General features: G+C 65.5%; 104 protein-coding genes (2 of these 104 only partly in view). 48 read left to right on the forward strand and 56 right to left on the reverse strand.

Going from position 1 to position 113495, the window contains the following annotated elements; translation table 11 throughout:
- The 3 genes in view from WA237_RS11380 to WA237_RS11390 are tightly spaced (at most 11 nt apart) and all read right to left on the reverse strand, a layout consistent with a single transcriptional unit that may run on beyond the window.
- Window positions 1–347: the beginning of a serine protease gene (locus WA237_RS11380; protein ID WP_336097782.1), read on the reverse strand. It extends 496 nt beyond the left edge of the window; the window shows 347 of its 843 coding nt (coding positions 1–347); it begins with the start codon at window positions 345–347; its stop codon lies off the left edge, out of view.
- Window positions 348–358: 11 nt separating this feature from the next.
- Window positions 359–901 carry a hypothetical protein gene (locus WA237_RS11385; protein WP_336097783.1) on the reverse strand — a complete coding sequence of 181 codons (543 nt, stop codon included), beginning with the start codon at window positions 899–901 and terminating at the stop codon, window positions 359–361.
- A gap of 9 nt (window positions 902–910) precedes the next feature.
- Window positions 911–1495 (reverse strand): hypothetical protein, encoded by a 585-nt coding sequence (locus WA237_RS11390; RefSeq protein WP_336097785.1) that lies wholly within the window; start codon window positions 1493–1495, stop codon window positions 911–913.
- Window positions 1496–1731: 236 nt separating this feature from the next.
- Between WA237_RS11390 and WA237_RS11395 the strand changes: the two genes are divergently transcribed.
- Together WA237_RS11395 and WA237_RS11400 are read left to right on the forward strand one after the other, a co-directional pair.
- On the forward strand, window positions 1732–2316 hold the full coding sequence (locus WA237_RS11395) for a hypothetical protein (RefSeq protein WP_336097787.1): 585 nt from the start codon (window positions 1732–1734) through the stop codon (window positions 2314–2316).
- Between the two features lie 28 nt (window positions 2317–2344).
- Window positions 2345–2701: a hypothetical protein gene (locus WA237_RS11400; protein ID WP_009814024.1), complete on the forward strand. Its 357-nt coding sequence runs from the start codon at window positions 2345–2347 to the stop codon at window positions 2699–2701.
- Here WA237_RS11400 and WA237_RS11405 read toward each other — a convergent pair whose 3' ends face one another.
- The 9 genes from WA237_RS11405 to WA237_RS11445 form a co-directional block, all read right to left on the reverse strand.
- Window positions 2702–2998, reverse strand: a complete 297-nt coding sequence (locus WA237_RS11405) for an SCP2 sterol-binding domain-containing protein (protein WP_336097789.1) — start codon at window positions 2996–2998, stop codon at window positions 2702–2704. It abuts the gene before it with no gap.
- Between the two features lie 79 nt (window positions 2999–3077).
- Window positions 3078–3536, reverse strand: a complete 459-nt coding sequence (locus WA237_RS11410; RefSeq protein WP_336097790.1) for a molybdenum cofactor biosynthesis protein MoaE — start codon at window positions 3534–3536, stop codon at window positions 3078–3080.
- 4 nt (window positions 3537–3540) lie between these two features.
- A complete protein-coding gene (moaD, locus tag WA237_RS11415; protein ID WP_336098097.1) occupies window positions 3541–3786 on the reverse strand; it encodes a molybdopterin converting factor subunit 1 in 246 nt (81 codons plus the stop codon).
- Window positions 3786–4451 (reverse strand): CDP-diacylglycerol--glycerol-3-phosphate 3-phosphatidyltransferase, encoded by a 666-nt coding sequence (gene pgsA, locus WA237_RS11420; RefSeq protein WP_336097792.1) that lies wholly within the window; start codon window positions 4449–4451, stop codon window positions 3786–3788. The genes moaD and pgsA overlap by 1 nt, the downstream gene beginning before the upstream one ends.
- Before the next feature lie 73 nt (window positions 4452–4524).
- A complete protein-coding gene (gene uvrC / locus WA237_RS11425; protein WP_336097793.1) occupies window positions 4525–6387 on the reverse strand; it encodes an excinuclease ABC subunit UvrC in 1863 nt (620 codons plus the stop codon).
- 303 nt (window positions 6388–6690) lie between these two features.
- A complete protein-coding gene (locus WA237_RS11430; protein WP_040618004.1) occupies window positions 6691–7470 on the reverse strand; it encodes an SDR family oxidoreductase in 780 nt (259 codons plus the stop codon).
- Window positions 7471–7482: 12 nt separating this feature from the next.
- Window positions 7483–8439 carry a calcium/sodium antiporter gene (locus WA237_RS11435; protein WP_336097794.1) on the reverse strand — a complete coding sequence of 319 codons (957 nt, stop codon included), beginning with the start codon at window positions 8437–8439 and terminating at the stop codon, window positions 7483–7485.
- Window positions 8436–8606, reverse strand: a complete 171-nt coding sequence (locus WA237_RS11440) for a hypothetical protein (RefSeq protein WP_009814016.1) — start codon at window positions 8604–8606, stop codon at window positions 8436–8438. The genes WA237_RS11435 and WA237_RS11440 overlap by 4 nt, the downstream gene beginning before the upstream one ends.
- Window positions 8603–9424, reverse strand: coding sequence for a S49 family peptidase (locus WA237_RS11445; RefSeq protein WP_040618443.1), 822 nt, complete (start codon window positions 9422–9424; stop codon window positions 8603–8605). The genes WA237_RS11440 and WA237_RS11445 overlap by 4 nt, the downstream gene beginning before the upstream one ends.
- 165 nt (window positions 9425–9589) lie before the next feature.
- Between WA237_RS11445 and WA237_RS11450 the strand changes: the two genes are divergently transcribed.
- Window positions 9590–11104, forward strand: coding sequence for a YifB family Mg chelatase-like AAA ATPase (locus tag WA237_RS11450; RefSeq protein ID WP_009814014.1), 1515 nt, complete (start codon window positions 9590–9592; stop codon window positions 11102–11104).
- Here the strand turns inward: WA237_RS11450 and WA237_RS11455 are convergent.
- The 4 genes from WA237_RS11455 to rsmI form a co-directional block, all read right to left on the reverse strand.
- Window positions 11082–11981 (reverse strand): alpha/beta hydrolase, encoded by a 900-nt coding sequence (locus tag WA237_RS11455; RefSeq protein WP_336097795.1) that lies wholly within the window; start codon window positions 11979–11981, stop codon window positions 11082–11084. The genes WA237_RS11450 and WA237_RS11455 overlap by 23 nt on opposite strands.
- On the reverse strand, window positions 11978–12913 hold the full coding sequence (gene gshB, locus WA237_RS11460; protein WP_336097797.1) for a glutathione synthase: 936 nt from the start codon (window positions 12911–12913) through the stop codon (window positions 11978–11980). The genes WA237_RS11455 and gshB overlap by 4 nt, the downstream gene beginning before the upstream one ends.
- A gap of 57 nt (window positions 12914–12970) precedes the next feature.
- Window positions 12971–13417 carry a YraN family protein gene (locus WA237_RS11465; protein WP_336097798.1) on the reverse strand — a complete coding sequence of 149 codons (447 nt, stop codon included), beginning with the start codon at window positions 13415–13417 and terminating at the stop codon, window positions 12971–12973.
- Window positions 13418–13488: 71 nt separating this feature from the next.
- Window positions 13489–14349, reverse strand: a complete 861-nt coding sequence (gene rsmI, locus WA237_RS11470) for a 16S rRNA (cytidine(1402)-2'-O)-methyltransferase (RefSeq protein ID WP_336097799.1) — start codon at window positions 14347–14349, stop codon at window positions 13489–13491.
- An 87-nt stretch (window positions 14350–14436) separates the two neighbouring features.
- Here rsmI and WA237_RS11475 point away from each other — a divergent pair, with 87 nt between their 5' ends.
- From WA237_RS11475 to murJ, 4 genes are all read left to right on the forward strand, one after another.
- The gene (locus WA237_RS11475) at window positions 14437–15624 is read left to right on the forward strand and encodes a penicillin-binding protein activator (protein WP_336097801.1); all 1188 of its coding nucleotides are present in this window, start codon (window positions 14437–14439) and stop codon (window positions 15622–15624) included.
- A gap of 16 nt (window positions 15625–15640) precedes the next feature.
- Window positions 15641–18412: a [protein-PII] uridylyltransferase gene (locus WA237_RS11480; protein WP_336097802.1), complete on the forward strand. Its 2772-nt coding sequence runs from the start codon at window positions 15641–15643 to the stop codon at window positions 18410–18412.
- A gap of 94 nt (window positions 18413–18506) precedes the next feature.
- Window positions 18507–19880 (forward strand): peptidoglycan-binding domain-containing protein, encoded by a 1374-nt coding sequence (locus WA237_RS11485; RefSeq protein ID WP_336097803.1) that lies wholly within the window; start codon window positions 18507–18509, stop codon window positions 19878–19880.
- A gap of 1645 nt (window positions 19881–21525) precedes the next feature.
- Window positions 21526–23073 (forward strand): murein biosynthesis integral membrane protein MurJ, encoded by a 1548-nt coding sequence (gene murJ / locus WA237_RS11490; RefSeq protein WP_336097804.1) that lies wholly within the window; start codon window positions 21526–21528, stop codon window positions 23071–23073.
- An 18-nt stretch (window positions 23074–23091) separates the two neighbouring features.
- On the opposite strand, the gene WA237_RS11495 is transcribed toward murJ, so the two are convergent.
- Complete coding sequence (locus WA237_RS11495) at window positions 23092–23796, reverse strand: rhomboid family intramembrane serine protease (protein WP_254655676.1); 705 nt, start codon at window positions 23794–23796, stop codon at window positions 23092–23094.
- 84 nt (window positions 23797–23880) lie between these two features.
- Between WA237_RS11495 and trpS the strand changes: the two genes are divergently transcribed.
- The 3 genes from trpS (at window position 23881) to WA237_RS11510 (ending at window position 26825) form a co-directional block, all read left to right on the forward strand.
- On the forward strand, window positions 23881–24900 hold the full coding sequence (gene trpS, locus WA237_RS11500) for a tryptophan--tRNA ligase (RefSeq protein ID WP_336097805.1): 1020 nt from the start codon (window positions 23881–23883) through the stop codon (window positions 24898–24900).
- A 152-nt stretch (window positions 24901–25052) separates the two neighbouring features.
- On the forward strand, window positions 25053–25931 hold the full coding sequence (locus tag WA237_RS11505) for a sulfotransferase domain-containing protein (protein ID WP_216014766.1): 879 nt from the start codon (window positions 25053–25055) through the stop codon (window positions 25929–25931).
- Window positions 25932–25958: 27 nt separating this feature from the next.
- Window positions 25959–26825, forward strand: a complete 867-nt coding sequence (locus WA237_RS11510) for a branched-chain amino acid aminotransferase (protein WP_009814001.1) — start codon at window positions 25959–25961, stop codon at window positions 26823–26825.
- A 16-nt stretch (window positions 26826–26841) separates the two neighbouring features.
- Here the strand turns inward: WA237_RS11510 and WA237_RS11515 are convergent, their stop codons facing one another.
- From WA237_RS11515 to WA237_RS11530, 4 genes are all read right to left on the reverse strand, one after another.
- Window positions 26842–27384 carry a DUF2244 domain-containing protein gene (locus tag WA237_RS11515; protein ID WP_336097807.1) on the reverse strand — a complete coding sequence of 181 codons (543 nt, stop codon included), beginning with the start codon at window positions 27382–27384 and terminating at the stop codon, window positions 26842–26844.
- A 45-nt stretch (window positions 27385–27429) separates the two neighbouring features.
- Complete coding sequence (locus WA237_RS11520) at window positions 27430–27876, reverse strand: GNAT family N-acetyltransferase (RefSeq protein ID WP_336097808.1); 447 nt, start codon at window positions 27874–27876, stop codon at window positions 27430–27432.
- A gap of 10 nt (window positions 27877–27886) precedes the next feature.
- On the reverse strand, window positions 27887–29863 hold the full coding sequence (locus WA237_RS11525) for a protein meaA (protein WP_336097809.1): 1977 nt from the start codon (window positions 29861–29863) through the stop codon (window positions 27887–27889).
- A gap of 113 nt (window positions 29864–29976) precedes the next feature.
- Window positions 29977–30567, reverse strand: coding sequence for a GNAT family N-acetyltransferase (locus tag WA237_RS11530; RefSeq protein ID WP_336098099.1), 591 nt, complete (start codon window positions 30565–30567; stop codon window positions 29977–29979).
- A 197-nt stretch (window positions 30568–30764) separates the two neighbouring features.
- Here WA237_RS11530 and WA237_RS11535 point away from each other — a divergent pair, with 197 nt between their 5' ends.
- The 3 genes from WA237_RS11535 to WA237_RS11545 all read left to right on the forward strand — a co-directional run bounded on the left by WA237_RS11535 (window position 30765) and on the right by WA237_RS11545 (window position 34772).
- Window positions 30765–32216, forward strand: coding sequence for a 1-acyl-sn-glycerol-3-phosphate acyltransferase (locus WA237_RS11535; protein ID WP_336097810.1), 1452 nt, complete (start codon window positions 30765–30767; stop codon window positions 32214–32216).
- A gap of 134 nt (window positions 32217–32350) precedes the next feature.
- Window positions 32351–33637 (forward strand): crotonyl-CoA carboxylase/reductase, encoded by a 1287-nt coding sequence (gene ccrA / locus WA237_RS11540; protein WP_009813995.1) that lies wholly within the window; start codon window positions 32351–32353, stop codon window positions 33635–33637.
- Between the two features lie 379 nt (window positions 33638–34016).
- Complete coding sequence (locus WA237_RS11545; protein WP_336097812.1) at window positions 34017–34772, forward strand: helix-turn-helix transcriptional regulator; 756 nt, start codon at window positions 34017–34019, stop codon at window positions 34770–34772.
- A 66-nt stretch (window positions 34773–34838) separates the two neighbouring features.
- Here WA237_RS11545 and WA237_RS11550 read toward each other — a convergent pair whose 3' ends face one another.
- Window positions 34839–35297: a GatB/YqeY domain-containing protein gene (locus WA237_RS11550; RefSeq protein ID WP_040618000.1), complete on the reverse strand. Its 459-nt coding sequence runs from the start codon at window positions 35295–35297 to the stop codon at window positions 34839–34841.
- Window positions 35298–35494: 197 nt separating this feature from the next.
- On the opposite strand from WA237_RS11550, the gene carA reads away from it, so the two are divergent.
- Both carA and WA237_RS11560 read left to right on the forward strand, forming a co-directional pair.
- Window positions 35495–36643: a glutamine-hydrolyzing carbamoyl-phosphate synthase small subunit gene (gene carA / locus WA237_RS11555; protein ID WP_336097813.1), complete on the forward strand. Its 1149-nt coding sequence runs from the start codon at window positions 35495–35497 to the stop codon at window positions 36641–36643.
- A gap of 150 nt (window positions 36644–36793) precedes the next feature.
- Window positions 36794–38737, forward strand: coding sequence for a glycosyltransferase (locus WA237_RS11560; RefSeq protein ID WP_336097815.1), 1944 nt, complete (start codon window positions 36794–36796; stop codon window positions 38735–38737).
- Here the strand turns inward: WA237_RS11560 and WA237_RS11565 are convergent.
- Window positions 38678–39322 carry a GntR family transcriptional regulator gene (locus tag WA237_RS11565; RefSeq protein ID WP_009813990.1) on the reverse strand — a complete coding sequence of 215 codons (645 nt, stop codon included), beginning with the start codon at window positions 39320–39322 and terminating at the stop codon, window positions 38678–38680. The genes WA237_RS11560 and WA237_RS11565 overlap by 60 nt on opposite strands.
- Window positions 39323–39445: 123 nt before the next feature.
- On the opposite strand from WA237_RS11565, the gene WA237_RS11570 reads away from it, so the two are divergent.
- Together WA237_RS11570 and WA237_RS11575 are read left to right on the forward strand one after the other, a co-directional pair.
- Complete coding sequence (locus WA237_RS11570) at window positions 39446–40090, forward strand: pyrimidine 5'-nucleotidase (protein WP_040617997.1); 645 nt, start codon at window positions 39446–39448, stop codon at window positions 40088–40090.
- Window positions 40091–40149: 59 nt separating this feature from the next.
- On the forward strand, window positions 40150–41361 hold the full coding sequence (locus tag WA237_RS11575; RefSeq protein WP_336097816.1) for a UbiH/UbiF family hydroxylase: 1212 nt from the start codon (window positions 40150–40152) through the stop codon (window positions 41359–41361).
- Window positions 41362–41415: 54 nt separating this feature from the next.
- On the opposite strand, the gene WA237_RS11580 is transcribed toward WA237_RS11575, so the two are convergent.
- The 3 genes from WA237_RS11580 to WA237_RS11590 form a co-directional block, all read right to left on the reverse strand.
- Window positions 41416–42543 (reverse strand): aminotransferase class V-fold PLP-dependent enzyme, encoded by a 1128-nt coding sequence (locus WA237_RS11580; protein ID WP_336097817.1) that lies wholly within the window; start codon window positions 42541–42543, stop codon window positions 41416–41418.
- Window positions 42544–42651: 108 nt separating this feature from the next.
- Window positions 42652–43110, reverse strand: coding sequence for an Lrp/AsnC family transcriptional regulator (locus WA237_RS11585; protein WP_009813986.1), 459 nt, complete (start codon window positions 43108–43110; stop codon window positions 42652–42654).
- The gene (locus WA237_RS11590; protein WP_336097819.1) at window positions 43107–43562 is read right to left on the reverse strand and encodes an Lrp/AsnC family transcriptional regulator; all 456 of its coding nucleotides are present in this window, start codon (window positions 43560–43562) and stop codon (window positions 43107–43109) included. The genes WA237_RS11585 and WA237_RS11590 overlap by 4 nt, the downstream gene beginning before the upstream one ends.
- Before the next feature lie 134 nt (window positions 43563–43696).
- Here WA237_RS11590 and ilvC point away from each other — a divergent pair, with 134 nt between their 5' ends.
- Both ilvC and WA237_RS11600 read left to right on the forward strand, forming a co-directional pair.
- A complete protein-coding gene (gene ilvC / locus WA237_RS11595) occupies window positions 43697–44719 on the forward strand; it encodes a ketol-acid reductoisomerase (protein WP_009813984.1) in 1023 nt (340 codons plus the stop codon).
- Between the two features lie 76 nt (window positions 44720–44795).
- Window positions 44796–45710 (forward strand): DMT family transporter, encoded by a 915-nt coding sequence (locus tag WA237_RS11600; protein ID WP_336097821.1) that lies wholly within the window; start codon window positions 44796–44798, stop codon window positions 45708–45710.
- 6 nt (window positions 45711–45716) lie between these two features.
- On the opposite strand, the gene folP is transcribed toward WA237_RS11600, so the two are convergent.
- From folP to WA237_RS11635, 7 genes are all read right to left on the reverse strand, one after another.
- Complete coding sequence (gene folP / locus WA237_RS11605) at window positions 45717–46724, reverse strand: dihydropteroate synthase (RefSeq protein ID WP_336097822.1); 1008 nt, start codon at window positions 46722–46724, stop codon at window positions 45717–45719.
- Window positions 46721–47650, reverse strand: a complete 930-nt coding sequence (locus WA237_RS11610; protein ID WP_336097823.1) for a dihydroneopterin aldolase — start codon at window positions 47648–47650, stop codon at window positions 46721–46723. Before WA237_RS11610 ends, folP begins: the two co-directional genes overlap by 4 nt.
- Before the next feature lie 90 nt (window positions 47651–47740).
- Window positions 47741–48349 carry a cell wall hydrolase gene (locus tag WA237_RS11615; protein WP_050754132.1) on the reverse strand — a complete coding sequence of 203 codons (609 nt, stop codon included), beginning with the start codon at window positions 48347–48349 and terminating at the stop codon, window positions 47741–47743.
- 157 nt (window positions 48350–48506) lie between these two features.
- Window positions 48507–51047, reverse strand: coding sequence for a putative PEP-binding protein (locus tag WA237_RS11620; RefSeq protein WP_009813979.1), 2541 nt, complete (start codon window positions 51045–51047; stop codon window positions 48507–48509).
- Between the two features lie 94 nt (window positions 51048–51141).
- Window positions 51142–53220, reverse strand: coding sequence for a glycine--tRNA ligase subunit beta (gene glyS / locus WA237_RS11625; RefSeq protein WP_336097825.1), 2079 nt, complete (start codon window positions 53218–53220; stop codon window positions 51142–51144).
- A gap of 3 nt (window positions 53221–53223) precedes the next feature.
- Entirely contained in the window at window positions 53224–53748 is a 525-nt protein-coding gene (locus WA237_RS11630) for a DUF6446 family protein (protein ID WP_336097827.1), read from the reverse strand.
- Complete coding sequence (locus tag WA237_RS11635) at window positions 53748–54692, reverse strand: glycine--tRNA ligase subunit alpha (protein WP_216014749.1); 945 nt, start codon at window positions 54690–54692, stop codon at window positions 53748–53750. Before WA237_RS11635 ends, WA237_RS11630 begins: the two co-directional genes overlap by 1 nt.
- Window positions 54693–54861: 169 nt before the next feature.
- Here WA237_RS11635 and WA237_RS11640 point away from each other — a divergent pair, with 169 nt between their 5' ends.
- The 4 genes from WA237_RS11640 to WA237_RS11655 all read left to right on the forward strand — a co-directional run bounded on the left by WA237_RS11640 (window position 54862) and on the right by WA237_RS11655 (window position 61789).
- On the forward strand, window positions 54862–56661 hold the full coding sequence (locus WA237_RS11640; RefSeq protein WP_336097828.1) for a trypsin-like peptidase domain-containing protein: 1800 nt from the start codon (window positions 54862–54864) through the stop codon (window positions 56659–56661).
- Between the two features lie 147 nt (window positions 56662–56808).
- Window positions 56809–58593, forward strand: a complete 1785-nt coding sequence (locus WA237_RS11645) for an ABC transporter ATP-binding protein (protein WP_336097830.1) — start codon at window positions 56809–56811, stop codon at window positions 58591–58593.
- Window positions 58594–58807: 214 nt separating this feature from the next.
- Window positions 58808–60193 carry an aminotransferase family protein gene (locus tag WA237_RS11650; protein ID WP_040618437.1) on the forward strand — a complete coding sequence of 462 codons (1386 nt, stop codon included), beginning with the start codon at window positions 58808–58810 and terminating at the stop codon, window positions 60191–60193.
- Between the two features lie 180 nt (window positions 60194–60373).
- Window positions 60374–61789: a hypothetical protein gene (locus WA237_RS11655; RefSeq protein WP_336097832.1), complete on the forward strand. Its 1416-nt coding sequence runs from the start codon at window positions 60374–60376 to the stop codon at window positions 61787–61789.
- A 59-nt stretch (window positions 61790–61848) separates the two neighbouring features.
- Here the strand turns inward: WA237_RS11655 and WA237_RS11660 are convergent, their stop codons facing one another.
- The 4 genes from WA237_RS11660 to WA237_RS11675 all read right to left on the reverse strand — a co-directional run bounded on the left by WA237_RS11660 (window position 61849) and on the right by WA237_RS11675 (window position 64281).
- Entirely contained in the window at window positions 61849–62454 is a 606-nt protein-coding gene (locus tag WA237_RS11660; RefSeq protein ID WP_336097833.1) for a hypothetical protein, read from the reverse strand.
- Window positions 62455–62517: 63 nt separating this feature from the next.
- Window positions 62518–62652, reverse strand: a complete 135-nt coding sequence (locus WA237_RS11665; protein ID WP_009813970.1) for an aa3-type cytochrome c oxidase subunit IV — start codon at window positions 62650–62652, stop codon at window positions 62518–62520.
- A gap of 105 nt (window positions 62653–62757) precedes the next feature.
- Window positions 62758–63213 carry a DUF6173 family protein gene (locus WA237_RS11670; protein ID WP_009813969.1) on the reverse strand — a complete coding sequence of 152 codons (456 nt, stop codon included), beginning with the start codon at window positions 63211–63213 and terminating at the stop codon, window positions 62758–62760.
- 3 nt (window positions 63214–63216) lie between these two features.
- On the reverse strand, window positions 63217–64281 hold the full coding sequence (locus WA237_RS11675; protein ID WP_336097834.1) for an MBL fold metallo-hydrolase: 1065 nt from the start codon (window positions 64279–64281) through the stop codon (window positions 63217–63219).
- 176 nt (window positions 64282–64457) lie between these two features.
- Here WA237_RS11675 and WA237_RS11680 point away from each other — a divergent pair, with 176 nt between their 5' ends.
- Together WA237_RS11680 and WA237_RS11685 are read left to right on the forward strand one after the other, a co-directional pair.
- Window positions 64458–64799: an ArsR/SmtB family transcription factor gene (locus WA237_RS11680; RefSeq protein WP_336097835.1), complete on the forward strand. Its 342-nt coding sequence runs from the start codon at window positions 64458–64460 to the stop codon at window positions 64797–64799.
- Window positions 64796–65275: an SRPBCC family protein gene (locus WA237_RS11685; protein WP_336097836.1), complete on the forward strand. Its 480-nt coding sequence runs from the start codon at window positions 64796–64798 to the stop codon at window positions 65273–65275. Before WA237_RS11680 ends, WA237_RS11685 begins: the two co-directional genes overlap by 4 nt.
- Here WA237_RS11685 and WA237_RS11690 read toward each other — a convergent pair.
- Complete coding sequence (locus WA237_RS11690) at window positions 65272–66981, reverse strand: acyl-CoA dehydrogenase (RefSeq protein ID WP_336097838.1); 1710 nt, start codon at window positions 66979–66981, stop codon at window positions 65272–65274. The two genes, WA237_RS11685 and WA237_RS11690, sit on opposite strands and share 4 nt — an antisense overlap.
- Before the next feature lie 99 nt (window positions 66982–67080).
- Here WA237_RS11690 and WA237_RS11695 point away from each other — a divergent pair, with 99 nt between their 5' ends.
- Window positions 67081–68034 (forward strand): L-threonylcarbamoyladenylate synthase, encoded by a 954-nt coding sequence (locus WA237_RS11695; RefSeq protein WP_336097839.1) that lies wholly within the window; start codon window positions 67081–67083, stop codon window positions 68032–68034.
- 198 nt (window positions 68035–68232) lie between these two features.
- Here WA237_RS11695 and WA237_RS11700 read toward each other — a convergent pair whose 3' ends face one another.
- Window positions 68233–68799 (reverse strand): YqgE/AlgH family protein, encoded by a 567-nt coding sequence (locus WA237_RS11700; protein ID WP_336097841.1) that lies wholly within the window; start codon window positions 68797–68799, stop codon window positions 68233–68235.
- A gap of 130 nt (window positions 68800–68929) precedes the next feature.
- On the opposite strand from WA237_RS11700, the gene WA237_RS11705 reads away from it, so the two are divergent.
- A complete protein-coding gene (locus WA237_RS11705) occupies window positions 68930–69727 on the forward strand; it encodes a protein-disulfide reductase DsbD domain-containing protein (RefSeq protein ID WP_336097842.1) in 798 nt (265 codons plus the stop codon).
- On the opposite strand, the gene WA237_RS11710 is transcribed toward WA237_RS11705, so the two are convergent.
- From WA237_RS11710 to WA237_RS11730, 5 genes are all read right to left on the reverse strand, one after another.
- Window positions 69706–73077: an efflux RND transporter permease subunit gene (locus WA237_RS11710; RefSeq protein ID WP_336097844.1), complete on the reverse strand. Its 3372-nt coding sequence runs from the start codon at window positions 73075–73077 to the stop codon at window positions 69706–69708. The two genes, WA237_RS11705 and WA237_RS11710, sit on opposite strands and share 22 nt — an antisense overlap.
- Window positions 73078–73080: 3 nt before the next feature.
- Window positions 73081–74526: an efflux RND transporter periplasmic adaptor subunit gene (locus WA237_RS11715; protein ID WP_336097846.1), complete on the reverse strand. Its 1446-nt coding sequence runs from the start codon at window positions 74524–74526 to the stop codon at window positions 73081–73083.
- 71 nt (window positions 74527–74597) lie between these two features.
- The gene (gene moaB, locus WA237_RS11720; RefSeq protein WP_336097847.1) at window positions 74598–75140 is read right to left on the reverse strand and encodes a molybdenum cofactor biosynthesis protein B; all 543 of its coding nucleotides are present in this window, start codon (window positions 75138–75140) and stop codon (window positions 74598–74600) included.
- 7 nt (window positions 75141–75147) lie between these two features.
- Window positions 75148–75744 carry a metallophosphoesterase family protein gene (locus WA237_RS11725; protein WP_336097849.1) on the reverse strand — a complete coding sequence of 199 codons (597 nt, stop codon included), beginning with the start codon at window positions 75742–75744 and terminating at the stop codon, window positions 75148–75150.
- The gene (locus WA237_RS11730; RefSeq protein WP_336097852.1) at window positions 75741–76544 is read right to left on the reverse strand and encodes a uracil-DNA glycosylase; all 804 of its coding nucleotides are present in this window, start codon (window positions 76542–76544) and stop codon (window positions 75741–75743) included. The genes WA237_RS11725 and WA237_RS11730 overlap by 4 nt, the downstream gene beginning before the upstream one ends.
- Window positions 76545–76740: 196 nt before the next feature.
- Here WA237_RS11730 and WA237_RS11735 point away from each other — a divergent pair, with 196 nt between their 5' ends.
- From WA237_RS11735 to WA237_RS11755, 5 genes are all read left to right on the forward strand, one after another.
- On the forward strand, window positions 76741–77691 hold the full coding sequence (locus WA237_RS11735) for an aspartate carbamoyltransferase catalytic subunit (protein WP_336097853.1): 951 nt from the start codon (window positions 76741–76743) through the stop codon (window positions 77689–77691).
- Window positions 77688–78230, forward strand: coding sequence for a hypothetical protein (locus tag WA237_RS11740; RefSeq protein WP_336097855.1), 543 nt, complete (start codon window positions 77688–77690; stop codon window positions 78228–78230). The genes WA237_RS11735 and WA237_RS11740 overlap by 4 nt, the downstream gene beginning before the upstream one ends.
- 135 nt (window positions 78231–78365) lie before the next feature.
- Window positions 78366–79643 (forward strand): dihydroorotase, encoded by a 1278-nt coding sequence (pyrC, locus tag WA237_RS11745; RefSeq protein ID WP_336097857.1) that lies wholly within the window; start codon window positions 78366–78368, stop codon window positions 79641–79643.
- The gene (plsY, locus tag WA237_RS11750; protein ID WP_336097859.1) at window positions 79643–80248 is read left to right on the forward strand and encodes a glycerol-3-phosphate 1-O-acyltransferase PlsY; all 606 of its coding nucleotides are present in this window, start codon (window positions 79643–79645) and stop codon (window positions 80246–80248) included. Before pyrC ends, plsY begins: the two co-directional genes overlap by 1 nt.
- On the forward strand, window positions 80245–80517 hold the full coding sequence (locus WA237_RS11755) for a hypothetical protein (protein WP_336097860.1): 273 nt from the start codon (window positions 80245–80247) through the stop codon (window positions 80515–80517). Before plsY ends, WA237_RS11755 begins: the two co-directional genes overlap by 4 nt.
- A gap of 1 nt (window position 80518) precedes the next feature.
- On the opposite strand, the gene WA237_RS11760 is transcribed toward WA237_RS11755, so the two are convergent.
- The 3 genes from WA237_RS11760 to WA237_RS11770 form a co-directional block, all read right to left on the reverse strand.
- A complete protein-coding gene (locus tag WA237_RS11760) occupies window positions 80519–81298 on the reverse strand; it encodes an inositol monophosphatase family protein (protein WP_336097863.1) in 780 nt (259 codons plus the stop codon).
- Entirely contained in the window at window positions 81285–82631 is a 1347-nt protein-coding gene (locus WA237_RS11765) for a TldD/PmbA family protein (protein ID WP_336098101.1), read from the reverse strand. The genes WA237_RS11760 and WA237_RS11765 overlap by 14 nt, the downstream gene beginning before the upstream one ends.
- A 134-nt stretch (window positions 82632–82765) precedes the next feature.
- A complete protein-coding gene (locus WA237_RS11770; RefSeq protein ID WP_336097864.1) occupies window positions 82766–84274 on the reverse strand; it encodes a DUF2125 domain-containing protein in 1509 nt (502 codons plus the stop codon).
- A 144-nt stretch (window positions 84275–84418) separates the two neighbouring features.
- Between WA237_RS11770 and WA237_RS11775 the strand changes: the two genes are divergently transcribed.
- The 3 genes from WA237_RS11775 to WA237_RS11785 all read left to right on the forward strand — a co-directional run bounded on the left by WA237_RS11775 (window position 84419) and on the right by WA237_RS11785 (window position 86608).
- Complete coding sequence (locus WA237_RS11775; RefSeq protein WP_336097866.1) at window positions 84419–85168, forward strand: SDR family oxidoreductase; 750 nt, start codon at window positions 84419–84421, stop codon at window positions 85166–85168.
- A complete protein-coding gene (locus WA237_RS11780; protein ID WP_336097867.1) occupies window positions 85165–85782 on the forward strand; it encodes an enoyl-CoA hydratase/isomerase family protein in 618 nt (205 codons plus the stop codon). The genes WA237_RS11775 and WA237_RS11780 overlap by 4 nt, the downstream gene beginning before the upstream one ends.
- Before the next feature lie 145 nt (window positions 85783–85927).
- Complete coding sequence (locus WA237_RS11785) at window positions 85928–86608, forward strand: SGNH/GDSL hydrolase family protein (protein ID WP_336097869.1); 681 nt, start codon at window positions 85928–85930, stop codon at window positions 86606–86608.
- Here WA237_RS11785 and WA237_RS11790 read toward each other — a convergent pair.
- The gene (locus WA237_RS11790) at window positions 86599–87597 is read right to left on the reverse strand and encodes a GlxA family transcriptional regulator (RefSeq protein WP_336097871.1); all 999 of its coding nucleotides are present in this window, start codon (window positions 87595–87597) and stop codon (window positions 86599–86601) included. The genes WA237_RS11785 and WA237_RS11790 overlap by 10 nt on opposite strands.
- Before the next feature lie 51 nt (window positions 87598–87648).
- Here WA237_RS11790 and WA237_RS11795 point away from each other — a divergent pair, with 51 nt between their 5' ends.
- From WA237_RS11795 to WA237_RS11830, 8 genes are all read left to right on the forward strand, one after another.
- On the forward strand, window positions 87649–88899 hold the full coding sequence (locus tag WA237_RS11795) for a sarcosine oxidase subunit beta family protein (protein WP_009813944.1): 1251 nt from the start codon (window positions 87649–87651) through the stop codon (window positions 88897–88899).
- Between the two features lie 13 nt (window positions 88900–88912).
- A complete protein-coding gene (locus WA237_RS11800; protein WP_009813943.1) occupies window positions 88913–89200 on the forward strand; it encodes a sarcosine oxidase subunit delta in 288 nt (95 codons plus the stop codon).
- The gene (locus WA237_RS11805; RefSeq protein WP_336097873.1) at window positions 89197–92142 is read left to right on the forward strand and encodes a sarcosine oxidase subunit alpha family protein; all 2946 of its coding nucleotides are present in this window, start codon (window positions 89197–89199) and stop codon (window positions 92140–92142) included. The genes WA237_RS11800 and WA237_RS11805 overlap by 4 nt, the downstream gene beginning before the upstream one ends.
- On the forward strand, window positions 92135–92704 hold the full coding sequence (locus WA237_RS11810; RefSeq protein WP_336097874.1) for a sarcosine oxidase subunit gamma: 570 nt from the start codon (window positions 92135–92137) through the stop codon (window positions 92702–92704). The genes WA237_RS11805 and WA237_RS11810 overlap by 8 nt, the downstream gene beginning before the upstream one ends.
- Before the next feature lie 32 nt (window positions 92705–92736).
- Complete coding sequence (locus WA237_RS11815; RefSeq protein WP_336097876.1) at window positions 92737–94062, forward strand: NAD(P)/FAD-dependent oxidoreductase; 1326 nt, start codon at window positions 92737–92739, stop codon at window positions 94060–94062.
- 122 nt (window positions 94063–94184) lie between these two features.
- Complete coding sequence (locus tag WA237_RS11820) at window positions 94185–95000, forward strand: trypsin-like serine peptidase (protein WP_009813939.1); 816 nt, start codon at window positions 94185–94187, stop codon at window positions 94998–95000.
- Window positions 94997–95818 carry a trypsin-like serine peptidase gene (locus WA237_RS11825; RefSeq protein ID WP_336097879.1) on the forward strand — a complete coding sequence of 274 codons (822 nt, stop codon included), beginning with the start codon at window positions 94997–94999 and terminating at the stop codon, window positions 95816–95818. Before WA237_RS11820 ends, WA237_RS11825 begins: the two co-directional genes overlap by 4 nt.
- A 128-nt stretch (window positions 95819–95946) precedes the next feature.
- Complete coding sequence (locus tag WA237_RS11830) at window positions 95947–96417, forward strand: Hsp20 family protein (RefSeq protein ID WP_336097880.1); 471 nt, start codon at window positions 95947–95949, stop codon at window positions 96415–96417.
- 112 nt (window positions 96418–96529) lie between these two features.
- On the opposite strand, the gene WA237_RS11835 is transcribed toward WA237_RS11830, so the two are convergent.
- Window positions 96530–97441 (reverse strand): LysR family transcriptional regulator, encoded by a 912-nt coding sequence (locus WA237_RS11835; RefSeq protein ID WP_336097881.1) that lies wholly within the window; start codon window positions 97439–97441, stop codon window positions 96530–96532.
- A gap of 122 nt (window positions 97442–97563) precedes the next feature.
- On the opposite strand from WA237_RS11835, the gene WA237_RS11840 reads away from it, so the two are divergent.
- Window positions 97564–98580: a D-cysteine desulfhydrase gene (locus WA237_RS11840; protein WP_009813935.1), complete on the forward strand. Its 1017-nt coding sequence runs from the start codon at window positions 97564–97566 to the stop codon at window positions 98578–98580.
- A 33-nt stretch (window positions 98581–98613) separates the two neighbouring features.
- Window positions 98614–99600, forward strand: a complete 987-nt coding sequence (locus WA237_RS11845; RefSeq protein WP_009813934.1) for a YeiH family protein — start codon at window positions 98614–98616, stop codon at window positions 99598–99600.
- 21 nt (window positions 99601–99621) lie between these two features.
- Here the strand turns inward: WA237_RS11845 and WA237_RS11850 are convergent, their stop codons facing one another.
- Genes WA237_RS11850 through WA237_RS11860 form a run of 3 tightly spaced genes read right to left on the reverse strand, consistent with a single transcriptional unit; the run spans window position 99622 to window position 103183 of the window.
- On the reverse strand, window positions 99622–101361 hold the full coding sequence (locus WA237_RS11850; RefSeq protein WP_009813933.1) for an SLC13 family permease: 1740 nt from the start codon (window positions 101359–101361) through the stop codon (window positions 99622–99624).
- A gap of 38 nt (window positions 101362–101399) precedes the next feature.
- A complete protein-coding gene (locus WA237_RS11855) occupies window positions 101400–102347 on the reverse strand; it encodes a DMT family transporter (protein WP_336097882.1) in 948 nt (315 codons plus the stop codon).
- A gap of 11 nt (window positions 102348–102358) precedes the next feature.
- The gene (locus WA237_RS11860) at window positions 102359–103183 is read right to left on the reverse strand and encodes a TIGR00282 family metallophosphoesterase (RefSeq protein WP_336097884.1); all 825 of its coding nucleotides are present in this window, start codon (window positions 103181–103183) and stop codon (window positions 102359–102361) included.
- A 123-nt stretch (window positions 103184–103306) separates the two neighbouring features.
- Between WA237_RS11860 and WA237_RS11865 the strand changes: the two genes are divergently transcribed.
- Entirely contained in the window at window positions 103307–104332 is a 1026-nt protein-coding gene (locus WA237_RS11865) for a hypothetical protein (protein WP_009813930.1), read from the forward strand.
- 68 nt (window positions 104333–104400) lie between these two features.
- On the opposite strand, the gene WA237_RS11870 is transcribed toward WA237_RS11865, so the two are convergent.
- The gene (locus WA237_RS11870) at window positions 104401–105996 is read right to left on the reverse strand and encodes an SPOR domain-containing protein (RefSeq protein ID WP_336097887.1); all 1596 of its coding nucleotides are present in this window, start codon (window positions 105994–105996) and stop codon (window positions 104401–104403) included.
- A gap of 88 nt (window positions 105997–106084) precedes the next feature.
- Window positions 106085–106717, reverse strand: a complete 633-nt coding sequence (gene upp / locus WA237_RS11875; RefSeq protein ID WP_009813928.1) for a uracil phosphoribosyltransferase — start codon at window positions 106715–106717, stop codon at window positions 106085–106087.
- A 245-nt stretch (window positions 106718–106962) separates the two neighbouring features.
- On the opposite strand from upp, the gene WA237_RS11880 reads away from it, so the two are divergent.
- Window positions 106963–109254, forward strand: a complete 2292-nt coding sequence (locus tag WA237_RS11880; protein ID WP_336097890.1) for an NADP-dependent malic enzyme — start codon at window positions 106963–106965, stop codon at window positions 109252–109254.
- Between the two features lie 237 nt (window positions 109255–109491).
- Here WA237_RS11880 and WA237_RS11885 read toward each other — a convergent pair whose 3' ends face one another.
- Window positions 109492–110439 (reverse strand): YeeE/YedE thiosulfate transporter family protein, encoded by a 948-nt coding sequence (locus tag WA237_RS11885; protein ID WP_336097891.1) that lies wholly within the window; start codon window positions 110437–110439, stop codon window positions 109492–109494.
- A gap of 214 nt (window positions 110440–110653) precedes the next feature.
- Between WA237_RS11885 and prpE the strand changes: the two genes are divergently transcribed.
- Window positions 110654–112546 (forward strand): propionate-CoA ligase PrpE, encoded by a 1893-nt coding sequence (gene prpE, locus WA237_RS11890; RefSeq protein ID WP_336097893.1) that lies wholly within the window; start codon window positions 110654–110656, stop codon window positions 112544–112546.
- Between the two features lie 24 nt (window positions 112547–112570).
- Here the strand turns inward: prpE and WA237_RS11895 are convergent, their stop codons facing one another.
- Window positions 112571–113495, reverse strand: partial view of a Hint domain-containing protein gene (locus WA237_RS11895; protein ID WP_336097895.1) — the 3' portion only. It continues 173 nt past the right edge of the window; only the last 925 of its 1098 coding nucleotides appear in the window; its start codon lies beyond the right edge, outside the window; it ends in the stop codon at window positions 112571–112573.

The raw sequence follows: 113495 nt of genomic DNA on the forward strand, positions 1-113495 counted from the left end.
ATGAGCTTGGCAATCCTGCGCCCCTTGGGGTCAAGCCGCCCATCGCTCCCGGCGCGGTGGATGCTCACATCCTGCAGCCGTGCCTCGCCCCAGCAATGCGCCGCGGTCAGCACCCAGTTCTGCGAGATGAGAGAGCCGCCGCAAAACTGCGTCTTGGCCCCCTGATGATAGAGCCCGACGATAAAGGGCCAGTCGCTCGGCTTGGCCCGGTCGCCATTGACGATGCGCAAAACCGGCTGATCCGACTTGGGCTCGATACATTCCATCTGTGCCTGCGCCACCGCCCCGCCGGCGATCCCCATGGCCAGCACCGCACCCATCAGCGCCTTTGCAACTCCGGCTCTCATCCCGCGCCCCCTCATTGCGTGATCCGATAATCGAGATAGGTGACATCGCGCGCCGCGCATTTCGCCTGCGACCGCTGATAGGCCCCAAGATGCAGCTGCATCTTCTGTCGCGACACTTTCTGCCCCGGAATGGCGTAATCCTCTTCGGCAAGCTGATCTTCCTCGCGGCTGGTCAGCGCGATGGAAATCTTGCCAAGGCCGACGCCCTCTTCCGGCGGATGGTAGAGCGGAAAGGTCTCGCGCGTGCCAAAGCAATAGCGCTCTCCGGCGCTCACCTCGGCCGAGGTCTGCCCCTCGGGATGGCTGAGCGCATTGGGGTAAAGCTGCTGAAAATCGCCCTTGATCGGCGCGTCAAAGATCGCGACAAAGCCCGATTGCTGCGGCACGAAACACAGCACCAAGAGCTCATTGACGCGAAAGCTCGGCTTCGAGGTCTGCTGCCCCGCCTCGAACTCTGCAAGCCCGGTCATAAAGGCGTCGATACATCTGGCCTCTGCCGCCAGCGGCGCGGTGGCCAGCATCCCGGCCGTGATCCATCCGGTCACTCTCAACATCAGCACCTCCTACTCTGCGCCCGAAGGCATCATCACGATCTCGACCGTCTCTTGCGGCATGGCGGCAATCTCTGTCTTGCCGCGCAGCACATGGCCCGCCGCCGAATGCAGCGTCGCGGTGATTTCCAAGGGGAACTGCGCCTCGGCCCCGACCGGCAGGCTCACCGCATAGGGCGGGCCATAGCGCCCGGTATAGATGCTGCGCGTCACCGTGCCGCCCGGCCCCTTGGCCACCAGGTCGAGCTTGGAGCCCGCCGGCACCAGCAGCCGCACGAGATAGGTCACGCTGAGATCAATCTGGGTCCGTGTCTCGGTCACATCGCTATCCCGCACAGTCGCCGCACTGCCCGCCGTCGCGGCGGGCTTGGCCGGCTTCGCCACTGGTTTCGCGGCCGGTTTAGACCCTGCCTGTGTCAACGGCTTGACGGGCCTCGCAGGCGCGTCGCCCTCGTCTGCGGTCGCGGCGATGGCACTGCCATCGCCCTGCGTATCGGGATAAATCCCGCCGATCATACAGGCCTGCAGCAGGATCAGCGCCAGACCGGCCACGGCGATCCGTCCGATCCCACCCATTCCAAACACCCGTTGCCCCATGCCCGCTCCTTGAAAATCTCTCGGCGTTCCATCACTGGTCGTCGCAATCGTCTCATCAATCATCGTCATGTCCGGTGCCTTTCGTGGCCCTGCATGTCACGTTACAGGGATCAGACTAGGCCAAGTGCCAAATGCACTCAATCCGGGGCGGGCCAGCAAGATATCAGCAGCCCAACTATAAATTAGGTGCCCAGCCAGACTTGAATCGGCGGCCTAATTCCTGTTCCTACAGGGGCATGACACCGACAACCGACATACGCACCCTTGAGAGCTTGCGCCGAGCCAAGACAGAATTCCACAATAAACTCTGTCAAAATTCGGCCGATCCCGATCCTTTGCTGCTCAAATCCCTGCGCAGCGAGAACACTTTCGTGCTCTCGGAATTCCTCTTCCTGCTCGAAGCCTTCGATCTTTTGTCCGATCCGGCGCGGCTCGAAACCTATATCGAGGCCCATAACCGGCAGCTGCAGGCGCTGATCGACAACCGCGAGGAACGCCGCCTTCTGGGGCTCGAAGTGCCGCGTCTCAACCGGGGGCTTTTCTCCGCCATTCAGCTCCACAAGGCCAAGGCCAACCTCCTCTCCGCCACCCCCGGGCTCGATCAGGCGGACATCCAGCGGCTGACGATCTTGCTGTTTTCCGCCGAAACCGGGCGGCGGGTGATCGAGGCGCTGGAACAGGCCGGTTATATCAGCCGCTTGGAAACTCCGTATTTTTCCAAGATTATCCGCTCCAAAGGGGTCGTCGAGCGGTATTTTTCCGAGTATCTGGACCAGATTCGCAAAAATGTTGGCGCCACCAAATCCGGCCCCACCGGCTGACAAGACACGAACAAAGGATGCCCAGGCCATGAAACATCTCTTGACCGCAAGCCTCGTGGCTCTGTCTCTCACCGCAGGCGCCGCCCAGGCGAACCCCTGCGTCGCGCTCGATTTCGATCTCAAGATCGCCGTGCAGGATGCGTTGATGGGGGCCGAGGACCCGCGCGTGTCGCGGCTCGCGGGCTATCTCAACGATTCCTTTTACAATGATCTCTCCTGCCGGATGACCCTGACCTATACCGGTGAGGCGCTGCAGGCGCTGCTCGGCAACCCGCCCGAGCTGATGAAGGCCGCGCTCACCATGCCCGCGCCGCGCAATCAGTCCGATGCACTCATCCTCATCTTGCAGGCGATGCAGGCCACCGTCGACGAGCTGCCCGGCTGATCAGCCCTCGCCGACGAGGATCGCAGAGACCTTGAGCGCGCGCTGCGCATTGCCCTCGACCTTGAGCTTGCGGGTCATGAAGGCCGTCACCGGGTTCTGATCGCCGCTCAGGATCGCGCGAAACACCTCGTCGCGCGCCATGAGCACCACATCGGCCTCTTCCGCCCCGGCCCGCGCGCCCGTCTCGTCGAGCATCACGCTGCCCTCACCCTCGATATCGAGCCGCGCCACACCCTTGATCGCGCCCTGCGCGCGGGGGGTCAAAAGCGTCACATATTCATCAATGATCTGGGACATGGGTGGGCTCCTCGGGCGCGTCTCTGGCACGGGCATAGCCTGCCCCGCCGCGTCGCCCCCGGCAATCCGTGACCCTGCGTTACGCGCCGTCTTTCGGCGCCCAGCGGTCAAGCGCCGCCTCATCTTCCTCCTTGGCCGCGACCCATTGCGCGCCCTCGGAGAGATGCTCTTTCTTCCAGAACGGCGCGCGGGATTTGAGGAAATCCATCAAGAACTCCGCCGCCTCGAACGCCGCCACCCGGTGCCGCGCGGCGGTGGCCACCATCATGATCATCTCATCGGGGCCAAGCCGCCCGTGCCGATGAATGATGAGCGCATCGCCCAGATCCCACCGCGCCTGCGCCTCTTCGGCAATCTTGCGCAGCGCCGCCTCGGTCATGCCGGGATAATGCTCGATCTCCATATGGGCCATGCCGCCCGGCAGATCGCGCACGATGCCGGTAAAGGTGACCACCGCGCCCATCCCCCGCTGCCGCGCGGCAAAGGCTTCGGCCTCGGCACCAAAGGCAAAAGGGCTCTCCTGGACGCGAATATCCATGGGCCTAGCCGCCGGTCATCGGTGGAAAGAACGCCACCTCGCGCGCGCCCGCGAGGCTCGCGTCGAAATCGGTGAGCTCCTGATCCACCGCCACGCGCAGCGCGCCCTCATCGGCAAAGGCCGCCTCATAGCGCGGCTCGCGCGCCTTGAGCTCGGCCACCAGCTCGCGCACCGTGGCGGCCCCGGTCTCGACCCGCTCTTTCGGCAGGCCGACCCGCTCGCGCACCCAGGCAAAATACAGAACGTCCATCATGCGTCCTCCTTCAGATAGGGCACCGATTTGCGGAAATAATCATAGCCCGTCACCAGCGTCAGCGCCGCCGCCAGCCACAACAGCCACAGCCCCAGCCGCCCGGCCCAGATCATTCCGTCATACTTCCACCACAGGCCAAGAAGATCCTCTTCACGACCCGCGAGGATTTCCGCGACCATCGCCTCATCCATGCCAAAGACCGACATGCCAAGATAATGCTCGAACACGCCCTGCGCAAAGAGGCAGGCAATCGCCATCATCTGCGCCGTGGTCTTCCATTTCGCGAGTTTCGTGACCTTGAGCGTCCCGGCCACATCGCCGAGATACTCGCGCAGGCCCGAAACGAACACTTCGCGGAACACGATAAATGTCGCCGGCAGCACCAGCCAGGGCGACATCGAGGAATAGCCCACAATCACCATCAGCGCGATCAACACCATCGCCTTGTCGGCAATCGGGTCGAGCATCGCGCCAAGCTTGCTCTCCTGCGCCCAGCTCCGCGCCAGGTAGCCATCGAACCAATCGGTGATCGCCGCGCCCACAAAGAGTATGAGGGCAAACCAATCCGCCCAGGGCCGATGGAAATAGAGAAACATCACCGCAATCGCGGGGGCCGCCAAAAGACGCAGGATCGTCAGGATGTTGGGGATCGTCATGCTCATACCGCCTGTCTACCCCGGCAACCGGAACGGGGAAAGCCCGTTTCTCGCACGCCCTCCGATCCGCATGATCAGCCTACCCCTTGTCGTGGAAATGGTCATAGACCCGCTGCGCCAGCGCCTCTGACACGCCCTCCACCGCCTTGAGATCGGCCAGCGCCGCCCGGCTCACCGCCTTGGCCGAGCCGAAATGCGCCAAGAGCGCCCGCTTGCGCGCCGCGCCAACCCCCGGCACCTCGTCGAGCGGCGAGGCGCTCACCGCTTTCGACCGTTTCGCGCGATGGGTGCCAATGGCGAACCGATGCGCCTCGTCGCGCAGCCGCTGCACGAAGTAAAGCACCGGATCATTGTGCCGCAGCGCCATCGGCCGGGTGCCGACACGGTGGAACTCTTCCTTGCCATGATCACGGTCCACCCCCTTGGCGACCCCCACCATGGCGATATCCTCAACCCCCATCTCGCGCATGATCGAGGCCACGGCGCTCACCTGCCCCGCGCCCCCGTCGATAAGCAGCAGATCGGGCCAGAGCCCCTTGTCGCGCTCCGGGTCCTCCTTGAGGAGCCGCTTGAACCGCCGCTTGAGCACCTCTTTCATCATGCCGAAATCATCGCCCGGGGTGAGCTCTTCTCCCCGGATGTTGAACTTGCGGTACTGGTTTTTCAGGAACCCGTCCGGCCCCGCCACGATCATCGCGCCGACGGCATGGGCGCCCTGAATATGGCTGTTGTCATAGACTTCGATCCGGCCCGGCGGCGCATCGAGCCCAAAGGCCTCGGCCAGCCCGGCCAACAGCTTGGCCTGCGTCGCGCTCTCGGCCATCTTGCGGGCGAGGCTCTCGCGCGCGTTGCGCAGCGCGCCATCGACCAGCTCGGCCTTTTCGCCCCGGATCGGCACGAGGATCTCGACCTTGCGCCCCAGACGCTCGCCGAGCGCCGCCGCCATCAGATCATTATCCTCAAGCGCATGGCTCAGGATGAGCTGCCGCGGCGGTTCCTTGCTGTCATAGAACTGGCCGATAAAGGCCTCGAGAACCTCTGGCTCTTCGACATCGACACCGACGCGCGGATAGAAATCGCGGTTGCCCCAGTTCTGCCCGCCCCGGATAAAGAACACCTGCACACAGGCCTGCCCCTTCTCCAGATGGAGCGCGATCACATCGGCGTCCTTGACGGTGCGCGGGTTGATCCCCTGCGCCGTCTGCACCTGGGTCAGCGCCTTGATCCGGTCGCGCAGCGCGGCGGCCTTCTCGAACTCCATCTCGTCCGAGGCCGCCTGCATATCCTGCGCGAGCTTTTCCTGAATTTCCGTCGACCGTCCCGACAGGAACCGCTCGGCATCGCTCACCTGCGCCGCGTAATCCTCGCGCGAGATATAGCCGACACAGGGCGCGGTGCAGCGTTTGATCTGATATTGCAGACAGGGCCGCGTGCGCCCTTCGAACATCGTGTCGCTGCAATTGCGCAGCATGAAGACCCGCTGCAGCTGCGCCAAGGTCCGGTTCACCGCACCGGCGCTGGCGAAGGGGCCGTAATAGGCCCCCTTCTCGCGCTTCGCGCCGCGGTGTTTCTTGATCATCGGATAGTCATGCGCCTTGGTGACCAGAATATTGGGAAAGCTCTTGTCGTCGCGCAGCAGCACGTTGTAGCGCGGCTTGAGCTGCTTGATCAGGTTCTGCTCCAGAAGCAGCGCCTCGGTCTCGGTCGCGGTGGTCAGGAACATCATCGAGGCGGTATCGCGGATCATCCGCTGAATGCGCCCGGTATGGCCGGTGGGCCGGGCATAATTGCTCACCCGAGCCCGCAGGTTTCGCGCCTTGCCGACATAGAGAACCCGCGCCTGCGCATCCAGCATCCGATAGACGCCGGGCGAGCCATCGAGTGACCTAAGGTAACCCCGGATCACGTCATGCCCGGTTTCTGGCGCGTTGGTTTCAGTCATTTGCCTACAAAGATGATTCTGGAGGGTTCATCAGCATCTTATCTCGCCCGGATCAAGGGCAAACAAATCCCCGCTTTCTGTGGATAACCCCGTAGATAACATTCTGCGAAGGGGATTTTTACCTTGTATACAGCACGCTTCGTTGAACTGCTTAATTTTTAGGCAGTATTGTAACGTATTGATTTTCATTGGTAAAAATCTTCAGATTATCCAAACTCCTGAAAACATTACACTTTTTTAACGGTTCTGTAACGTGCCCTCACGCGGGTGCACAACTCAGCCGCGCGAGCCGCGCGGTAGGGTTTACTCCGGCCCTAAAATGTCAGGGGTCTGCCAGCCCAGATGCTGCCCGCCATCGGTACAAATGAGCTGACCGGTGACCCCCCGCGCATAGAGCAGGTAATGCAGCGCCCCCAGAATATCGTCGACATTTGACCCACGGTTGAGCACCGTCGCCGCCCGTTGCCGGGCAAAATGCTCGTCGCTCTGCCGCGCCGCCTGGAGCGTCGGGCCGGGGCCGATGGCATTGACCCGCACCTTGGGCGCGAGCGCCTGCGCCGCCGTCCGGGTAAAGGCCCAGAGCCCCATCTTCGCCAGCGTGTAGGTCATGAACTCAGGGGTGAGCTTGCGCACCCGCTGATCGATCATATTGACCACCAGCCCCCGCGCCACCGGCTCGCCATTGAGGTCAATCGACGGCTCGGGCATTGCCGCCGCCACCGCCTGAGTGAGGACGAAAGGCGCGCGCAGATTGCTCTGCATATGCCGGTCCCAGCTCTCGCGGGTGGCGCTGTGCAGCGTGTCATATTCAAACACCGAGGCATTGTTGATCAGCACCTCGATCGGCCCGCCCAGCGCCTCCATGGCGCGCGGCACGAGGCTCTGGATCTCGTCCTCGCGGGTCAGGTCCGCCTGGATCGGAGAGGCCTGCTGGCCGATCTGGTTGATCTCGCGCATCACCTCCCAGGCGGCGCCTTCCGAACTGGCGTAATGCACCGCCACGTCATAGCCCTTGTTCGCCAGATCCAGCGCCATCGCCCGGCCCAGCCGATGCCCCGCTCCCGTGACCAATGCCCGTGACATGCCCGCCCTCCGTTAGATCAGCAATACCGCGATATAGATCAGATAGGCCGCGCTAAAGCCCACGCCCCAGATCCGCCCGATATCCCATTTCCAGAACACGAAGGGAATGAGAACCAGCGACGCCGCCAGCATCACCCAAAGGTCAAAGCGCAGGAATTCCGCATCCACCGGGATCGGCCCGATGAGCGCCGCAACCCCGATGATCGCCAGCAGGTTGAACATGTTCGACCCGATCACGTTGCCGAGCGCCACATCCGCCTGTTTGCGCAGCGCCGCCATCACCGTCGTCGCAAGCTCGGGCAGCGAGGTGCCCAACGCCACCAGCGTCAGACCGATGATCGCATCGCTCACACCATATTGCCGCGCGATGATCGACGCGTTGTCAACCAAGAGATCCGCCCCGAGCGGCAGGCCGATCAAGCCCAGCACGAGGAACATGATGATCTGCCACCACGGCATGTCCGGATCCGCGCCTTCGACCTCATCTGCCTCGGTCGCCGCCGCGCTACAGCTCGCCTTGCGGTGGCGATGCGCGTCCCGCGCCGCATCAAAGAGCATGAAGGACAGCGCCGCCAAGAGGACGATCGCCGCCCAGATGTCAAAGATGCCGCGAAAGGCCAGCGCGATGAACAGAACCGTCGCAAAGATCATATGGCTATAGGTCTTGCGGCTGTCGCAATGGCTCGTATGCACCACCGACAGGATCGCCGGCAGACCGAGAACCAAGAGGACATTGGCGGTGTTCGACCCCACCACATTGCCGAGCGCCAGCCCCGCCTTCTGCTCGATCACCGCGTTGATGGCGATCAACAGCTCGGGCGCCGAGGTGCCAAAGGCCACGATGGTCAGGCTCACGATCAGCGCCGGAATCCCGACCCGCAGGCTCAGGTTCACCGCGCCCTTGACGAGGCTGTCGCCCGCCAGCAGCAGGATCAGAAGCCCCAGTCCCGCATAGAGCCAAACCATCATTTCAACTTATCCTTTCCACAGGCACAGGGCCCGCGACCGATCCGGTAGCGGCCACAGCCTTTGCATTTCGCAGATGAGAGCGTTTTCTGGCCCGGGAAGCGCAGCTTGCCAAACATGGCGAGCACCCCCATGCCGATGAGGAACAAAACGACGATCTTGACGATCATTGACGGATACCGAAACGCGCGAACTCCGCCCGCTCCTCGACCGCGATCAACGCATCCTCGACGACCGAGGCCCCGAACCGCTGAAACAGGCCCTTCTTGCGGCCATAGCGCAAGAGCTTGACCTTGTCGCCATAGAGCTCTTTGAGCTTCGGCTCGAGATGCGCCTCGCCATCGGCCAGCCCCAGCTCAACCGCCTGCCGCCCGATCCAGAACTCGCCGGTAAAGAGTTTCTCATCGCGGCTGAGCTTGTCGCCCCGGCGCGCCTTCACATGGTCGATGAACCCGGTGTGCATCTGCGCCAAGAGGCTCTCGAGCCGCGCCACGTCTTCCTTCTTTTCCGGCTGGAACGGGTCGAGCGTCGATTTCGACTCCCCCGCCGTATAGACCCGCCGCTCGATGCCCTGACGGGCGAGGAACACATGCGCCCCGAACCCGGCCGAGATCACCCCGATCGAGCCGAGGATCGAGCCGTAATCGACCCAGATATCATCCGCCGCCACCGCCAGCCAATAACCGCCAGAGGCCGCCACATCCTCGACAAAGGCATGCACCGGCACGCCTTTTTCCTCGGACAGGCGGCGAATGCGGGCGGCGATGAGCGCCGATTGCACCGGCGAGCCGCCGGGCGAATTGATCACCAGCGCCACCGCCTTCGGTTTGCCCCGCGCAAAGGCCTTGTCGATGACGGGGCCGATGGCCTCGTCGCTGAGCGCCGCACGCGGCCCCGATCCGATTGTGCCCGCCAGACGCACCACAGCGACGCGCGGCCGCGACCGGCGCCAGGGCAAGGCGGATTTCAAGCGTTCCCAGAATGTCATGTGGCCGATGTAGAATGCCACCGGCCCCGAAACAAGGAGCGGGGGCACCCACCGGCGCAGATATTGCAAAAATATAACGTCCGGCTCCGGGCAGAGGAGGGTGGTTAACAATTCGTCAACCTCTCGCGCGCTACCGTTAACCTCTTCACGGGATTGGGGATATCGATGGTCTGTCGCGCCTATACCGTCGCTTTTGAGGGGATCGAGGCCCGCACCGTCGAGGTGCAATGCGCCGTGGCCGCGGGCGTGCCCGCCTTCTCGGTCGTGGGCCTGCCCGACAAGGCGGTGAGCGAGGCGCGCGACCGGGTGCGCGCGGCGCTGACCTCGATGTCCATCGCGCTGCCCTCGAAACGCATCACCATCAATCTGAGCCCCGCCGACCTGCCCAAGGAGGGCAGCCATTTCGACCTGCCCATCGCGCTCGCCCTGCTGGCCGCGCTCGAAATCATCCCGGCGGATGCGGTGGCCGACACCACTTCGCTGGGCGAGCTGTCGCTCGACGGCTCGCTGGTGCCGGTGGTGGGGGCGCTGCCCGCGGCCCTGGCCGCCGCCGAACATGAGCGCACGCTGCTTTGCCCCCGCGCGTCGGGGGCCGAGGCCGCCTGGGTCGGCGATGCCCGGGTGCTCGGTGCCCGCGATCTGGCCGAGGTGGTGCGCCATTACACTGGCCAGTCGCCGATTTCCCCCGCCGAACCGGGCGAGGTCCGCGCCGATCCGGGCCTGCGCTGCCTGCGCGACGTCAAGGGACAGGAACGCGCCAAACGGGCGCTCGAGATTGCCGCCGCAGGCCGTCATCACCTGATGATGATCGGCACGCCCGGCTCGGGCAAATCCATGCTCGCCGCCCGGCTGCCGGGGCTTCTGCCGCCGCTGGGGGCCGCCGAGGCGCTGGAAACCTCGATGATCCATTCGCTCGCCGGTCTCATCGACGAGGGCGGCATCAACCGCACCCGGCCCTTTCGCGAGCCGCATCACACCGCCTCGATGGCGGCCATCGTCGGCGGCGGGCGGCGCGCCGGTCCCGGCGAAATCAGCCTCGCCCATAATGGCGTGCTCTTCATGGACGAGTTTCCAGAATTCTCCCGCGCCGTGCTCGAAACCCTGCGCCAGCCGATCGAGACCGGCGAGGTCATGGTCGCCCGCGCCAATGCCCATGTGAAATACCCCTGCCGCTTCCTGCTGGTGGCCGCCGCCAACCCCTGCAAATGCGGCTACCTGCCCGATCCCGCCCGCGCCTGTTCGCGCGTGCCGATGTGCGGCGAGGATTATCTGGGCCGCATCTCCGGGCCGCTGATGGACCGGTTCGATCTGCGGCTCGAAGTGCCGCCCGTGGGATTTGCCGATCTCGACCTGCCCGCCAGCGGCGACAGCTCGGCCGAGGTCGCGACCCGCGTCGCCCGCGCCCGCGAGGTGCAAGCCGCCCGTTTTGCCGAACATCCGACAACCCGTCTCAACGCCGATGCCGAGGGCCACGTGCTGGAAGAGATCGCCACGCCCGATGCCGAGGGCCGGGCGCTTCTGACCCGCGCCGCCGAACGGTTCGGCCTCACCGCGCGCGGCTATCACCGCATCCTGCGCGTGGCCCGCACCATCGCCGATCTCGACGGATCGGACCACGTCGCCCGCCCGCATGTGGCCGAAGCGGTGAGCTACCGCATCACCGGTCTGAAAGAGAGCTGATCCAGCGCGCCGTGCTGGCAATCGCCGCCCGCGCCTCGGGAAACCAGCCGTCGAAAATCTGCCAGACATGCGGCGCGCCCGCCCATGTCTCGAGCTCGACCGCGCCCCCGGCCTGACGCAAAACCTCTGCCATGCGCCGCGCGTCATCCAAGAGGATCTCGCTCTCCGACGCTTGGATCAGAACCGGCGGACAGTCGGAAAACTCCGCAAAGAGGGGCGAGACGCGCGGGTCCTCCGCCGCCATATCGGCCAACGCCATCGCCGCCAGATCATGCACCCGCCGCGCCGGAAAGAAATGCTCGGTCGCGTCATTGCTCTCGACCGACGCGCCGGAAAAACTCAGATCGGCACAGGGTGACCAGGCGAAAACCCCCGCCGGTCGTTGACCCTCCCGGCCCAGCTCGGCCAAGAGCGACAGCGCCAGCCCGCCGCCCGCGCTATCGCCCCCGATGACGATCTGCTCCGGCGCATGGCCCTCGGTCCGCAGATAGTCCCAGGCGCGGCGCACATCCTCCTGCGCGGCTGGCAGCGGGTGCTCCGGCGCCAGTCGATAGGCCGGCAAAAACGCCCGCATCCCGGTCATCCGGCAAAGCCGTGCCACCATTTTCTGATGGGTCTCGGGCCGCCCGGCGATAAACCCGCCACCATGGATGTAAAGAAGAACCCGATCCTCGCGCACCGACCCAGCATTGACCCAGAGCGCCCGACCGCCCGGATAGCGCAGGTCGCGCGCCTGCATCCCCGGCACCCGCCGAAACACCCAGCGCGCCGTGACATCCAGATGCCAGCGCAGCGGCTCGGGCCGCTCGACCCGGTTCATCATGACCCGCATGACGGGCCGCATCAGCCCGCCCATGAGGCGCATCCGAAGGCTCATCCGCGCTTGCGCTCGATCGTCTCCCAGATGATCTCGGCCACATTGGTGCCGTCGAACCGCTCAAGCTCCTGAATGCCGGTGGGCGAGGTCACGTTGATCTCGGTGAGATAGTCGCCAATCACATCGATGCCGACAAAAACCTGCCCCTTTTCGCGCAAGAGCGGCCCGATCCGGGCACAGATCTCGCGGTCCCGGTCGCTCAAGGCGATCTTCTCGGGCCGTCCGCCTACATGCATGTTCGACCGGGTCTCCCCCGCCGCAGGCACCCGGTTGATCGCACCCACCGGCTCGCCATCGACCAAGATCACCCGCTTGTCGCCCTTCGACACATCGGGCAGGTATTTCTGCACGATCAACGGCTCGCGGCTGAAACTGGCAAAGGTCTCATGCAGCGACGTGAGGTTACGATCCTCCTTGCGCAGCAGGAACACCCCCGCCCCGCCATTGCCATAGAGCGGCTTGAGGATCACATCACCATGGCGCTCTTTGAAGGCGCGCAGCGTCTCGATATCACGCGCGATGGTCGTCGGCGGCATGAGATCGGGAAAATCGAGGATCAGCAGTTTCTCAGGATAATTGCGCACCCAGAACGGATCATTGACCACCAGTGTGCCGGGCGCCAACCGGTCCAGCAGGTGAGTGGTGGTGATGTAGAACATATCGAACGGCGGGTCCTGCCGCAGCCAGACCACGTCGAATTCCGACAGATCGACCACCTGCTCCTCGCCGAGGCTGTAATGATCGCCCTCGACCCGCTGCACCCGCAGGGGCCAGCCCCGCGCCGTCACCCGCCCCTCGTCATAGGCAAGCCGGTCGGGCGTGTAGTAAAACAGCTCATGCCCCCGCGCCTGCGCCTCGAGCGCAATGCGGAACGTGCTGTCGGCATTGATATTGATGGGGCCGATCGGGTCCATCTGAAAGGCGATCTTCATGCTTCATCCCTCGTTCTGGATGAAACCTACATGCGTCAGCCCGCGCCCATGTTCAATTCACAAATGCCCAAAAGCGTTCTCGAGGATGCGCGGCACCCCCATCCCATCCACCGTCGCCACGTCGAAACGCAGCTCGGCAAGCTGGCCTTCGGGCACCTGACCGAGGAATTCCGACGCCGCCGTATAGATCCGCGCCATCTGCGCCGTACTGAGGCTTTCGAGCGCGCGCTCATGGGTGGCGGCGGATTTCACCTCGACACAGAGGATGACGCCCTGGTGGCGAAAGATGAGGTCAATCTCGCCGGATTGCCCGCGCCAGCGCCGGGCCAGACAGCGCGCGCCCCGCGCCTCGTAGCGGCGCAGCACCGTCTCTTCCGCCGCCCGCCCGCGATCATAGGCGCGCCGTCCGCGCCGCTGCCGGGCCGCAACCGGTGGCGTGACCATTGGCACCGCATCCCCAAGCGCCGCCTGTTGATCGGCATAGTCGAAAAGGTCAAAAGGCATCGCGCGCGTCCCGAGAATCACAAAAAAATAACCGATCTCACGCTCCCACAAATCACCTAATATTCACCTAATTATTCGCCCTTTTCGATCTGCAGCGCCATTTGATAGACCTGCCGCCGTTTCCAGCCGGTCTCCTGCGCCACCTTATCCGCCGCATCGCGCACCGATGCGCTCTCGAGCGCCACGCGCAGCCGCGCCTCGATATGGGCCTCATCGACGGTGATGGCCGTCCCCCGGTCGATGAGCACCACGATCTCGCCCTTGAGGCTGCGCGCGCCGACCTCCTCGGCCAATTGCCCCAGAGGCGCGCGGATCACCTCCTCGAATTTCTTGGTAAGCTCCCGGCAGAGCGCCGCCTCGCGGTCCGGGCCCAGCACCTCCGCCGCATCGCGCAGCATCGCCGCCACCCGCTTGGGCGATTCGTAAAAGACCAGCGTCGCCTGCACCCCGGCGATCTCGCGCAGCGCGGTTTTGCGCTGGCTCGCACTGTTGGGCAAGAACCCCTCAAAGAGAAACCGATCGGTCGCAAGCCCCGCCACGGTCAGCGCGGTCACCACCGCCGAGGGCCCCGGCGCGGCGATCACCCCCAGCCCCTCGTCACGGGCGCTGCGCACCAGATCAAAGCCGGGATCGGCAATCATCGGCGTACCCGCCTCCGAGGCATAGGCGACCGATCGGCCCTCGGCCAGCGCCGCCATGATGCGCGGTCGCATCTTGCCGCCATTGTGATCGTGATAGGCCCAGAGCGGCCGATCCCCGAGGCTAATGCCATGGATTTCCATCAAATGCCGCAGGCTGCGCGTGTCCTCGGCCACCAGCACCTCGGCCGAGGCCAGGATGTCGAGCGCCCGCAACGTGATGTCACGCGCCGTGCCGATCGGTACGGCGACAAGGTAGAGACCCGCCGCCAATCTTTCTGTCCTGGGATTCATCTCTGGACCCGCCCCGTGGTAGCACTATTATGAGTTGTGACATCGCGGCAGGACCAGCCCGCCGCCCTGACAAAGTGAGGAACACCCATGTTTGCCGTTTTGCCGAGCGCCCGCAAGGTGCTGAGCCGCCTTTTCGTCCTGTTCTCGCTGCTCTGGCTCGCTGCCTGTGACGATGCGATGCTGCCGAGTGCCGGCGGCGGCACCGGGCAGAGAATCGATCCGGGCAAACCGGTGCCGGTGGCGCTTTTGGTGCCGCATGGCTCGGCCAATGCCAATGAGGCGGCGCTGGCCCGCGATCTGGAAAACGCGGCCAAGCTCGCGGTGGCCGATCTCGACGGGGTGCGCATCGACCTGCGGGTCTATGGCACCGCGGGCAACCCGGCCAAGGCGCGCCAGGCGGCGCTCAACGCCGTGGCCGACGGGGCGCGGATCATCCTCGGGCCGCTGCATGCGGAATCCGCCAATGCGGTGGCCATCGCCATGGCGCCGAAAAACGTCAACGTGCTGGCCTTCTCCAACAACCCGACCATCGCCGGCGGCAATCTTTTCGTGCTGGGCCATACCTTTGACAACACCGCCAACCGGATGATGAGCTATGCCCGCAAACAGGGCAAATCGCGGGTTCTGGTGGTGAGCTCCGACAATCTCGCGGGCGAGGTTGGCCAAGAGGCCATCGCGCGCGCCGCCGCCGCCAATGGCATCTCGCTCGCCGGGCGGGTGCGCTATGGCTTCTCGCAGGACGGGGTCGTCGCCGCCGTGCCGAAAATCACCCAGACCGCGCGTCAGGCCAATGCCGACATGCTCTTCCTGACCTCCAACACCGCCGGCGCGCTGCCGCTTTTCGCGCAGATGCTGCCCGAGGCCGGGCTCTCGCCCGAGGTCATCCAATATGTCGGCCTGACCCGCTGGGACCAACCGGCCCAGACGCTGAGCCTGCCGGGCATCCAGGGCGGCTGGTTCGCCGTGCCCGACACTGGCCGCATGGCGAGCTTCAACAATCGCTTCCAAGGCGCCTATGGCAGCAGCCCGCACGCCATCGCCGGGCTGGCCTATGACGGGATCGCCGCCATCGGCGCGCTCGCGCGCTCGGGCCGGGGCGACGCGCTGAGCCGTGGCTCGCTGACCCAGAGCTCGGGCTTTCAGGGCACCGGCGGCGCCTTCCGCCTGCTGCCCAATGGCAGCAACCAGCGGGCGCTGGCCGTGGCTACCGTGCAAGGCGGCCGGATGGTGATCGTCGATCCTGCCCCGCGCGGGTTCGGTGGTGCGGGCTTCTGATCCGGACCTCCCGCACATGATCGTGCAAGACGTCGAGGCGGCGCCGCAGACCCTGATCTGCGACGCCGCCGAAATTTTCGACCTCCCCGGAACGCTCACCGCCATCGACGCCACCGCCGAGGCGATCCCCGATCCGCGCGATCTGCGCAGCGCGGTGGTGAGCCTTCTGACCGAACGCCGCAAGGCCGGGCGCGACGCCATCGCGGCGGCGCTCGCGGATCATCCCTTTGCCGCCCATGAGGCGACGCGCAGCTATAGCTGGCTCACCGATTGCCTGGTGCTCGCCGCCTATCACACCGCCACCAAACACCTGCACCCGCGCCCCAACCCGACCCAGTCGGAACGGCTGGCACTGCTGGCGGTGGGCGGCTATGGGCGCGGCGAAATGGCGCCGCAATCCGACGTCGATCTGCTGTTCCTGACCCCCTACAAGATCACCGGCTGGGCCGAGAGCGTGATCGAGAGCATGCTCTACATCCTGTGGGATCTGCGGCTCAAGGTCGGCCATGCGAGCCGCACCATCCGCGATTGCCTGCGGCTCGGGGCCGAGGATTTCACCATCCGCACCGCCCTGCTGGAACACCGTTTCATCACCGGCGACGCCAAGCTCTGCGCCGATCTCGGCCACCGGCTCTGGCGCGATCTCTTCCGCAATTCGGCGCGCGAATTCATCGAGGCCAAGCTCGAGGAACGCGACCAGCGCCACGAGAAACAGGGCGGGCAGCGCTATGTGGTCGAACCCAATGTGAAAGAAAGCAAAGGCGGGCTGCGCGACCTTCAATCGCTGTTCTGGATCGCCAAATACCTGCACCGGGTACAGCATGTGTCCGAGCTGGTGGCGCTCGGCATGTTCACCGAGGAAGAGTTCGACCGCTTTGCCCGGGCCGAGAATTTCCTCTGGGCGGTGCGCTGTCACCTGCATCTCGCCACCGGACGGCCCAATGACCAGCTGAGCTTTGATCTGCAGGTCGAGGTCGCCTCGCGCATGGGCTTTGTCGATGTCGGCGGCCGCCGCGCGGTGGAACATTTCATGCAGGCCTATTTCCGCCACGCCAATGCGGTGGGCGAGCTGACCCGCATCTTCCTGACCAAGCTCGAGGCGATGCATGTCAAGGCCGAGCCGATCCTGCAGCGAATCTTTGGCCGGCGGCGCAAGCTCAAACCCGGCTATGTCGAGGTGCACGGCCGTCTCGGCATCGCCGACGAGACCGAGTTTCTCAGCGACCGGGTCAATCTCCTGCGGCTCTTCGAGGAAGGGCTGCGCACCGGGCTCTTGATCCACCCCGACGCGATGCGGCTGGTGACGGCCAATCTGCACATGTTCGACAATGAGATGCGCGACGCTCCCGAGGCGCGCAAACTCTTCCTCGGGCTCTTGCTCAAACACGGCAATCCCGAACGCGCCCTGCGCCGGATGAACGAGCTGGGCGTGCTCTCGGCCTTCATCCCCGAGTTCGAACCCATCGTGGCGATGATGCAGTTCAACATGTACCACCATTACACGGTGGACGAACACACGATCCAATGCATCTCCTACCTCGCCCGGATCGAACGCGGCGAGCTGATCGAAGAGCTGCCCGTCGCCTCGTCGATCCTCAAGGAAGGGGTGAACCGCCGGGTGCTCTATGTGGCGCTGCTCCTGCATGACATCGGCAAGGGCCGCCCCGAAGATCACTCGATCCTCGGCGCCCAGATCGCCCGCCGCGTCGCGCCCCGTCTCGGGCTCAAGCCCAAGGAGGTGGACACGGTTGAATGGCTGGTGCGCTATCACCTGCTGATGTCCGACATGGCGCAGAAACGCGACATCGCCGACCCACGCACCGTGCGCGACTTTGCCAAGCTGGTGCAGACCCGCGAGCGGCTCGATCTGCTCTGCGTGCTCACCGTCTGCGACATCAACGGCGTCGGCCCCGGCACCTGGAACAACTGGAAAGCCTCGCTGATCCGGGCGCTCTATCGCCAGACCCGCCGCGCCATGGAAGGCGGGCTCGAGGCGCTCAACCGCGAACAGCGCGGCTCCGAGGCGAAACGCAACCTGCGTCAGGCCCTACCCGATTGGGACAGCCGCGACATCAAGCTCGAAACCACCCGCCATTACCCGGCCTATTGGCAGGGGCTGCATGTCACCGCCCATGTGGTCTTTGCCCGGCTTCTGCGCGACCTGGGCGAGAACGAGATCGCCATCGATCTCGCCGTGGACAAGGACCGCGACGCGACCCGCGCCTGCTTTGCCCTCGCCGACCATCCCGGCATCTTCTCGCGGCTCGCGGGCGCGCTGGCGCTCGTTGGCGCGAATGTGGTCGACGCCCGCACCTATACCTCCAAGGACGGCTTTGCCACGGCGGCCTTCTGGATTCAGGATGCCGACGGCCACCCGTTCGAGGCCGACCGCCTGCCCCGCCTGCGCCAGATGATCGACAAGACGCTGCGCGGCGAGGTGATCCCGCGCGAGGCGATCAAATCGCGCGACAAGATCAAGAAACGCGAACGCGCCTTCCGGGTGCCGACCCATATCACCTTCGACAATGACGGGTCCGAGATCTACACGATCATCGAGGTCGACACGCGCGACCGGCCCGGGCTGCTCTATGACCTGACGCGCACGCTGGCGGCGCTCAATGTCTATATCAACTCGGCGGTGATCGCGACCTATGGCGAACAGGTGGTCGACACCTTCTATGTCAAGGACATGTTCGGGCTGAAATTCCACTCCGAGGCCAAGCAACGGTCGCTCGACCGCAAGCTGCGCGAGGCGATTTCGGCCGGTGTCGAACGCGCCGAGTCCTGAGCCGGTGACGGGCCGCCGGGAAACCACCCCGTCTTGGCCATCTGCCTGCCGCATTGCGCCTGCATCGACGGGCGCGACAGATATGAGACGCCCGATGACAAAGATCCCCCCGGCGCAGGGCCTATCGGCCCGTGCCCGCCCCGCCCGAGTTCCCCTAGCCCCAGCCCTGGCTGCCTGTCTTGTGCTGGCCGGATCGCTGCTGCCTCTGACCAGCGCGGCCCAGGCCCAGATCACCGCCGAGAGTGCCACCGAGCTCACCACCGAGCTCGCCCAGATCGAGGCCGAGCTTTCCGCGCTCGAGGCGCGCTTTGCGGAGACCCCGACCCCGGTCGAGGCGGCGCTGCGCGACGCGCTGCGGCTCTCGCAGACCCTTCTGCGTAACCGTCAGCTCGCCTTGGACGGCGCCGCCCCGCTCGAGGCCACCTCCCCCGCGCTGACGCCCGATCCCGCCCGCGCCGACCGGCTCATGGTGGAAATGGCCCGCGCCCGCGCCCGCATCGCCACCGCCGAGCGCGAGCTGCGCGCCGCCGAGGGGCTCCTCGCCACCATGGTGCAGTCGCGGCTTGAAACCGAACGGCTGACGCTGGCCGGTCTGCGGATGGGCTGGCTTTCGGCGAAATACGGGATCAGCTTTCCGATGCTCGCCCCCGCCCCCACGATGCCCGGCGCCGCGCCGCAGCCCGACACAGCGCCCGCCGCGAGTACCAGCGCCCCGGCGCCCTCCGAGGCCGCCACCGACACTGGCCCGCCGGTCTGGGCCGATCCCGACCATCCCGAGATCGACTATCGGCTCGCCCCGTTCGAGTTCGCCCATGCGACCGCGCATCAGATCTCCGGCTGGTGGACGATCGAGACCGGCCGCGCCGCTGTCGACGACAGCCCCGAGGTCACCGCGATCAACTATTCCGCCTATGATCCGCGCGATCTCACCGGGCTCACCGCGCTGGTGGCCCGCTGCACCGAGGGCGAGACCGCGCTCATCTATGTGCAGGATGATTACCTGATCCCGGACCTGCGGCGGAACAGCTTTGACGTGACGCTGCGCATCGGCACCCAGGCCGCCCGCAGCCTGCGCTGGAGCGGCCTCACCACCAACAAGGGCGCGGGCGTCTTTGGCGAGGAGGCCGAAGAAATGATCCGCGCCATCTATGACGCGGGGCAGGTGTTTCTGCGGATCACCGAACGCAATGGCCGCACCCATGACGCGCTCTTCTCGCTCGCCGGTCAGACCGCCGCCTTCGAGGCCGTCGCCAATGCCTGCGGCTTCACCACCGTGGTGCTGAGCTCGGACGATTACCACCAGATTCAGGCTTTGCTGAACAAGGCAGGCTTTGAGGCGGGCAAACCCGACGGCCAATGGGGCCCCGGCTCCCGCCGCGCCATGCGCGCCTTTCAACAGTCCCAAGACCTCCCCCAAACCGGCGCCCCCGACCGAGCCTCGCTCGACGCACTGGGGTTCGGCGGGTAGGCCCACGACCGTGATCACAGCCTTAGCTTGCCCAACGCCCTGAGCGTTCAGGGAAAGGGCTCCCACCATGGGGCAGCGTTTCACCCCTCCCACCGCCCTGCGGGTCAAAGAAAGGGCCGTCGCCTTTGGCCACCGCCGTAATCTGCCGGCTCGCGGCATTTCCAAGGAAAGAGCCGCCGCCTCACCCCGCACTCGGGGTTTCGGGAACAGGAGCCGCCACCTTTTGGGCATAGTCGCAAGCATTCTCAGGCACGGGGTTTAGGGAAAGCCGCCGCCATTGGCCTCGGCCGAAAGCACGCCCAAGCTCGACGTTTCGGGGAATAGGATCACCGCCATTGACCACCGCCTTGCCGGGCCCCACGCATGGAGCCTTGGGAACAGGGCCGCCACCTTCGGGCATCGTCGCAAGCAGCCCACGCTCAGGGTATCGGGGATGGGGCCTACGCCATTGCCCGCCGCCTTGCCGCGTCCCGTGCTCGGGGTTTCGGAAAAGGGCCGCCACCTTAGGACAGAGCTGCAAGCAGCCCACGCTCGGCTTTTCACGGAGAGGGCCTACGCCACTGCCCGCCGCCTTGCCGCGCCCCGCGCTCGGGGCTTTGGGAAAGGGCCACCATCTTCGGACATAGCCGCAAGCAGCCCCAAGTTCAGCGGTTCTCGGATAGGGCTACCGCACCCCCTGCCGCACCCCGCTGCTCGAGGCTTTGGGAAGAGTGCCACCACCTCTGAGCATAGTCGCAAGCAGCCCACGCTCGGCTTTTCACGGAGAGGACCTACGCCTCACGGAGAGGGCCTACGCCACTGCCCGCCGGTTTGCGGCGCCCCGCACTCGGGGCTTTGTGAAAGGGTCGCCGCCTTTGGCATTACCTGGAAGCAGCCCCACGCTCAGGGTCTCAGGGAGAGGGACGCCGCCTTCGGCCACCGCCCGGCCCCGCCCCGCACTCGGAGCTTTAGGAAGAGCGCCACCACCTTTGGGCATAGTCGTAAGCAACCCCACGCTCAGGGTTTTGGAGATTTGGAGATAGGGCCGCCACCTTCGGCCACCATCGCATCTATCCCGCGCACCGGTCTCTATCCCGCGCGCCTGCATCTACCCCGCACGCCCGCACCTATCCCGCGCGCCAGCCTCTATCCCACGCGTCCGCCCCTATCCCACGGATCGGCCACCCCGCGCCTGTCAGTCCCAGACGCGCGCGCAGCCACCAACGCCCGCACGGCCGGCACATGGCGCACGCCGCACGCGGCCAAAACCCACGCCCCGGCACCGGGGGCTATCGCCCGTTCTGTCACCGCATGCCCATCGCTCATCGCCTCCTGCTAAGCCTGATCCGCCCGGCCGCCGCCCGGCCGCCACCTGGACAAAGACCCGCCAGTTCGCTCCCGATCAGCCTAGAAGAAAACTCTTTAAATTTGGTAAGCGCATCGACAGTTTCTGGTAACATCTCGCACCCCCATCACAGCCCCCCAAACCCCGCACTGTCGCTTTACCGACGCGATACCGACGGGCCACCGACGGGGCATTTTCGCCCCTCGCCTTGGTTAACGCGGGGGTTTCCGCCGGTCGCCCCGGCCCCCCCGCGGCGGCGCTCTTCCCCCCGCCCGCAGCTTCCGGTAACTCTGGGGCAATCACGCATCCAAAGGCCCGCTCATGAAACCCGTCCGCCTGCTCTCTTCCGTCCTGACCGTTGGCGGCTGGACCCTTCTCAGCCGGCTTCTGGGCTTTGTCCGGGACGTGTTCATCACCAACCTGATCGGCCCCGGCCCGGTGATGGATGCCTTCGTCGCAGCCTTCCGCCTGCCCAATATGTTCCGCCGATTCTTTGCCGAAGGCGCCTTCAACGCGGCCTTCGTGCCGATGTTCTCGAAACGGCTCGAAGCGGGCGACGATCCCGAAGGCTTTGCGGCCCAGGCGATGAGCGGCCTCGCCCTCGTGCTGATCCTCCTCTGCGCCCTCGCCATGATCTTCATGCCGGGCTTCATCTGGGTCACCGCCGAAGGTTTCTACGGCGACGAACGCTTTGAAATGGCTGTGGATTTCGGCCGCGTCGTCTTTCCCTATATCTTCTTCATCTCGCTCGCGGCGCTGGTCTCGGGGATGCTCAACGCCGCCGGACGGTTTGCCGCCGCCGCCGCCGCGCCGGTGCTGCTCAACGTCATGCTCTGCGTCACCATGGGGCTCGCCGCGCTCACCGGATATGTCAGCGTGGTCGAGGCGCTGATCTGGACGATCCCGCTCGCCGGCGTGGCCCAGCTGGTCTGGGTCTGGCGCGATCTGCGTCACGCCGGGCTTCGCCTGCGCCCGACCCGGCCCCGGCTCTCGCCCGACATGCGCCGCCTCATCGCCGTTGCCGTCCCCGCCGCCCTCGCCGGTGGCGTGGTGCAGATCAACCTCCTCGTCGGTCAGCTGGTCGCCTCCAATTATTCCGGCGCGGTGAGCTGGCTCTACGCCGCCGACCGCCTCTATCAGCTGCCCCTCGGCGTGGTCGGCATCGCCATCGGAATCGTGCTCCTCCCCGACCTCTCGCGCCGTCTCAAATCGGGCGACGAGACCGGCAGCCGCGAGGCCCTGTCGCGCGCCGGAGAGATGTCCCTGGCCCTCACCCTGCCCGCCGCCGTGGCGCTGGTGGTGGTGCCGCTGCCGCTGGTCTCGGTCCTGTTTGAACGCGGCGCCTTTACCGCCGATGACACCGCCGCCACGGCGCTGGCGGTGGCGATCTATGGGCTGGGCCTGCCGGCCTTCGTGCTGCAAAAGGTTGTCCAGCCTGTGTTTTTCGCCCGCGAAGACACCCGCAGCCCGTTTCGCTACGCCATTGTCGCCATGGTGGTGAACGCGGTGATCGCCGTCGGGCTCGCCCCGGTGATCGGCTGGTTCGCGGCGGCGCTGGCCACCACCGTGGCGGCCTGGGCGATGCTGTTGTTGCTGGTGCTCGGTGCGCGGAAATTCGGCGAAACCACCCGGTTCGATACCCGCTTTCGCGCCCGCGCCTGGCGCATCGCGCTGGCCTCGGCGCTGATGGGTCTGGTGCTCGCGGGGCTGATGCTCCTGCTCGGGCCGCTCTTCGGCATGCCGGGGCTGCGCTGGCTGGCGCTGCTGGCGCTGATCGGGCTCGGCGGGCTGAGCTATTTCGCCTTCGGCACCCTGACCCGCGCCTTTAGCCTGGCCGAGCTCAAATCCCGCCTGCGCCGCTCGGCCTGACCCGACGGCGCCCCCGGATCAGCCGCGCTGCTGCAGCTTGGCGCGGATCTTGGTCCAGCCGCCGGGCGCCACGAAAAACGACAGGGCAAAGCCGAAACAGAACCCCGCCACATCGGCGATCCACATGCTGTCGCCACCAAACAACAGCGCGAACAAGAGCTGCAGCCCCATCAAGAACCCGATGAGCGAAAAGGCCCGCACCTGCCGCTCTCCGAGCTCGCCGAGCCGCAGCCACATGAGATAGGTGAAACTCCCGATCAGCCCATAAACCCCGGGATAGGCCCCCATGAGCCAGGGCTGCTCATGCGCCACCATGCCATGCGCCAGCGCGCCGAATATGGCCGATCCGGCAAACACCGCCGCCACCGCCCATTGCCGGAACACCTCGCCCACGAACTTGCCCATGGCGAGCAGGATCACCCCGGCAAAGGCCGCATGGGTAAAGGACGCATGCACAAAGGGATAGGTGATATAGCGGATCACATGCTCGAACGGGTAGATGCCATTGGCCAGCATCCAGCGCTGAATATCGGCGTTATAGGCATAGGTCTGGATCGCCGCCTGCCGCCAGCCCACCGCCTGCGGCCCGCCAACGATCCCCTGACTGCCGAGCGTATAGGCCGCCTCGAAGCCGAGGATCATCAGAAACAGCGCCACCACCACCGGCGGCAACGGGTTAATCGGGGCTGGCGCTCCGCGCTCTGTCATATGCTCTTCACTCATGGGCCTCTCCTCGGGGCTTGCCTTGACGGCGCTCGACCGCATGGGTAAGCGAGGCGAGCCGGAATTTCCAGTCGGAGACATCATATGACCGAGACCGCCTTCACCCCGCGTGTCTTCTCAGGCATTCAGCCCTCGGGCAACCTGCATCTGGGCAACTACCTCGGCGCGCTCAAGCGCTTTGCCGCCTCGCAAGAGCGCGGGATCGAGTCGCTCTTCTGCATGGTCGATCTGCATGCGGTCACCGTCTGGCAAGACCCGGCCGATCTCACCCGCGCGACCCGCGAACTGGCGGCAGGTTTCATCGCCTCGGGCCTCGACCCGGACCGGTCGATCCTCTTCAATCAGAGCCAGGTCCCCGAACACACCCAGATGGCCTGGGTCTTCAACTGCGTCGCCCGCATGGGCTGGATGCAGCGCATGACCCAGTTCAAGGACAAGGCCGGCAAGAACGCGCAAAACGCCTCGCTCGGCCTCTTTGCCTACCCGGCGCTGATGGCCGCCGACATCCTCGTCTATCACGCGACCGAAGTGCCGGTGGGCGAGGACCAGAAACAGCATCTCGAACTGACCCGCGACATCGCCGCCAAGTTCAACCATGACTATGGCGTGAATTTCTTCCCCGAGACCGAGCCGCGCATCGAAGGCGCCGCCACCCGGGTCATGAGCCTGCGCGACGGGTCCAAGAAAATGTCGAAATCCGACCCCTCGGACATGAGCCGGATCAACCTCACCGATGATGCCGAAACCATCGCCAAGAAGATCCGCAAGGCGAAAACCGACCCCGAGGCGCTGCCCTCCGAGGCCGAAGGGCTCGAGGCCCGGCCCGAGGCGCGCAACCTCGTCAATATCTACGCGGCCCTCGCCGATCAAAGCGTCGACGAGGTGCTGCGCGACATGGGCGGGCGCGAGTTTTCCGCCTTCAAACCGGCGCTGGCGGATCTCGCCGTCGATCAGCTGTCGCCGATTACCGCCGAAATGTCCCGGCTGATGCAGGATGTTTCGGAGATCGACGCCATCCTCGCCCGCGGCGCCGAACGCGCCCGCGCCATCGCCCAGCCGATCGTGCGGCAAACCTACGAAATCATGGGGATGGTCACCTCCTGACCCTCCCCTCCCGCTCCCGGGGGCACGTCGGATGTGCGGATTTGGGCAGGTTCCTGCCCCCGCGCCTCTTTCTGGTCGTAAATACCCAATTCCCCCGCTAGGCCAGAGGATGCTACGCCAATATGCCCATGACTGTTGCCAAGGAGAGCTGGATGCGCGCCACGAATCTTGACGAATTGCGCGAGATTTCCGAACGCTTCGCGACGCCCGAAGGGGTCGCCGCGGGGCTCGCCTACCGCCCCGAGCCGAGCGATGTGTTCATCGCGCCCTTCGCCAAATGCGGCACCACCTGGATGCAGCAGATCGTGCATGGGTTGCGCAGCGGCGGCGACATGTCCTTCGGCGAGATCACCCAGGTGGTTCCTTGGATCGAACTGGCCCATGATCTCGGGCTCGACATCCCCGGCGATCAGCCCAGCCCCCGCGCCTTCAAGAGCCATCTGAGCTGGCACGATATCCCCAAGGGCGGCCGCTATATCGTGGTGATGCGCGACCCGCTCGACGCCGCCCGCTCGCTCTACCGCTTTCTCGAGGATTGGTTCTTTGAACCGGGCAGCATCTCGGTCACCGAATTTGCCTGCCATTTCCTCAACCGCGAAGATCAGGACAATTACTGGACCCATGCCGCCTCCTGGTGGGGCCAGCGGCACCGCGACGAGGTGCTGATCCTCGCCTATGAACATATGGGCCGCGATCTGCCCGGCACGGTGGCCCGCGTCGCCGAGTTTATCGGCATCGACGATCCCGCCCGGATCGAGATCGCCACGCGGCAGGCGAGCTTTGATTTCATGAAGGCCCATAGCGCCAAGTTCGACGACCATCTGGTGCGCGAGAGCCGCGACGCCGCCTGCGGCCTGCCGCCCGGCGGTGCCGCGACCAAGGTGCATTCCGGCGAGGTCGGCGGCGAGGCCGAGATCATCGGCCCCGCGGTGCGCGCCGCCTTCGATCTGCGCTGGTCCGAGACGATGGAGGCCGAGCACGGGCTCAAGGATTACGCGGCGCTACTGGACGCCCTCGCTGACCCGGCCTAGGGTCGGCTCCGACAAGGAGATCAGAACATGGCAACCGGCACGAATATCCACACCTATTTCGAAGGCGCCTGGCACGAGGGCGACATCGCCATCATGCGCGGCGCGGATCACGGCATGTGGCTTGGCAGCAATATCTTCGACGGCGCCCGCTTTGCCTATGGGCTGACCCCCGATCTCGATCTGCATTGCGCCCGCGCCAATGCCTCGGCCCGCGCCCTCATGGTCACCCCCACGGTCGAGACCGCCGATATGGTCGCCATCGTGCGCGAGGGGCTCAAACGCTATGCGCCCGACGCCGCTGTCTATATCCGGCCGATGTACTGGGCCAAGGATTGCGGCTATTCCGCCATCGTCCCCAAAGAGGACGGCGAGACCGGCTTTGCCATCTCGCTCGAAGAAATCCCGATGCCGGCCGAGGGGGCCTCGGCGACGCTGACCCGCACCCAATTCCGTCGCCCGGTGATGGAAAACGCCGTGGTCAATGCCAAGGCCGCCGCGCTCTATCCCAACAATGCGCGGATGCTGGCCGAGGCCCGCGCCAAGGGCTTTACCAATGCGCTGGTGGCCGATGCCATGGGCAATGTGGCCGAAACCGCCACCGCCAATGTCTTTGCGGTCAAGGATGGCGTGGTCTTCACCCCCATCCCCAACGGCACCTTCCTCGCCGGGATCACCCGGGCGCGCCATATCTCGAACCTGCGCGCCGATGGGGTCGAGGTGGTGGAAAAGATCATGAGCTTTGACGAGTTCCACGACGCCGATGAAATCTTCCTGAGCGGCAACATGTCCAAGGTGACCCCGGTCACCGCCTTTGACGACACCCAGTATCAGGTCGGCCCGATCACGCGGCGCACCCGCGAACTTTACTGGGACTGGGCGCGCCGGACCGCCTGACGCCCCTGCCCCTCGCTCAGCCGCCCGCCCGCGCGTGGCTGAGCGCCGTGGTCAGCTCGATGATGAGCCGCGCCCGCTCGGGCTCGGACAGAAACGCCCCAAGCTCGACCTCGCGCCCCTCCCCGCGCAGCGTGATATATTGCGGCACCGGCCCGCCCTTCGGGTAAATCCGCGCCTCCACCCAATAGCTGTTGGCCTGCCAGCGCTGTTCGCGCCCGTCGGGATTGCTACGGATCAGCACCGCGCGCTCGGGATCGATGCAGAGCTCTTCGCGCGTCTCGCCGCTGCGGTAGGTCCGCGAGAGGGCCCACCAGACCGCCGCCACCGCCACCGCCAGAAACGGCAACAGCCCCCAGAGCGCCCCGGTCCCCAGAAGCGCCAGCAAGGGCACCAGGAGCATGCCACAGGTGATCCCGATAAAGAGGACAAAGCCCCAGCGCGGCAACGACCGATGCGGCCAGAGGATAAGGCAGGTCCGGGGGGCCGTGCCGGGGGCAGGGGTCCATTGATAGGGCATGACCGAGATAGTAGCGCCTGCGCTCGCCGAGAAAAGAGCCATGATCGGGGCCGAGGCCCGATGTCGCAGACCCCAATTGGCAGAAGCCTAACGCTGATACTTGATGAACGGCGTCAGCGTCGCGATCCGGTCATAGAGCTTGCGCGCCTCGACGTTGAACTCCTGCGTCATCCAATAGACCGAGGGACAGCCCGCCGCATCCGCCGCCGCATAGACCGCCTCGATGAGCGCCCGGCCCACCCCCTGCCCGCGCACCGACGGATCGGCACAGAGATCCTGCAGGTAACAGGTCTTCTCGATCCGCCAATTATGCGGGTGATAGATGTAATGGACGAGCCCCACCGCCCGTTCGCCATCAAAGGCCAAGAGCCCGCATTGATCCGGATGCCCGCCATCGCAAAGCCGCTCAAAGGTGGTGTCATAGACCTCATCGGCGACCGAGCTCTCGTAGAACTCGAGATAGGCGGTCCAGAGCGGACGCCACGCCTGTTTGTCACCGACGCCAATCGGCCGGATCGTCAGGGCCAGACTCATAGGACCAACCTCATTCCGCCGCCACCGCCTGCGGATCGGCCAAGGTGACCACATCGCGCATGATGGTGTTGAGCTCGAAATCCTTCGGCGTATAGACCCGCGCCACGCCCATTTCGCGCAGACGGCGGGCGTCTTCCTCGGGAATGATGCCGCCGACGACCACCGGCACATCGCCAAGCCCCGCCTCCCGCATCCGCCGCATCAGCTCTTCCACCAGCGGGATATGGCTCCCCGACAGGATCGACAGGCCGACCACATGGGATTTGTCCTCAAGCGCCGCGTTGACGATCTCTTCGGGCGTCAGACGGATGCCCTCATAGCGGATATCCATGCCGCAATCGCGGGCGCGGAAGGCAATCTGCTCGGCGCCGTTGGAATGGCCATCGAGCCCCGGCTTGCCGATGAGGAAGCTGAGACGCCGCCCGAGACGGTCGCTCACCATATCCACCGCATCGCGCAGATCGTCGAGACCCTCGGTCTTGTTCGACGGGCTGGCCGAGACACCGGTCGGCCCGCGATATTCGCCATGCACGGCCCGCATCTGCGCCGCCCATTCACCGGTGGTGACCCCGGCCCGCGCCGCCTTGATCGAGGCGGGCATGACATTCTCGCCCTTGGCCGCCGCCTCGCGCAGCGCCCGCAGCGCCTCTTCCACGGCGGCGCTGTCGCGCTCTGCCTTCCAGGCCTCGAGCCGGGCGATCTGTTCGGCCTCGACGGCGGGATCGACCACCATGATGCCGCCATCGCCGGTCATCAGCGGGCTTTGCTCGCCCTCGGTCCATTTGTTGACGCCGACAACCACCGTCTCATTGCGCTCGATCCGGCCCAGCCGCTCGGCATTGCTGTCGACCAGACGGCCTTTCATATAGTCGATCGCGCCAATCGCGCCGCCCATGCTGTCGAGATTGGCCAATTCGTGCCGCGCACCGTCCTTGAGCGCCTCGACCTTGGCATCCACCGCCGGGTTGCCATCAAAGAGATCGTCGAATTCCAGAAGATCGGTCTCATAGGCGAGGATCTGTTGCATCCGCATCGACCATTGCTGATCCCAAGGCCGCGGCAGGCCGAGCGCCTCGTTCCACGCCGGAAGCTGCACGGCCCGCGCCCGCGCCTTCTTGCTCAGCGTCACCGCCAGCATCTCGATCAGGATACGGTAGACGTTGTTCTCCGGCTGCTGCTCGGTGAGGCCAAGACTGTTGACCTGCACCCCATAGCGGAAGCGGCGGAATTTCGGGTTCTCGACGCCATAGCGCTCGGTCAGGATCTCATCCCAGAGATCGACAAAGGCGCGCATCTTGCACATCTCGGTCACGAACCGGATGCCGGCGTTCACAAAGAAGGAAATCCGCCCGCAGAGCGCCGGGAAATCCTCGTCTGCCACCCGCGGTTTGAGCTCGTCGAGCACCGCCACCGCCGTCGCCAGCGCAAAGGCCAGCTCCTGCTCCGGCGTCGCCCCCGCCTCTTGCAGATGGTAGGAGCAGACGTTCATCGGGTTCCATTTCGGCACATGCTTGTAGCAATATTCGGCCACGTCCCCGATCATCTTGAGGCTCGGCGCGGGCGGGCAGATATAGGTGCCCCGGCTGAGATATTCCTTGATGAGATCGTTCTGCACCGTGCCTTGCAGCTGTGAAATATCGGCGCCCTGCTCTTCGGCGGCGGCGATATAGAGCGACAAGAGCCACGGCGCCGTCGCGTTGATCGTCATCGAGGTGTTCATCTGCTCGAGCGGGATCTCGTCAAACAGCGTCCGCATGTCGCCCAGATGGCAGACCGGCACGCCGACCTTGCCCACCTCGCCCCGCGCCAGCACGTGATCGCTGTCATAGCCCGTCTGCGTCGGCAGATCGAAGGCCACCGACAGGCCCGTCTGCCCCTTGGCGAGGTTCGAGCGATAGAGCGCGTTCGACGCCTTGGCGGTCGAATGGCCGGCATAGGTCCGGATGAGCCAGGGGCGGTCCTTTTGGGGCGTCTCGGTCTGGGTCATGGCGAATCTTCCTCTGTCACTGTCGCGATGGGCGCTGCGGCGCAGCATAGGTTATCAAATTACCCCCATGCAACCCGTTTTGTAATAATGATGCGCAGCCGATCCGCGCGCACCTAGCTGACGCTGCGGTACATGGCCGTCGCCCGGTCAAAGCCAAAGACATGGCGCAAGAGGCCCAGCTCGCTGTCGCCCTCTGCCACAAAGCCCTTGCGCTCATAGAGCGCCCGCGCCCGCGCGTTCTCGGCCACCACATCGAGCCGCACCCGGGGCAGCTCATGCCGCCGCGCCTCGGCCAGTATCGCGTCGAGCAGCGCCGAGCCGACGCCCTGCCCCCGCGCCCCCTGCGCCACACAGATCCCATCCATCAACAGCACATCGCGCAGCGTCTCGCGCTCCAGAAGCGCCAGCAGCCCGCCGCGCCACAGCGCCCCGGGCCAGCCATAGCTCCGCGCCAGATCGCGCAGCCCGCCGCCGGTCAAACTGCCCTCATGGGTCTTGAACCCCGCAAGACCCAGAAGCTGCCCCGCCTCATCCACCGCCGAAAAGGCAAAGCGCGCATCAAAGAGATCCCTGAGAAAGCTTTCGGCGCGCGGCGCAGGCCCCATCACACGCGACAGTTTCGGCCCAAAGGCCTCCCAATAGAGCGCGGCGGCGCGATCACGCTGGTCTGCGGGGATGCCGGGGCGAATGTGAAAACCTCTCATAGGGGATAAATCACCGCTCCCCCGCGCGGTGACAAGCCCCGAATGCACCCGGCCCATGACCCGGCAGCCCGCCGCCTGTAGATTGAAGAGACGAATCACCATCTTGCGAGTGCCATGTCCCTGTCCTGCCCCTCTGCCGCCCGCCTTCCGCGCCGGGCCCTCTGTTACCGGAACCGCTCTCACCGGGGCCCTTCCGCGTGACCGGACAGATCACCCTGCCCGTCTGGCTCTTCGTGCTCATCTTGCTTTTCGCGGCGGTGACCTTTGCCTCGCATTTCCTCTTCCCCTCGGTGCGCTGGTTCTTTCGCCGCCGTCTCGAACGCGCCGTCGAACGGCTCAACCGCCGCCTGACCCGCCCGATCGAACCGTTCAAGCTCGCCCGCCGTCACGACATGATCCAGCGCCTCGTCTACGACCCCGAGGTGACCCAGGCCATCGTCGAACACGCCCGCCGCAATGGCGTGCGCGAAGACGTCTCCTTTGAAACCGCCCGCCGCTATGCCCGCGAAATCGTCCCGAGCTTTAGCGCCTTCGCCTATTTCGGCCTCGGCACGCGGCTGGCGCGCTGGCTGGTGCGGGCGCTCTATGGCGTCAAAACCGGCCGCCGCAACACCGAGATCATCGAAAGCATCGACCGCGACGCCACGGTGATCTTCATCATGAACCACCGCTCCAACATGGATTACGTGCTGGTCACCATGCTCGCCGCCCGCGCCTCGGCGCTGAGCTACGCGGTGGGCGAATGGGCACGGGTCTGGCCGCTGAGCCGCCTGATCCGCTCCATGGGGGCCTATTTCATCCGGCGCAAATCACGCGGCGGGCTCTATCGCAAGGTGCTCGCCCGCTATGTGCAGATGGCCACCGCCGGTGGTGTCACCCAGGCGATCTTTCCCGAAGGCGGGCTGAGCCTCGATGGCGCGCTCAAGCCGCCCAAGCTCGGCCTGCTCGCCTATGTCACCGAGGGCTGGGACCCGGAGGGGCGCGATCTCGTCTTCGTGCCGGTGGCGATCAATTACGACCGGGTGCTCGAGGACCGCATCCTCGTCTCGGCGGGCGAGGCCGGCAATCGCCGCTTTCGCGCCCGCATGGGCGTGGTCTTTCTCTTCGTGCTGCGGATGATCTGGCGCAGACTCTGGGGCACCTACCGGCCCTTCGGCACCGCCGCCGTGGTCTTTGGCGAGCCCTTGGCGCTGAGCCATTATGGCGCGCAGCCCGACCCAGAGACGCTCGGCGCAGAGCTGATGCGCCGCATTCAGGCGGGGATGCCGCTTTTGTCAATGCCGCTGATGGCCAAGATCCTGCTCGAGGCCGAGGCGCCGATCCCCGAAGCCGAACTCATCGCCCGCACCGAGGCCGCCTTTCGCGCCGCCGAGGACACCGCCGCCCTCGAACCGGTCGAAGACATGGGCCTGCGCGCCCGCCGCGCCTGTGAACGGCTGGCCCGGCGCAAACTGATCCTGCACAGCCCTGAGGGCTGGGCGGCCAACCCCGAGGAACTGCCAGTGCTGCGCTACTATGCCAATTCCATCGCGCATTTCTTACCACCCGTGCCTTCCAGCCCGGGACCTGCCAGCCCGGGGCCGACTGCCCTGCCCAAGGACAGCGCGCAAGATGCTGAAACTTCAGGCGATGCTGCATCCGCAAAGTAGTTTCTGCAACTGCTGGGTCATAAAATTACAATTTTCGGCAAAATAGGATTGCATTATTACTCATGCGATTTTATCCATGGGCCAAAGCCGCGATTCTGCGTTGCGGCATAACCTGACTTCCAAAGGAGGCTCCCATGGCTTTGGACACAAACGGCGGCATCGCCCCCTATGACGCACCCGAGAAAGATCTCTACGAGGTCGGCGAACTGCCGCCCCTCGGCTATGTGCCCGCGAAAATGTACGCTTGGGCCATCCGCCGCGAACGTCACGGCGAGCCAGACAAGGCGATGCAGCTCGAAGTGGTGGATTGCCCCAAGCCCGACGACAATGAAGTGCTCGTTCTCGTCATGGCGGCTGGCGTCAACTACAACGGCGTCTGGGCCGGTCTCGGCATCCCGATCTCGCCCTTCGACGTGCACAAGGCCGAGTACCACATCGCAGGCTCCGACGCCTCGGGCGTGGTCTGGGCCGTGGGCTCCAAGGTCACCCGCTGGAAAGTCGGCGACGAGGTGGTGATCCACTGCAACCAGGACGACGGCAATGACGAGGAATGCAACGGCGGCGACCCGATGATGTCCCCGACCCAGCGCATCTGGGGCTATGAGACCCCCGATGGCTCCTTCGCCCAGTTCACCTGCGTTCAGGCCCAGCAGCTCATGCCGCGCCCCAAGCACCTGACCTGGGAAGAATCGGCCTGCTACACGCTGACCCTCGCCACCGCCTACCGGATGCTTTTCGGTCACCACCCGCATGAGATCAAACCGGGCCAGAACGTGCTGGTCTGGGGCGCCTCGGGCGGTCTCGGCTCCTACGCGATCCAGCTCGCCACCGCCGCCGGTGCCAATGCGATCGGTGTGATCTCGGAAGAGGACAAGCGCGATTTCGTCATGGGCCTCGGTGCCAAGGGTGTGCTCAACCGCAAGGATTTCGACTGCTGGGGCCAGCTCCCCGAGGTGAACACGCCGGAATATGACGCGTGGTTCAAAGAGGTCCGCAAATTCGGCAAGGCAATCTGGGACATCACCGGCAAGGGCGTCAATGTCGACATGGTCTTCGAACACCCCGGTCAGGCGACCTTCCCGGTCTCGACCTTCGTGGTGAAACGCGGCGGCATGGTGGTGATCTGTGCCGGGACCACCGGCTATAACCTGACCATGGACGCGCGCTATGTCTGGATGCACCAGAAGCGCATCCAGGGCAGCCACTTCGCCCATCTCAAACAGGCGGCCTCCGCCAACCAGCTGATGATCGAAGGCCGTCTCGACCCCTGCATGTCCGAATGCTTCACCTGGGATGAAATTCCCGCGGCCCATGTCAAGATGCGCCGCAACGAGCATAAGCCGGGCAATATGTCGGTTCTGGTTCAGGCCCCCAAGACCGGTCTCAAGACCGTCGAAGAGGTGCTCAAGGCCCGCGGCTAAGGGCGATTTTAGCCACAGTCGTCTTACCGACGCAATACCGACAGGTTACCGACCCGCGCCGTTCCCCCGAACGGCGCGGTTTTTCGTGGTCTGTTGCGTCGCGCCAAACGCCCGGTTTTCGCCCCCCGCCCCGCTATTTTGACCGGGCTGGATTCGGTGGGTAACGGGCAAAAACCTCCACATGCTAAGGTTGAATTAACCATGTTTTAACACGGGCAAAAGAGGTTGGTTATGCGAAGTGAATGGATACTGGATGTGCTCGCCGACATGCGCAGCTTCGCCCAAGCCAACAGGTTGCAAACCCTGGCAGATCACTTGGGCGAGGCGCAGATGATCGCACTGGCCGAGCTGGCATCCCTTGGGCAAGGACGAGTGGCGCATGAAAAAGCTGGCAACGGAGCGGTTGACCACGATCCTGTCGCGCCTCGACACCGAGGCAGGCCTGTCCAGCCTGCAGGCGACGGTTGAGGCGCTGCGCCGGGCGCTGAAGGTCGACCAAATCCTGTTTTGCTCCTCCACCGGGCCAGACCGCTCTCAGAACTGGCACACCCTCCCCCCCGGCTGGACCGCCCGCTATGCGCAGCAGGGCTATCACCGCATCGACCCGGTCCGCGCCGAAGCGCAACGGCGGGTCACCCCCTTCGATTGGCGGCCTCTCGACTGGCAAAGCCCCGCCGCCCGCGCCCTGCGCGCCGACGCCGTGGCGCATGGGATCGGGCCGCAGGGCTTCACCATCCCCGCCCATGGCCCCAACGGTCAGCTCACGCTGCTGTCGATCACCGCGGATCGCGACGATGCCACCTGGACGGACCTCACCCGCGCCAATCGCTTCGCGCTGATTCTCGCGGCCCACGCGCTCCATCACAAGATCATGAGCCAGCTGGATGCCGGCCTCGGCGAAGACCCCGACAGTGCCGCCGCGACACCACCCGCGCCACGGCTAAGCCCCCGGGAAACCGACGTTATTACGCTTCTGGCGCGCGGTGACAGCCGCGGCCAGATCGCCACGAAACTGGCCATCTCGGAACATACGTTGCGCAGCTATATCGAAACCGCCCGGCACAAGCTCGGGGCGGTCAACACGCCGCATGCCGTGGCCCGCGCCATTGCCATGGGGATGATCCCCCTGGCCTAGTCTCTGGCCTAGTCTCTGGCCTAAGCTCTGGCTTGCCACGTCAATTTTTAAGGGGTTAGGCGCGGATCAGCTCAGCCGCGCCTTGATCACCGGGCCCACCGCGCCAAAATCCATCTGGCCGGTGTATTTCGCCTTGAGCGCGCCCATGATCTTGCCCATGTCCCGGATCGAGCTTGCGCCGGTCTCGGCAATCGCCGCCTCGATCGCGGCCTCAACCTCCGCCTCGTCGAGCTGCTTGGGCAGGAACTCGGCGATGATGGCAATCTCTTCGCGCTCGCGCTCGGCCAGATCGAGCCGCCCGCCCTCTTCATAGGCGCGCACGCTTTCTTGGCGCTGCTTGGCCATTTTCCCAAGGATCGCAAGGATTTCGGCCTCACCGACGCCTTCCTGATTATCGCCGCTACGGGCCGCGATATCCTGATCCTTGATCGCCGCATTGATCAGGCGCAGGGTCGCCAGACGGGCACCCGCCTTGTCCTTCATCGCCTGTTTCAAGGCCGCGTTCACACGTTCACGCAAAGTCATGACATGGTCATCCTTGGTTCTGTCGCAAGACAACACCCCTATCGCATAACCCGTGCCCATGGCAACAGGGGCCAGATGCGCCGCTTGCTTCGGCAGTGCAATGCTCCGCGCCAATGGTCTTTGGCCCTTGACCCTTGCGGCACAGCCCCTTAGGTACATCCCGATTTTCACCCTGTTTACGCCCGGAGAATGCGCGCATGGCCTCCTCGTCCCAGCCCCGTCCGACGGCCTGCCTGGCCCTCGCAGACGGGTCGATTTTCTACGGCTACGGTTTTGGCGCCACCGGCGTGACCACGGCCGAGCTTTGCTTCAACACCGCGATGACCGGCTATCAGGAGATCATGACCGATCCCTCTTATGCCGGGCAGATCGTGACCTTCACCTTCCCCCATATCGGCAACACCGGCGTCAATCCCGAGGATGACGAAACCGCCGATCCGGTCGCCGCCGGCATGGTGGTGAAATGGGACCCGACCCAGCCGTCGAACTGGCGCGCCACCGAGACGCTCTCGGACTGGCTGGCCAAGCGGGGCCGCATCGCCATCGGTGGGCTCGACACCCGTCGCCTCACCCGCGCCATCCGCCAGCAGGGCGCACCGCATGTGGCGCTCGCCCATGATCCCGACGGCAATTTCGACACCGATGCGCTGGTTGAACAGGCCCGCGCTTTCCCCGGCCTCGAAGGGCTCGATCTGGCGCTCGACGTGACCTCCAGCCAGAGCTACCGCTGGGATGAAATGCGCTGGGCCTGGCCCGATGGCTACCCGCGTCAGACCGCACCCAAGCACAAGGTCGTGGCCATCGATTTCGGCGCCAAACGCAACATCCTGCGCTGCCTCGCCTCGGCGGGCTGCGATGTGACCGTGCTGCCCGCCACCGCCACCGCCGCCGAGGTGCTGGCGCATGAGCCCGACGGCGTCTTCCTGTCGAACGGCCCCGGCGACCCGGCCGCCACCGGCGCCTATGCGGTGCCGATGATCAAAGGCGTGCTCGAAGCCGGCAAGCCGATGTTCGGCATCTGCCTCGGTCACCAGATGCTCGCCCTGGCGCTCGGTGCCAAGACGATCAAGATGAACCACGGCCACCACGGCGCCAACCACCCGGTCAAGGACAACGAGACCGGCAAGGTCGAGATCACCTCGATGAACCACGGCTTTGCCGTCGACAGCCAGACCCTGCCCAAGGGCGTGATCGAGACCCATATCTCGCTCTTTGACGGGTCAAACTGTGGCATCCGGATGGAAGACCGGCCAGTGTTTTCGGTTCAGCACCACCCCGAAGCGAGCCCCGGCCCGCAGGACAGTTTCTACCTCTTTGAACGCTTCGCCGCCTCCATGGCGGGCTGAGCCAAAGGGTTGAAAACCTGAGATTTACGGAACGGGCTGGTCCTCACGGACCGGCCCGTTTCCCTTTTCAAATACGGTTAATACCTTATTTACCGTCTATTAATACTGCCCTCGCATACTCGGCCTGCCTTCATTGGCAGGAGGACCAACATGGGCGTTTCTGAACTACGTTCGATCAAGGGGAAGGCTGGCACGTCCCGGCGGCGCTTACCGCCCCATATCGCGGCCATGGTCGAGGCAGGGCTGATCTCGCAGAATGACGCCTATCTCGCCCAGCTGGTCGAGGATCATTGCGACAGCTCGCTCGAACATATTCTGCAGGCCGAAGGCCTGGTCACCAAGGACGATATCCTCTCGACCCATGCCCGTCTTTCGGGGACGGTGCCGCTCGATCCGTCACAGCCTTTGCAGGGCGCGCCGATGGACCATGGTGTCGACCCCAGGCTACTGTTGAAATACCGGGTGGCCCCGGTGATCGGCCCGAGGGGCGACACCTGCCTCGCCATGGGCTCGCCCGCTCTGGGCGCGCGGCTCACCGGCAAACTCCCCGCCAGCCTGCTCGCCTTGCCGCCGGCCATGGCCCCCGAACCGGCGATACAGGAGGCCGTGGCACGCGAGCATCGCGCCACCCTGACCGATCTCGCCCGCGCCCGCGTCCCCGAAATGGAAAGCTGCCGCAGCTGGTCCGCCGACCCGACCCGCAGGCTGGTCAGCGTGGTCAGTGTTCTGCTCGCGATCCTGCTCTTGACCATCGCCTTTCCGACCCCGGTTCTGGCGCTCTTCGTAGGCTGGGCCGCGTTCACGCTTATCGTGGCCGCAACGCTGCGGATCGCGGCCTTCGTGGCGCATATGACCCGCCCGCCCGCGCGGCTCGCCCTGCCGCCGCCCGGCGCGGCGACACGCCTGCCCAAGGTCTCGGTGCTGGTGCCGCTCTTTCGCGAGACCGAGATTGCCCATGCGCTGGTCACCCGGCTGAGCCGCCTCACCTACCCCAAGAGCCTGCTCGAAGTGATCCTGATCCTCGAGGAAGAGGACGACACCACCCGCAAGACCCTCGCCGAGATCGACCTGCCGCCCTGGATGCGCGCGGTGATCGTCCCCGACGGTCAGCCCCGGACCAAGCCGCGCGCGATGAACTATGCCCTCGATTTCTGCCACGGCGATATCATCGGGATTTTCGACGCCGAGGATGCGCCCGACCCCGATCAGATCACCATGGTCGCGCGCCGCTTTCAGACCGCACCGCCAGAGGTGGCCTGCCTGCAGGGCATCCTCGACTATTACAACCCCAAGCAAAACTGGCTCTCGCGCTGTTTCACCATCGAATATGCCACCTGGTTCCGGGTCATGCTGCCGGGGCTGACGCGGCTCGGGCTGGCGATCCCGCTGGGCGGCACCACGCTCTATTTCCGCCGGGACGCGCTCGAAGAGCTGGGCGGCTGGGACGCGCATAACGTGACCGAGGATGCCGATCTCGGCTTTCGTCTGGCCCGTCATGGCTATCGCACCGAGATGATCAGCACGGTCACCGGCGAAGAGGCCAATTTCCGCCTCTGGCCTTGGGTGAAGCAACGGTCGCGCTGGCTCAAGGGCTATATGACCACCTATCTCGTCCATATGCGGCGGCCGCGCCTCTTGCATCAGCAATTGGGGCCACGGAAATTCTGGGGGTTTCAGGCCCATTTCCTCACCGCCCTGTCGCAATTCCTGCTGGCGCCTTTCCTGTGGACCTTCTGGCTGGTGCTGTTCGGCTTGCCACATCCCATCGAGGCGCATCTGCCGCGCGAGATATTGGTGGCCCTGGGAAAACTGTTCTTTGCCGTCGAGGTGATCAGCATCCTGATCTACACGAGCGCCGTCTCGGGGTCCTTCCACCGGCACCTGACCCCGTGGACCCCGCTCATGCATTTCTACACGCCGCTGGGCACGATCGCCGCCTACAAGGCGCTCTATGAAATGGTGTTCAAACCCTTCTACTGGGACAAGACCCAACATGGGCTGACGGAATTCGGCCCCGCCGGGCCCGCCCTGGGATCAAAGGGTGCTGTCAACCTCACCGGAATCCAGTTTGAGGCGCGTCACAAACGCCTTTGAGATATGGGTCTTGAGCGCCGCGCCCGCCGCCTCCGGGTTGCGCGCCTCGATGCCCGACACGATCTCGTCATGCTCGGCCAAGGCCACCTCGTCACGGCCCTTGGCCGCCAGCGAGGTGGTGGCCATCAGCGCCATCGAGCGATGCACGAGGTCGAGCTGCTGCACCAAAAACCGGTTGTGCGAGGCGAGATGGATCTGCTTGTGAAACCGCCGGTTGGCCCGTGCCATCGCCGCCGGATTGCCGATGAGCCCGCGATCCTGCTCGACCATGTCGCGCAGCACCCGCACCTCTTCGTCGGTGGCATGGCGCGCCGCCAGCCCCGCCGCCAGCCCTTCGAGCTCGGCCCGCACCACATAGAGCTCGGCCAGCTGATTGTGATCGAGCGAGGCCACGATGAGACTGCGCCCATCCCGCGCCAAGAGGCTCTGCGTCTCGAGCCGCTGCAACGCCTCGCGGATGGGTGTACGCGACACGCCGAACCGCTCGGCCAGATCGCTCTCGACGAGGCGGTCCCCGGGCCGGTAGATGCCCATATCGATCGCCTCCAAGATGAGCGTGTAGGCGTCTTTCTGAACGGGTTTCATGGGGCGCGGTCCTGATTTCTGCAACTATCCCGCGACACTACCCGTCCCGAACCCCTGCAAGCAAGCGACAACCCGCCAGTTATCCACTTTGCTGCGACACTTGGGCGGCGTAAAACCCTTGTCATGCCACGAGATCGATTCGCACATGTGTCTGCTTGGGTCTTCGACCTCGACAACACGCTCTACCCGCCGCAGATGCAGCTCTTTCCCCAGATCGAGACGCGGATGACCCGTTTCGTGATGGAAGCGCTCGGCGTGAGCCGCGCCGAGGCCGACCATCTGCGCAAGATCTACTGGCGCGATCACGGCACCACGCTGGCCGGGCTGATGGCCGAACATGATCTCGACCCCGATCCCTTTTTGCTCGATGTGCATGACATCAGCTTTGACGTGCTGAGCCCCGACCCGGCGCTGCGCGATGCGATCCGGGCGCTGCCCGGCCGCCGCGTCGTCTACACTAATGGCACCGCCCCCTATGCCGTCCGGGTGATCGAGGCGCGCGGCCTCTCGGGCCTTTTCGATGCAGTTTATGGGATCGAACACGCGGGCTATGCGCCGAAACCGCGCGAGGACGCCTTTGAGGCGGTGTTTGCCGCCGACGGGCTCGACCGCGCCCGCGCCGCCATGTTCGAGGACGACCCGCGCAATCTCGCCATTCCCCATGCGATGGGGCTGCGCACCGTCCATGTCGCGCCCGATCCCGCCCCCGCGCCGCATATCCATCACCATACCGACGATCTCGGCGGCTTTCTGTCGCAGCTCGTCTGAACACTGGTCAGCCGCCCCGCCCTGCGCTAGCTCACTCAGAGCCAAGAGAGGAGCCCGAGATGACAAAACCTGCGCTGCAAGAGTGTGACATCCTCGTCTCGGGCGGCGGCGTGGCCGGGCTCACCGCGGCGGCGCTGTTTGGCGCGGCCGGGTTCTCTGTCCTCTGCGTCGATCCCGCCCCGCCGGTGACCGAGGCCGACCGCCCCGGCTCTGATCTGCGCTCGACCGCCTTCCTGCAACCCGCCCAAAAGCTGCTCGACGAGGCGGGTCTCTGGACCCGGTTCGCGCCCCATGCCGCGCCGCTGCAGATCATGCGCATCGTCGATGCCGGCGGCCCCGAGCCCGAACCGCGCACCATCCGCGATTTCGACGCCGCCGATATTTCCGACGCGCCCTTTGGCTGGAACCTGCCCAACTGGCTCCTGCGGCGCGAGCTGGTGGCCCATCTGGCCGAGCTGCCCAATGTCGATTTCCGCCCCGGCACCGGCACCGCGGCTCTCTTTACCCGCGAGGCCGAGGCCCGCGTCACGCTGAGTGATGGCGCGCGTGTCCGCACGCGGCTGGTGATTGCCGCCGATGGCCGCAACTCGCCGATGCGCGAGGCCGCCGGCATCGCGGTGAAAACCACCCGCAGCGGGCAAAAGGCGCTGGCTTTCGCCGTCACCCACCCGATCCCGCATGAAAATGTCTCGACGGAAATCCACCGTTCGGGCGGGCCCTTCACCCTCGTGCCGCTGCCCGACCGCGAGGGTCAGCCGTCGTCCGCCGTGGTCTGGATGGAGGACGGCCCCGAGGCGGCCCGCCTCGCCGCCCTGCCCGAGGCCGAGTTCGAGGCGGCCATGACCGACCGCTCCTGCGCCCTCTTCGGTCCGCTCCGCCTCGCCTCGCGCCGCAGCCTCTGGCCGATCATCAGCCAGACCGCCACCCGGCTCTCGGGAGAGCGGCTGGCGCTGGTGGCCGAGGCCGCCCATGTGCTGCCGCCCATCGGCGCGCAGGGGCTCAACATGTCGCTGGCCGATCTCGCCTGCCTGCGCGATCTGGCGCTGGCGCGTCCCGAGGCGCTCGGTGACCGCGAAATGCTCGACGCCTATCACGCCGCCCGCCATGGCGAGATCATGACGCGGGTGACCGGGATCAACCTCCTGAACCGCGCCTCGCGGCTCCATGCCCAGCCGCTGCGCGACATGCGCGCCGCGACGCTCGATGCGCTCTATGCCATGACGCCGGTGCGGCGGATGCTGATGCAGATGGGGCTGGGGATGCGCGGCTAGGCCAAGCACATGGGTGCAAATGAAACGGGGCGCCGATCTGGCGCCCCGAAGCTCTTACAGCACTTTGTCGAGCACCGTTTTCAACCGACCCAGCGTGGCGGGCACATCATAGAGCTTGTCGAGACCAAAGAGCCCCAGACGGAAGGTGCGGAACCCCTCCGGCTCGTCACAGGCGAGCGGCACACCGGCGGCAATCTGCATGCCTTCGGCGGCGAATTTCTTGCCGTTCTGGATCTCGGGATCGCTGGTATAGCTCACCACCACGCCCGGCGCGCCAAACCCCTCGGCCGCCACCGATTTGATGCCCTTTTCGGCGAGCATCTTGCGCACCCCGTCGCCCAGCGCCCATTGCGCCTCGCGCAGCCGTTCAAAGCCATAGTCGCGGGTCTCGACCATCGTGTCGCGGAAGGCGCGCAGCGCATCGGTCGGCATGGTCGCGTGATAGGCATGACCGCCGTTCTCATAGGCCTGCATGATCGCGTGCCATTTCTTGAGATCGATGGCGAAACTGTCGGAACTGCTGCTCTCGAGCCGTTCGAGCGCACGCTCGGACATCATCACCAGACCCGCCGAAGGCGAGGCCGACCAGCCCTTTTGCGGCGCCGAGATGAGCACATCGACCCCGGTCTTCTTCATGTCGATCCAGGCGCAGCCGCTGGCGATACAATCGAGCACCATGAGCGCGCCGACCTCATGCGCAGCCTCCGCCAGCGCCGTGACATACTCCTCGGGCAGGATGAGACCGGCCGAGGTCTCCACATGGGGCGCAAAGACCACATCGGGCTTTTCGGCGCGGATCTTCGACACCACCTCGTCGATGGGCGCGGGCGCAAAGGGGGCGGTCACGTCATTGCCCGCTTGCCGCGCCATGCAGACGGTGGTCTTGGCGGCGAAATCGCCCGCTTCGAAAATCTGGCTCCAGCGATAGGAGAACCAGCCGTTGCGCACGATGAGCGCATGGGCGTCATGGCCGAACTGCCGCGCCACCGCCTCCATGCCATAGCTGCCGCCACCGGGGACAAGCGCCACCGCATCGGCGTTATACACATCCTTGAGCATCCCCGAGATGTCGCGCATCACCTGCTGGAACGCCGCCGACATATGGTTGAGCGAGCGGTCCGTGAACACCACGGAAAATTCCAAAAGGCCATCGGGATCGACATTATCAAGAAGGGCGGTCATCGGCTGTCTCCTGTTGCGTTTCTCCCCGCATAGCAGGCCGCGCCAAACCATGCATCCCATTCCCGTCACCGCCCGCCCCGTTTTCGTCACCAAGGCCCGCGCAGCGCCTTATCCGATAGGTCCGGGGCGGCGTTCCTCGCTCAACAGGACATTGGCCTCCACATCGCCCACCCCCGGCAACATCATGATCCGCCGCCGCAGGATACGCTCGAAATCGGTGATATCACGCGCCACCACCCGCAGCCGGTAGTCAAAGACCCCAAGGATATGCTCGACGGTCTGCACCTCGGGGATGGCGCTGATGGCGCGCTCGAAATCCTCAAGGCTGACCCGCCCCTTGGTGGCGAGCTTGACGCCCAGAAACACCGTCACCCCAAAGCCGAGCTTTTCCGCATCAAGCTCGAGCCGCCGCCCGGTGATCACCCCCGCCTCTTCGAGCCGCCGGATGCGCCGCCAGGTGGCGGGCTGCGACAGGCCGAGCTTGCGGCCAAGCGCGCTGGCGCTTTGGGTGGCATCGGCGACCAGCGCCCGCAGAATGGCGCGATCCATCGTGTCGAGCTCGATCATACCGGCAGCACCTCGTCGGATTTGATCCGCGCCACATGCATGAGCGCCTCGACATCCGCCATATGCGGCAGGGGCAGGATCGCGCTGCGATAGATCTGCTGATAATGCGCCATGTCGCGGGCGATCACCGACAGGCGCAGGTCGACCCGGCCAAGAAAGGTCTGGATTTCCACCACCTCGGGCACCTGCCGCGCCGCGTCGGTGAAGTCCTCAAAGGCGCGCGGCTGCGTCTTGTCGAGCGCCACCCTGAGGCTCACCTCGACCTCATAGCCGAGCGCCCGCCAGTCGATCACCGCCCGCATCGCGCGGATGATCCCCTGCTCGCGCATCCGGTCGAGCCGCCGCGCACAGGTGGCCGGCGTCACCCCCGCCCGCTCGGCCAGCTCCGCCGGGCTGAGATCGGGCGCGTGCTGATATTGGCGCAAGAGCCGCCGGTCGATGTCGTCTAGCATGAATTTTCCGCCAATTTCACGTATCGCGAATAATTATCTCACCCAGACGGGTTTTCCAATGATTAATGAAAACTCTCTCACCGGGGTCCGCCTAGAGTGCCTGCAAAGACATCACATGCCGAAAGGACGACAAAATGCGCGTGTATTATGACCGTGACTGCGACATCAACCTGATCAAGGACAAGAAAGTGGCCATCCTGGGCTATGGCTCCCAAGGCCACGCCCATGCGCTGAACCTGCGCGATTCGGGTGCCAAGAACCTCGTCGTCGCACTCCGCGAAGGCTCGCCCAGCGCCAAGAAGGCCGAAGGCGAAGGCCTCAAGGTCATGGGCATCGCCGAAGCCGCCGAATGGTGCGACCTGATGATGTTCACCATGCCCGACGAACTGCAGGCCGAGACCTACAAGAAATACGTGCATGACAACATCCGTCCCGGCTCGGCCATCGCCTTCGCCCACGGCCTCAACGTGCATTTCGGCCTGATCGAGCCCAAAGAAGGCATCGACGTGATCATGATGGCCCCCAAAGGCCCCGGTCACACCGTGCGCGGCGAATACACCAAAGGCGGCGGCGTGCCCTGCCTCGTGGCGGTTGACCGCGACTCCTCCGGCAAGGCGCTGGAAATCGGCCTGTCCTATTGCTCGGCCATCGGTGGCGGCCGCTCGGGCATCATCGAGACCAACTTCCGCGAAGAATGCGAAACCGACCTCTTCGGCGAACAGGCCGTGCTCTGCGGCGGTCTGGTCGAGCTGATCCGCTGCGGTTTCGAGACCCTGGTCGAGGCTGGCTACGCGCCGGAAATGGCCTATTTCGAATGCCTCCACGAAGTGAAGCTGATCGTCGACCTGATCTATGAAGGCGGCATCGCCAACATGGATTACTCGATCTCGAACACCGCGGAATACGGCCAGTATGTCACCGGTCCGCGCATCCTGAAATACGACGAAACCAAAGCCCGGATGAAAGAAGTTCTCTCCGACATCCAGCAAGGCAAGTTCGTGCGCGACTTCATGCTGGAAAATGCCGTCGGTCAGCCCACGATCAAGGCGTCGCGTCGTGCCAATGACGAGCACCTGATCGAAGAAACCGGCGCCAAGCTGCGCGGCATGATGCCGTGGATCTCGGCCGGCAAGATGGTCGACAAAGAAAAGAACTGATCGCCTCTGATCAGACGGACAGGCAAGGGGCGTCCGCTATGGGCGCCCCTTCGCATTTTCTCACGAAAGCAGGCCCATGGTGGTGCATCCGATCAACTGGTTGAAACTCGCCTTTCTCGGGCTGATCTGGGGCGGCGCCTTTCTCGCGGCCTCGGTGGCGCTCAAGGGCGTCGGCCCGCTGACCGTGGTCGCCGTCCGGCTGAGCCTCGGGGCGAGCTTCCTGCTGGGGCTCGCCTATCTGCGCGGCACCGGCCTGCCGTCGCTGCGCGGCCCCAACGCCGGTCGCATCTGGGGCGCGGCGCTGGCCATTGCGCTGTTTTCCAACGCCCTGCCCTTCACCCTGCTCACCTGGTCCCAGACCCATGTCGCCTCGGGCTTTGCCGGGGTGTTCACCGCCACCGTGCCGCTCTTCATCCTGCCGCTCGCGCACCTTCTGGTCCCGGGCGAAACCATGCATCTGCGCCGCCTCATCGGCTTTGGCATCGGCACGCTCGGGGTGGCGGTGCTGATCGGGCCCGACGCCTTTCGCTCCACCGGCAGCGATATGGAGAGCCTCGCCCGTCTCGCCTGTGTCACCGCCGCCTGCTGCTACGGGATCGGGGCCATCGTCACCCGGCTCTGCCCGCCCGCCGACATGATCGGTCTCGCCGCCGCCGCGCTGACCCTCGCGGCGGTGCTCTTCGTGCCCTACGCCCTCTCTATGGAAGACCTGCCCGACAGCATCCCCCTGCCGAGCCTCGTGGCGCTGCTCTACCTCGGGCTCCTGCCCACCGGGCTGGCGCAATTGCTCGCGGTGCAGGTGATCCGCGACGCAGGGCCGGTGTTCATGAGCCTGGTGAATTATCAGGTGCCGCTCTGGTCGGTGGGGCTGGGCGTGGTGATCCTCGGCGAAGACCTGCCCGACGGCATGGCGCTCGCCCTGCCGCTCATCCTCGGCGGCGTCGCGCTGAGCCAGCTCGGCGCGCTCAAGCGGCTCTTTCTCAAGGGCTGAGCGCCCTCACCCCATCCCGGTAGAGGCCCGCCACAGCGCCAGCGCCGCGCGATGGGCGCCGACGTCATGCACCCGCAAGACCTGCACGCCCTGCGCCACCCCGGCCAGCGCCACGGCGACCGATCCCGGCATCCGCTCCGCGCCCTCGCCAGTGCCGCCAATCTCGCCGATGAACCGCTTGCGCGACACGCCGAGAAGTATGGCACAGCCAAGCCCGTGAAACAGCGACAGGTTGCGCAACAGCGTCAGGTTATGCGCCTGCGTCTTGCCAAACCCGATGCCCGGATCGGTGAGGATCGCCGCCCGCGGCACCCCCGCCGCCTCGAGCGCGGCAATCCGTTCCGCCAGATATTCATAGACATCGAGCGCCACATCATCATAGCGCGGGTCTTTTTGCATGATATCCGGTGTGCCCTGCGCATGCATCACACAGACCGGCAGCCCCGCCGCCCCACAATAGGGCGCGAGCGCCGGATCAAAGGTGAACCCCGCCACGTCATTGACCAGATCGGCCCCCGCCGCATGGGCGGCCTCGGCCACCGGGGCCTTGCGCGTGTCGATCGAAATGGGCAGGTCCATCTCGGCCCGAATGGCCGCGATCACCGGCGCGGTGCGTAGAATCTCTTCCGCCACCGGCACTTCGCTGGCACCGGGCCGGGTGCTCTCGCCGCCGATGTCGATGATCTCGGCCCCCTCGTCGCGCATCCGCCGCGCGTGCGCCAGCGCATCGCGCGGGTCGAAATGCAGCCCGCCATCGGAAAAACTGTCGGGCGTCACGTTGAGAATGCCCATCAGCCGCGGCGCGTCAAACCTCAGCCCCGCAATCGCCGGGCGCGGCGCACAGAGCCGCGCGCGCATCTCCTCGGGCAGCTCGGAGGCGGGGACAACCCGCCCCGGCCCGCCGCGTTCAAGCAGCTCGACCCTATCGAACCAGCACCACCCCCCGCCGAGCGTCAGCGCGCCCTCGGGCCGGATCGGATCATGGCGAAGAATGGGACGGTAATAGACGCTCATAGCCCGGATTCTGTAATATCCTGCACGATGATGTCCACCGGCGCCGCGCGCGGCGGCTCGGCCCCGATCACCATCAGATCCGAGGCCTCCATATGGCCCGCGAACCACGCCGCCAGCGCCACCGGATCCTCCGGCCCGACGCGCGGCCCATCGACCGCGTCGAGCACGATCTTCGACGGCGCCCAGACGCTGATCTGACCGTTCTTCATCGCCCAGTCGAGCTCGGTCCGCGTCGCCACAACGACACAGCGATCATCGCGCCCGCCCAGGCACCAGGCATTTTGCTCAATGGCCAGCAGATCGACCCGCCGCTGGGTCATCTTATGGCCGGTCTGCGGCGGCTGCGCAGCCGCCCGCCCGACACAGAGGATCACCGGCTCGGCCCGCGCCTCGAGCTGATCGAGCCAACGGCCCAGATTGGCCGAGGTGATCGCGTCATTGCTGAGAAAGACCACATGCGGATGCGGCGTGCTGTCGGTCTGCGGCGTGGCGGGACGGGCGTGATGCTCATCCACCGCGCGGACGATCTCGACGCCAAGCGCCCCGGGCCCCCGGTCGAGCTTTTCGATCCGCACAAAGACCCGCATCGCCTGCGGCTCGCCAAGGATACGCTCAGCGACACGTTCGGCCAGGGTTTCGAGAAGGTTGAGCCGCTCTTCGGCGAGCGCCCCGGCAATCGCCTCGGTCACCCGGTCATAGGAGAGGATACGATCCACATCATCGTCGAGCTCGGCATCGACGGGCCGGACCTCGACCACCACGTTGAACGACACGCGCTGGGTCAGACCGCGCTCCGCCTGAAAGGCGCCGATCTCGACCTCGACCACATGGTCGCGCACCGAAATGCGATCCAGCGGCGCATCGCCGGCCATGGCCTTGGCCCGCGCTTCGGGATGATCGAATGCCAGGCTGGTGTCGTTGCTCATCGCGTGTCTCGCCCCTGCGGCTCGTGGTAACAGACCCGCGCCTTAGCACGGGCCGCGCTGCTCAACAAACGGGATTGACGACGCAGAGGGTCAGTTCTGCGACAGGCGCGTGGGCTGCCGATAGAAATGATGCACGCCGATGGTGGCGGTGCGCGGGAAAATCCGCGCCCAACGCGGGTTGACCGCGCGGGTGTGGTAATGGGTCGCCCCATCGGTGAGCTGACGCGGCGCGCCGCTGATCAGCAGCTTGGCGATCTTGCCGACCCGCTCAAAGGCGCGCGGCTCGCCGATCACTTCCTTATGGCCGTCACAGGTATAGGTGAACTGACAGGCGTATTTGCGCCCCGTGCCCTGATTGATGACGCCACAGACGGTGTTGGGATAATTCGGGTTGTCCACCCGGTTGAGGATCACTTCGCCGACGGCGAACTGGCCCTTCACGCTCTCGCCCCGTGCCTCGAAATAGAGCGCCTCGGAGAGGCAGCGCCATTCGGCATCGCCCTTCACGGCTTTCTGGGCATCGACCCATTGGCGCGAATAGGCAAACTTGCCCGCACCGGGTTTGAGAAGCGAGGCCAGACGGTCCTCTTTCATATTCTGCAGGGCGCGTTTTTCCTGCCCGATCAGCTCGGCGGCGGTCGACTCGGCATGTGCCTGCCCCGCCAGCAAAAGCAGTATCGTCATAACTCTCATCAGCATTCCGGTCCTCCTAGCCCGACACGGGCACGGCCTTCGGCGATCCGGGGCGTTTAATCAATGTGGCAAGATTCGTCCACCCATGTGGCAGGGGGCGGAATGTCGCAAGGGCGAAAACCCGCGCGATACCACTAGATACAGTGTGTAATTAAGGCGGAACCTACCCGATCTTGTCCTTGATGGCGAGCTGCGCCGCGGCGAGTCTCGCCACCGGAACCCGGAAGGGAGAGCAGGAAACATAGTCAAATCCGGCCGCCCGACAGAAGGCAATCGATTCGGGGTTGCCGCCATGCTCGCCACAGATCGACAAAACGAGGTTCGGATTGGTCTCCCGTGCCCGCGCCGCCCCGAGGCTGAGCAGCTCGCCCACCCCGTAGACATCGAGCGAATGGAACGGGTCTTCGGGATAGACGCCCTGCTGCACATAATCCGACATGAACCGCCCCGCATCGTCGCGCGACAGCCCATAGGTCATCTGGGTCAAATCGTTCGTGCCAAAGCTCAAGAAGGCCACCTTGGGCGCAATATCCCCGGCCCGCAGCGCAGCACGCGGCGTCTCGACCATCACGCCGAGACGATAGGTGAATTCCCGGCCACTCTCGTTGCGCACGGCGCTCGCCACCGCATCGATCCGGCTCTTGACGAGATCGACCTCGCGGCTCGCCGACACCAGCGGGATCATGATTTCCGGCACCACCGGATCACGCCCCTCGCCCTGGCTCAGCAGCGCCTCGAAAATCGCCCGCGCCTGCATCTCGTAGATCTCCGGCACCGTGATGCCGAGCCGCACGCCCCGCATCCCCAGCATCGGGTTATATTCACCAAGCGCCTCGACCCGCCGCGTCACATCCGACAGCGGCAGATCGAGCGCCTCGGCCAGCTCGCGATGGCCGCTGCGCCCGGTGGGCAGAAACTCGTGCAATGGCGGGTCGAGCAGCCGGATACAGACCGGCTTGCCCTCCATGATGCGGAAGAGATCGGCGAAATCGGCCCGCTGCATCGGCAACAGCCGCTCGAGCGCGGCGGCGCGGTCCTTGCTGGTCTTGGCAAAGATCATCTCGCGCATCACGATGAGGCGATCCGCCTCAAAGAACATATGTTCCGTCCGGCATAGCCCGATGCCCTCGGCATTGAACCAGCGCGCCGTCTCCGCATCGCGCGGCGTGTCGGCATTGGCCCGCACCTCGATATCGCGCACCGCATCGGCCCAGGCCATCAGCACCCGCAGACTGTCGAGATTGCCCGCCTCAAGAAGCGCCGGCTCGCCCGCCAGAACCTCGCCATTGGTGCCGTCGATGGTGATCTTGTCGCCCTCGCGGAAGACCCGGCCATCCGGCGCGGTCAACAATTTGCGGGTGGTCTGGAACCGCAGCGACGAGGCCCCCACCACACAGGGCAGGCCGATGCCGCGCCCGATCACCGCCGCGTGGCTGGTCATGCCGCCGCGCTCGGTCAGAACCGCCGCCGCCGCATGCATGCCGCGAATGTCCTCGGGGCTGGTTTCGCGCCGCACGAGGATCGAGGCCACGCCCTGCGCCGCATGGGCCTGCGCCGCCTCGGGGCTAAAGACGATGACACCGCTCGCGGCGCCTGGGCTTGCCGCCACCCCCTTGGCCAGCACATCGCGATGCGCCTCCGGGTCGACCTGCCGGTGCAGCAATTCATTGAGCGCCCGCGGCTCGATCCGCATCAACGCCTCTTCGCGGCTGATGATCTTGTCCTCGGCCAGCGCCACCACGATGCCGACGGCGGCCCGCGCATTGCGCACCACCCGCACCCCGTCGAGCAAAAAGACCTCGCCATTCTCGATGGTGAACTCGGCCTGCATCTCTTCGCGCAGCTTCTCGCGCATGAGCTGGGTATAGGATTTGAGCCGGGCAAAGGCCTCGGGCGCCAATTCCTCGAGCGACGGACCGCGCGGATCGCGTTCGAGATACATCGCCCCCGCCCCGGAGGTGAGCGCATCGCGCCCCTGGCTCTGGCTCAGGTAACGGCCGGTGATCTTGCGCTCGCCCGACACGCTGTTGACGAGCTGCATCACCCCCGAGCCGCATTCGCCCTGCCCGACGCCCAGCGCCATCGATTGCACCACAAGGCCGAGCCCGGCATCCGCCGGCGCCCCCTTGGCCTGCCGCAAGAGCCGCGCCGTGGTGCCTTCCCAGGCCCGCGCCATCGACCGCAGCACTTCGATGAGCTGCACCGCCGGGTCCTGCGGAAACGGCTCCTCGGCCTCATCCTCATAGATATCGAGCGCCTCTTGCAGCCCTTTCACCGGCGCGTCGCTCACATCGTCGAGATCATCCGGGTCGAGCCGCGCCACATGGATCGCATAGCTCTGCACGAACCGCAGATAGAGCTTGGCCGCCGCCTCGCGGCCGATCCGCTCTGACAGGGCCTCGAACTGGGCATCATTCATCCCGATGTTGAGCACCGCGCGCGGCCCGCCCCAATCGGGATCTTCCGACGAGGGCCGCACACATAGGAGCGGATGCGCCCCAAAGGGCCGGAGCAACGCCTCGGCACAGGTGATATCCCCCGCCGCAATCGCCCGCACTGCCTTGAACGACAGCGCCACCGTCGTCGGCACCGGCAGGTCGAGCCGCACCAGACGCTGCAGGCATTTCGCCCGTCCGCCATGGGTCTCGGCCGCCATCGGCGCGTCCGGGGTGATCAGGGTGATGTCTGGGTCATTATGCTGCATTGCGGCACATCCTTTGCTGTCCGCGCAGCATAGGGGGCGCACCGAACAAGGCAAGGAAAACCGCGCCCCGACAGGCCGGGGCGCGCTGCGTCGTTTAGCCCTCGACGCGGGTCAGATCGGCCACCGATCCCACCAGCCCGCGAATGCGGCTGAGCAGGTTGAGCCGGTTGCGCCGCACCACATCCTTGTCGGTGTTGACCTGCACCGCCTCGAAAAACGCGTCAATCGGCGCGCGCAGCGCCGCCATGGCCGCCATCGCCGCGTTGAAATCCTGCGCCTTGAGCGCCGCCGCGATCTTGGGCTCCGCCGCATCGAGCGCCGCGAACAGCGCGCGCTCTTCCTCGGTCTCGGCGAATTTCACATCGGCGCCATAGGAATATTCGACACCGTCCTTGTCCTCGGCCTGGCTCAGGATGTTGTTGGCGCGTTTGAACCCCTGCAACAGGTTCTCGCCATCCTCGGTGCCGAGCATCTCGCCCAGCGCCCGCGCCCGTTTGACCACCAGCGCCAGATCGTCATTGCCCTCCATGGCAAGGCAGGCGTCGATCACATCATGACGCAGACCCTCGTCGCGCAGATAGACTTTCAGGCGGTCATGGATGAAGGACAGGAGGTCCGCCGCCGCGCCATCAGTCGCGCCGGGCTGTTGGCCAAGCCCCTTGGCAATCGCCTCATCCATGTTGAGCGACAGCCCATTCTCCAACACCAACCGGATCACCCCGAGCGCCGCACGGCGCAGCGCGAACGGGTCTTTCGAGCCGGTGGGTTTCTCGTCTATCGCCCAGAACCCGGTCAACGTGTCGAGCTTATCGGCCAGCGCCACGGTCACCGACACCGGCGCGGTCGGCACATCATCCGACGGGCCGAGCGGCGAGTAATGCTCTTGCGCGGCCCCGGCCACCTCGGCGGGAAGCCCGGCCTTCTCGGCATAGTACCGCCCCATCAGCCCCTGCAGCTCGGGGAATTCGTAGACCATTTCCGAGCTCAGATCGGCCTTGGCCCAGCGCGCCGCCTGTTCCGCCAGATCGGCATCGGCGCCGGTGACACCGGCAATCTCGCGCGCCAGCGCCGCGATCCGGTCGATCCGCGCCGCCTGGCTGCCAAGCTTGTTGTGAAAGGTCACATTGTCGAGCGAGGCAAGCCAGGCCGTGCCGCCTGCTTCCGCCTCGCGCAGGTCGTTCTCCCAGAAGAATTTCGCATCCGCCAGCCGCGCCGACAGGACCTTCTGGTTGCCCGCAAGGATCGTCGCGCCGTGATCGGCGGTCTCGCGGTTGGCCACGGTCACGAATTTCTCGATCCGCCCGGTCTTGGGGTTCTTCACCGAGAAAAACTTCTGATGTTCTTTCATCGAAGTCTGCAACACCTCGGGCGGCAGCCCGAGAAACGCCTCGTCAATCGCCCCCATGAGAGGCACCGGCCATTCCACAAGCCCCGCCACCTCGCGCAGAAGGCCCTTGTCCTCGACAAGCTCCATCCCGGCGGCAAAGGCCAGATTGCTCGCCTCCTGCCAGATCGCCTGCGCCCGCTCTTCGGGGTCGAGCACCACATAGGCGCGTTTGAGCTTGGCGGCGTAATCCTCGAACGAGGACACGGCAAACCGCCCCGGCGCCATGAACCGATGGCCTTCGGTGCTGTCGCCCGCTGTGATGCCGTCGACATCCATCGGCACAATGTGGGCCTCGCCCGCGTCATTGGTCATCAGGCACAGGATCGAATGCAGCGGCCGCACCCAGCGCAGGCTGCCCGCGCCCCAGCGCATGGATTTCGGCCAGGGGAAATTGCGGATCGTCTGCTCCAGCACCTCGGCGACGATCTCTTCCGCCGGGCGGCCCGGCTTGCTGATCACCGCGAAATAGACCTGGCCCTTCTTTTCATCGCGCACTTCGAGATCATCCCGGCTCACCCCCGCACCGCGCAGGAAGCCTTCGATCGCCTTCTCCGGCGCATCGACGCGCGGCCCCTTGCGTTCCTCGCGCAGCGTCGGCGACTGCGCCAGCATCCCCTCGATGGCCAGCGTCAGACGGCGCGGCGTGGAAAAGCTTGCCGCCCCGGCATAGGTCAGCCCGGCCTCGACCAGCCCATCGGTGACCCGCTGGCGCAGATCCTCGGCGGCCTTGGCCTGCATCCGCGCAGGGATTTCTTCGGAGAAAAGTTCGATCAGAAGATCCGGCATGTCTCAGTACCCTTCGGGTGGTGTGGGGCAGTCATCGGGCGCAGGCTGGCCATCGAATACGATCTCGCCGCAGCGGTTGATCTGATGCCAGACAAAGCCGCGCCCGTCCTCATGAATGGCAACGACGCGGTCGATGCCATATTGTACGTTCTCGGTGCCGAGATAGGCCTTGGCCTCGCCGCTCTCGAGCGCCTCACCGACCTCCGACGCGTCGAAGCAATCGAACCAGCCCGGCGCCACGCGCGGCTCGGCCGGCTTGTAGCTACGATAGGTCTTGTCGAGCGTCGCATGGCTCAGCGAGGTGGTGAAACAGGCGCGATAGCGGATCGGGCTGCTGTCGGCGTCGATGCCTTGGAAATTGTCATAGGACACCGGCTCTGCCTCGCTCGATCCCTGCGGGGTGAGCGCGACATCGGTGCCGGGGATCGACACGACCTCGTCATAATAATGATAGACCTGCAGGTAATACATGCCGCCGCCCGCGATCACCGCGCAGCCAACCAGCAATATGGCGAGAAACTTGCCCATCAGGCGACGTGCTCCCCGGCTTTGTACCCCCCGGCCTCGGTGCGCACAAAGGCATCGGCGCATTGCTTGGCCAGCGCCCGCACCCGGCCGATATAGGCCTGCCGCTCGGTGACGCTAATCACGCCGCGCGCATCGAGCAGGTTAAAGATATGGCTCGCCTTGATACATTGATCATAGGCCGGATGCGCCATGACGATGCGCTTGCCGGTCTTCGGGTCCACATCCTCCTGCGCGAGGATCGCCTCGCATTCCGCCTCGGCCTCCTCGAAATGCTTGAGCAGCACCTGCGTGTTGGCCACGTCGAAATTCCAGCGCGCATATTCCTCTTCGGTCTGGCGGAACACATCGCCATAGCTGAGCGCGATCGGCGCGTCGGGATCGTTGAACGGCATGTCCATCACGTGATCGATGCCGAGCACATACATCGCCAGCCGCTCGAGCCCATAGGTCAGCTCGCCCGAGACCGGCTGGCAATCATGGCCCCCGACCTGCTGGAAATAGGTGAACTGGCTCACCTCCATGCCGTCGCACCAGACCTCCCAGCCGAGACCCCAGGCACCGAGCGTCGGGCTCTCCCAATCGTCCTCGACAAAGCGGATGTCATGCAGCGCCGCGTCGATGCCAATCGCCTTGAGCGACCCGAGATAGAGCTCCTGCAGATCGGGCGGGCTCGGTTTGATGAGCACCTGATACTGATAGTAATGCTGCAACCGGTTCGGGTTCTCGCCATAGCGCCCGTCGGTCGGACGGCGCGAGGGCTGGACATAGGCCGCCGCCCAAGGCGTCGAGCCGAGCGAGCGCAGCGTCGTCGCCGGGTGAAACGTGCCCGCGCCGACCTCCATGTCATAGGGCTGCATGATGGCACAGCCCTTGGCTGCCCAATAGCTCTGCAGCCGCAGGATGATTTCCTGGAAAGAGCGCGGTTTGTCGATTGCGTCGGCCATGCTGAAACCCCTGAAAATTCGCCCCCTACCTACGGCGAGGGCCGCACAGGGTCAATCGGCCAAAGCGGCACAGCATAAAGAGGTTAATTTTAGATGCATCCCCCCTGAGATTTGATAAAACAGGGTGCAGACCAACGATAAAACGACAGGCCAAGGAATTCTTACTCTCATGATGCGTTATTTTCTCGCGGCGGTCCTCGCTCTGGCGGCTATTATTTCCACCGCCTCGGCCCAGTCGAATGACGATGCTCTCGTCTGGGTCCAGATCGAAGCCCAGCCCAGCCTCGCCGAGGCCAATGAGGCACTCCGCCGCCGCGCGGCCCAGCTTGAGGATGTGAACGGGTTCGACCTTGGCCGCGGCTGGTTCGCCGTGGCACTCGGCCCCTATCGCCGCGAGGATGCCAACCAGGTGCTGCGCGTGCTCCGCGCCGAAGGCCGCATCCCCCGCGACAGCTATATCGCCGACAGCGAGGATTATTCCCGCCAGATCTGGCCGGTCGGCAGCACCGTGCTCGCCCAGCTTCTCGGCCAGGCACCCGTCACCGCACCCGAGACCACGCCTGAGACCACCGAGACAGCCACAGAAGAAACCGGCACGACCGACACCACCGTCGCCGAGGTCCCGATCCTGCCCGAGCCCGAACCGGTAGACGAAACCCCCGCCGAGGCCCGCCGCAGCGAACGCGAGCTGAGCTATGACGAACGCGCCGCGCTGCAGGTCGCCCTGCAATGGGCCGGTCACTATGATGGCCGCATCGACGCGGCCTTTGGCGCGGGCACCCGGCGCTCCATGGCGTCCTGGCAGGAGGCCAATAATTACGACGCCACCGGCATTCTCACCACCGCCCAGCGCGCCGACCTGCTCGACCAATATAACGCCGTGCTCAAGGGCATGGGGCTCGAGATGGTCGATGATGCTGCCACCGGCATCCGGATGAAACTGCCGCTCGGCGTGGTGGAATTTTCCCGGCTCGAGCCGCCCTTCGCCCATTACGAGGCCAAGGGCGACATCCCCGCCAAGGTGCTCCTCATCAGCCAAGAAGGCGATCAGGACACGCTCTTCGGTCTCTATGACATCATGCAGACCCTCGAGATCGTGCCGCTCGACGGGCCGCGCGAACGCAAATCCGACAGTTTCGAGCTGATCGGCGAGGGCGCGACCCAGATTTCCCACACCGTCGCCTCGCTCAAAAATGGTCGGATCAAGGGCTTTACCCTCGTCTGGCCTGCCGGGGACGAAGAACGCCGCGCCCGCGTCCTCGCGGAAATGCAGGCAAGCTTTGCGCGCATCGACGGCGTGCTCGACGCCCGCGCAGGCGATGCCGACGCCCAGAGCGTCGATCTCATCTCCGGTCTCGAAATCCGCAAACCGCTGCGCAGCCGCTCGGGCTTTTACGTCGACAATGCAGGCAGCGTGGTCACCACCACCGAGGCGCTCGAGGGCTGCGGCTATGTCACCATCGAGGATGACCACCGCGCCACCATCGCCGCCCGCGATGACGCGGCCGGCATCGCCGTGCTGCGCCCCAATGATCAGCTCGCGCCGCAATCCGTGGCCCAGTTTCAGACCGTCACCCCCCGGCTCAAATCCGAGATCGCGGTCGCCGGCTATTCCTTCGGCGGCGTGCTCGGCGCGCCGACCCTCACCTATGGCCAGCTCGAGGATATTCGCGGCCTCAATGGCGAGGCGGGGATGAAACGGCTGGCGCTCAACGCGCTCGACGGTGACGCGGGCGGGCCGGTGGTCGACACCGGCGGCGCGGTGCTCGGCATGCTCCTGCCCGGGGCCGGGGCTGACCGGGTGCTCCCCGATGGGGTGAGCCTTGCCGCCAATACCGACGCGCTGACCAAGATCTTGCAAGAGGCCGGGATCACCCCCGCCGCCGCGGGCACGCTCGACCGGCTTCCCGCCGATGCGCTGAGCGATGCCGCCGGGCGGATGACCGTGCTGGTCAGCTGCTGGGAATGACGTAGGAGGGGGCCACGCCGGGGCGTCAAGCCGCTCTCAGGCGATCCAAGGCGTGACCTCCGCCGCCAGACCGGGTAAGAGCAGCCAAGCCCGGGTCCCCCCGGGCCTCTCACGCTGCCCCGCCCCGCATAGCAATCAGGCCCTTTCATGACCGACACCCCCCAAGAGAAACGCGGCCCGCTCTATTCCCAGGCAGATCGCGACAACCTGCGTTGGTTCTGGTCGCGCTACCTGCGCAAACACACGGGCAAGCTGCTCGTCGTGCTCTTGATGATCCTCGTGCAGGGCGTGGTCTTCCAGCAATTCCTGTCGATGACCGAAAACGGCCTCAGGGTGATCTTCGAGCGCGGCACGCTGCGCGAATTGGCGATGGTCTGCCTTGCGGTCTTCTTCCTCTTCGCGGTGCGCGGGCTCATGTCCTATCTGGTGCCGCTGGTCACGGTGCGCATGGCCAACCAAGCGATCTTCGAGATGCGCCGCGACATGCTCACCCATCTGATGAAGCTCGACCTCGCCTATTTCGAGCGCACCAAATCCGGCGAAATCATTCAGCGCATCGTGAGCCAGACCCAGACGCTTGGCATGTTCGTCGGCCTCGGCGTCGCCAATGCGGTGCGCGACGCGGTGACCGTGATCATCGTCTCGGGCTATCTGATCTATAAGAACCCCATTCTCTTTGGCACCGCCGTGGTGGTTTTGCCCTTCATCATCTGGGTAATGAACTATGTCTCGGACCGGGTGAAACAGGCGCAGGGCGAGGCCGAAACCGCCATCGCCAACTATATGAACGGGATCGAGGAAACCGTGACCGGCATGCGCACGGTCAAGATTTCGAGCCAGGAGGATATGGAAGTCTCGCGGCTGATGCAGGGCACCAAATCCATCCGCGACCTGCTCAACCGGGTGCAGATCACCCAGGCGCTGGTCATGCCCTCGATCGACCTGAGCTCGGCCTTTGTCTATGTGCTGGTGATCGGCGGCGGCGGCTATATGGTGCTGCGGCCCGAATTCGACGTCGATGGCGCGGGCATCATCACCTTCCTTCTCGGCATGGTCATGGTGTTCGATCCGGCCCGGCTTCTGGCGCAGTTCTTCGGCGGGTTGCAGGCCAATCTGGTGCTGCTCGACCGGGTGCGCGGCCTCTTCCATCAGACCCCCACCATCGCCGACCACGCCGAGGCTGTGGCCGAATTCGACACCCGCGCCGACATCACGCTGGACAAGGTGCGCTTTGCCTATGACCCGGAACAGCCGCTCTTTGACGGGCTCGACCTGACATTCGCCGGCGGCAAGGTCTCGGCCATCGTCGGCGCCACCGGCTCGGGCAAGACGACGATCCTGTCGCTGCTGTCGCGGCTCTATGACACGCAAGGCGGCGAAATCCGCATCGGCGACACGCCCATCGACCGGCTCAAGGTCGGATCGCTGCGCGGCGCGTTTTCGGTGGTGGCGCAGGATATCGTGATCTTCAACGCCTCGATCTGGGACAACATCCGCTATGTGCGCCCCGACGCCACCGAGGCCGAGGTCTGGCAGGCCGCCGAGGATGCCGACATCGCCGAACTCATCCGCCGCCGCGGCGACACCCCCGTCGGCCCCAAGGGCGCCCAGCTCTCGGGCGGCCAGAAACAGCGCATCGCCATCGCCCGCGCCTTCCTGCGCGACGCGCCGATCCTGCTGCTGGACGAGGCGACGTCGGCGCTCGATCAGGCCACCGAGGAACGGATCAAGGCGGCGCTGACCCGGCTCACCAAGGGCAAGACCACCATCATCGTCGCCCATAGGCTGAGCTCGATCTCGGACGCCGACCGGATCTTCGTGCTCGAAGGCGGGCGTCTCGTTGAAGACGGCCAGCATGACGAGCTCCTGGCCGAGAACGGTCTCTATGCTCAGCTCTACAAGGCGCAGAAACGCGGCTATGACGGGCGCTGAGCCCACACACCCCGACTGACGAAATCCCGGCATATTCTGGCGCAAACCCGTGGGGTGGCCGGGCCAGGATTAGGGTATGGCTCCATCTGGTGTTATAAGTATACGCCCTCTGGCCCTATCGCATTTCCCGATTCTGAGGCCAAACAGGTGGATCGAATAGCAAAGACCCCGCGACCGGCCGCTGCCGCGTCCCATCCCGATGGAGAGTTTCATGATGGACGGAAAATTCCTCGATAACGATATCGAAAAAATCGTGGACGCTGACCGCGCCCATGTCTGGCACCACCTGACCCAGCACAAGCCGTTCGAAACCGGCGAGCCGCGGATCATCCTTGAAGGCAAGGACATGCGCGTCTGGGACCAGAAGGGCAAGGAATATGTCGACGCGGTCTCCGGCGGCGTCTGGACCGTCAACGTGGGCTATGGCCGCGAACGGATCGCCAACGCGGTGCGCGACCAGCTGGTGAAACTGCCCTATTTCGCAGGCTCCGCAGGCTCGATCCCCGGCGCGCTCTTCTCCGAGAAACTGATCTCGAAAATGCCCGGCCTGACCCGCGTCTACTATACGAACTCGGGCTCCGAGGCGAATGAGAAGGCGTTCAAGATGGTGCGCCAGATCGCGCACAAACGCTATGGCGGCAAAAAGCACAAGATCCTCTACCGCGACCGCGACTATCACGGCACCACCATCGCCACGCTCTCGGCCGGTGGTCAGGACGAGCGCAGCGCCCAATACGGCCCCTATGTGCCCGGTTTCGTGCGCGTGCCGCACTGCCTTGAATACCGCGCCCAGTGGGATCTCTCGGGCGAGGAATACGGCATCGCGGCCGCCAATGCGATCGAAGAGGTGATCCTCGCCGAAGGCCCCGACACCGTCGGCGCGCTCTGCCTCGAGCCGATCACCGCCGGCGGCGGCGTCATCGTGCCGCCCGAAGGCTACTGGCCCCGCGTGCAGGAAATCTGCGAGAAATACGATATCCTCCTGCATATCGACGAAGTGGTCTGCGGCGTCGGCCGCACCGGCACTTGGTTCGGCTATCAGCATTACGGTGTGAAGCCCGATTTCGTGACCATGGCCAAAGGCGTCGCCTCCGGCTATGCGGCCATCGCCTGCTGCGTCACCTCCGAGCGCGTGTTCGAGCTCTTCAAGGACGACGCCAGCGATCCGCTGAACTATTTCCGCGACATCTCGACCTTTGGCGGCTGCACCGCCGGTCCCGCCGCGGCGCTGGAAAACATGGCGATCATCGAAGAAGAGAACCTGCTCGACAATTGTAACGCCATGGGCGCCTACATGCTCGACCAGCTGCACGCGCTGAAAGACAAGCATGCCGTCATCGGCGATGTCCGCGGCAAGGGCCTCTTCCTCGGCGCCGAACTGGTCGCCGACCGGTCGAGCAAAGAGCCGGTGGATGAAAAGCAGGCCCAGGCCGTGGTCGGCGATTGTGGCGCCCAAGGCGTGATCATCGGGGTCACCAACCGTTCGATCCCGGGCTTCAACAACACGCTGTGCTACTCGCCCGCGCTGATCGCCACCAAGGACGACATCGATCAGATCATCGAGGCCACCGACAAGGCCCTGACCAAGGTCTTCGGCTGATCCAATACCCTCCCTGCACCTGGCAACGCCCCGTGAGTTTCACGGGGCGTTTTTTTACAGGCCTCTCGGAAAAATCCGGGACTGTACCCTCCCGACAACCAACAGCCAGCTACAAATTTGACAAGTCGGCAAAGGCAACCGACCCTATGGGCGTGTCAAACGATTTCAGGAACCGCTGTTATGCGCCCCATCAGCTTCATTAAACTTATTGCACTTCTCGCCATCACATTGATGACCTTACGCCCCTCAGCTTCATGGGCAGACAACGCATCAAAGGCGAATATAGCCTTCATTGAAATGACTGTCGCCCTCACCAAGCTGGAAGCGGTCGAGGACCCGCAAGAACGATTGATCGGCATACAGTCCGTGATCGACGGTCTCGAAAACATCGTAACGAGCTATCCATCGACTGAACTGGCAGTCAAACTTGCCTCTGGGCAATCCATTGGCTCTGTAAATCTCAATCACCTGAAAACCAACCGCGACCAGCTTGCACGCGACATCCAGCGCCAAAAACAGAGAGAGTTAAAGAAAGCCGCACAGGACTCGCTTCGCGAGGCGGAAACCGAAGAACAAATGCAGGCGCTTGATCACGCGAGACATTGCGCAACCGATCTCGACTGTTTCACCAACCTCTTTCAAAGCGCCACCAACAGCCGGGCCCCGGGCCAGCCAGTCAGGACCGAGGACATCGCACTTCTGTTGGCAGCCGCACGCGGCCAAGATACGCAATCGCTCTCCGAAAACGTTAGAGCGCTGTCAAAGGATCTCGAAACCTCTGCTAAACTTGAGGTTCTAACCGGCATTGCGCCGCCCAGGGTGCAAGACGCCCAACGCGCGATCATTCTGCGACTAGTTCAGGCAGTGGACGCCATCGCAGTCACTGCAAAAACATCGGGGCCGGACGCCGCGGCTGCACTGTATCAAGACATTGAATTTATATATGTAGATCAGCTCTTTGATCGTGACTTAAAGGCGGCGATCTTGACGCATATCAGTGCTGATATCCTACGCCTCGGGGGACGCTCCCTTTTGAAAGGATTCACCACGAGCCTATCTCGACACGGTTATCGGCTCTCCGACACAGAGCTCTTGGACCGGGTGACCAAAGATCGGTCCGATTGCGCGGGTGCAGACTGCCGATCACTTGCCACCAAGGCGTTGCAAACCACAGACCGCTCGCTTCTCGAAGCGGCCCTGATGTTTGCGTATCTCGCGGATGATGACCACTTTGCCGAGCTCGTCGAGCTGCACCAGGAACGTTTTCCAATCTCGACGAGCCCCGCAAATCGGAATACGCGCTATATTCTTGAGGCAATACTTGTTCAGCATGTGCGCTCAGGCGGACAGATTGCAGAAGCGGCAATAGAGTATCTGTCGAACGCACCTGACAGAGCCCAGGCAGCCGCTGATATCAGCGCGAGCTTCTACCCATTTATCCTCTCGAGCCAAGACAACCCAAGTTTTAGGTTTGCTCTCTTCAATGTCGTGAATGAACTTCTCAAACAGGCCGTCCTCGCCAAGAAGGACCTGTCAGAGGTAGAGCCCGAAGCGCTTCGCCCGACTCTTCTTTTTCTCGCGGCGAATAGCCCCTGAACTTCGGTCTGAGGTGGCGACATCCGGGATCGTTGCTTGCAACGCAGACCGCCCCCGCCTCAATTCACCTTGGCAGGGTCCCAGGCGGCCAGCACCTTGGAATTGTCGTCGCTGTCATATTCATGCAGCACCTGCTCGCGCACGCCGGGCAATTGGCTGAACTGCTCGGCAAGCTGCTTGGGATACCAGGTCGGCGCGATCTGACCGGGGAAAAGCTCGGCCAGGACGCTCGAGGTGCTGCGCGCGCATTGCGCGCTTGGCACCGCGCCATAGCCCTGCACCAGCGCCATCGCCTTCTGCGCCACGGCGGGCGACACGTCGAGCTCCTGGATCTTGACGTGATAGGTCTCGCGCGCGTGATAGCGGGTGTAGACATCGACCACCGGCGGCGTCGCGCCAAACAGCACATCGTTGCGCTCGGGGATCGTCTCATGCCCGAACGACCCGGCCGGATCGAAAATGATCCGCTGCGAGCCATTGACCATGAGAGAGGTATGCGCCCCGGCCCCGGTCTTGTTGTTGAGCATGGTAAAGAGGGTCAGGCGCGGCGGCCCGTCATGGCGATAGGCCGCGGCCTTGACGGCCTCGTCCGGGGCCCAGACACGTTCGCCCGCGCATCCGCCGAGCGCCAGCATCGCGCAAAGCGCAAACCCGATTGGGCGCATGTCCCGTCCCCCAAGAACTGCGACGCGGCCCGCTCTGGGGCCGCCGTCAGATCAGCAGCTGGATCAGCCGTTGAAAATCGCGAGGAAGATCAGAACCCCGATCGAAAAGATGCCAACGCGCATCGACCATTTGATGAACTGCTCAAAGGTCTTTTCCTGAACGGTGATGTCCATTTCGCCATGCTTGTACTCGGCCATCGTGCCAAATCCTTTTCAAATCGCGTGTTGGTCAGCCTGTTACTGCATTTGCCGCGGGCTGTCACGCCCCATGCTGTCGCAGGGCGGGCGAAAATCGCCCTCCCCTCACTCGGGTTTGAGCCCCTGCGCCAGCCGGAACCCGATGCGCGTCGGCTCTTCTTCCTCGACCTGTTTCGGCAGGGCGCGCAGCATCACGCTGAGCTGCGTCACATGCTGGATGAGCTGGGTTTTCGCCCCGGTCGCATCGCTGCCGTAAAAGGTCACGATATCCGGGTCGAAATAGCCCATGCCCTCGATGCGGATCACCCCGGTCGAATCCCCGGCAAAGCCCATGGCGACCTCATGTTCATTGTCGAGGGTCTTCTCGAAATTCTGGATATAGAGGATGAGCCGCTCATAGGCCCATTGCGCCGGGCTTTTCTGCTCGACGGGTTCGAGCTCGACGCCTTCCACCACATCCTCGCCGCCACGACAGCGTTTGGGATCGGCATGGACCTCACGACAGCGCGGGATCGCGGCCGCTTCCATCGCCTCGGCGGATGTCCTGATTTCGTCTTCCATCGCTCAGCCTTTCTTGCAGCCCTCTTGTGCCTGCCACAGCCACGCCCCATCGGCACGCCGCGCCCGCGTGATGCGGCCAGCCTGATAGAGATGGTTGAGATGTGCAACCGCTTCAACCAGCGCCAGCCCATAGGTGCCGGCATCGATCCGCCGCTTGAAGAGCGGCGCGAAACATTCCGCCGCGGTGCGCGGGCTCGCCAGATGCGCCTCGAGACGGCGCAGGGCCCCGTGGTGATTGTCGATCAATTGCCGCATCCGATGTGGCAGCCCGGTAAAGGGCAGCTTGTGCCCGCTGAGCACCAGATGATCCTCGCGCGCAAACCCCGCCAGCCGCTCGCAGGATTCGAGCCAGTCTGCCAGCGGATCGGCCTCCGGCTCGGTCGGATAGACGCCGATATTGGGGCTGATCGAGCTGATGATCTGATCGCCCGCAATCACCAGCGCATCGTCGCGACTCCAGAGCGTGACATGCTCCGGCGCATGGCCATTGCCAAGCCGCACATCCCAATCGCGCCCGCCCGCCCGGATCACCTCGCCCTCGCGCAGGCGGCGATAGCCCACCGGCAGCGGATAGGAGGTATCGGCGAAATTATAGGGCCGACTCACGCGCCGCGTCTCAAAGATCTCCGGGTCCATCCCGGCACTGCGCCAATAGTCGAGCGCCTGTTCGGTCGGCACCTCCTCCACATCGAGGATGAGCATCCGCGCCATGAGCCAGGCGGTGCGCGACATCCAGAGCTCCGCCCCGAACCGCTCCATGAGCCAGCCCGCCATGCCGATGTGATCCGGGTGATGATGGGTCAGGATCACCCGGCTGACCGGTTTGCCCGCCAAGGGCCCGGCGAGGATCTTCTCCCAGAGCGCCACCGCCCGTTTCGAATGAATGCCCGTGTCGACCACGGTCCAGCTCTCGCCTTCGTCCAGCGCATAGATATTCACATGGTCGAGCGCCATCGGCAGCGGCAGCCGCAGCCAGAGCAGCCCGGGCGCGATCTCGGTGGCCTCGCCCTCGGCGGGCGGTGTGGGCCATGGCATCTGAATGCCGCGCGGCTTGGTCATGTCTTGCATCTGCGGAGGCTCCCTCTGCGCCTCGGGGCGCGCCGCCCCGGTTCGCGCCCAACAGACCCCGCAGGTGCGGCAAGGTCAACCCGCCTGCCCTATCCCACCGCCACAGCGTCGCGTCACTTAGGTCAGGGCCTAAGTTTCTCCTTGACCAAGCGCGCCCGCCGCCAATACTTAGGCACATGGCTAAGTATGATTCGACCCTCTCCGAGTGCTTCACCGCGCTGGGCGACCCGACGCGGCGGCGCATTCTCGAACGGCTCGCCCGGGGCGAGGCCAGCGTGAGCGAGCTCGCCGCGCCGCATGACATGTCGCTGCCCTCCTTCATGGGGCATCTGACCCGTCTCGAGGCCGCCGGGCTCATCACCACCCGCAAGCAGGGGCGCAGCCGGCTCTGCGCGCTCGCCCCCGAGGCCTTTGCCCCCGCCACCGACTGGCTCGCCACCCAGCGCGGCCTCTGGGAGGGCCGTCTCGACCGGCTCGACAGCTATGTCACAACCCTGATGAAGGACCGCAGCTCATGATGCTCGACCCCAAGACCGACCTGAGTTTCACCCGCCGCCTCGCCGCGCCCCGGGCGCTGATCTGGGAGTGCTGGACCTCGCCCGACCATATCCCGCATTTCTTCATCCCCGCGCCGCATCAGGTCACGCGCTGCGACATCGACCTGCGCGTCGGCGGCCGGTTCAACACCACCTTCCTCGTCGAGGGGCAGGAGATGGAGAATACCGGCGTCTATCTCGAGGTCGTGCCACAGACCCGGCTGGTCTTCACCGATGGCTATAGCGAGGGCTGGAAACCCGCCCCCGATCCCTTCATGACCGCCATTCTCGATCTCGAAGACGATGGCGCGGGCGGCACGCTCTATACTGCGACCGCGCGCCACCGCTCACCCGAGGCCCGCAAGAGCCATGAGGACATGGGGTTTCACGACGGCTGGGGCACCGTCGCCGATCAGCTCGAACGCTACGCCCAGAGCCTGTCTCAACGCAGATCCTAACGCAGATCCTCGGGGCTGAGCGCCATCACCCCCTCGGCCCCCGCCGTGGCATGGGCGAGATAGGCGGCGCTCTGCGGCAACAGCCGCCGGATATAGAACCGCGCCAGCCGATGCCGCTTGCCCTCCTCGCCCTCGGCCATCGCCGCCGACAGGTGATAATGCGCGCCCAGAACCCGGCCGAACCCCATGAGAAACGGCACCGCCCCGGCGAACCGCTCGGTCATCTCGCCCTGCGCGAGCATCCATTCCATCGCCTCGCGCAGGTTCTCGGCGGCCTGCCAGACCGGCTCGGCCAGCTCCGGCATCTCGGCCCGCGCCGCCTCGGCCTGGGCCTCGATCTCGTCCAGAATCGCCGCCGCCGCCTCGCCCCCATCCATGAGCTTGCGGCCCACAAGGTCCATCGCCTGAATGCCGTTGGTGCCCTCATAGATCGCGGTGACCCGGACATCGCGGCTATATTGCGCCGCCCCGGTTTCCTCGATGAACCCCATGCCGCCATGCACCTGCACGCCCAACTCGGCCACCCGCATGCCGGTCTCGGTGCCAAAGGCCTTGGCGATAGGCGTCAGAAACGCCGCCCGCGCCGCCCAGTCCGCGCCGCCCGTGGCATGGGCCATGTCGATCGCCACCGCACAGGCGAGCGCAATCGACCGCGCGGCAAAGGTATCGGCCCGCATCTCGGCCAGCATCCGGCGCACATCGGCATGACCGATGATCGCCTTTTCCGGCCCCGCGCTGCGGCCCTGCACCCGCTCCTCGGCATAGGCGAGCGCGGTCTGACAGGCGGCCTCGGCGACGCCGATCCCCTGCCCGCCGACGCCAAGCCGGGCGTTGTTCATCATGGTGAACATCGCCTTCATGCCGCCGCCCTCCTCGCCGATGAGCCAGCCGCGCGCCCCGTCGAACTGCATCACCGCCGTGGGGCTGCCATGCAGGCCGAGCTTGTGCTCGAGGCTCACCACCCGCAGATCATTGGCCGCGCCGGGGTTGCCCGCCTCATCGGGGATATATTTCGGCACCATGAAAAGGCTGATCCCCTTGGTGCCCTCCGGCGCCCCCGGCAGCCGCGCCAGCACGAGGTGACAGACATTCTCGGTGATGTCATTGTCGCCCCAGCTGATGAAAATCTTCTGCCCGGTCACCGCATAGCTGCCATCGCCCTGCGGCTCGGCCTTGGTGCGCAGCGCGCCCACATCCGACCCGGCATGGGCCTCGGTCAGGTTCATCGTCCCGGCCCAATCACCGCTCACCAGCTTGGGCAAATAGACCTCTTTGATCTCGTCGCTCGCATGATGTTCGAGCGCTTCGATCTGGCCCTGTGTCATCAGCGGGCTGAGCTGCAGGCTCAGACAAGCGCCGCTCATCATCTCATTGACCGCCGTGGCAAGGCTCGCAGGCAGGCCCATGCCGCCATGCGCCGGGTCCGCCGCAATCGACACCCAGCCGCCCTCGGCGATGGCGCGATAGCCCTCGGCAAAGCCCGGGCTCGTCCGCACCACCCCGTTCTCGAGCCGCGCCGGCGTCAGATCCCCGGCCCGCTGCAACGGTGCCAGAACCTCTTCGCACATGCGCCCCGCCTCACCGAGAATCGCCGCCCGCAGATCCGGCGTCGCCTCGGCGAACCGCTCTGTCCCGGTCACCTGTTCGAGACCCACAACATGGTCAAAAATGAACTGATAATCCTCAACCGGCGCACGATATGTCATGCTGCACTCCTTGCGTCCCAGCCCGTCCCGGCTTTGCATTCCCTTGCAATCTAGCCTAAGCCCCTCACAGTCACCATCAATCGAAACGCCGCGTCACAAATGACCCCCTCTGATCTGGAAACGCTCCGACTTGCCGATGATGCCGAGGGCCACGCCCGCGCCGCCGCCATCCTGCGCGACGGCGGGCTGGTCGCGCTGCCCACCGAAACGGTCTACGGGCTTGGCGGTGACGCGCGCAACGATATGGCTGTGGCCCGCATCTTCGAGGCCAAGGGGCGGCCGCGCTTCAACCCGCTCATCGTCCATGTCGACAGTATCGACCGCGCCCGGGCTTTCGTCCATTGGTCGGATCAGGCCGACCGGCTGGCCCAGGCCTTCTGGCCCGGCCCGCTCACCCTCGTGCTGCCCCTGCGCGACGATGCCGGGCTGTCGCCGCTGGTGACCGCCGATCTGCCGACGCTGGCCATCCGCCTGCCCGCGCATCCGGTGGCGCAACGGCTGCTGTCGGAATTTGCCGGTCCCGTTGCTGCCCCCTCAGCCAACCCCTCGGGCCGGATCAGCCCGACCACCGCCGACCATGTGCTCGCCGGTCTCGGCGGCCGCATCGCCGCCGTGCTCGATGGCGGGGCCTGCGATGTCGGGCTGGAAAGCACCATTCTCGGCCTTGGCCGCAGCCCGACGCTCCTGCGTCCCGGCGGCCTGCCCACCGGGCCGATCGAGGCGGCGCTCGGCATGGCGCTCGTCCATCACAGCACCGGCGATCCGCTGGTCGCCCCCGGCCAGATGGCCTCGCATTACGCGCCGGGTGCCTGCGTCCGGCTCAACGCCCGCGCCGCCGAACCGGGCGAGCTGTTCCTCGGCTTCGGCCCGGTGGAGTGTGATCTCAACCTCTCGGCGGCGGGCGATCTGACCGAGGCGGCGGCCAATCTCTTTGGCCACCTGCACGCGCTCGACGCCCGCGCCCCCGAGGGCATCGCCGTGGCCCCGGTGCCCGACACCGGGCTCGGCCTCGCCATCAACGACCGGCTCCGCCGCGCCGCCGCGCCGCGCTAGGGCCTTCTTCAGACATTTTTAACGAAAACGGTGGTGTAACCCGGACTTAACCGGTTAACGCCGCGTGCGGTGCTGTAACCGGGGCCATGTCCCGAAATCCGCACTGTCGTCATACCGACGCAATACCGACGTGCTGCCGATGTGCCATTTCGGGGCGATTTTGCCTGTTAACCAAGGGTTTCGACCCTGAGTCGCCTCTCAGGCCCGGCCACCCTCTGCCGAGAGCATCAGCGGCGAAATTCCAAGGCTCGCCAGCGCCGCCTCCCATTTCTCGCCATCCTTGGCCGCGAACACCAACTCCCGCGTCGCATCACAGACGAGCCAGCCATTCCCGGCGATCTCCCCTTCAAGCTGCCCGGGCCCCCACCCGGCATAGCCCAGCGCCAAAATCACGTCGCTCGGCCCCAGCCCCTGCGCCATATCCTCAAGGATATCCATGGTCGCCGTCATCGAGAATTCGGGTGTCACTTCCAGCGTCGAAATCGCCGATTCATAAGACGGATCATGCAGCACGAACCCCCGCCCATGCTCCACCGGACCGCCGAAATGCACCGGCAGGTCGCGGGCCATGGGGGACTTGGGAATAGACAGTTGTTCCAAGAGGTTATCGAGCCGCAGCTCATCGGTCACCTTGTTGATGATCAGCCCCATCGCGCCCTCCGGCGAATAGGCGCACATCAACACGACGGAATGCGCGAACCGGGGATCGCCCATGCCCGGCATGGCGATCAAAAGCTTGCCCGTGAGATCGGTTTCGCTGCTCATATCTCAACAATGGTCTGCCCCGCGCGGGGTTGCAAGCAGAGGCTGCATCCGTGGGCAATCCGATGCCGCATTTGGCCCTTGTCGCGATTGTGAATTGGCATTCCCGCCGCCCTGCCCCATCCTCGCGCCCATGATCATACGTCTCCTCTCCCTCCTTCTGGCCCTCGCCGCCAGCCCGCTTTCCGCCCAGTCCGGCGAGGTCATTTCGGCCCGCATCCTGCCCGGTTGGCGTCTCGCCGACGGCAGCCATATGGCTGGGATCGAATTCACCCTCGCGCCGGGCTGGAAAACCTATTGGCGCGCCCCTGGCGACGCCGGTATCCCGCCCCAGTTCGACTGGCGCGGATCGGGTAATCTGGCCGGGGTCGAGGTGCTCTGGCCGCGCCCGCGCATCATTGATCAGGCGGGGCTCAAGTCCATAGGATACAAGGAAAAAGTGACCCTTCCCCTGCATGTCAAACCGCGCAAATCCGGCGGTGACGTGAGCTTGCGCGGCGTGGTCGATCTCGGCGTGTGCGAAGACATCTGCATCCCGGCGCAGGTCGAGGTCTCGGGCCTTCTGGACCGCGCCACGACCCGCCCCGATCCGCGCGTCGCCGCCGCCCTCGCGGCCCAGCCGCTGACCGCCCGCGAGGCCGGGCTCACCCATGTCTCCTGTCAGATCACCCCCGCCAAGGACGGCATGAGCATCACCGCCCGCCTCACCCTCCCCACCACCGGCGGCACTGAAACCGTGGTGATGGAGGCCGGCAACCCGCTGATCTGGGTCGCCCCCGCCAAGGCCAGCCGCCAAGGCCAGAGCCTCACGGTGCAGAGCTACATGACCCATGTCGAAGGCCGCCCCTTCGCGATTGACCGCTCCGCCCTTCGGCTCACGGTGCTCGGCGCGTCAAAAGCGGTGGATATTCAGGGCTGCCCCGCCCCCTGACGGCGCATCTGTCCGATTGCCAGAACCGCGAAAACCAGCAGGGAAATCAACACGCTACCCGCGATGAACAGGCCCAGCGCCGGGCCTGTCCCGGGCGCGCCGACGAGCGCCGCCCCGGTGGTCAGCGCCGCCCCCAGCGTCACCACGAACCAGCCAAGGATCCCGCCCACCGCCAGCGTCAGCGCCAGCCGCACCGGCGCCTGACGGAACCGCAGCCCATGGCGCAGCGCCGCGAATTGCCGCGCCACATCTTGCTGCATCGCCATCAGCGCCGGCACCACCAGCAGCACCATCACCATGCCAAAACCGAGCCCATAGACCAGCGTGATCACCGTCGGTTTGAGGAACTGCGCCTGTTGCGACCGCTCAAACAGCAGCGGCGCAAGGCCCAGCACCGTGGTCAAAGTGGTAAGCATGATCGGCCGCAACCGGTCCGCCGCCCCGTCGATGATCGACGGGATGAGCCCACGCTCCTTGGCGTAATCGTCGACCGTGGTGACCAAGACGATGGAATCGTTGATGATAATCCCGCTCATCCCGATCAGCCCGACAACGGTGAAAATCGACATCGGCACGCCCCATTGGTGATGCCCATAGATCGTCCCGACGAGGCCAAAGGGAATGATCGCCATCACCACAAGCGGCCGCGTCCAGCTCGAAAACACCCAGGCCAGCACTAGGTAAATCCCCGTCATGGTGAGGATCAGGCCAAGCCGCGCCTCCTTGAGGAACGTGTCCTCCTGCTCGCTCAGCCCCGACAGCCGCCATTCGACCTGCAATTCACTGGCGATGCGCGGCAGGATATCCCCTTCCAGCGCCTCGATAATTTCCTGTGCCCGTGCCGGGTTGTCCTCGGAAATATCGCCGGTAACTGAAATGAGCCGCAGCCCGTTCTCGCGCCGCACCGTGGAAAACCCGGCCCGCCGCTCGACACTCACCAGCTCGGCCAGCGGCACATAGCTGCCCGACGGGGTCCGCAGCTGCATCCCCTCCAGAAAATCCGCCGTCAGCTCGTCCTCGGGCAACTCGACCCGGATCTCGGCACTGCGCGGCCCATCGGGATATTCCGCCGCCGTCATCCCACCCAGCCGGTTGCGCAGCACCCGCCCCAGCGCATCGATGTCAAAGCCGAGCGCCTGCCCCTGCGGCGTCAGATCGAGGATCAGCTCGTCCTTGTCATAGGCCATGTCATCCTCGACCGCCGAGACCTCGGGATAGGCCGAAAGCGCCTGTTTCAGAGCCTGCGACGCTGCCTTGAGCTGCTCTGCCGTGGCCCCGTAAAACTGCACGTCGAGCGCATCGCCCCCGGGCCCTGACCGCGCGCCGCGAAAGCTCACCGTTTCGGCCAGCGGATGCGCCTCCACCGCCTTTTGCAGGTCGGCCACAAAGGCAAAGCTCGAATAGGGCCGCAGGTCCGCATCGATGAGCTCGATGGAAATCGCGCCCAGCTGATCGGCATCCTTGCTCTCGGTCCCCGCAAGGCCCCGGCCCGCATTTCCGCCAACCTCTGCAATGACATAGCTGATCGGATTGCGGCCGTGCTTTGCCTCGTATTCCTTGCCCAGCGCCTCGGTCGCGCGCTGCAATTCGCGCATCATGGCGAGCGAATCCGCCCGTTCCGCCCCCGGCGCCATGGCGAAATTGCCGGTCACGCTGCCGCGTTCCGGCGCGTTGAAAAACCGCCAGTTGACGTCGCCCCGGGCAAAGACCGCGAGCTGCGACGCCAGCGCCAGCAGCATCAGCGCGAGCACCGGGTAGCGCGCCCAGACGACAAAGCTCATGGCAGGCCGAAACAGCCGCTCGCGCACCCGGATAAAGCCCCGGTTCACCATCCGGCTCGGCGCGTCATACCAATGCCGTTCGCCGGAATGGGTGAGCGCATGGGCCATGTGGTTGGGCAGGATGAGAAAACATTCGACCAGCGACGCCAGCAGCACCGCGATCACCGTAAAGGGCATATCCGAGATGAGCGAGCCGAACCGCCCGCTGAGCACCGTCAGCCCGAAAAACGCAATCAGCGTGGTGAGCGTCGCGCTGAACACCGGCATCGCCATACGCTGCGCCGCGTTTTCCGCCGCCACCATGGGGCGTTCGCCCAATTTCCGGGCCCGCGCATCCGCATGTTCGCCGACCACGATGGCATCATCCACCACGATGCCGAGCGTGATGATCAGCGCGAAAAGCGAGATCATGTTGAAGGTGAGCCCCGCGATATACATGAAGGCAATCGCCGCCAGCATCGCCACCGGAATGCCCGCCGCGACCCAAAAGGCGATGCGCGTGTTGAGGAAGAGAAACAGCAGCGCCACCACCAGCACGAGCCCCATAAGCCCATTTTCCAACAAGATGTTAAGCCGCGCCGAGATAAGTTCGGACCGGGTGCGGATCAGGTCGACGCTGACCCCCTCGGGCAGGCTCGCCTGCATCTCGCGGGCGACCTCTTCGACGGTGGTCTGAATGCCGATGGCGTCGCCGCTGGCGCTGCGGTCGACGCGGATCGAGATTGCCGGATCGTCGCCGACGAAATAGCTGCGTTCGCGGGCGATGCCCTCGGTACGGACCGTGGCGATATCGCCCACCGTCAGGGTCGAGCCATCGGCATTGGTGCGCAGCACGATCCCCGCCACATCGGCGGCGCTGCGCTTTTCAACGCCGGTGCGCACCCGGCTGTTGGCCCCCGCCACATCGCCCGCCGGGGTGGCGTTGACCTCAAACCCTACCCTGGCGGCGATTTCGGCCATGGTGATGTCATAGGCCATGAGATTGACCGAGGGCACTTCGACGATAGTTTCCGGCGCCGAGACGCCGCGCAGCGTGGTCCGGGTGACCCCCACTTCAAAGAGGCGCGAGACGAACTCGTCGGCAAACCGGCCCAGCTGCTCGCTGCCCACCGGCCCGGTGATCACCACATCGGTCACCCGGTCGCGCCAGGCGCCCCGGCTCACGCTCGGCTCTTCCGAGGCCTCCGGCAGGGTGGTGATCAGATCGACCGCGCTCTGCACATCATCGGCGGCGCGCCCCATGTCCCAGCCCGGCTCGAATTCGAGCGTGATCGAGGCGCGGCCTTCGCTGCTGCTCGATGAGCCGGTCTCGACGCCTTCGACCGCCAGCAGCGTGGGCTCGAGCACCTGCACGATGGCCGCATCCACATCCTCGGCCCCGGCGCCCTCCCATTCGACCGAAACGCTAACGGTTTCGACCACCACATCGGGAAAGAACTGCGCCCGCATATTGGGGGCCGCGGCGAGGCCGAGCACCACCATCACCACCAAAAGCAGGTTCGCCGCCGTCCGGTGGCGGGTGAAATAGGACAGGATGCCGCCCGCCGCCGGAGGGATGTCGCGCGCCATGGCCTAACCTCCGATCCGGGTTTCGAGCCGCTGGACAAGCCCCGCGGGCACCTGTTCGCGCTCCAATTGCTGCAAGAGCCGGTCGCGTTCCGAGCTCGGAATGTTCGGCGCGCTTTGCACATAGGCGATGAGCCGCGCCCGCCGCGCATCGGTAAGCGGCACCTCCGCCGCCTGCGCCCCGTCACTGCCGAGCGCCCGCACCTTGATACCTTCGCCGAGCAGCGGTGAACGTTCCGCCACCACCCGCAGACCCGAGAGCCTGTCAGAGGCCACCAGCACCTCGTCGCTCTGGCGGCGCAGCAAACGCACCGGCACCGCCTCGAGCCGGTCGTCATCGCCCAGCACCAGAACCGCGCCATCGGCACCGAGCGCCGTGGCGGGCAGGCGGATCGCGTCGGATAGCGGCGGCTCGTTCACCGCCACGGTGACGAAATCGCCGGGTTTGAGCCCTTGCGCCGCTGCGAGCCGCGCAAAGACCAGCCGTCCGGTCTCGCCCTCGGCCACAGCCGCGCTCGCGCGGACAAGCCGCCCCTCGGCGGTGATATTGGCCCCATAGGCGTCCAGCGTCACCCGCACCGGCGCGTCGAGCAACCGGTTGTCAGGCCCCAAGAGCCGCGAAAACTGTGGGGTCGAGACCCGGAAGGCCACTTCGAGCGTCTCGGCGTCGATCAGATCGGCCAGCCGTTCATTGGTCGACACGATGCCGCCCTCGACCACATCCACCCCGCTCAGCCGCCCGGCGAACTCGGCGCGGATCTCGGTCTCGGCAAGACGGCGCGCCGCCTCGTCGCGGGCCAATCTGGCGCGGGTCAGGGCGTTGGCGGTCTGATCCATGCGGCCCTCGGCGCTGGCCACGGCCTGACGGGCGCTCAGCACCGCCTGACGCGCCTGCGCGGCGGCAAGGGCGGCGGTTTCCACCGTGGCCGCTGTGCCGACGCCACGCGCCTCTAGATCCTGCTGACGGGTGAGCGCGGTCTGGCGCAGCTCGGCCTGTTCGCGCGCCGCCGCCTCTTCGTCACGGGCGAGCACAAGGCTGCGTTCCGCATCGCGCCGGTCGGCCTGCGCATCGGCGAGATCGCTCTCTGCCCCCGCCAGCGCCGCCTCGGCATCGGCGGGATCGATCCGCGCCAGAAACTGGCCTTTGGTGACTTCGCCGCCTTCCACGAACTCTTCTGACAGCGCGATGAGCGTGCCCGCGACCTGCGCCCGGATTTCGAGCGTCCGACGGCTCTGCACCTGCCCAAAGGCGATGAGCACCGGCTGTTCCTCGCGCGCCTCGGCCTCGACCACATGGACCGCAAACACCCGTTCACGGCGCGGCTCGGCGCGTGGCTCGCTCGCCAATCGTTCCGACACGGCGCTCCAGACCATGTGCACGGCCAGCGCCAGAAACGCCAAGGTGATAGAGGCTAGGATCAAGCCGGTGAGGCTTTGACGCAGAAAACGCATTGCAAATGGCCTTGGATAGGACTGTCGGACAGAGCTTATACGGCCGAGGCCGCGGCTTCCGTCGCAGTTTTTTATTTACGGCGCAAATGTTCGTCGAGACGGGGCATGATTTCAACGAAATTGCAGGGCATATGCCTGTAATCGAGCTGTTTGACCAAAATTTCGTCCCAGGCATCCTTGCAGGCGCCGGGGCTGCCCGGCAGGGCAAAGAGATAGGTGCCGCCCGCCACGCCACCGGTGGCCCGGGACTGCACCGCCGAGGTGCCGATCTTCTGCATCGACACGATGGTGAACACAGTGCCGAAGGCATCGATTTCCTTTTCATAGACGTCGCGATGCGCCTCGACCGTGACATCGCGCCCGGTGAGCCCGGTGCCGCCGGTGCTGATCACCACGTCGATCTCCGGATCGGCGACCCAGGCGCGCAGTTGCTCGGCGATCTCGTGACGTTCGTCGCGCAGGATCTTGCGCGCGGCCAGCACATGCCCGGCCTCGCCGAGCCGCGCCGCCAGCACATCGCCCGACCGGTCGTCGCCCGCCTGGCGGGTATCGCTCACGGTCAAAAGCGCGATGCGCACGGGGATGAAATCGCGGCTCTCGTCGATGCGGCTCATGCTCGGGTCACTCCAGTTCAAACCAATTGGGCACGGGGCCAAGATTGACCAGCTCGCTCGCGCCGATCCGCCCCCGCACGCCCCAGCTGTCATGGATATGACCGCAGAGCGCAAGCCGGGGCTGAATACGGGCGATGGCCGCGTGAATGGCGGTCGAACCGACCGATTGCCGTTGCCCCGTCCGATCCGCCAGCCCCTTGGGCGGCGAATGCAGCAAGAGGATATCGGCCGCCGCGCAGGGCGCGAGCTGTGCCTCGGCCATGTCTTCGGTCATGTCGCAGGACCAGTCGCCAAAGGGCGTGACCGGCACGCCATAGCCCAGCCCGAAGATCCGCAGCCCGTCAATCTCACAGCCCGCGCCATGCAAAACCGTGACGCCGGGTCCGGCGGCTTGGCTCAGTTCCTCGGCGCTCTCATGATTGCCGGGCACAAAGACCCGTGGCGCAGAAATCCCGTCAAGCAGCGCCAGAGCCTCGGCCAGACCGTTGCGATGGTTGCAGAAATCCCCCGCCCCGAGCACAAGATCGGCCCCTTGTGCCGCCTCCACGAGCTCTGCGGCCCGCGACGGCGCGCCATGCAGATCGGAGAAAGCCAGGATTTTCATGTGAGGCCTTGGAGCCGCGCCTTGAGGCTCAAGAGATCGGCCCAGGCCTCGCGCTTGGCGCTCGGCGTGCGCAACAGATAGGCCGGGTGAAAGATCGGCAGCGCCGGTTTGCCATAGGCCTCGGTCCAGTTGCCGCGCAGCCGCGTGATGCCGCGTTTTCCAAGCCCCGCCTGGCAAGAAATATTGCCCACCAGCAGCAGCAGATCGGGATTGGCCAGCGCCACATGCCGCTCCATGAAGGGCACCATCATGGCGATTTCCTCGGGGCTTGGGTCGCGGTTCTGCGGCGGCCGCCATGGCATCACATTGGTGATATAGGCGCCCTGGCCGGGATCGTCGGATCCGCGGTCGAGCCCGATGGCCGCCAGCATCCGGTCGAGCATCTGCCCCGCCTGCCCGACGAAGGGCTTGCCGGCGCGGTCCTCGTCACGGCCCGGTGCCTCGCCGATGAGCATGACCCGCGCGCCGGGATGCCCGTCCGAGAACACCAGCTGCCGCGCCCCGCGCTTGAGCTCGCAATGCTCATAGCCTGCCATTGCCGCCTTGAGCCCTGCCAGATCCTGCGCCGCGAGGGCGGATTTGCGGGCTTCGGCCACGGGATCGGTCTTGGGGGCGGCGACGGGCGGCAGTTTCGCGGCCTCCGCCGGGCTCGGCGCGGCAGCGGGCGTCGCGGGTTTTGGCGCCCGCGGCTCAAGCGCGTAGCGGTCCACCGGGCTATCCCCGATGGCCTCGTCCGCACCCAGTTCGACCTGCCATTCGAGCAGGGCGCGGGCGGTGTGAAAATCTAGCGCCGAATCCATGCGCCCAAGCTACCGCGCTTGCCCGTTACTTGAAAGCGCCTCCTGTGCGGGCGTGGTGTATGTGGTCGCGGTTGCCCTATGGGTATTTGCTCCCAGAAAGAGGCGCGGCTGCTCTTTGGACTATGCCTTGCCGCAGGGGTCATCCGGGCCTATAACCCGGACAATTTTCCGCCCCTCAAGCCGCTCGGAGTGCGCCATGTCCTTTGATCACCGTCATCTCTTGGGGATCGAACCCCTGTCGCCTGCCGCGATCACGACGATCCTCGACCTGGCCGATCAATATGTCGATCTCAACCGGCGCGACATGAAACATTCCGACGCGCTGGCGGGGCTTACGCAGATCAACATGTTCTTTGAGAACTCGACCCGCACCCAGGCCAGTTTCGAGCTGGCGGGCAAGCGGCTTGGCGCGGATGTGATGAACATGGCGATGCAGGCCAGTTCGATCAAGAAGGGCGAGACGCTCATCGATACGGCGCTCACCCTCAATGCGATGCATCCCGATCTTCTGGTGGTGCGGCATCCGCATTCCGGGGCGGTGGATTTGCTGGCGCAGAAGGTGAATTGCGCGGTGCTCAACGCGGGCGACGGGCGGCATGAGCATCCGACGCAGGCGCTTCTCGATGCGCTGACGATCCGGCGCGCCAAGGGCCGGCTGCATCGTCTGTCGATCGCCATTTGCGGCGACATCGCCCATAGCCGGGTGGCACGGTCGAACATCCTGCTTTTGGGCAAGATGGAGAACCGCGTGCGTCTCATCGGGCCGCCGACGCTCATGCCGTCGGGGATCGGCGAATTTGGCGTCGAAGTCTTCGACGACATGAAAGAAGGGCTGAAAGATGTGGATGTAGTGATGATGCTGCGTCTGCAACGCGAGCGGATGGATGGCGGGTTCATCCCGTCCGAGCGCGAATATTACCACCGCTACGGGCTTGATGCCGAAAAGCTCGGCCACGCCAAGGAGGATGCGATCATCATGCATCCGGGGCCGATGAACCGGGGCGTGGAAATCGATGGGGAACTTGCCGACGACATCAACCGTTCCGTTATTCAGGAGCAGGTCGAAATGGGCGTGGCCGTGCGCATGGCCGCGATGGACCTGCTGGCCCGCAACCTGCGCGCCCGCCCCAAGGAGGTGATGGTATGAGCGATACGATCCAGATCCCGGCCGAGGAACATGGCGTCATCCGCCTGTTTCGGGTGCAATTGCCGCCAGAAGAGATCGCCGAATTTGCCGGGTTGGCGGGCGAGGGCCCGGCGCTCGCAGCCGCACTTGGGGTCGACAGGCTCGATCCCGAATATGTCGAAGTCTTTCCGGTGAGCGATCTCACCGGGCTGGGGCTCGTGGGCTATCTCACCGAAGGGCTGGGCGTGGCACCCGAGGATCTGGCGCAGGACCGTGCGATGATCGACGCGGTCGATGGCCATGTTCTGGTGCTGAGTTCCGGCGCTTTCGAGGGCCGGGCTGAGACGCTGCGCCCGCGCGCGCCGCTGCGCTGGGTCGGGACCTGGCGCGAGGCGGGCCAAGCGGTCGAATTCACGCCCCTGCCCGCCGGTGGCGCACAAGGCGCGGTGCACACTGCCCCGGTCAAGACGCCCTCGAACAACGCCATTCTGGGCCGGGTCGCCATGGTGGCGCTTTTGGTGCTCTTTGCGCTGACAGCGCTGATGATCTGGATCGCCTGACGGATCAATCACCTGATGCGGTAACCGCAGCACAACGCCCAAAACTCTGATGCGGGTTAGGCGCAAAGGCGTCTGGCTCTTGGCGCGAAAACGTTGCATTACGGCCCGCGAGCCATTCAGCAAGGGGATGCCCGCATGACCACGACCCTTTTGACCAATGCCCGCCTGATCAATCCGGACAGCGCCGAGGAGGCGCAAGGCTGGCTCTTGATCGTTCAGGGGCGTATCGCGGCCACGGGGCAAGACGCGCCGCCCAAGGCCGACAGCACGGTCGATTGTCGTGGCAAATGCCTCGCTCCGGGGATCGTCGATATCGGGGTCAAGGTCTGCGAACCGGGCGAGCGGCACAAGGAGAGCTATCGCTCTGCCGGGCGGGCGGCAGCGGCGGGCGGGGTCACCACCATGGTCACCCGTCCCGACACGCTGCCTGCGATCGACAATCCAGAAACGCTCGAGTTTGTGGCGCGCCGCGCCAATGAGGCCGCGCCGGTCAACGTGCTGCCGATGGCGGCGCTGACCAAGGGGCGTGAGGGGCGCGAGATGACCGAGATCGGGTTTCTCATGGATGCCGGCGCTGTGGCCTTTACCGATTGCGATCATGTGATCACCTCGACCAAGGTGTTTTCCCGCGCGCTCACCTATGCCCGCGCCTGTGGCGCATTGGTCATCGCGCATCCGCAAGAGCCGGGCCTGTCGCAAGGGGCCGCCGCGAGTTCGGGCAAGTTCGCCTCGCTGCGCGGCCTTCCGGCGGTGACGCCGATGGCGGAACGGATGGGGCTCGACCGCGATATCGCGCTGCTCGAAATGACCGGCGCGCGCTATCACGCGGATCAGATCACCACCGCCCGCGCCCTGCCTGCGCTGGCCCGGGCCAAGCGCAACGGGCTCGACATCACGGCGGGCACGTCGATCCATCACCTGACGTTGAACGAGCTCGACATCGCCGACTATCGCACCTTCTTCAAGGTCAAGCCGCCGCTGCGCTCGGAAGAGGACCGGCAGGCGGTGATCGAGGCGCTGCGCGACGGGCTGATCGACATCATCTCGTCGATGCACACCCCGCAGGATGAGGAAAGCAAACGTCTGCCTTTCGAGGAGGCCGCCAGCGGCGCGGTCGGGCTCGAGACGCTCTTGCCTGCCGCGCTCCGGCTCTACCATTCCGGCGATCTGACGCTGGCCGAACTTTTCCGGGCGATGTCGCTCAACCCGGCCAAGCGGCTCGGGCTGGCCAGCGGGCGGCTGACCGAAGGCGCGCCGGCCGATCTGGTGCTCTTCGACCCGGACGCGCCCTTTGTTCTCGACCGCTGGAAGCTCAATTCCAAATCCAAGAACACGCCCTTTGACGGCGCGCGCATGCAGGGTAAGGTTCTCGCGACCTATGTGGCTGGCACCCCTGTATTCGAGGCCTCCTGATGCCCCCCATCGACACCGCTCCGCTCTTGCTGCTGCTCTGGGCCGTGCTCGGCTATCTGCTGGGCTCGATCCCCTTTGGCATCGTCATCACCCGCGCCATGGGGCTCGGCAATCTGCGCGAAATCGGCTCGGGCAATATCGGAACGACCAATGTGCTGCGCACCGGCTCAAAGGGGGCGGCGCTTGCAACGCTGGTGCTCGACGGGGCCAAGGGCGCGGTGGCGGCGCTTTTGGCGCGGGCCATGGCGGGCGAAGACGCGGCACAGATCGCGGGGCTGATGGCTTTTGCCGGGCATTGCTTCCCCGTCTGGCTCGGCTTTCGCGGTGGCAAGGGCGTGGCGACATTTCTCGGCCTCTTGCTGGCGCTGGCCTGGCCCGTCGGAATCGCGGCCTGCGCCACATGGCTGGTGACAGCGCTCATCGCGCGCATCTCGTCGCTCTCGGCGCTGATGGCGGCGGCGCTGGCGCCGGTCTGGATCGTGCTCCTCGGTCATGGCGAGATGCTCATCCTCAGCCTGATCCTCGGCGGCATCATCTTCTGGCGGCACAAGGACAATATCGCGCGGCTGCGCGCCTGGACCGAGCCCAAGATCGGTAAGAAATGATCGAAGCCTTCCTTGCCGCGTTCGACGCGCTACCGCAGGGAAGCTTTACCGGCACGGCCCATGGGCGGCGCTATGTGGTGACGCGCAGCGGGTTCTCCGGCGACAAGGCGCAGAAACTGGTGGCCGAAGAGCTGGGCGGCAAGGATTACATCTCGCTCAACCTCTACCGGCTGGCGAGCGGCGCGCGGCTCAAACCCTGCGAGATGCCCGCGCAGAAGGTGGTAGATTTCGTGCTCGCCCTGCGGCCCGATGCCGAAGTGAGACGCTGAGTTAGGCCAGCGCTTTGGTGAGTGCGGCATGCAGCGCCGCATTGCCCGCCACCACACCATCGACCTGTGGCAGGCGATTGTTGAACCGCAGATCGCGCCCCGACCGGTCGCCCGTCACAGCCCCTGCCTCGCGCAGGATAAGATCGCCCGCGGCAATGTCCCATTCCCATGTCGGGCGCAGCGTCAGCATCGCGTCGAACCGCCCCTCCGCCACGAGGCACAGGCGATAGGCGAGCGACGGGCGATAGGCGCGTTTCACCGCGGGCGCATGACCGCCCTTCCAATGTTTGCCTGCGAAATTGGGCTTGGCCGAGAGCACCGTCGCCGCCGACAGATCCTTGACCTGCGCGACCTCTATCGCTGCCCCGTTGAGCGTCGCACCGCCGCCACGTTCGGCGGCATAGAGCTTGTCCATCATCGGCAGGTAGACGACCCCGGCCACCACTTCGCCCCGCTCGACCACCGCCAGCGAATGCGCCCAGGCCTTTTCGCCCGCGATGAAACTGCGGGTGCCGTCGATGGGATCGACGACAAACACACGCTCATCTGCGAGGCGCGACGCGCCATCCTCGCTCTCTTCCGAGAGCCAGCCATAGTCGGGCCGGGCGCGGCGCAGCTCGGCGCTGAGCATCCCGTTCACCGCCAGATCGGCATCGGTCACCGGACCCGCCGCATCGGGCTTGTCCCAGCTTTCGGCTGTGCCCGCCTCAAAGAACCGCCGCGCGATGGCGCCGGCCTCGCGCGCCGCCTCGCTCAGCAGGTCGAGATCACGCCCCGGCAAGGGTCAGCCCCTCCACCAGAAGCGACGGCACCACATGCGACAGATGCGTGCGCGCGTCATTGGCCGGGGTCATGCGGCGCAGAAATTCGGGCAGGCTGCCCGCGATCGTGCCCTCGTTGATGGCATGAGAAACCTCGCCATTCTCGACCCAGAAGCCCGAGACGCCGCGCGAATAATCGCCCGTGTTGGGGTTGATGGTCGAGCCGATCATCGACGTCACCAAGAGCCCCTTGCCCATGTCCCGAAGCAATTCGTCGCGGCTCTTCGTGCCTTGCGTCAGGGCGATGTTCCAGCTGCCGGGGCTCGGCGGGCTGCCGACGCCGCGCTTGGCATTGGCGGTGGGCTCCAACCCAAGCTTGCGGGCGTTGGCCAGATCGAGGATCCAGCCCGTGAGCACGCCGTTTTCCACCAAGGACCGCCGCCGCGTCGGCAGGCCTTCGGCGTCAAAGGGGCGCGAGCCCATGACCCGGGGCCGATGCGGATCTTCGACGATATCCATCCCCTCGGGCAGCACCTGCTCGCCCAGACGATCCCGCAGCCAAGACGCGCCGCGCGCCACCGAGGCCCCATTGGCCGCGCCCAGCAGATGCCCGATGAGCGACCGCGCCACGCGCTCGTCAAAAAGCACCGGATAAGCCCCGGTCGGCGGTTTGCGCGCGCCGAGCCGCTCGACCGCCCGTTCGCCCGCGAGGCGGCCGATCTCTTCGGGGCTGCGCAGATCGGCGTGATAGACCCGGCCATCGCCGTCGTGATCGCGCTCCATCCCGGCGCCCTGCCCGGCAATCGCCACGCAAGACAGCCCATGATCGGTGAGCGTATAGCCCCCCGCAAAGCCCGCGCTTGTGGCCAGCGCAATCTGCCGCCGGTCATAGACCGCGCTCGCCGATTGCACCTGGGTCACGCCGGCCACCGCCTGTGCCGCAGCCTCTGCTGCCCGTGCTGCCTCTTGCAGCGCGGCGGGTTCGGGCTCGGGTGCGTCCTCGCAGAGGTCGAGCGCCGCGATGTCCCAATCCTTGGCAAGCAAATCGTCGGAGGCCAGCCCGATATAGGGGTCCTCGGGCGCTTCGCGAGCCATGGCGACGGCCCGCTCTGCCAGCGCCGTGATCGTCGAGGCTGAAATATCCGAGGCCGACACGCTCGCCTGCCGCTGCCCCACCAACACCCGCAGCCCGATGTCGACGCCTTCGGCCCGCTCGGCCTGTTCCAACTGTCCGGCCCGCACATCGATGGCCAGCGACTGACCGGCGATGGCCATGGCATCCGCCGCATCCGCACCGGCCCGCCGGGCCGCGTCCAACAAGTGTTCGGTCAATAGATCGGGGGTCACGCTCATCTCGGGCCTTTCCAGATTGCTCACCACGGAGGTAGCCCCTCGCCCCCAAAGGAGCAAGGGCCGCCGGGATCGGGCGGCCCTTCCGGGGTCATCGTCAGGTCATTCAGGCGCCGAAGGCGCGCTGACTTGGCCTCTCACTTGATGCGCTGGCCATTCGCCAGAACCTGACCGTTCTCGGTGAATTCGATACGCGATTTCAGGTCATCCGGCCCGCTCACCGGCACCGTGAACATGCCCATCATGAGACGCGCGCCAAGCGCCTGTTCTTGCGGGATGAGCCCGATCTCGACAAGGCTGTCGAGCAGCGCATTGCCGCCCTTGAGCGTCAGCTCGACATCGCCCACCGGCTTCGGCATGCCGTCATAGCTGCTCAGGTCGCTGTTATCGATCTCGACCGCGCCCCGCCCGGTCAGCTCGGTCCCGGCAAGGCTCAGCCGGAACTCGTTCAGGCTCACCGAGTTGAATTCGCCCGGCACATCGTCGCTGGCGATATTCTCTTCGCTGAGAAGGTCGGTCAGCACCGTCATCGTGCCGCTCAGATCAATCGCGAGCGTGGCCGGATCGCGCGGCAGCTTGGCCGCCGGGTCAAACAGGCCCCAGATGAAATCCGACATGGTGAAATCACCCAGCAACAGGCCCAGATCAAATTGCTGCGGCGCGTCCTGCTTGCTTAGCGGCATGCCGAGGTTGAACCCCGCCTTCGCCGCATCAAAGGCCACCGGGAACGGCAGGTCGCCGCCGACGATCTCCATCGCGAGACTGTCGAACCGGCCTTCATAGCCAAGCCGCTCGCCATTCATCCGCATCGCCAGAGTACCGCCCTGACTGCTCGATTTCCCCTGCACGGTCTCGCCGTCCTCGGTGACGGTGAAATTGCTCCGGCCCGCCCCAAAGCCAAAATCCCACGAGACCGCAAAGCCGCCTTTCAGCAGGGCAGGCATATCCGACCAATCCGGCGATTGCGGCACGTCCGAGCGGCTGTTGAACGTCATCGAGGCGCTTTCGCCGTCCCAAACGAATCGCTCGCTCTTCTCGGCGCTTTTGAAATCCGCCGCATAGCGCACGGCGCCGGTGGTCATCTCTTGCGTCATGCGGTGCAGATCGCCGGTTTCCGAGCGTGACTGCCCCACAACATCGGCCACCGTCACGCTGGCCGTGGCGATCTCGAGCGCGTCTTCCGCGCCGGTCAACTCGGTAAGTGCGAGGCCAACGGAGCTGGCTTTGTAATCATAGACCATCTTCTCGGGCGCGCCCGAGACGATCATCTCATAGCCTTCGGTGGTATAGTCGAGCTTGGCCTCGCCGCTGCCATCCTCGCCGGTGAACGTGACGAGAATGGGCATCCGGTCGGGAATATCGACGCTGACCGTGCCGCCCGCCATGCCCACCAGCGTGATATCACCAAGCGCGATGGTGACGCCGCCCTCGGTCTCGCCTTCAGGAAGTTCGACCTTCAATTCGATATCGCTGAGCACCAATCGGTCGCCCCGGTCGGTCTCTGTCGCGCTCACCCGATAGCCATAGGCTTCCATATAGGTGGTCCAATCGGCCCAGACGTCCCGCGGGCTCACCTCGGCCCAGCTTGCCTGACCCGACAGGGCCAAAATCATCGCCCCTCCACCAATAACCTTCTGAAAACTCATGACCTAATCCTTTCGTTCACCAATTCGCGGCGCCAAATCTAGTTTGGGCGCGGCCATCCCTCGCGTCTGGAACCGGGCGGTTCCTGCTGGACCTTCGATGCCTGCACACGATACCAATTTGCAAACACAATATGGGGGCAATCCATGACAGTTGAAGGAAAAACGGTTCTGATCACCGGTGCAAGCCGCGGGATCGGGGCCGCAGCCGCGCGGATTTTCGCCGCCCAAGGGGCCAATGTCGCCCTCTTGGCGCGCAGCACCGATCAGCTCGCCGAGCTTTCGCAGGAAATCGGCGACGCAGCGCTGGCCCTGCCCTGCGACGTGGCGGATTACGCCGATTACGAGGCGGCCATTCAAAAAGTCGTGGCGCATTTTGGCGGGCTCGATGTGCTCATCGGCAATGCCGGGGTGATCGACCCGATCGCGCCCCTGGCCGAGAGCGACCCGGCGGGCTGGGGCCGTGCCATCGATATCAATCTCAAGGGGATTTACCACGGGATGCGCGCCGCCATGCCGGTGATGCTCAACTCCGGCGGTGGCACGATCATCACGATCTCCTCGGGTGCGGCCCGTCGCGCGCTCGAAGGTTGGAGCCATTATTGCGCCTCCAAGGCCGGGGCCGCGATGCTTACCGAGGCGGCGCATCTCGAAACCGCAGGTCAGGGCCTGCGCATTCTGGCGCTTTCGCCCGGCACGGTGGCCACCGACATGCAGGTGGCGATCAAGGCCAGCGGTCTCAACCCGGTGAGCACGCTCGACTGGTCGGATCACATCCCCCCCGACTGGCCCGCCCGCGCGCTTCTATGGATGTGCGGCCCAGAGGCGGATGCCTGGCTGGGGCAGGAAATTTCACTGCGCGATCCCGATATTCGCAAAACCGTGGGGCTGACATGATCACACTCGACAAAACGGGCGGCATCTGGACCGCCACCATCGACCGGCAGGACAAGGCCAATTCGCTCACCGAGGCGATGCTCTCGGAACTGGCCGATATCGCCGAAGCCGCCGCCGCGCCCGACGCGGCCCGTGTCCTGATCCTGACCGGTGCGGGCAAGGTGTTCAGCGCCGGGGCCGATCTCGAGGCCGCCCGCGCCGGGCTTGCCACAAGCGCCGTCTGGGAACGGCTCTCCGCTGCGCTTGCCGCGCTGCCCTGCCTGACCATCGCCGCGCTCAATGGCACGGTGGCGGGCGGCGCCATGGGCACGGTGCTCGCCTGTGACATCCGCATCGCGGCCGAAGGGGCCAAGTTCTTTTACCCGGTGATGAAGCTCGGCTTTCTGCCCCAGCCGTCGGACCCGGCCCGGCTCGCCGCGCTGGTCGGCCCCGCGCGGGCCAAGATGATCCTGATGGCCGGGCAAAAGATCGACACCGCCACCGCCTATGACTGGGGTCTGGTCGACCGGATTGTCGCGCCGGGCACGCAGATCGACATAGCGCATGAGCTCGCCCAGGACACGCTCTCGGCCACCCACACCCATGCCGCCGCGATCAAGGGGCTGGTCCGCTAGGACCGCCCCATCTTGGCTATGCTACATTTTTTAGCAGACAAACCCCTCCAGATCGGGCAAAAAGGCCATGTATTGTGATCAGTTCCTGTTGTTCGCGCCAGCCAGCCGCCGCTAGCCCGCAATTTTCCCCGTAAAACAGAGACTGATGCGCTTTTTTCTTGTTCTGATCACTTGTCTGGGCCTCGCCGCCTGTACCGAAGCCGTCCCGAGCGCGGGCAAATCCCGCATTCTGGTGATGGGCGACAGTATGCTAGCCACCCATCAGATGTCGGGGCGCTCGATCGGTCATGTTCTTGAACGGCAGTTGGGCGAAACGGTCACCGACCGGTCGGTCTATGGCGCGCGCTATATCTACAACCTGCCCATTTCCGGCAGCCTCGGCGTCAAGATCGCCAGCCAGTACCGCCCCGGGCCCTGGGACTGGGTGGTGCTCAACGGTGGTGGCAATGACCTGTGGTTCGGCTGTGGGTGCGGGCGCTGCGGGCCTCGGCTCAGCCGGCTGATCACCCCCGATGGCGAACGCGGCCATATCCCCGATCTCGTGCGCAAACTGCGCCAGAGCGGCGCGCGGGTGGTCTATCTTGGCTATCTGCGCAGCCCCGGGCGCGGCTCGCCCATCGAACATTGCAAGAATGAGGCCGACGCGCTCGAAGGTCGCGTGTCGCTGATGGCCAGCCGCGACCCGGGCGTGACCTTTGTCTCGATTGCCGATCTCGTGCCCCATGGCGATGCGAGCTTTCACGCCCCCGATATGATCCACCCCTCGGTCAAGGGCGCAGCGGCCATCGCGGGCCGCGCCGCACGGGTCATCGCCGATCAGCGATAGGCCGAGGGCGGCTCGCCAAAGCTCTGGGCATAGGCGCGCGAGAAATGCGCCGAATTGGCAAACCCGGTGGCCAGCGCCACCTGCGTCAGGCTGAGCGGCGTGTTGCGCAAAAGTGCCTGCGCCGTGCGCAGCCGCAGGTCGCGGTAATAGACCATCGTGCTCTGGCCGAGCTTGTCGCGAAACAGCCGGTTGAGCTGACGCGGCGACACGCCCGCAATCCCCGCCAGATCGGCGAGCGTCACCGGATCGGCGACATGGCTTTCCATCATCTCCACCGCGTCGAGAATGGCGGGCACCCGACTGCCGACCCGCTCCACCAGCCCGGCGCGTTGCGGCCCGGCCGAGGGACGCACTTCGGTATGCATGAACCAGTCGCTGACCATCCGGGCGAATTGCGCGCCATGATGGCTCGCGATCAGCGCATGCATGAGATCCATTGGCGCCGTGCCCCCAGCACAGGTCACCCGGTCGCGGTCGATCACATAGAGCGAACGTTCGATCATCAGATGCGGCGACATCTCGGCCAACGCCTCGGCATGTTCCCAATGAACCGTCATCCGCCGCCCCTCCATGAGCCCCGCCTTGGCGAGGATCACCGGCCCGCCCGACACGCCGCCCATCTTGGTGCCCTTGCGCGCCATGCGCGACAGCCATGACAGAACCCGTCTGTCGTCGAAGCTCACCGGGTCACCGCCGGCGATGACAAAGAGATATTCGAGATCGAGATCCTCGCCCACCTGCGCCTGACAAGTCACCTGCGCCGCCCCCGAGCTTTGCGCCGCCTCGCCCAAGGTGACCGCGATATTGACCACGTCATAAAGCGGCGCGCGCGCCTGCAGATTCGCGGCGCGCAGCATCTCGGCCGTGGCGGCATAGGAGAGGATGGCAAACCCCGGCAGCGGCAGAATGCCGATCCGTCGTGCGGGCCGGGAAGGAAGGGCGGACATGTCCATATCGGACAAATAATCGACCATATTGGAAAAGTCCATTCCGGGATTTTCCACGATGCTAGGCGCGATCAAACACAGGGGCACCGCATCATGCGCTATTCTGCACTCCGGATTCTCCGCGAAGGGCTGACCGGCAACAAAGGCTGGAAACCGGTCTGGCGCGAGCCCGATCCCAAACCCGATTATGACGTGATCATCATCGGCGGCGGCGGTCACGGGCTCGCCACGGCCTATTACCTCGCCAAGGAATTTGGCGTGCGCAATGTGGCGGTGCTGGAAAAGGGCTGGATCGGCTCGGGCAATGTCGGGCGCAACACGACGATCATCCGCTCGAACTACATGCTGCCCGGCAACGAGCATTTCTATGAAATGTCGCTCAAGCTCTGGGAAGGTCTCGAGCAGGATTTCAACTATAACGCCATGGTGTCGCAGCGCTCGATCCTGAACCTGTTTCACTCGGACGCGCAGCGCGACGCCTTTGTGCGGCGTGGCAACGCGATGTTCCTCGCCGGGGCCGATGCCGAGCTCGCCGACGAGGCCCAGCTGCGCCGCGAACTGCCCTTCCTCGATTTCGACAATGCCCGCTTTCCGATCAAGGGCGGTCTCTATCAGCGGCGCGGCGGCACCGTGCGTCATGACGCGGTGGCCTGGGGCTATGCCCGTGGCGCCGACAGCCGTGGCGTCGACATCATCCAGAATTGCGAAGTCACCGGCATCGACGTCGAAAACGGCGTGGTGCGCGGCGTGCAGACCTCGCGCGGGCCGATCCGCGCCCGCAAGGTGGCGATGTGCGTCGCCGGCTCGTCGGGGCGGGTGGCGGCTCTGGCCGGGATGCGCCTGCCGATCGAATCCCATGTGCTGCAGGCCTTTGTCAGCGAAGGTCTCAAACCCGTGCTGCCCGGTGTCATCACCTTTGGCGCGGGCCATTTCTATGTGAGCCAGTCCGATAAGGGCGGGCTGGTCTTCGGTGGCGACATCGACGGCTATAATACCTATGCCCAGCGCGGCAACCTGCCGGTGGTCGAAGACGTGGCCGAAGGCGGCATGGCGATCATGCCGATCATCGGACGCGCCCGCCTCCTGCGCAGCTGGGGCGGCGTCATGGACATGTCGATGGACGGCTCGCCCTTCATCGACAAGACCCATATCGACGGTCTCTATTTCAACGGCGGCTGGTGCTACGGCGGGTTCAAGGCGACGCCTGCCTCGGGCTATTGCTACGCGCATCTTCTCGCCCGCGACGTGCCGCACCCGGTGGCCACGGAAATGCGGCTCGACCGGTTCAAACGCGGCCACCTGATCGACGAAAAAGGTCAGGGCAATCAGCCCAACCTGCATTGAGGAGCGCCAGCAGATGATCATCAATCACCCTTTGCTCGGCCCCCGCGACGCGGCGGAATTCGTCTATCTCGGCGATGCGAGCCTCATCGACCGCCCCGATTGGCAAGACCCGGACGCGGCCGAGAAATTCTATGAATACGGCTATTTGCGCGACAACCCGGCGGGCCAGCATCAGGAGCTCTGGTATCACGAACAGGGCGACCGGTCCTGGCTCGTGGTGACCCGCGACACGCTGAGCCATGAAATTACCAAGGTGGAACTGGCCCGCGACGTGGCCAAGGCACGGGGACGCGACAAATGAGCCAGATCAACCGGATCGACGGCGGCCAGATCGACCGCTCCAAACTGCTGAGCTTCACCTTCAACGGGCGTGAAATGCACGGCCACCCGGGCGACACGCTCGCCTCGGCGCTGCTGGCCAATGGCCAGATCCTCGTCGGGCGCTCGTTCAAATACCACCGGCCGCGCGGCATCCTGACCGCCGGTTCGGAAGAGCCCAACGCGCTGGTGCAGCTGCGCAGCGGTGCCCGGCAAGAGCCCAACACCCGCGCCACGGTGACCGAGCTGTTCGATGGCCTGACCGCCACCAGCCAGAACCATCGCGGCCCTCTCGAATTCGATCTGATGGCGGTGACGGATTTCGCCTCGCCCTTCCTTTCGGCGGGCTTCTATTACAAAACATTCATGTGGCCCCGCGCCTTCTGGGAAAAGCTCTACGAGCCTGCGATCCGCTCGTCCGCCGGTCTTGGGCGGCTCTCGATGCAGGACGACCCGGACCACTATGACAAGGGCTTCCTGCATTGCGATCTTCTGGTCATCGGGGCCGGGCCTTCGGGGCTGGCAGCGGCGCTGACGGCGGCACGCTCGGGCGCACGGGTCATCCTCGCGGATGAGGATTTCACCCCCGGCGGGCGGCTCAATTCGGAAACCCTGTCGGTCGACAACATGGCCGGGGCCGATTGGGCGCGCATGGCGGTGGCAGAGCTTGCCAGCCTGCCCAATGTGCGGCTGATGACCCGCACCACGGTCTATGGGGCCTATGATCACGGCACCTATGGCGCGCTCGAACGCTGCACCGATCACCTCGCCGACAGCGGCGGCAAGCCGCGTCAGGTGCTGTGGCGGATCTATTCCAAACGCGCCGTTCTGGCGGCCGGGGCCACCGAGCGCCCCATCGCCTTTGGCAACAACGACCGCCCCGGCGTGATGATGGCAAGCGCCGTGCGGACCTATGTGAACCGGTTCGGCGTGGCACCGGGCAAGCAGGTGGCGGTGTTCACCAACAATGACGACGGCTGGCGCACCGCCGCCGATCTCGCCGCCCGTGGGGTGAGCGTCGTGGCGATCATCGACAGCCGCGACAAGCCCGCCGTCTGCGACGTGCCCGGCGCCCGCCATATCCGCGGCGCGGCGGTCAAGGACACGGTCGGGCGCAAGGCGCTCAAATCCGTCACCCTCACCGATGGGCAAGTGATCCCCACCGATTGCCTCGCGGTCTCGGGCGGCTGGAACCCCAACGTCCACCTGACCTGCCACCAGCGCGGCCGCCCGAACTGGCGCGACGATCTGCAGGCCTTCGTGCCGGGCGACAGCCTGCCCGTCGGCATGCAGGTGGCCGGGGCCGCCAATGGCGCGATGACGTTGGGCGCGGCGCTGGCCGAGGGCCACGCACAGGCCGCCCGTCAGCTCGACGCGCTCGGCCTCACCGCCAAGGGCAGTGCCCCGCAGGCCGAGGACGAGCCGCGCGACTGCGCCGGGTTCTGGCATGTGAAGGAAAGCGCCAAGCGCGCCTGGGTCGACCTACAGAACGACGTGACCGTCAAGGACATCAAACAGGCCAACCGCGAAGGCTTCCGCTCGGTCGAACTGCTCAAGCGCTATACCACCATGGGCATGGCCACCGATCAGGGCAAAACCTCGAATATCGCCGGGCTCGCCATCCTCGCCGAGGACGCGGGCAAGACGATCCCCGAGGTCGGCACCACGATCTTCCGCCCGCCCTATACGCCGATCCCGATCGGGGCGCTGGCCGGGCGCGCACGGGGCAAGGATTTCCGCCCCTATCGCCTTACCCCCTCGCATAAATGGGCGTCCGAGAATGGCGCGACCTTTGTCGAAGTCGGCAATTGGCTCCGCGCCCAATGGTATGCCCGTCCCGGCGAACAGGGCTGGCGCGATTCGGTGGACCGCGAGGCGCTGCAGACCCGGCAATCGGTCGGCATCTGCGACGTGACCACGCTGGGCAAGATCGACATTCAGGGCCGCGACGCCGCTGAGTTCCTCAACCGCGTCTATTCCAACGCCTTCCTGAAGCTGCCGGTGGGCAAGGTCCGCTACGGTCTCATGCTGCGCGAAGACGGCATCGCCTATGACGATGGCACCACCGCCCGGATGAGCGAGAACCACTATGTGATGACCACCACCACCGCCAATGCGGTGCTGGTCTTCCGGCGGCTCGAATTTGCCCGGCAATGCCTCTGGCCCGGTCTCGACGTGCATCTGATCTCGACCACCGATGGCTGGGCACAGTTCGCCGTGGCCGGTCCCAACGCCCGCAACCTGCTGCGCAAGGTGGTGGATGAGGCGCATGACATCTCGAACGAGGGTTTCCCCTTCATGGCCTGTGGCGAAGTCACGGTCTGTGGCGGCATGCCCGCGCGGCTCTTCCGCATCTCCTTCTCGGGCGAATTGGCCTATGAGGTGGCAGCGCCCGCCCGCTACGGCAATTCGATGATGGATGTGCTGATGGAGGCCGGGCGCGAATTTGATGCCGTGCCCTATGGCACAGAGGCGCTGGGCGTCATGCGCATCGAAAAGGGCCACGCCGCGGGCAACGAGCTCAACGGTCAGACCACCGCGCTCAACCTCGGGCTTGGCGGCATGGTCAGCCAGAAAAAGGACTGCATCGGCCAAACCCTGTCGAAACGCCCCGAGATGAACCGCGACGACGCGATCCGGCTGGTGGGCTTCCGCCCGGTGGACCGCAGCAAGAAGCTCATCGCAGGCTCGCATTTCATCACCAAGGGCGATGAGGCGATCATGGACAATGATCAGGGCTGGATGAGCTCGGTCGCCTATTCGCCAAGCCTCGGCCATTCCATCGGCCTCGGCTTTATCAAACGCGGCCATGAGCGGATGGGCGAAATCGTCCGCGCCATGAGCCCCGTCCATGACACCGAGATGGAGGTCGAGATCGTCTCGGCCCATTTCATCGACCCCGAAGGAGACCGGCTCCGTGGCTGATTATTCGCTCATCTCCACCCCGCCTCTGGCCGGGACCGACCTGCGCTTTGGCACCTGCCGGATCACCGCGCCCGCCGATCTGGCCCTCGTGTCGCTCGCGCTGCCGCTCGGCGGCGAAGACGCGGCGCAAAAGGCCATCGCCAAGGCCTTTGGCACCGCCCTGCCCGAGATCGGCCAGAGCGCCGCGGCCACCGATGGGACCACCACGCTCCTGCGGCTGGGTATTGATCAGGGCTTTGTGATGTTCACCCATGCCACGCCCGATGCCGAACGCGTGGTCGCGGCCAAGCTCGGCGGCGCGGCCTACACCACGGATCAGACCGATGTCTGGTGCGCCCTCGACGTGACCGGCCCCGATTGCCGCCGCGCGCTGGAGCGGATCTGCCCCATCGACCTGCATCCCGATGCCTTCACAATAGGCAGTCTGGCGCGCACCACGATGGAACATCTCGGCGTGATCGTAATTCGCACCGATACGGACAGTTTCCGCTTGCTCTCGGCAAGCTCCTCGGCACAGTCATTCCTGCACGCGGTCGAGACGTCCTTTGCCAACGTGATGTGACGCAAGACCGCCCGGACTGAAGGGCAAGGTAAATGGTAAGCTGGACAGGCGAGGCACCGCAGGGATTTCCCTATTGGTGGGAGGCGTTCAAGAACACGCCCGACCCCGAGGATGCCGCGCCCCCCGCCAAGGTCGATCTGCTGATCATCGGCGCCGGGTTCACCGGGCTTTCGGCGGCGATCGCCGCCCATGACACAGGCGCCCGCGTCGCGGTTGTCGATGCGGGCAATCCCGGCTGTGGCGCCTCGACCCGCAACGGCGGCATGTTCGGCGCCCACCCACGGCTCAGCCATCCGAAACTCACCGCGCTCTTTGGCGAAGAGACGGCCGATGCGCTCTTTGCCGAGGCCGGCCCGGCCTTTGCCTTTGTCCGCGATCTGATGCAGCGCGAGAAGATCGACTGCGACTATCAGGCGACGGGGCGCATTCAGCTCGCCTGGACCCCCGCCCATGCCGAGAGCCAGAAAACCCTCGCCGCAAGCGTCCGCAGCAAGAGCGACGTGCGCATTGAGACCGTCGACGAGACGGCAATGCGGCGCGAGATCGGCACCGAGCGCTATTATGGCGGGCTGCTCTTTCCCGATCATGGCGCGATCCATCCGGCCAAGTTTCACCGCGGCCTCTGGACCGCCGCCCTGTCGCGCGGCATCCCGGTGAGCGCCAACGCCCCGGTCACCGCACTCGACCGCGACGGCGTGGGCTTTGTCGCCACCACACCGCGCGGCACGATCCGCGCCGCCAAGGTCGTGCTCGCCACCAATGGCTATACCACCCGGCCCTTCCGCTGGCACATGGCGCGGGTGTTCCCGCTGCCGTCCTTTCTCATCGCCACCGAAGAGCTGTCGGAAAACCTTCTGGGCCAGCTCGCACCGGGGCGGCGCATGATGGTCGAAACCCGCGCCCGCCACAGCTATTTCCGGCTCTCGCCCGATGGCAAACGCATCCTCTTTGGCGGCCGCGCCGCGATGCGGGACATCCCGCTCGACCGCGCCGCACGCCGCCAACAGGCCACCATGGCCGAGATCTGGCCCGAACTCGCCGATGTCCGGCTGAGCCATGTCTGGACCGGCTACACCGGTTATTCCTTCACCCATATGCCCCATGTCGGCGACGAGGACGGGCTGCATTACGCGCTGGGCTTTTCCGGCTCTGGCACCGTCATGGCGCCCTATCTCGGGGCCAAGGCGGCCTATCGCGCGCTGGGCGACGCGCGCGGCAAAACCGCCTATGCCGCCACGCCGCTGCGCCGTCACGCGCTCCATGTCATGGAAAAGCCGCATTTCCTCAAGGCGGCGGATCTGTGGTATCGCACATGGGTCGACAGCTGGGACAATCTGCAGGCGCGGCGCGGGCGGTAAGCGCGGATTTTGGGTATTTTGACCCAGAAAGAGCGCAGGCCCCGCGCCTGATTTTCAGAGTCTCGCCAAATTTCTGACAAATTACCTTGATAGCCGGGATTTCTGTCACTTGAGGAAATTCCATGCGTCTCGCCATTCTGGCTCTTCTGGGCCTGTGTCTGATCGGTGTCTCTGGGTCTGCGCAGGCGCAAGCCACGGCGCTCAAACGTCTTGAGACCGGCGACGACAGCCGGGGCTGGGAGGCCGTGGGCCGGCTCGACCTCGACGGGCGCGGGTTCTGCACCGGGGCGCTCATCGCCCCCGATCTGGTCCTGACCGCAGCGCATTGCCTCTATGACAAGGAAAGCGGCGCGCGGATCGATCCCGCCCGGATCGAGTTTCTCGCCGGGTGGCGCAATGGCCGGGCGCAGGCCTATCGCTGGGTGCGCCGCGCCGTGCTGCATCCCGATTACCGCTTTGACGAGAAAACCACCGCGCTGCGCGTGCGCCATGATCTCGCCCTGCTGGAGCTGCACCACCCGATCCGCAACACCCGCGTGATCCCCTTCACCACCGACCATCAGCCCCGCGCCGGTCAGCGCATCGGCGTCGTCTCCTACGCGCGAGGGCGCGAGGATGCGCCCTCCCTGCAGGAGGTCTGCGAGGTCATTGCGCGCCAACATGGCGTTCTGGTGATGTCCTGTGACGTGGATTTCGGAGCCTCCGGCGCGCCGATCTTTAGCTTTGACGACGGCGGTCTGCCCCGTGTCGTCTCGGTGGTCTCGGCCAAGGCCCAGGTCGACGGCCAGAAGGTCTCGCTCGGCACCGATCTCGAAACCCCGCTGGGCCTGTTGCGGGTGATGCTCGATCAGGGCGAGGGGCTCTTGCCGAGCAGCAGCCCGATGATCTCGCCGGTGACCAGCAAACGGTCGACCTCGGCCAAATTCGCCAAGCCATGAGGCTCCGCGCCGCATATCTTTTGCTTGCCAGCCTGATCGCGACGCTGCCGCTCGCCGCCACAGCGGGCAGCGGGCTGGTCAGCCTGACCGAGCGCGACGATATCTTCGGCTGGGAGGCTGTGGGCAAGGTGATGGTCGGCGAGGCGAGCTATTGCACCGGTGCGCTTATCGCCCCCGATCTCGTGCTGACGGCGGCGCATTGCGTCTATGACGACGAGGGCAATCGCCATGCGGTCGCCGAGTTCACCTTTCGCGCCGGGTTGCGCGGCGATCACTTCATCTCGGAAAGCGGCATCGCCGCCGTGGCCGCCCATGCGAATTACCAACCGACCAAGGCGCTCGATGCCGAAAACATCCGCCATGATGTCGCCCTTCTGCGTCTCGCCACCCCGATCCCCAGCGCCACGGCGAGCCCCTTTGCCCTCGCCCGCTCGGACGCGAGTGACCAGAGGGTGAGCGTGGTCTCCTTCGGCCGTGGCCGCGACACCAGCCTCTCGTGGCAGCGCGATTGCGGCGTGCTCGCCGCCCGCGACGGCTGGATGGCCTTCGACTGCAATGTCACCTTCGGCTCGTCCGGCGCCCCGGTCTTCTTGCGCGAAAACGGGCGGCCGCGCATCCTGTCGCTGATCAGCGGTGGCGGCCAATATGAAGGCCGCCGGATCTCCTACGGCATGGACCTGCCCGAGGTGGTGGACCGGCTCAAGGCCGATCTGCGGCGCGCCGGCACCACCGCCATGGCCCCGGCCCCCGCCACGGTCAAACGGCTGCGCGTCGGGCAGGACCGTTCCGGCACAAGCGCGAAATTCGCCCGCCCCTGACCTCTTGAAATCGCCGCGCGATTGCCCAAATCAAGCCTGTTCCGGTGCCCAATGCGGGCCGGAACACCCTCGGCCTGTCCCGGATGGGAAGGCTTCACATATTGGTATCGCTCAACGGAGGATAACCCATGCGTAACCTTGATTTCGCACCGCTTTACCGGGCCAGCATCGGCTTTGATCAGATCGCGGATCTGATGGACCGTGCCCTGACAAATGACGTCTCTGCGCCCAGCTACCCCCCTTACAATATCGAAAAAACCGCCGATGACGCCTATCGCATCTCGGTCGCGGTCGCCGGATTTTCCGATGCCGATCTCGCCGTCGAGGTGAAGGATGGCGCGCTGATCGTCTCGGCCCGCAAATCCGAAGAAGAGGGCGAGCGCACCTATCTGCACCGTGGCATCGCCACCCGCGCCTTTGAACGCCGCTTCCAGCTGGCCGATCATGTGCGCGTGACCGGGGCCAGCCATACCGACGGTATGCTGCATATCGATCTGGTCCGCGAAGTGCCCGAGGCGCTCAAACCGCGCCGCATCGCGATCACCAGCGTCGACAGCACGACCGACAAGGACGTGGTCGACGCCAAGGCCGTCAACTGATCCGGACCGAGGCGGCCGCGCCGCCTCACCCCTCTCGCGCCCCGAGGCCCTCCGGCTGCGGGGCGCAGTCCTTTGCCCCTCTTTCTGGTGGCAAATACCCAGATCCCCGGGCTCAGCCCGGCAAGACGCCCGGGAATTCGGGATGCGCCGCCAAATCGCGCCAGAGCGCATCGTGATGGGCATGTTGCGGACCCGCCAGCCGGGTGAGCGTGATGCTGAGCTCCTGCTCGGGCAACCCGTCCAGATGCCGCAGCCGCCCCGCCGTCAGATGCCCCGCCACCAGGGTGCGCGGCAGCCAGGCGACCCCGATCCCGCTCAGCGCGTATTCCAGCGCCGCGAGGGTCAACGCCGTCTCCGCCTTGAGCGACAGAACCGTGGTCTCGGGCAGCCGCGGCACGATATATTGCCCAAAGACACGGCCCAGAAACACATCCGGCGGATAGCCGATGAGCGGCAGGTGATCCGCCCCGCCCGCCGCCGCCTGCGCCGCGAGCTCCGGCGCCGCCACCGGCACCAGCTGATCCGCGCCAAGCGCCGTCGCCTCCAACCCCCGCACCAAGGTCTGACGCCGCTCGTCAGGAGCCTCATAGGCCATGGCAAATTCGACCTCGCCGGACAGCAGCATCATGAGGCATTCATCGCGGTTGCCCGACCGCACCCGCACCGAGGCCTCGCCGCGCGCCGTCAATTGCCGCACCACCCAGGGCGAAATGGTCGCGGTGATCGCGTGCTGACAGACCAGCGTGAAGGCCTCGCCCGCCTGACTGTCCGAGACCCGCAGGTTGAGCTGCAACCGCCGCAACCGGGCGCTCATCTCGCGCAGCTCCGGCTCGAGCGCGCGCACCCCCGGCAGCGCCACCACCGGCTTGCGCGACCGATCAAAGAGCCGCGTCCCGAGCTTTTCCTCGATCGCCCGCACCCGTCGGGTAAAGGCCGATTGCGTGAGAAACCGCCGCTCGGCCGCCTGCGCCAGCGATCCGGTGTCGATCACCGCAAGAATATCGTCGAGCCAATCCAACTGCATGGCGCGATCATGGCGTGTCGCGCCCTAAAATGCAATTCCTGCAATTTAGACCACCCATTTCGCATTGGAACAGCCGGTCTCGGCATTGTAAGTTGCCGAAAACGCCTTATCAGGAGCCTCCAATGCATCTCGCCCGTTTCCCCCGCCGCTTCATCGCCCACCTGCCCACCCCGCTCGAACGTCTCGACCGTCTGAGCGCCGAACTCGGCGGCCCGGAAATCTGGATCAAGCGCGACGATTGCACCGGCCTCTCGACCGGCGGCAACAAGACCCGCAAGCTCGAATTCCTCATGGCCGAGGCGGAACTGCAAGGCGCCGAGATCGTCATGACCCAAGGCGCGACCCAGTCGAACCACGCCCGTCAGACCGCCGCGTTCGCTGCCAAGCTCGGCATGAAATGCCACATCCTGCTCGAGGATCGCACCGGTTCGAACGAGGCGAACTACAACCACAATGGCAACGTGCTGCTCGACCATCTGCACGGCGCGACCACCGAGAAACGCCCCGGCGGCGGTGATATGAATGCCGAGATGGAAAAGCTCGCCGATGAATGGCGTGCCGACGGCAAGAAAGTCTACACCATCCCCGGCGGCGGCTCGAACCCGACCGGCGCGCTCGGCTATGTCAACTGCGCCTTCGAACTGCTGGCCCAGGCCAATGATGGCGGGCTCAAGATCGACCATATCGTGCATGCCACCGGCAGCGCCGGCACGCAGGCCGGTCTGATCACCGGCCTAAAGGCGATGAATGCGCAAATCCCGCTGCTCGGCATCGGCGTGCGCGCCCCCAAACCGAAGCAGGAAGAAAACGTCTACAACCTCGCCTGCGCCACGGCTGAAAAGCTCGGCTGCCCCGGCGTCGTCGCCCGCGAAGATGTTGTCGCCAACACCGATTACGTCGGCCAAGGCTATGGCATCCCGACCGAAAGCGGCATGGAAGCGATCAAGATGTTCGCCGAGCTGGAATCGATCCTGCTCGATCCGGTTTATTCCGCAAAAGGGGCGGCGGGCTTTATTGACTTGATCCGCAAAGGGCATTTCAAGAAGGGCGAGCGCGTCGTGTTCCTCCACACCGGCGGGGCCGCAGCCCTGTTCGGCTATGATGGCGCGTTTGATTTCTCGTCCCGCTGGGTCGGCTGAGGCCGCTCCGGCCCCATTTTCAAGGCAGAATTGATGCTGACCTCTTTCAAATCCCGCTGGGAAAGCCATTCCGGCGGGATTTTTCTCGCCTGTGTGATCGCCGCTTCGGCGACGTTCCTCTCCGAGCATTACGGCGCGCCCGTGATGCTCTTTGCCCTGCTCATCGGCATGGCGTTCAACTTTCTCTCGACGCATGAATCTTGCGCCAAGGGGATCGAGTTCTCGGCCAAGACCTTGCTGCGTTTCGGCGTGGGCCTTCTCGGCCTGCGCCTCTCCATCGGCGATGTCGAAAGCATCGGCTTCACCGCCGTTGCGGCCGTCGTGGGCTTTACCCTCGCGACACTCGCCTGCGGGGCGCTGTTGTCCTTTATCTTCGGGCGGCGCATGGCCTTTGGCCTACTCGCGGGGGGCTCGGTGGCGATCTGCGGGGCCTCGGCGGCGCTGGCGATCACCTCGGTGCTGCCGCAACGCGCTGGCCGTGATCAGGATGTGCTCTTCGTGGTCATCGGCGTCACCGCGCTCTCGACCATAGCGATGATTGCCTATCCGGTGCTCTTCCAGGGCCTCGGGCTGTCCGATCTCGAAAGCGGCTTTCTCATCGGGGCCACGATCCATGACGTGGCGCAGGTGGTCGGCGCGGGCTACTCGATCAGCGACGAGGCGGGCGTCATCGCCACTTTCGTCAAGATGCTGCGCGTGGCGCTGCTGCCGGTGGTGATGATTATCGTCATGCTCTCCTTCCGGGGCGCACAGAACCAGAAGGTGACGCTGCCGTGGTTCCTCGTGATGTTCATCGCGCTGGCGGTGCTGGCCAACACCGGCCTCATCCCGCAGGCGGTGAGCGAGCTGATCAAAGAGGCGTCGCGCTGGTTCCTCGTCATCGCGATCTCGGCGCTCGGCATGAAGACCAACCTTGCCACCATCGTCGGGGTCAAGCCGAGCTATGGCGCGATCCTGGTGATCGAGACGCTGTTCCTCTTGGGCATCGCGCTCGGCTATGTGATGTGGATCGGTCTCTGATCCCTCCCGTTCTGGCCTCTCTCAGAGGGGCCAGAACACCGGGATCAACGCCGAGGCCAGCACCCCGATGCTGAGGTTGAGCGGCACGCCGATTTTCAGGAAATCCGTAAAGCGATAGCCCCCCGGCCCATAGACCAGCGTGTTGGTCTGATAGCCGATGGGCGTGGCGAAACTGGCGCTCGCCGCCACCATCACCGCCACCACCAAGGCCCGCGGATCGATCCCCATCGCTTCGGCGAGGCCAATGGCAATCGGCGTCACCACCACCGCCACCGCGTTGTTGCTCACCATCTCGGTCAAGAGCGAGGTGAGCAGGTAGATCGCCCAGATCACCAAGAACCCCGGCAACAGCATGAGATAGGGCGCAATCGCATTGACGATAAGCGCCACCGCGCCGCTTTCCTGCAACGCCGCGCCCACCGCCAGCATCGAAAAGATCAGCACCAAGAGCTGTCCCTCGACAAAGGAAAACGCCTCATCGGCATCGATACAGCGCGCCAGCAGGACAAAGGCCATGGCAATCACCGCCAAGAGAAGGATCGGCGCCACGCCAAGCCCGGCCAGCACCACGATGCCGAGAAGGGCAAGGATCGCCAGCGGCGCATGACCCCGGCGAAAGGCCCGCGCCGAGGGCTGCGAGACATCGACAAGATCCATTTCATTGGCCAGCCGCATGATGTCATCCGGCGCCCCTTCCAGAAGCAGCGTATCACCCACCCGCACCACCAGATCATCGAGCTGCCGCCCGATGTTCTGGTTGCGCCGATGCACCGCCAGCGGATAGACCCCGAACCGCCGCCGCAGCCGGAGCGAGCCGAGCGACCGCCCCACCATCTTGCAGCCCGGCGTGATCAGCACCTCCACCGTCTTGGTCTCCACCGCCGACACCTGATCGACGCGCTTAAGGCTCTTGTTGGTCTGCAGGCTCAAAAGCTCGGTGATCTGCGTCCGCAGAACCACCCGGTCGCCGACCTGCAATTCCACCCCTTCGAGATTGCGCCGCAACGATTGATCGCCGCGCACCACGTCGATGAGCCGCACGCCCTCGCGCTTAAAGAGCTGCACCCCCAGCACCTCGCGCCCAATGAGGTTCGAATCCGGCGGGATCACCGCCTCGGTAAAGAATTTCATCTTCGACCGGTCCGACAGCATATCCGCCATACTGTCGCGATGCGGCAGCAGATAGGGCCCGATGAACCGCAGATAGACCATGCCCCAGATCACCAGCACCACGGCCAGCGGCGTCACCTCAAAGATGGTGAACGGCTCGAGCCCCTCGGCCCGCGCCACACCATCGACCAGCAGGTTGGTCGAGGTCCCGATCAGGGTGAGCGTGCCGCCAAGGATCGCCGCATAACTCAGCGGGATGAGCATTTTCGACGCCGGAATGCCCATGGTCCGCGCGATCTGGACGAACACCGGGATCATCACCACCACCACGGGCGTGTTGTTCATCACCGCCGACCCCAGCACCACCAGCGTGAGCAGCATCGCCACCGCCAGCTTGGGGTTGCTCTTGGCCTGGGTCTCGGCCAGCGCGGTAAAGGCTTCGAGCGCCCCGGTGCGCACCATCGCCCCCATGATCACGAACATCACCGCAATGGTCCAGGGCGCCGGGTTCGACAACACCTCCAGCGCCGCATCATAGGGCAGAACCCCCATCAGCAAGAGCGCCGCCGCCCCGCCAAGCGCCACCACTTCGGTCGGGTAGATCTCGCGGATGAACAGGAAAAACATCACGGCCACCACGCCCAGCGTCATCAACGCCACGGTGGTCTGGGACAGGTCTAGATAAGCAATCACTTGGCAACGGCCCCTTCTTGGTTCGAACCATCATCCTCCATGGCCCGCCCCGGCACAAGAACTCTCGGCGCTCGTGGTTGCACGAGAAACATACCGAGCATCATCACCGCCAGCGCCAGCCAGACCCAGCCGGAATAGCTCTCCTGCAACAGGTAGATCGACCACAGCACCCCGGTGGCGGTCACCACATAAGAGGTCTGCGCCGCAAACACCGACCCCGCCCGCCCGACGAGCCAGACATAGGCGGCATAGACCAGCGCGTGAATGCTCGCCGACAGGATGAGCGCGCCCTCCGCCCGGCCAAGCCCCGCTGTCGGGTCGATCCACTGCCCGGTGCCGAGCGCCAGCATGAGGCAAATCGGCAGCCCCAGAAGCGACGCGCCAAACACCACCTGCAACGGGTCGAGCCCGCCGGTGCCCCATTTCGACACGAGATTGCCCTCGGTCGCATAGAACAGCGGCGCGCCAAGCGCGAGGAGGACGAACCCCGCCGCCCAGCCGCCCGACAGGCTCGCCTGCGGCCCGATCAACAGCACGATCCCCACCATGCCAAAGATCAGCCCCAAGAGGCGCTTCGGCCTGAAGCGCTCATTGCCCATGAGGATCGCGATGGGCAGTGAAAACATCGGCACCGACGAGGTGACGATCGACATGATCCCGCCGGGCAATTCCCGCGCGGCGCTGTAGTAGAAAATATCCGGCATCACCGTGCCAAACACGGCCACCATGAGAAACAGCCGCAGATGCGCCCGCCCGATCACCGGCCGCTTGCCGCGCAGCACCATGATGCCACCGCTGATCATCAACACGATGACCATCTGCCAGAAGATGAGGCCAAAGGCCTGATGCCCGGTGCTGACCGCGATCTTGGCCAGCGGGATCGATGCGCCCCAGCCCGCCCCCATGGCCACAAGCATCGCATAGAGCCACAGTTTCTCGGACATGCGCCCTTCCTTCACTCGACCGGGGACGGCCCCGCCTGTTGCAACCGACCGCCCTGCCGGACCATCTCGATCCGCGTGGCCAGCCCGGTCTTGTCATCGGTCTCGACATAGATCCCCGACAGCGTCGCCTCGCCAAGCGCCGGCTCGAACCGGGCCTTCGGCATGCCGGTGACAAAGCGGCGCATCGGCTCGGCCTTATCCATGCCGATGATGCTGTTGTAATCGCCGCACATGCCGGCATCGCTGAGATAGGCGGTGCCCTTGGGCAGGATCATCGCATCCGCCGTCGGCACATGGGTATGGGTGCCCACCACAAGGCTCGCCCGGCCATCGCAATATTGCCCGACGGCCATCTTTTCGCTCGTTGCCTCGCAATGGATATCGACAATCGCCGCCTGCACCCCACCGCCGAGACGATGGGTGTTGAGCGCGCCATCGAGCGCCGCGAACGGGTTGTCAAAGGGCCGTTTCATGAACACCTGGCCCAGCACCTGCGCCACGAGGATCTTGCGCCCGCGCCCGTCCTGGAACACCCGCGCGCCCTGCCCCGGCGCGGCCGGGGCGAAATTGATCGGCCGGATGATCCGGGTCTCTTGGCCGATATGCTGCGGCATGTCCTTTTGGTCAAAGGCATGATCGCCGAGCGTGACCACATCGGCCCCCGCCTCAAACAGCGCAGTGGCATGACCGGCGCTCAGCCCCATGCCATTGGTCGCGTTCTCGCCATTGACCACCACGAAATCGAGCCGCCACGCCGCGCGCAGCCGCCCCAGCTGTTCGGAGACCGCCTTGCGGCCGGCCCGCCCCATCACATCGCCCAAGAATAAAAGTCTCATGTCACGGTGTTAGGCCGCGTCACGCCCAAGGGCAAGCGGCCTCGCACCCGTGCCGAAACAATTGCCGCTGCGCGCCGCCCCTGCTACAGTCGCCGCCAATGAGGCAGAGCAGGCCCAGGGCATATGACGGCATTTCGCGAATACCAACGGCTTGAGGCCTCGGGCCTCTGGCGCGCCAAGCCCGGCGCGCAACGGCTCGAGGTGATCGTGTCGATCGGCGATGCCACGCTCGTCATCAGCGATATGAACGACCGGCCACTGACCCATTGGTCGCTGCCCGCGCTGCACCGCGCCAATCCCGGCGACACCCCGGCGCTCTACCATCCCGATGGCGACCCCGGCGAAACGCTGGAACTGGCCGAGAACGAGACCGAAATGGTCGCCGCCATCGAGAAGCTGCGCAGCGCCATCGGCCGCGCCCGTCCCCAGCCGGGCCGCTTGCGCCGGCTGATCATGCTCGGGATGTTCGCCTCCGTCACCGCGCTCATCCTGTTCTGGCTGCCCGGACAGCTGCGCCGCCACGCGGTCACCGTGGTGCCCGATGTCAAACGCGAAGAGATCGGCGATCTCTTGGTCGACGCGATGCGCGGCATCACCGGCCCCGCCTGTGACGACCCCTCGGGTCAGGCCGCTCTCGCCCGTCTCGCCCTGCGCCTCGCCGGTCCGAACGGGCCGCCGCGGCTTTTGGTGCTGCCCGACGGGGTGCGCGACACGGTGAGCCTGCCGGGCGGCATCATCCTGATCAGCCGCGCTTTGGTCGAGGATTACGAGGATCCCGACGTGCTCGCCGGGTTCATCATCGCCGAAAGCCTGCGCAGCCAGAAAGAGGACGCGCTCAACCGGATGCTCCTCGCCACCGGCCCGCTCTCGACCGCGCATCTCTTGACCACCGGCGACATGCCCGAGGGCAGCCTGCGCGACTATGCCAAGGACATCCTGTCGCGCCCCACCGCCAATCTCGACGCGACCCTGCTGCTCGAGACGTTCAAATCCCGCTCCGTCCGCTCAAGCCCCTATGCCTATGCCCGCGACATTTCCGGCGAATCCACCCTGTCGCTGATCGAGGCCGATCCTTTCGCCGGGCAATCGCTGGAACCGGTGCTCGACGATGGCGACTGGATCCGCCTGCAGGGCATCTGCGGCCAGTAACCCCCACCATAGAAAAAGGGCGCCCCATCGGGACGCCCCTCGCCTGTCTTAGACACCTGCGCCCCGCCTCAGCGGCGCACTTTCGCATTGCCGAACCCGGCGTTGCGGATGCGGGTCAGCGCGGTGCTGAGCCGGGCCTGATCCGTGTAGGGCCCTGCCAGAACGATGGCATAGGATTGCCCGCCCTTGGTCAGCGTCCCGAGCCGCGCCTGTTCGCCACTGAGAACCACCTGACGCGCCGCCTCCTTGGCCGCATCGCGGCTGGCAAAGACACCGGCCTGAACATAGCTCTTGGCGATCGGCTTACTGCTCTGCACGCTGGCCTGTTTGGTGCTCACCCGGGCCGGAACCACAGCGCTCACCCCGAGGCTGGCAGACCCGCCCGCCTTTGGCCGGATGCCGCCACGGCTCGACACCACGGGCGCGCTCCGGGATTTGCTGCGCGCGTTGCGGGTCGACACCACCTGCACGCCCGCCGCCTCCATCTGGGCATAGCTCGTATAGGGATATTGCAGCCCGGGATAGGCCTCGGTCACCACACGACCCGTCTGCCGCACGACAAGCTTGCGCGGCACGGTCTTGGTCCAGATCAGCTCCATCTGGCGCTTGCCCTGGAAATATTGCTGGGCGCGATAGGGGTTGAGACGGTCATCTTCCCACACCGGCTCATAACCCTGCGGCACATAGAGGCCCTGACGGGCAACACGCTGCTGCGCATAAACATGACGCGGCACCACCCGCACCGGCGGGCTTTGCACGGCGGCGGCATCGCCATAGCTGGTGCCGCCCACCATCACCTGACGCCCCGGCAGACGCTGGGTATAGGCGCTGTCGGCGGGCTCATAGGCTTGCGGCGCGATATTATAGCCCGACCCGCCGACCAATACCTGACGACCGGGGTAATAGGGCTGCTGGCCGCGGGCTTCGCGGACCGGCACCGACCGGACCTGCCCAGATTGAACCGGCGCCGCTTGCACGACCGTCTTGCCGCGCACCACACCATTATGCGGCGCTTCGGCCTGCGGGCCACAGCGCACCGCACGGCCCGAGGAGGCCATATAACGCGCCGAGGTGGCGCTCAGACCGGGGCAGCTCGAGACCACGCGACGGGTCGCGGCGGGCGTGACGGTTTTCTTGGCGACGGGTGCGGCCTGCACCTGCGGCTTCGGCTCGGCCGGGGCTGTGGGGCGCACCAGAACCGGGGCCACCGCCACGCGGCGCGTCTGCACTACGCGGGTCTGTGTCTGGGCCGGGGCAACACGGCGCACCGGCTGGGGCGCCGGTTTGGCACGCGGTGCGGCCTGAACGACGGTTTTCTGCGGCGCGGGCTTGGCCTTGACCACCCGCTTGGGCGCCGGGGCCGGCTGCGGCGTCGGCGCATCGGCGATCACCGGCACCTTCTGGGCCGGTGTCTTCGCAAATGTCGGTTGATATCCACAGACCACCTGTCGGCTTCGCGCCACGCGCGGCACCCAGGTAACGTTGCCATCAATGCCCGCGCGGATGAACACGCAGCCATTGCTGTCGACATATTGCCGTCCCGTATAGGAACTTGGCGGAAACTCGGCCGGCTCGCCCACTTCGCGGATGGATTTCGCCTGAGCAACGCTCAGGACTCCGGATGCGGCGATCACGGCAATCGCAATCACTCTGGTCAGTTTCATATTGCCCCCACAAGATGTAGGGGTAGCTTGCCTTAAAAAGCGGACGCCGTAAACTATAAATCACGGGGGTCCAAGCCCCCGCCATCGGCTATTTCGTGCCGAACATCCGGTCCCCAGCATCGCCCAGACCCGGCAGGATATAGCCTTGCTCATTGAGCCCATCGTCCAGCGACGCGGTCACCACCGGCACATCGGGATGCGCCTCTTTCATGCGCTGCACGCCCTCAGGCGCCGCCAACAGGCACAAAAAGCGGATATCCTTGGCCCCGGCCTTCTTGACCATGTCCACCGCCGCCACGCTCGAATTGCCGGTGGCGAGCATCGGATCGACCAGGATCACCAGCCGCTCGTCGAGCCGCTCGGGCACTTTGAAATAATACTCGACCGGCTGCAGCGTCTCTTCATCACGGTAAAGACCGACAAAGCCCACCCGCGCCGAGGGGATCAGCTCGAGCATCCCGTCCAAAAGCCCATTGCCCGCCCGCAGGATCGAAATCAGCGCCAGCTTGCGCCCAGCCACAACCGGCGCGTCCATTTCCACCATCGGGGTCTCGATGCGGCGCATCTCGGTGTCGAGATTGCGGGTCACCTCATAGGCAAGAAGCTGGCTGATCTCGCGCAGAAGCTGCCGGAACACCGCGGTCGATGTGTGCTTGTCCCGCATCAGGGTGAGCTTGTGCTGCACGAGCGGATGCTCAACGACGGTCAGATGCTGGTCCATGAAACCCCTCCGGTAGAAAACTGGCGTTTCCCTCTCTTACCCAGATGCGCGGGCAAAGGGCAACATGACGATTGCAGCGCCGTCGCGTCCTCCCTCCGCCTCGGGATACCGCCCACGCCGCCTCTGCGCGATTGCGCCCGCGCCCTGCTTGGGGCAATCTCGCGGCAACCATCACGGCAAAAATTGCATGTGCCAAAAAATGGTTTAATGTTAAACCAAGTTTCAGTTCCGCCCGAGGAGGCCCCATGACCGACACGCCCCGTGATGACATTCCCCGTGATCCTGCCCGCCAAGCGGCGCTCGATTATCACGAGTTTCCGACCCCCGGCAAACTCGAGATCCGCGCCACCAAACCGATGGCCAATGGGCGCGATCTGAGCCGCGCCTATTCCCCCGGCGTGGCCGAGGCCTGCCTTGAGATCAAGGCCGATCCCACCACCGCCTCGCGCTATACCGCGCGCGGCAATCTGGTGGCCGTCGTCACCAATGGCTCTGCCGTGCTCGGTCTCGGCAATATCGGCGCGCTGGCCTCCAAACCGGTGATGGAGGGCAAGGCCGTGCTCTTCAAGAAATTCGCCGGCATCGACTGTTTCGACATCGAGGTGAACGAAAGCGATCCGGAAAAGCTCGCCGATATCGTCTGCGCGCTCGAGCCGAGCTTTGGCGCGATCAATCTCGAGGACATCAAGGCCCCTGATTGCTTCGTGGTCGAAAAAATCTGCCGCGAACGGATGGGCATCCCGGTCTTTCACGACGATCAGCACGGCACCGCCATCGTCGTCGGCGCGGCGGCCACCAACGCGCTGCATGTGGCGGGCAAACGGTTCGAGGACATCAAGATCGTCTCGACCGGCGGCGGCGCGGCGGGCATCGCCTGCCTCAACCTGCTGCTCAAGCTTGGGGTGAAACGCGAAAACATCTGGCTCTGCGACATTCACGGGCTGGTCTATGAAGGCCGCACCGAGGATATGAACCCGCAGAAATCCTGCTTTGCCCAAAAGACCGACAAGCGCACGCTCGCCGATGTGATGGACGGGGCCGATCTCTTTCTCGGCCTCTCCGGCCCCAATGTGCTGAGCCCCGAGCTCGTCGCGAAAATGGCGCCCAAGCCGATCATCTTCGCCCTCGCCAACCCGACGCCGGAAATCATGCCCGACGCCGCCCGCGCCGTGGCCCCCGATGCGATCATCGCCACCGGGCGCAGCGATTTCCCCAATCAGGTGAACAACGTGCTCTGCTTCCCGTTCATCTTCCGCGGCGCGCTCGACGTCGGCGCGACCGAGATCAACGACGCGATGCAGCTCGCCTGTGTCGAGGGCATCGCCGAACTGGCCCGCGCCACCACCTCCGCCGAAGCCGCCGCCGCCTACAAGGGCGAACAGCTCACCTTCGGCGCCGATTACCTGATCCCGAAACCGTTCGACCCGCGCCTCGTCGGCATCGTCTCGACCGCCGTTGCCCGTGCCGCCATGGAAACCGGCGTCGCCACGCGGCCGATCGAGGACATCGCCGCCTACAAGGCCAAGCTCAACGCCTCGGTGTTCAAATCCGCCCTGCTCATGCGCCCGGTCTTCGAGGCCGCCCGCCATGAAAGCCGCCGCATCGTCTTTGCCGAGGGCGAGGATGAACGCGTGCTGCGCGCCGCCCAGGCGATGCTCGAGGAAACCAGCGAACAGCCCATCCTCATCGGCCGCCCCGAGGTGATCGAAACCCGCTGCGAACGGCTCGGCCTCGTCATCCGCCCCGGCGATATCACCGTGGTGAACCCCGAAAACGACCCGCGCTACCGCGACTATTGGGGCAGCTACCACGCCATCATGCAGCGCCGCGGCGTCACCCCCGATCTCGCCCGCGCGGTGATGCGCACCAACACCACCGCCATCGCCGCCGTCATGGTCCACCGCGAAGAGGCCGACAGCATGATCTGCGGCACATTCGGCGAATATCGCTGGCATCTCAACTATGTGACCCAGGTGCTCGGCGACGCCCATCACCACCCGCATGGCGCGCTGTCGCTGATGATCCTCGAGGACGGGCCGCTCTTTATCGCCGACACCCATGTCCGCGTCTTCCCCACCCCCGAGGAACTGGCCGAAACCGCCATCGGCGCCGCCCGCCATGTCCGCCGCTTCGGGATCGAGCCCAAGATCGCCTTCTGCTCGCAATCGCAATTCGGCAACCAGGGCAGCGATTCCGGCAAACGCCTGCGCGCCGCCATTGCGCTGCTTGACGCGAAACCCCGCGATTTCTGCTATGAGGGCGAGATGAATATCGACGCCGCGCTCGATGCCGATCTGCGCGCCCGGCTCTTGCCCGACAACCGGATGGAGGGCGCCGCCAATGTGCTCATCTTCTCGAATGCCGACGCGGCCTCGGGCGTGCGCAACATTCTCAAGATGAAGGCCGGCGGGCTCGAGGTCGGGCCGATCCTGATGGGCATGGGCAACCGCGCCAACATCGTCACCCCGGGCGTCACCGCGCGCGGCCTTCTGAACATGTCGGCCATCGCCGGGACACCGGTGGCGAAATACGGCTGACCACATAAAGGACGCCGCCGGTCCTCCCTGAACCGGCGGCGTCCGATCCTGCTAGAAAATCACTTCTTGGTCGGTTTTGTGCCGGGTTTCGCCGGCTTTGCCTTTTTGTCGCCCATGGCAACTGCACCCTGTGCAAAAACGGGGCGGCACCGCGCCGCACCCTGCCTTCAGAACTACCATGGAATCACCCTCTGCTCTGGTGCATTTTCGACCTCGGAAATGTCGAAAACAGGCGGGTTAGCGACGTTCTGCCAGGCCGCAGATTTCCGCTGCCCGCCGCAAAAAGGGCGAGAGCCGCCGCCCGCTGATCAGGCTCGTCGCGACAATCCCCGCGATCACCGCGCAGAGCCCCAGAACCGCCATCGGCGCGCCGGTGGTGAGGCCGAAAAACAGCAGGCTGTCATTGCCCCCCGGCAAGAGAACACCGCCGAGCCCCATGAGAAACCCGCCGGCAAACCGCTTGACCAGCCGCCGCCAGCCGGGCCAGCGCAGCTCGAACCCGTCGGGGATCAAAAGCCCCGCCACAATCGCCCCCGCCACCACCAGCGCGGCGATCAGCACCGACAACAGATCGGCCATCGACAGATCGGCAAGCAGGGTGATCCAGGGAAACTCCCGATGCAGCACCGCGAGCGAGGTGAAACACCCTGCCGCCACCGCAATCGCCACGCTGCCGGTCACCGCCCGGCCCAGATTGACCGCGCCGCGCAGATGGAGCAGCACCAGCCGCCCGAGAAACAGCGCCGCAATCGCCCAGAGCGCCAGCGACCATGGCAGCACCGGCCCGGCGCGCATCGCCGCCGCCTCAAGGTCGAGAAATACCGCCCCCTGCATCGCGATCCAGAGGCCAAGCCCGGTCAGGAAATATTCGAACCGCCCGGTGCCGATCTGCGCGATCACGCCAAAGGCACAGGCCCCGTTCACCGCCGCGCCGACCCCGAAAACAAAGGCCCCCAAAAGCCCGATCACCACCGGCTGGCTGAAGCTCATGCCGATGGGATAGGCGCCGAGCAGCACCAGCGCCACCAGCGCCCAGCCCGTGCCCTCAAGGATCAGCAGCATCCGATCCGGGTTGCGCCGCCGCAGCAGCGCCTCGGTCGCCGCCACCAGACAGACCGACCCGGCGCGCAGCGCCAGACCGAGGGCAAAGGCCATCGCGAGAACCACATAGAGACTGTCGATCATGGCCCCTCCCGCGCCCAGATCATTTTGCAACTTTGCAAGCTCTCCGGCCCCTTTGCAACGACAAGACACCGCCGCCCGCCCTTTGCAAAGCGACGCCGCCCAAACCTCGGCCCGCGCTGAATTAATCCGCCGCCGGTGCCGGTCTGACCCGGAACGGGCTTGCTGTTGGCGGCGCTTCTCCCCTACCTATTGGGCCGGGAGCGAGGAGAAAGACATGGGCTACAAGGCTGTTTACGACGGGTGGAAATCCGACCCCGAGGCGTTCTGGATGCAGGCCGCCGAGGCAATCGACTGGGATCGCGCACCGACACGGGCGCTCTTCGAGCGCGGCGATCACCTCTATGACTGGTTCGCCGACGCGCGGGTCAACACCTGCTACAACGCCGTCGACCGGCATGTGCACGCAGGCCATGGCGACCGGGTGGCGATCATCCACGACAGCCCGATCACCGGCACCAAGGCCAAGATCACCTTTGCCGAGCTGCAATCGCGCACCGCCGGCCTCGCAGGCGCGCTGCGCGACAAGGGCGTGACCAAGGGCGACCGCGTGGTGATCTACATGCCCATGGTGCCCGAGGCGCTGGTCGCCATGCTGGCCTGTGCCCGGCTTGGCGCGATCCATTCCGTGGTCTTCGGCGGCTTTGCCGCCTCCGAGCTCGCCGTGCGTCTCGACGACGCACAGCCCAAGGCAGTGATCGCGGGCTCTTGCGGGCTCGAACCGGGGCGCGTCGTGCCCTATAAACCGCTGCTCGACGGGGCCATCGACGAGGCCCGGCACAAGCCCGAGTTCACCGTGATCTTTCAACGCGAACCCGAGACCGCCGATCTGGTCGAGGGCCGCGATTTCGACTGGGACGAGCTGCAGCGTGATGTGATCCCCGCCGATTGCGTGCCGGTCGAGGGCGATCACCCGGCCTATATCCTCTACACCTCCGGCACCACCGGCGCGCCCAAGGGCGTAGTACGCCCCACCGCGGGCCATCTGGTGGCGCTCAACTGGTCGATGAAGAACATCTACAATGTCGATCCCGGCGATGTGTTCTGGGCCGCCTCCGATGTCGGTTGGGTCGTGGGCCACAGCTACATCTGCTACGGGCCGCTGATCCATGGCAACACCACCATCGTTTTCGAGGGCAAGCCCGTCGGCACCCCCGATGCCGGCACCTTCTGGCGGGTCATTTCCGAGCATAAGGTCAAGAGCTTCTTCACCGCCCCCACCGCCTTTCGCGCCGTGAAACGCGACGACCCCAAGGGGGAGCTGTTGCACAAATACGATCTCTCGGCCCTGGGCGCGATCTATCTCGCGGGCGAGCGCGCTGATCCCGATACGATCGAATGGACGCAGAAGATGACCGGCAAACCGGTCTATGACCATTGGTGGCAGACCGAAACCGGCTGGACCATCGCCGGCAACCCCGCGGGGATCGAGGCGCTGCCGGTCAAGCTCGGCTCGCCCACCGTGGCGATGCCCGGCTATGACGTGCAAATTCTCGACGAGGCCGGCCATCCGGTCGCGCCCGGCACGCTCGGCGCCATCGCGATCAAACTGCCGCTGCCGCCGGGCACGCTGCCGACGCTGTGGAACGCCGAGGACCGCTTTCGCAAAAGCTATCTCACCAGTTTCCCCGGCTATTACGAGACGGGCGATGCCGGGATGATCGACGAGGACGGCTATCTCTACATCATGGCGCGCACCGATGACGTGATCAACGTGGCCGGGCACCGGCTCTCGACCGGCGGCATGGAAGAGGTGCTCGCGGGTCACCCGGACGTGGCCGAATGCGCGGTGATCGGCGTCTCGGACGATCTCAAAGGGCAGATGCCCGTGGGCTTTCTCTGCCTCAACTCCGGCTGCGACCGCGATCCGCAAGAGATCTGCGCCGAGGTGGTACAGCGCGTGCGGCAAAAGATCGGCCCGGTGGCGGCGTTCAAACTCGCCTGCGTGGTCGACCGGCTGCCGAAAACCCGCTCGGGCAAGATCCTGCGCGCCACGATGGTGAGCATCGCCGACGGCAAACCCTACAAGCAGCCCGCCACCATCGACGATCCCGCCATTCTCGACGAGATCACCGAGGCGCTCAAAACCATCGGCTATCCGCGCGGCTGATCCTGGCCTTGCCAGCGGCCCGGGTCAGGCGGCACAGCCGCGGCGATCCCTGCCATGTGCCGCATAGCCACGCAGCCGCAGCAGCGCGCCCTCCCGCACCCGCAGGGTCGGGCGCGCGAGCGGGCCATAGGCCTCGGGGCTCAGATCCCGCTCCGGCAGCGCCTGCCGCAGCGCCAGCTGCCCCGCCAGCCCAAGCGCGCCCCGGGCGATCTCGCCGGGGTAGAGGCTTTCCGACAGGCAGCCTTCGGCATGAACAATCTGGTGGCGGTCGAAGAGAAGATGGCAATAGCTCACCCGCCGCCGCGCCACGCGGGTGATCTGCTGCCCGTCGACCAGCGCGATGGCGGGCACCAGCACCTCTGACGCGCCGAACAGCAGCTCGGCCCGCCAGTCCGACACCAGCATCCGGTGCTGCGGCGACACCCAGAGCGTCCGGTCATTGCCCAGCGCCCCGCGCGCGATCCGCACCGGGGCAAGCCGCCCGACGCCGAGCACCTCCATCTGCCCCAGCCAGCGCAGCGGTTGCCAGCCATGGTCCAGCGTGCGCAGCCGGTCCCCGGGCTGCAGCGTCTCGATCCGGCGCGGCCCGCGATCCGTCGCGATCAGGGTGCCCGCCATGAAACAGACCGCCTGCGCCCCCATCTCGGAATGGGCGCGCGTGTCGCTGTTGTGGACCTGCGCGTTAGCGATGGTCAGCACCGTATCGGGCGGCGGCGGCGTGCCGATGAAAATCAGGTAATAGCCATCCTCACCGGGGCTGTCGGCGCGGCTATCGCCATCGAGATCGGCATCGATCACGGCGATCTCATAGGTGTTGGTGCCATCGGTGACCGAAAAGCTGTAATCATAGATCACCGCGCGGTCGACACCGGCGATATTCATCGTCTGCTGGCTGTTGCCGCCGATGTCATGCTGGGCGGCGAACCCTTCGTTATCGGCGTCAGGATCG

This window comes from Roseovarius sp. CH_XMU1461 (genome assembly GCF_037027165.1).
In the GTDB taxonomy this organism is placed as follows: Bacteria; Pseudomonadota; Alphaproteobacteria; order Rhodobacterales; family Rhodobacteraceae; genus Roseovarius; species Roseovarius nubinhibens.

What these genes read in the sequence shown, in the direction of transcription:
- WA237_RS11385 (WP_336097783.1), bottom strand. Translation starts at nt 901, where the DNA reads ATGTTGAGAGTGACCGGATGGATCACGGCCGGGATGCTGGCCACCGCG.
- WA237_RS11390 (WP_336097785.1), bottom strand. Translation starts at nt 1,495, where the DNA reads ATGGGGCAACGGGTGTTTGGAATGGGTGGGATCGGACGGATCGCCGTG.
- WA237_RS11395 (WP_336097787.1), top strand. Translation starts at nt 1,732, where the DNA reads ATGACACCGACAACCGACATACGCACCCTTGAGAGCTTGCGCCGAGCC.
- WA237_RS11400 (WP_009814024.1), top strand. Translation starts at nt 2,345, where the DNA reads ATGAAACATCTCTTGACCGCAAGCCTCGTGGCTCTGTCTCTCACCGCA.
- WA237_RS11405 (WP_336097789.1), bottom strand. Translation starts at nt 2,998, where the DNA reads ATGTCCCAGATCATTGATGAATATGTGACGCTTTTGACCCCCCGCGCG.
- WA237_RS11410 (WP_336097790.1), bottom strand. Translation starts at nt 3,536, where the DNA reads ATGGATATTCGCGTCCAGGAGAGCCCTTTTGCCTTTGGTGCCGAGGCC.
- moaD (WP_336098097.1), bottom strand. Translation starts at nt 3,786, where the DNA reads ATGGACGTTCTGTATTTTGCCTGGGTGCGCGAGCGGGTCGGCCTGCCG.
- pgsA (WP_336097792.1), bottom strand. Translation starts at nt 4,451, where the DNA reads ATGAGCATGACGATCCCCAACATCCTGACGATCCTGCGTCTTTTGGCG.
- uvrC (WP_336097793.1), bottom strand. Translation starts at nt 6,387, where the DNA reads ATGACTGAAACCAACGCGCCAGAAACCGGGCATGACGTGATCCGGGGT.
- WA237_RS11430 (WP_040618004.1), bottom strand. Translation starts at nt 7,470, where the DNA reads ATGTCACGGGCATTGGTCACGGGAGCGGGGCATCGGCTGGGCCGGGCG.
- WA237_RS11435 (WP_336097794.1), bottom strand. Translation starts at nt 8,439, where the DNA reads ATGATGGTTTGGCTCTATGCGGGACTGGGGCTTCTGATCCTGCTGCTG.
- WA237_RS11440 (WP_009814016.1), bottom strand. Translation starts at nt 8,606, where the DNA reads ATGATCGTCAAGATCGTCGTTTTGTTCCTCATCGGCATGGGGGTGCTC.
- WA237_RS11445 (WP_040618443.1), bottom strand. Translation starts at nt 9,424, where the DNA reads ATGACATTCTGGGAACGCTTGAAATCCGCCTTGCCCTGGCGCCGGTCG.
- WA237_RS11450 (WP_009814014.1), top strand. Translation starts at nt 9,590, where the DNA reads ATGGTCTGTCGCGCCTATACCGTCGCTTTTGAGGGGATCGAGGCCCGC.
- WA237_RS11455 (WP_336097795.1), bottom strand. Translation starts at nt 11,981, where the DNA reads ATGAGCCTTCGGATGCGCCTCATGGGCGGGCTGATGCGGCCCGTCATG.
- gshB (WP_336097797.1), bottom strand. Translation starts at nt 12,913, where the DNA reads ATGAAGATCGCCTTTCAGATGGACCCGATCGGCCCCATCAATATCAAT.
- WA237_RS11465 (WP_336097798.1), bottom strand. Translation starts at nt 13,417, where the DNA reads ATGCCTTTTGACCTTTTCGACTATGCCGATCAACAGGCGGCGCTTGGG.
- rsmI (WP_336097799.1), bottom strand. Translation starts at nt 14,349, where the DNA reads ATGAATCCCAGGACAGAAAGATTGGCGGCGGGTCTCTACCTTGTCGCC.
- WA237_RS11475 (WP_336097801.1), top strand. Translation starts at nt 14,437, where the DNA reads ATGTTTGCCGTTTTGCCGAGCGCCCGCAAGGTGCTGAGCCGCCTTTTC.
- WA237_RS11480 (WP_336097802.1), top strand. Translation starts at nt 15,641, where the DNA reads ATGATCGTGCAAGACGTCGAGGCGGCGCCGCAGACCCTGATCTGCGAC.
- WA237_RS11485 (WP_336097803.1), top strand. Translation starts at nt 18,507, where the DNA reads ATGACAAAGATCCCCCCGGCGCAGGGCCTATCGGCCCGTGCCCGCCCC.
- murJ (WP_336097804.1), top strand. Translation starts at nt 21,526, where the DNA reads ATGAAACCCGTCCGCCTGCTCTCTTCCGTCCTGACCGTTGGCGGCTGG.
- WA237_RS11495 (WP_254655676.1), bottom strand. Translation starts at nt 23,796, where the DNA reads ATGAGTGAAGAGCATATGACAGAGCGCGGAGCGCCAGCCCCGATTAAC.
- trpS (WP_336097805.1), top strand. Translation starts at nt 23,881, where the DNA reads ATGACCGAGACCGCCTTCACCCCGCGTGTCTTCTCAGGCATTCAGCCC.
- WA237_RS11505 (WP_216014766.1), top strand. Translation starts at nt 25,053, where the DNA reads ATGCGCGCCACGAATCTTGACGAATTGCGCGAGATTTCCGAACGCTTC.
- WA237_RS11510 (WP_009814001.1), top strand. Translation starts at nt 25,959, where the DNA reads ATGGCAACCGGCACGAATATCCACACCTATTTCGAAGGCGCCTGGCAC.
- WA237_RS11515 (WP_336097807.1), bottom strand. Translation starts at nt 27,384, where the DNA reads ATGGCTCTTTTCTCGGCGAGCGCAGGCGCTACTATCTCGGTCATGCCC.
- WA237_RS11520 (WP_336097808.1), bottom strand. Translation starts at nt 27,876, where the DNA reads ATGAGTCTGGCCCTGACGATCCGGCCGATTGGCGTCGGTGACAAACAG.
- WA237_RS11525 (WP_336097809.1), bottom strand. Translation starts at nt 29,863, where the DNA reads ATGACCCAGACCGAGACGCCCCAAAAGGACCGCCCCTGGCTCATCCGG.
- WA237_RS11530 (WP_336098099.1), bottom strand. Translation starts at nt 30,567, where the DNA reads ATGAGAGGTTTTCACATTCGCCCCGGCATCCCCGCAGACCAGCGTGAT.
- ccrA (WP_009813995.1), top strand. Translation starts at nt 32,351, where the DNA reads ATGGCTTTGGACACAAACGGCGGCATCGCCCCCTATGACGCACCCGAG.
- WA237_RS11545 (WP_336097812.1), top strand. Translation starts at nt 34,017, where the DNA reads ATGAAAAAGCTGGCAACGGAGCGGTTGACCACGATCCTGTCGCGCCTC.
- WA237_RS11550 (WP_040618000.1), bottom strand. Translation starts at nt 35,297, where the DNA reads ATGACTTTGCGTGAACGTGTGAACGCGGCCTTGAAACAGGCGATGAAG.
- carA (WP_336097813.1), top strand. Translation starts at nt 35,495, where the DNA reads ATGGCCTCCTCGTCCCAGCCCCGTCCGACGGCCTGCCTGGCCCTCGCA.
- WA237_RS11560 (WP_336097815.1), top strand. Translation starts at nt 36,794, where the DNA reads ATGGGCGTTTCTGAACTACGTTCGATCAAGGGGAAGGCTGGCACGTCC.
- WA237_RS11565 (WP_009813990.1), bottom strand. Translation starts at nt 39,322, where the DNA reads ATGAAACCCGTTCAGAAAGACGCCTACACGCTCATCTTGGAGGCGATC.
- WA237_RS11570 (WP_040617997.1), top strand. Translation starts at nt 39,446, where the DNA reads ATGCCACGAGATCGATTCGCACATGTGTCTGCTTGGGTCTTCGACCTC.
- WA237_RS11575 (WP_336097816.1), top strand. Translation starts at nt 40,150, where the DNA reads ATGACAAAACCTGCGCTGCAAGAGTGTGACATCCTCGTCTCGGGCGGC.
- WA237_RS11580 (WP_336097817.1), bottom strand. Translation starts at nt 42,543, where the DNA reads ATGACCGCCCTTCTTGATAATGTCGATCCCGATGGCCTTTTGGAATTT.
- WA237_RS11585 (WP_009813986.1), bottom strand. Translation starts at nt 43,110, where the DNA reads ATGATCGAGCTCGACACGATGGATCGCGCCATTCTGCGGGCGCTGGTC.
- WA237_RS11590 (WP_336097819.1), bottom strand. Translation starts at nt 43,562, where the DNA reads ATGCTAGACGACATCGACCGGCGGCTCTTGCGCCAATATCAGCACGCG.
- ilvC (WP_009813984.1), top strand. Translation starts at nt 43,697, where the DNA reads ATGCGCGTGTATTATGACCGTGACTGCGACATCAACCTGATCAAGGAC.
- WA237_RS11600 (WP_336097821.1), top strand. Translation starts at nt 44,796, where the DNA reads ATGGTGGTGCATCCGATCAACTGGTTGAAACTCGCCTTTCTCGGGCTG.
- folP (WP_336097822.1), bottom strand. Translation starts at nt 46,724, where the DNA reads ATGAGCGTCTATTACCGTCCCATTCTTCGCCATGATCCGATCCGGCCC.
- WA237_RS11610 (WP_336097823.1), bottom strand. Translation starts at nt 47,650, where the DNA reads ATGAGCAACGACACCAGCCTGGCATTCGATCATCCCGAAGCGCGGGCC.
- WA237_RS11615 (WP_050754132.1), bottom strand. Translation starts at nt 48,349, where the DNA reads ATGCTGATGAGAGTTATGACGATACTGCTTTTGCTGGCGGGGCAGGCA.
- WA237_RS11620 (WP_009813979.1), bottom strand. Translation starts at nt 51,047, where the DNA reads ATGCAGCATAATGACCCAGACATCACCCTGATCACCCCGGACGCGCCG.
- glyS (WP_336097825.1), bottom strand. Translation starts at nt 53,220, where the DNA reads ATGCCGGATCTTCTGATCGAACTTTTCTCCGAAGAAATCCCTGCGCGG.
- WA237_RS11630 (WP_336097827.1), bottom strand. Translation starts at nt 53,748, where the DNA reads ATGGGCAAGTTTCTCGCCATATTGCTGGTTGGCTGCGCGGTGATCGCG.
- WA237_RS11635 (WP_216014749.1), bottom strand. Translation starts at nt 54,692, where the DNA reads ATGGCCGACGCAATCGACAAACCGCGCTCTTTCCAGGAAATCATCCTG.
- WA237_RS11640 (WP_336097828.1), top strand. Translation starts at nt 54,862, where the DNA reads ATGATGCGTTATTTTCTCGCGGCGGTCCTCGCTCTGGCGGCTATTATT.
- WA237_RS11645 (WP_336097830.1), top strand. Translation starts at nt 56,809, where the DNA reads ATGACCGACACCCCCCAAGAGAAACGCGGCCCGCTCTATTCCCAGGCA.
- WA237_RS11650 (WP_040618437.1), top strand. Translation starts at nt 58,808, where the DNA reads ATGGACGGAAAATTCCTCGATAACGATATCGAAAAAATCGTGGACGCT.
- WA237_RS11655 (WP_336097832.1), top strand. Translation starts at nt 60,374, where the DNA reads ATGCGCCCCATCAGCTTCATTAAACTTATTGCACTTCTCGCCATCACA.
- WA237_RS11660 (WP_336097833.1), bottom strand. Translation starts at nt 62,454, where the DNA reads ATGCGCCCAATCGGGTTTGCGCTTTGCGCGATGCTGGCGCTCGGCGGA.
- WA237_RS11665 (WP_009813970.1), bottom strand. Translation starts at nt 62,652, where the DNA reads ATGGCCGAGTACAAGCATGGCGAAATGGACATCACCGTTCAGGAAAAG.
- WA237_RS11670 (WP_009813969.1), bottom strand. Translation starts at nt 63,213, where the DNA reads ATGGAAGACGAAATCAGGACATCCGCCGAGGCGATGGAAGCGGCCGCG.
- WA237_RS11675 (WP_336097834.1), bottom strand. Translation starts at nt 64,281, where the DNA reads ATGCAAGACATGACCAAGCCGCGCGGCATTCAGATGCCATGGCCCACA.
- WA237_RS11680 (WP_336097835.1), top strand. Translation starts at nt 64,458, where the DNA reads ATGGCTAAGTATGATTCGACCCTCTCCGAGTGCTTCACCGCGCTGGGC.
- WA237_RS11685 (WP_336097836.1), top strand. Translation starts at nt 64,796, where the DNA reads ATGATGCTCGACCCCAAGACCGACCTGAGTTTCACCCGCCGCCTCGCC.
- WA237_RS11690 (WP_336097838.1), bottom strand. Translation starts at nt 66,981, where the DNA reads ATGACATATCGTGCGCCGGTTGAGGATTATCAGTTCATTTTTGACCAT.
- WA237_RS11695 (WP_336097839.1), top strand. Translation starts at nt 67,081, where the DNA reads ATGACCCCCTCTGATCTGGAAACGCTCCGACTTGCCGATGATGCCGAG.
- WA237_RS11700 (WP_336097841.1), bottom strand. Translation starts at nt 68,799, where the DNA reads ATGAGCAGCGAAACCGATCTCACGGGCAAGCTTTTGATCGCCATGCCG.
- WA237_RS11705 (WP_336097842.1), top strand. Translation starts at nt 68,930, where the DNA reads ATGATCATACGTCTCCTCTCCCTCCTTCTGGCCCTCGCCGCCAGCCCG.
- WA237_RS11710 (WP_336097844.1), bottom strand. Translation starts at nt 73,077, where the DNA reads ATGGCGCGCGACATCCCTCCGGCGGCGGGCGGCATCCTGTCCTATTTC.
- WA237_RS11715 (WP_336097846.1), bottom strand. Translation starts at nt 74,526, where the DNA reads ATGCGTTTTCTGCGTCAAAGCCTCACCGGCTTGATCCTAGCCTCTATC.
- moaB (WP_336097847.1), bottom strand. Translation starts at nt 75,140, where the DNA reads ATGAGCCGCATCGACGAGAGCCGCGATTTCATCCCCGTGCGCATCGCG.
- WA237_RS11725 (WP_336097849.1), bottom strand. Translation starts at nt 75,744, where the DNA reads ATGAAAATCCTGGCTTTCTCCGATCTGCATGGCGCGCCGTCGCGGGCC.
- WA237_RS11730 (WP_336097852.1), bottom strand. Translation starts at nt 76,544, where the DNA reads ATGGATTCGGCGCTAGATTTTCACACCGCCCGCGCCCTGCTCGAATGG.
- WA237_RS11735 (WP_336097853.1), top strand. Translation starts at nt 76,741, where the DNA reads ATGTCCTTTGATCACCGTCATCTCTTGGGGATCGAACCCCTGTCGCCT.
- WA237_RS11740 (WP_336097855.1), top strand. Translation starts at nt 77,688, where the DNA reads ATGAGCGATACGATCCAGATCCCGGCCGAGGAACATGGCGTCATCCGC.
- pyrC (WP_336097857.1), top strand. Translation starts at nt 78,366, where the DNA reads ATGACCACGACCCTTTTGACCAATGCCCGCCTGATCAATCCGGACAGC.
- plsY (WP_336097859.1), top strand. Translation starts at nt 79,643, where the DNA reads ATGCCCCCCATCGACACCGCTCCGCTCTTGCTGCTGCTCTGGGCCGTG.
- WA237_RS11755 (WP_336097860.1), top strand. Translation starts at nt 80,245, where the DNA reads ATGATCGAAGCCTTCCTTGCCGCGTTCGACGCGCTACCGCAGGGAAGC.
- WA237_RS11765 (WP_336098101.1), bottom strand. Translation starts at nt 82,631, where the DNA reads ATGAGCGTGACCCCCGATCTATTGACCGAACACTTGTTGGACGCGGCC.
- WA237_RS11770 (WP_336097864.1), bottom strand. Translation starts at nt 84,274, where the DNA reads ATGAGTTTTCAGAAGGTTATTGGTGGAGGGGCGATGATTTTGGCCCTG.
- WA237_RS11775 (WP_336097866.1), top strand. Translation starts at nt 84,419, where the DNA reads ATGACAGTTGAAGGAAAAACGGTTCTGATCACCGGTGCAAGCCGCGGG.
- WA237_RS11780 (WP_336097867.1), top strand. Translation starts at nt 85,165, where the DNA reads ATGATCACACTCGACAAAACGGGCGGCATCTGGACCGCCACCATCGAC.
- WA237_RS11785 (WP_336097869.1), top strand. Translation starts at nt 85,928, where the DNA reads ATGCGCTTTTTTCTTGTTCTGATCACTTGTCTGGGCCTCGCCGCCTGT.
- WA237_RS11790 (WP_336097871.1), bottom strand. Translation starts at nt 87,597, where the DNA reads ATGGACTTTTCCAATATGGTCGATTATTTGTCCGATATGGACATGTCC.
- WA237_RS11795 (WP_009813944.1), top strand. Translation starts at nt 87,649, where the DNA reads ATGCGCTATTCTGCACTCCGGATTCTCCGCGAAGGGCTGACCGGCAAC.
- WA237_RS11800 (WP_009813943.1), top strand. Translation starts at nt 88,913, where the DNA reads ATGATCATCAATCACCCTTTGCTCGGCCCCCGCGACGCGGCGGAATTC.
- WA237_RS11805 (WP_336097873.1), top strand. Translation starts at nt 89,197, where the DNA reads ATGAGCCAGATCAACCGGATCGACGGCGGCCAGATCGACCGCTCCAAA.
- WA237_RS11815 (WP_336097876.1), top strand. Translation starts at nt 92,737, where the DNA reads ATGGTAAGCTGGACAGGCGAGGCACCGCAGGGATTTCCCTATTGGTGG.
- WA237_RS11820 (WP_009813939.1), top strand. Translation starts at nt 94,185, where the DNA reads ATGCGTCTCGCCATTCTGGCTCTTCTGGGCCTGTGTCTGATCGGTGTC.
- WA237_RS11825 (WP_336097879.1), top strand. Translation starts at nt 94,997, where the DNA reads ATGAGGCTCCGCGCCGCATATCTTTTGCTTGCCAGCCTGATCGCGACG.
- WA237_RS11830 (WP_336097880.1), top strand. Translation starts at nt 95,947, where the DNA reads ATGCGTAACCTTGATTTCGCACCGCTTTACCGGGCCAGCATCGGCTTT.
- WA237_RS11835 (WP_336097881.1), bottom strand. Translation starts at nt 97,441, where the DNA reads ATGCAGTTGGATTGGCTCGACGATATTCTTGCGGTGATCGACACCGGA.
- WA237_RS11840 (WP_009813935.1), top strand. Translation starts at nt 97,564, where the DNA reads ATGCATCTCGCCCGTTTCCCCCGCCGCTTCATCGCCCACCTGCCCACC.
- WA237_RS11845 (WP_009813934.1), top strand. Translation starts at nt 98,614, where the DNA reads ATGCTGACCTCTTTCAAATCCCGCTGGGAAAGCCATTCCGGCGGGATT.
- WA237_RS11850 (WP_009813933.1), bottom strand. Translation starts at nt 101,361, where the DNA reads ATGACGCTGGGCGTGGTGGCCGTGATGTTTTTCCTGTTCATCCGCGAG.
- WA237_RS11855 (WP_336097882.1), bottom strand. Translation starts at nt 102,347, where the DNA reads ATGTCCGAGAAACTGTGGCTCTATGCGATGCTTGTGGCCATGGGGGCG.
- WA237_RS11860 (WP_336097884.1), bottom strand. Translation starts at nt 103,183, where the DNA reads ATGAGACTTTTATTCTTGGGCGATGTGATGGGGCGGGCCGGCCGCAAG.
- WA237_RS11865 (WP_009813930.1), top strand. Translation starts at nt 103,307, where the DNA reads ATGACGGCATTTCGCGAATACCAACGGCTTGAGGCCTCGGGCCTCTGG.
- WA237_RS11870 (WP_336097887.1), bottom strand. Translation starts at nt 105,996, where the DNA reads ATGAAACTGACCAGAGTGATTGCGATTGCCGTGATCGCCGCATCCGGA.
- upp (WP_009813928.1), bottom strand. Translation starts at nt 106,717, where the DNA reads ATGGACCAGCATCTGACCGTCGTTGAGCATCCGCTCGTGCAGCACAAG.
- WA237_RS11880 (WP_336097890.1), top strand. Translation starts at nt 106,963, where the DNA reads ATGACCGACACGCCCCGTGATGACATTCCCCGTGATCCTGCCCGCCAA.
- WA237_RS11885 (WP_336097891.1), bottom strand. Translation starts at nt 110,439, where the DNA reads ATGATCGACAGTCTCTATGTGGTTCTCGCGATGGCCTTTGCCCTCGGT.
- prpE (WP_336097893.1), top strand. Translation starts at nt 110,654, where the DNA reads ATGGGCTACAAGGCTGTTTACGACGGGTGGAAATCCGACCCCGAGGCG.